Annotated in this window: 105 protein-coding genes and 1 pseudogene (1 of these 106 running past the window's edge); 26 read left to right on the top strand and 80 right to left on the bottom strand. The window is 52.5% G+C overall.

Annotated elements, in window-relative coordinates; genetic code table 11:
* The 8 genes from lysS to IZU99_04180 all read right to left on the bottom strand — a co-directional run.
* Positions 1-125, bottom strand: partial view of a lysine--tRNA ligase gene (gene lysS, locus IZU99_04215; GenBank protein ID UOO38465.1) — the start only. Its footprint begins 1375 nt before the window's first position; the window shows 125 of its 1500 coding nt (coding positions 1-125); its start codon is at positions 123-125; the stop codon falls past the left edge of the window.
* A gap of 17 nt (positions 126-142) precedes the next feature.
* Complete coding sequence (greA, locus tag IZU99_04210; protein UOO38464.1) at positions 143-619, bottom strand: transcription elongation factor GreA; 477 nt, start codon at positions 617-619, stop codon at positions 143-145.
* A 267-nt stretch (positions 620-886) separates the two neighbouring features.
* Positions 887-2077, bottom strand: a complete 1191-nt coding sequence (locus tag IZU99_04205; GenBank protein UOO38463.1) for a PDZ domain-containing protein — start codon at positions 2075-2077, stop codon at positions 887-889.
* A gap of 18 nt (positions 2078-2095) precedes the next feature.
* Positions 2096-3310 carry a peptidoglycan DD-metalloendopeptidase family protein gene (locus tag IZU99_04200; protein ID UOO38462.1) on the bottom strand — a complete coding sequence of 405 codons (1215 nt, stop codon included), beginning with the start codon at positions 3308-3310 and terminating at the stop codon, positions 2096-2098.
* Positions 3311-3322: 12 nt separating this feature from the next.
* Positions 3323-4303, bottom strand: coding sequence for a permease-like cell division protein FtsX (gene ftsX / locus IZU99_04195; protein ID UOO38461.1), 981 nt, complete (start codon positions 4301-4303; stop codon positions 3323-3325).
* Entirely contained in the window at positions 4197-4886 is a 690-nt protein-coding gene (gene ftsE, locus IZU99_04190) for a cell division ATP-binding protein FtsE (protein UOO38460.1), read from the bottom strand. Before ftsE ends, ftsX begins: the two co-directional genes overlap by 107 nt.
* Before the next feature lie 55 nt (positions 4887-4941).
* Positions 4942-6033: a helix-turn-helix domain-containing protein gene (locus IZU99_04185; GenBank protein UOO38459.1), complete on the bottom strand. Its 1092-nt coding sequence runs from the start codon at positions 6031-6033 to the stop codon at positions 4942-4944.
* A 217-nt stretch (positions 6034-6250) separates the two neighbouring features.
* The gene (locus IZU99_04180; protein UOO38458.1) at positions 6251-6994 is read right to left on the bottom strand and encodes an rRNA pseudouridine synthase; all 744 of its coding nucleotides are present in this window, start codon (positions 6992-6994) and stop codon (positions 6251-6253) included.
* A 122-nt stretch (positions 6995-7116) separates the two neighbouring features.
* On the opposite strand from IZU99_04180, the gene IZU99_04175 reads away from it, so the two are divergent.
* Positions 7117-7815: a DUF4830 domain-containing protein gene (locus tag IZU99_04175; GenBank protein UOO38457.1), complete on the top strand. Its 699-nt coding sequence runs from the start codon at positions 7117-7119 to the stop codon at positions 7813-7815.
* An 87-nt stretch (positions 7816-7902) separates the two neighbouring features.
* Here IZU99_04175 and tuf read toward each other — a convergent pair whose 3' ends face one another.
* The 6 genes from tuf to IZU99_04145 form a co-directional block, all read right to left on the bottom strand.
* Positions 7903-9105: an elongation factor Tu gene (tuf, locus tag IZU99_04170; GenBank protein ID UOO38456.1), complete on the bottom strand. Its 1203-nt coding sequence runs from the start codon at positions 9103-9105 to the stop codon at positions 7903-7905.
* 103 nt (positions 9106-9208) lie between these two features.
* A complete protein-coding gene (gene fusA, locus IZU99_04165; protein UOO38455.1) occupies positions 9209-11284 on the bottom strand; it encodes an elongation factor G in 2076 nt (691 codons plus the stop codon).
* Between the two features lie 54 nt (positions 11285-11338).
* Positions 11339-11809, bottom strand: coding sequence for a 30S ribosomal protein S7 (gene rpsG, locus IZU99_04160; protein UOO38454.1), 471 nt, complete (start codon positions 11807-11809; stop codon positions 11339-11341).
* Positions 11810-12041: 232 nt separating this feature from the next.
* Positions 12042-12476 (bottom strand): 30S ribosomal protein S12, encoded by a 435-nt coding sequence (gene rpsL / locus IZU99_04155; protein UOO38453.1) that lies wholly within the window; start codon positions 12474-12476, stop codon positions 12042-12044.
* Between the two features lie 197 nt (positions 12477-12673).
* Positions 12674-16273, bottom strand: a complete 3600-nt coding sequence (gene rpoC, locus IZU99_04150; protein ID UOO38452.1) for a DNA-directed RNA polymerase subunit beta' — start codon at positions 16271-16273, stop codon at positions 12674-12676.
* Complete coding sequence (locus IZU99_04145) at positions 16270-20034, bottom strand: DNA-directed RNA polymerase subunit beta (GenBank protein UOO38451.1); 3765 nt, start codon at positions 20032-20034, stop codon at positions 16270-16272. The genes rpoC and IZU99_04145 overlap by 4 nt, the downstream gene beginning before the upstream one ends.
* A 277-nt stretch (positions 20035-20311) precedes the next feature.
* On the opposite strand from IZU99_04145, the gene IZU99_04140 reads away from it, so the two are divergent.
* From IZU99_04140 to IZU99_04120, 5 genes are all read left to right on the top strand, one after another.
* A complete protein-coding gene (locus IZU99_04140; GenBank protein UOO38450.1) occupies positions 20312-21292 on the top strand; it encodes an ATP-binding cassette domain-containing protein in 981 nt (326 codons plus the stop codon).
* Positions 21276-22031, top strand: coding sequence for an ABC transporter permease (locus IZU99_04135; protein UOO38449.1), 756 nt, complete (start codon positions 21276-21278; stop codon positions 22029-22031). Before IZU99_04140 ends, IZU99_04135 begins: the two co-directional genes overlap by 17 nt.
* Before the next feature lie 187 nt (positions 22032-22218).
* Positions 22219-22554 (top strand): helix-turn-helix transcriptional regulator, encoded by a 336-nt coding sequence (locus tag IZU99_04130; protein UOO38448.1) that lies wholly within the window; start codon positions 22219-22221, stop codon positions 22552-22554.
* Between the two features lie 2 nt (positions 22555-22556).
* Positions 22557-23210: a hypothetical protein gene (locus tag IZU99_04125; protein UOO38447.1), complete on the top strand. Its 654-nt coding sequence runs from the start codon at positions 22557-22559 to the stop codon at positions 23208-23210.
* 10 nt (positions 23211-23220) lie between these two features.
* Positions 23221-24180: a DUF4097 family beta strand repeat protein gene (locus IZU99_04120; protein ID UOO38446.1), complete on the top strand. Its 960-nt coding sequence runs from the start codon at positions 23221-23223 to the stop codon at positions 24178-24180.
* A 136-nt stretch (positions 24181-24316) separates the two neighbouring features.
* On the opposite strand, the gene IZU99_04115 is transcribed toward IZU99_04120, so the two are convergent.
* The 12 genes from IZU99_04115 to IZU99_04060 form a co-directional block, all read right to left on the bottom strand.
* On the bottom strand, positions 24317-26044 hold the full coding sequence (locus tag IZU99_04115; protein ID UOO38445.1) for a phospho-sugar mutase: 1728 nt from the start codon (positions 26042-26044) through the stop codon (positions 24317-24319).
* Between the two features lies 1 nt (position 26045).
* Positions 26046-26384: a hypothetical protein gene (locus IZU99_04110; protein UOO38444.1), complete on the bottom strand. Its 339-nt coding sequence runs from the start codon at positions 26382-26384 to the stop codon at positions 26046-26048.
* 41 nt (positions 26385-26425) lie between these two features.
* Positions 26426-26836: an SRPBCC domain-containing protein gene (locus IZU99_04105; GenBank protein ID UOO38443.1), complete on the bottom strand. Its 411-nt coding sequence runs from the start codon at positions 26834-26836 to the stop codon at positions 26426-26428.
* Positions 26837-26875: 39 nt separating this feature from the next.
* Complete coding sequence (locus IZU99_04100) at positions 26876-27256, bottom strand: VOC family protein (protein UOO38442.1); 381 nt, start codon at positions 27254-27256, stop codon at positions 26876-26878.
* Positions 27257-27296: 40 nt separating this feature from the next.
* On the bottom strand, positions 27297-27779 hold the full coding sequence (gene rlmH, locus IZU99_04095) for a 23S rRNA (pseudouridine(1915)-N(3))-methyltransferase RlmH (protein UOO38441.1): 483 nt from the start codon (positions 27777-27779) through the stop codon (positions 27297-27299).
* A gap of 12 nt (positions 27780-27791) precedes the next feature.
* Positions 27792-28577 carry an MBL fold metallo-hydrolase gene (locus tag IZU99_04090; GenBank protein ID UOO38440.1) on the bottom strand — a complete coding sequence of 262 codons (786 nt, stop codon included), beginning with the start codon at positions 28575-28577 and terminating at the stop codon, positions 27792-27794.
* A gap of 99 nt (positions 28578-28676) precedes the next feature.
* Entirely contained in the window at positions 28677-29975 is a 1299-nt protein-coding gene (locus IZU99_04085) for a UDP-N-acetylglucosamine 1-carboxyvinyltransferase (protein UOO38439.1), read from the bottom strand.
* A gap of 175 nt (positions 29976-30150) precedes the next feature.
* Complete coding sequence (locus IZU99_04080) at positions 30151-30975, bottom strand: hypothetical protein (protein ID UOO38438.1); 825 nt, start codon at positions 30973-30975, stop codon at positions 30151-30153.
* Positions 30976-30991: 16 nt separating this feature from the next.
* A complete protein-coding gene (locus tag IZU99_04075) occupies positions 30992-32278 on the bottom strand; it encodes a hypothetical protein (protein ID UOO38437.1) in 1287 nt (428 codons plus the stop codon).
* Positions 32268-33737 carry a HAMP domain-containing protein gene (locus IZU99_04070; protein UOO38436.1) on the bottom strand — a complete coding sequence of 490 codons (1470 nt, stop codon included), beginning with the start codon at positions 33735-33737 and terminating at the stop codon, positions 32268-32270. The genes IZU99_04075 and IZU99_04070 overlap by 11 nt, the downstream gene beginning before the upstream one ends.
* A 57-nt stretch (positions 33738-33794) precedes the next feature.
* A complete protein-coding gene (locus IZU99_04065) occupies positions 33795-34475 on the bottom strand; it encodes a response regulator transcription factor (GenBank protein ID UOO38435.1) in 681 nt (226 codons plus the stop codon).
* A 15-nt stretch (positions 34476-34490) separates the two neighbouring features.
* Positions 34491-35033: an NUDIX hydrolase gene (locus tag IZU99_04060; protein ID UOO38434.1), complete on the bottom strand. Its 543-nt coding sequence runs from the start codon at positions 35031-35033 to the stop codon at positions 34491-34493.
* Positions 35034-35203: 170 nt separating this feature from the next.
* Between IZU99_04060 and typA the strand changes: the two genes are divergently transcribed.
* The 3 genes from typA to IZU99_04045 all read left to right on the top strand — a co-directional run bounded on the left by typA (position 35204) and on the right by IZU99_04045 (position 39252).
* Positions 35204-37036: a translational GTPase TypA gene (gene typA, locus IZU99_04055; GenBank protein UOO38738.1), complete on the top strand. Its 1833-nt coding sequence runs from the start codon at positions 35204-35206 to the stop codon at positions 37034-37036.
* Between the two features lie 96 nt (positions 37037-37132).
* Positions 37133-38290, top strand: coding sequence for a GGDEF domain-containing protein (locus tag IZU99_04050; GenBank protein ID UOO38433.1), 1158 nt, complete (start codon positions 37133-37135; stop codon positions 38288-38290).
* Positions 38291-38361: 71 nt separating this feature from the next.
* Positions 38362-39252, top strand: coding sequence for a radical SAM protein (locus tag IZU99_04045; GenBank protein ID UOO38432.1), 891 nt, complete (start codon positions 38362-38364; stop codon positions 39250-39252).
* Positions 39253-39301: 49 nt separating this feature from the next.
* Here IZU99_04045 and IZU99_04040 read toward each other — a convergent pair whose 3' ends face one another.
* The 3 genes from IZU99_04040 to IZU99_04030 all read right to left on the bottom strand — a co-directional run bounded on the left by IZU99_04040 (position 39302) and on the right by IZU99_04030 (position 40898).
* On the bottom strand, positions 39302-39889 hold the full coding sequence (locus tag IZU99_04040) for a single-stranded DNA-binding protein (GenBank protein ID UOO38737.1): 588 nt from the start codon (positions 39887-39889) through the stop codon (positions 39302-39304).
* A 92-nt stretch (positions 39890-39981) separates the two neighbouring features.
* Positions 39982-40467: a hypothetical protein gene (locus tag IZU99_04035; protein ID UOO38431.1), complete on the bottom strand. Its 486-nt coding sequence runs from the start codon at positions 40465-40467 to the stop codon at positions 39982-39984.
* Positions 40464-40898, bottom strand: coding sequence for a hypothetical protein (locus tag IZU99_04030; GenBank protein ID UOO38430.1), 435 nt, complete (start codon positions 40896-40898; stop codon positions 40464-40466). The genes IZU99_04035 and IZU99_04030 overlap by 4 nt, the downstream gene beginning before the upstream one ends.
* 227 nt (positions 40899-41125) lie before the next feature.
* Here IZU99_04030 and infC point away from each other — a divergent pair, with 227 nt between their 5' ends.
* From infC to rplT, 3 genes are read left to right on the top strand one after another with little or no spacing between them, the layout of a single operon-like run.
* The gene (infC, locus tag IZU99_04025; GenBank protein ID UOO38736.1) at positions 41126-41707 is read left to right on the top strand and encodes a translation initiation factor IF-3; all 582 of its coding nucleotides are present in this window, start codon (positions 41126-41128) and stop codon (positions 41705-41707) included.
* Positions 41708-41756: 49 nt separating this feature from the next.
* Complete coding sequence (gene rpmI / locus IZU99_04020) at positions 41757-41966, top strand: 50S ribosomal protein L35 (protein UOO38429.1); 210 nt, start codon at positions 41757-41759, stop codon at positions 41964-41966.
* Between the two features lie 12 nt (positions 41967-41978).
* The gene (gene rplT, locus IZU99_04015) at positions 41979-42338 is read left to right on the top strand and encodes a 50S ribosomal protein L20 (GenBank protein ID UOO38428.1); all 360 of its coding nucleotides are present in this window, start codon (positions 41979-41981) and stop codon (positions 42336-42338) included.
* Positions 42339-42453: 115 nt separating this feature from the next.
* On the opposite strand, the gene IZU99_04010 is transcribed toward rplT, so the two are convergent.
* From IZU99_04010 to IZU99_04000, 3 genes are read right to left on the bottom strand one after another with little or no spacing between them, the layout of a single operon-like run.
* Positions 42454-42789: a hypothetical protein gene (locus tag IZU99_04010; protein ID UOO38427.1), complete on the bottom strand. Its 336-nt coding sequence runs from the start codon at positions 42787-42789 to the stop codon at positions 42454-42456.
* A gap of 13 nt (positions 42790-42802) precedes the next feature.
* Positions 42803-43135, bottom strand: a complete 333-nt coding sequence (locus tag IZU99_04005; protein UOO38426.1) for a hypothetical protein — start codon at positions 43133-43135, stop codon at positions 42803-42805.
* 44 nt (positions 43136-43179) lie between these two features.
* Positions 43180-44367 (bottom strand): polynucleotide adenylyltransferase, encoded by a 1188-nt coding sequence (locus IZU99_04000; protein UOO38425.1) that lies wholly within the window; start codon positions 44365-44367, stop codon positions 43180-43182.
* Between the two features lie 127 nt (positions 44368-44494).
* Here IZU99_04000 and murC point away from each other — a divergent pair, with 127 nt between their 5' ends.
* Both murC and IZU99_03990 read left to right on the top strand, forming a co-directional pair.
* Positions 44495-45892 carry a UDP-N-acetylmuramate--L-alanine ligase gene (murC, locus tag IZU99_03995; GenBank protein UOO38424.1) on the top strand — a complete coding sequence of 466 codons (1398 nt, stop codon included), beginning with the start codon at positions 44495-44497 and terminating at the stop codon, positions 45890-45892.
* A 44-nt stretch (positions 45893-45936) separates the two neighbouring features.
* A complete protein-coding gene (locus tag IZU99_03990; protein UOO38423.1) occupies positions 45937-46794 on the top strand; it encodes a hypothetical protein in 858 nt (285 codons plus the stop codon).
* A gap of 62 nt (positions 46795-46856) precedes the next feature.
* Here IZU99_03990 and IZU99_03985 read toward each other — a convergent pair whose 3' ends face one another.
* The 4 genes from IZU99_03985 to IZU99_03970 form a co-directional block, all read right to left on the bottom strand.
* Positions 46857-48236, bottom strand: a complete 1380-nt coding sequence (locus IZU99_03985) for a hypothetical protein (protein ID UOO38422.1) — start codon at positions 48234-48236, stop codon at positions 46857-46859.
* A 27-nt stretch (positions 48237-48263) separates the two neighbouring features.
* Entirely contained in the window at positions 48264-49424 is a 1161-nt protein-coding gene (locus IZU99_03980) for a 1-acyl-sn-glycerol-3-phosphate acyltransferase (GenBank protein UOO38421.1), read from the bottom strand.
* A 174-nt stretch (positions 49425-49598) separates the two neighbouring features.
* A complete protein-coding gene (locus tag IZU99_03975; GenBank protein UOO38420.1) occupies positions 49599-51431 on the bottom strand; it encodes an ABC transporter ATP-binding protein in 1833 nt (610 codons plus the stop codon).
* On the bottom strand, positions 51418-53256 hold the full coding sequence (locus IZU99_03970; GenBank protein UOO38419.1) for an ABC transporter ATP-binding protein: 1839 nt from the start codon (positions 53254-53256) through the stop codon (positions 51418-51420). Before IZU99_03970 ends, IZU99_03975 begins: the two co-directional genes overlap by 14 nt.
* A gap of 186 nt (positions 53257-53442) precedes the next feature.
* Between IZU99_03970 and IZU99_03965 the strand changes: the two genes are divergently transcribed.
* Both IZU99_03965 and rlmD read left to right on the top strand, forming a co-directional pair.
* Positions 53443-55848: a cation-translocating P-type ATPase gene (locus IZU99_03965; GenBank protein ID UOO38418.1), complete on the top strand. Its 2406-nt coding sequence runs from the start codon at positions 53443-53445 to the stop codon at positions 55846-55848.
* A 34-nt stretch (positions 55849-55882) separates the two neighbouring features.
* Positions 55883-57259, top strand: a complete 1377-nt coding sequence (gene rlmD / locus IZU99_03960; protein UOO38417.1) for a 23S rRNA (uracil(1939)-C(5))-methyltransferase RlmD — start codon at positions 55883-55885, stop codon at positions 57257-57259.
* Here rlmD and IZU99_03955 read toward each other — a convergent pair.
* The 3 genes from IZU99_03955 to IZU99_03945 form a co-directional block, all read right to left on the bottom strand.
* Positions 57148-58845 carry a recombinase family protein gene (locus tag IZU99_03955; protein ID UOO38416.1) on the bottom strand — a complete coding sequence of 566 codons (1698 nt, stop codon included), beginning with the start codon at positions 58843-58845 and terminating at the stop codon, positions 57148-57150. The genes rlmD and IZU99_03955 overlap by 112 nt on opposite strands.
* A 34-nt stretch (positions 58846-58879) precedes the next feature.
* Positions 58880-59041 (bottom strand): hypothetical protein, encoded by a 162-nt coding sequence (locus IZU99_03950; GenBank protein UOO38415.1) that lies wholly within the window; start codon positions 59039-59041, stop codon positions 58880-58882.
* Positions 59042-60157: 1116 nt separating this feature from the next.
* Positions 60158-60580 (bottom strand): sigma-70 family RNA polymerase sigma factor, encoded by a 423-nt coding sequence (locus tag IZU99_03945; GenBank protein UOO38414.1) that lies wholly within the window; start codon positions 60578-60580, stop codon positions 60158-60160.
* A gap of 585 nt (positions 60581-61165) precedes the next feature.
* Here IZU99_03945 and IZU99_03940 point away from each other — a divergent pair.
* Positions 61166-61483, top strand: coding sequence for a helix-turn-helix transcriptional regulator (locus IZU99_03940; GenBank protein ID UOO38413.1), 318 nt, complete (start codon positions 61166-61168; stop codon positions 61481-61483).
* A 107-nt stretch (positions 61484-61590) separates the two neighbouring features.
* Here the strand turns inward: IZU99_03940 and IZU99_03935 are convergent, their stop codons facing one another.
* From IZU99_03935 to IZU99_03905, 7 genes and pseudogenes are all read right to left on the bottom strand, one after another.
* Positions 61591-61707, bottom strand: a complete 117-nt coding sequence (locus IZU99_03935; GenBank protein UOO38735.1) for a hypothetical protein — start codon at positions 61705-61707, stop codon at positions 61591-61593.
* A 247-nt stretch (positions 61708-61954) separates the two neighbouring features.
* The gene (locus IZU99_03930; protein UOO38412.1) at positions 61955-62737 is read right to left on the bottom strand and encodes a hypothetical protein; all 783 of its coding nucleotides are present in this window, start codon (positions 62735-62737) and stop codon (positions 61955-61957) included.
* Positions 62730-63653 carry an ATP-binding cassette domain-containing protein gene (locus tag IZU99_03925; GenBank protein ID UOO38411.1) on the bottom strand — a complete coding sequence of 308 codons (924 nt, stop codon included), beginning with the start codon at positions 63651-63653 and terminating at the stop codon, positions 62730-62732. The genes IZU99_03930 and IZU99_03925 overlap by 8 nt, the downstream gene beginning before the upstream one ends.
* Positions 63654-63727: 74 nt before the next feature.
* Positions 63728-64588 (bottom strand): AraC family transcriptional regulator, encoded by an 861-nt coding sequence (locus IZU99_03920; GenBank protein UOO38410.1) that lies wholly within the window; start codon positions 64586-64588, stop codon positions 63728-63730.
* Between the two features lie 612 nt (positions 64589-65200).
* A complete protein-coding gene (locus IZU99_03915) occupies positions 65201-65389 on the bottom strand; it encodes a cysteine-rich KTR domain-containing protein (protein ID UOO38409.1) in 189 nt (62 codons plus the stop codon).
* 57 nt (positions 65390-65446) lie between these two features.
* Positions 65447-66712: an O-acetylhomoserine aminocarboxypropyltransferase/cysteine synthase gene (locus IZU99_03910; protein ID UOO38408.1), complete on the bottom strand. Its 1266-nt coding sequence runs from the start codon at positions 66710-66712 to the stop codon at positions 65447-65449.
* 16 nt (positions 66713-66728) lie between these two features.
* Positions 66729-67572, bottom strand: a pseudogene (locus tag IZU99_03905) (DMT family transporter).
* Positions 67573-67890: 318 nt separating this feature from the next.
* Between IZU99_03905 and IZU99_03900 the strand changes: the two are divergent.
* Positions 67891-68145: a helix-turn-helix transcriptional regulator gene (locus IZU99_03900; protein ID UOO38407.1), complete on the top strand. Its 255-nt coding sequence runs from the start codon at positions 67891-67893 to the stop codon at positions 68143-68145.
* Complete coding sequence (gene def, locus IZU99_03895) at positions 68126-68584, top strand: peptide deformylase (GenBank protein UOO38406.1); 459 nt, start codon at positions 68126-68128, stop codon at positions 68582-68584. Before IZU99_03900 ends, def begins: the two co-directional genes overlap by 20 nt.
* 144 nt (positions 68585-68728) lie before the next feature.
* Here def and IZU99_03890 read toward each other — a convergent pair whose 3' ends face one another.
* The 5 genes from IZU99_03890 to IZU99_03870 all read right to left on the bottom strand — a co-directional run bounded on the left by IZU99_03890 (position 68729) and on the right by IZU99_03870 (position 72975).
* Positions 68729-69637 (bottom strand): LysR family transcriptional regulator, encoded by a 909-nt coding sequence (locus IZU99_03890; protein ID UOO38405.1) that lies wholly within the window; start codon positions 69635-69637, stop codon positions 68729-68731.
* 69 nt (positions 69638-69706) lie between these two features.
* Entirely contained in the window at positions 69707-70282 is a 576-nt protein-coding gene (locus IZU99_03885; protein UOO38404.1) for a GrpB family protein, read from the bottom strand.
* Complete coding sequence (locus IZU99_03880) at positions 70282-70959, bottom strand: class I SAM-dependent methyltransferase (GenBank protein ID UOO38403.1); 678 nt, start codon at positions 70957-70959, stop codon at positions 70282-70284. Before IZU99_03880 ends, IZU99_03885 begins: the two co-directional genes overlap by 1 nt.
* The gene (locus IZU99_03875; protein UOO38402.1) at positions 70956-71420 is read right to left on the bottom strand and encodes a winged helix DNA-binding protein; all 465 of its coding nucleotides are present in this window, start codon (positions 71418-71420) and stop codon (positions 70956-70958) included. Before IZU99_03875 ends, IZU99_03880 begins: the two co-directional genes overlap by 4 nt.
* A gap of 331 nt (positions 71421-71751) precedes the next feature.
* Positions 71752-72975 (bottom strand): IS110 family transposase, encoded by a 1224-nt coding sequence (locus IZU99_03870; GenBank protein UOO38734.1) that lies wholly within the window; start codon positions 72973-72975, stop codon positions 71752-71754.
* 707 nt (positions 72976-73682) lie between these two features.
* Between IZU99_03870 and IZU99_03865 the strand changes: the two genes are divergently transcribed.
* The 5 genes from IZU99_03865 to IZU99_03845 all read left to right on the top strand — a co-directional run bounded on the left by IZU99_03865 (position 73683) and on the right by IZU99_03845 (position 82617).
* Positions 73683-73895 (top strand): helix-turn-helix transcriptional regulator, encoded by a 213-nt coding sequence (locus tag IZU99_03865; GenBank protein UOO38401.1) that lies wholly within the window; start codon positions 73683-73685, stop codon positions 73893-73895.
* 35 nt (positions 73896-73930) lie between these two features.
* Positions 73931-76924, top strand: a complete 2994-nt coding sequence (locus tag IZU99_03860; GenBank protein UOO38400.1) for an Eco57I restriction-modification methylase domain-containing protein — start codon at positions 73931-73933, stop codon at positions 76922-76924.
* Positions 76925-76942: 18 nt separating this feature from the next.
* On the top strand, positions 76943-78568 hold the full coding sequence (locus IZU99_03855) for an N-6 DNA methylase (protein UOO38399.1): 1626 nt from the start codon (positions 76943-76945) through the stop codon (positions 78566-78568).
* 176 nt (positions 78569-78744) lie between these two features.
* Entirely contained in the window at positions 78745-80877 is a 2133-nt protein-coding gene (locus tag IZU99_03850) for an AAA family ATPase (GenBank protein ID UOO38398.1), read from the top strand.
* Positions 80878-82617: an ATP-dependent helicase gene (locus IZU99_03845; protein ID UOO38397.1), complete on the top strand. Its 1740-nt coding sequence runs from the start codon at positions 80878-80880 to the stop codon at positions 82615-82617.
* A 126-nt stretch (positions 82618-82743) separates the two neighbouring features.
* On the opposite strand, the gene IZU99_03840 is transcribed toward IZU99_03845, so the two are convergent.
* Together IZU99_03840 and IZU99_03835 are read right to left on the bottom strand one after the other, a co-directional pair.
* Entirely contained in the window at positions 82744-84153 is a 1410-nt protein-coding gene (locus tag IZU99_03840; protein ID UOO38396.1) for a relaxase/mobilization nuclease domain-containing protein, read from the bottom strand.
* Between the two features lie 62 nt (positions 84154-84215).
* Positions 84216-84800, bottom strand: a complete 585-nt coding sequence (locus IZU99_03835; GenBank protein ID UOO38733.1) for a DUF1273 family protein — start codon at positions 84798-84800, stop codon at positions 84216-84218.
* Between the two features lie 120 nt (positions 84801-84920).
* On the opposite strand from IZU99_03835, the gene IZU99_03830 reads away from it, so the two are divergent.
* Complete coding sequence (locus IZU99_03830; protein UOO38395.1) at positions 84921-85265, top strand: helix-turn-helix transcriptional regulator; 345 nt, start codon at positions 84921-84923, stop codon at positions 85263-85265.
* 60 nt (positions 85266-85325) lie between these two features.
* On the opposite strand, the gene IZU99_03825 is transcribed toward IZU99_03830, so the two are convergent.
* From IZU99_03825 to IZU99_03815, 3 genes are all read right to left on the bottom strand, one after another.
* Positions 85326-85610, bottom strand: coding sequence for a hypothetical protein (locus IZU99_03825; protein ID UOO38394.1), 285 nt, complete (start codon positions 85608-85610; stop codon positions 85326-85328).
* 104 nt (positions 85611-85714) lie between these two features.
* The gene (gene mobC / locus IZU99_03820; protein ID UOO38393.1) at positions 85715-86053 is read right to left on the bottom strand and encodes a plasmid mobilization relaxosome protein MobC; all 339 of its coding nucleotides are present in this window, start codon (positions 86051-86053) and stop codon (positions 85715-85717) included.
* A 4-nt stretch (positions 86054-86057) separates the two neighbouring features.
* Complete coding sequence (locus IZU99_03815; protein ID UOO38392.1) at positions 86058-86813, bottom strand: DUF3849 domain-containing protein; 756 nt, start codon at positions 86811-86813, stop codon at positions 86058-86060.
* 68 nt (positions 86814-86881) lie between these two features.
* On the opposite strand from IZU99_03815, the gene IZU99_03810 reads away from it, so the two are divergent.
* Positions 86882-87124 (top strand): hypothetical protein, encoded by a 243-nt coding sequence (locus IZU99_03810; protein ID UOO38391.1) that lies wholly within the window; start codon positions 86882-86884, stop codon positions 87122-87124.
* Between the two features lie 42 nt (positions 87125-87166).
* On the opposite strand, the gene IZU99_03805 is transcribed toward IZU99_03810, so the two are convergent.
* The 24 genes from IZU99_03805 to IZU99_03690 all read right to left on the bottom strand — a co-directional run bounded on the left by IZU99_03805 (position 87167) and on the right by IZU99_03690 (position 115231).
* Positions 87167-95275: a DEAD/DEAH box helicase family protein gene (locus IZU99_03805; GenBank protein ID UOO38390.1), complete on the bottom strand. Its 8109-nt coding sequence runs from the start codon at positions 95273-95275 to the stop codon at positions 87167-87169.
* A 1-nt stretch (position 95276) separates the two neighbouring features.
* The gene (locus IZU99_03800; protein ID UOO38389.1) at positions 95277-95507 is read right to left on the bottom strand and encodes a transposon-transfer assisting family protein; all 231 of its coding nucleotides are present in this window, start codon (positions 95505-95507) and stop codon (positions 95277-95279) included.
* Positions 95508-95509: 2 nt separating this feature from the next.
* Positions 95510-97540, bottom strand: a complete 2031-nt coding sequence (locus IZU99_03795; GenBank protein ID UOO38388.1) for a DUF4316 domain-containing protein — start codon at positions 97538-97540, stop codon at positions 95510-95512.
* 14 nt (positions 97541-97554) lie between these two features.
* Positions 97555-98262 carry an antirestriction protein ArdA gene (locus IZU99_03790; protein UOO38387.1) on the bottom strand — a complete coding sequence of 236 codons (708 nt, stop codon included), beginning with the start codon at positions 98260-98262 and terminating at the stop codon, positions 97555-97557.
* Between the two features lie 84 nt (positions 98263-98346).
* The gene (locus IZU99_03785; GenBank protein ID UOO38386.1) at positions 98347-98649 is read right to left on the bottom strand and encodes an immunoglobulin; all 303 of its coding nucleotides are present in this window, start codon (positions 98647-98649) and stop codon (positions 98347-98349) included.
* A gap of 13 nt (positions 98650-98662) precedes the next feature.
* Positions 98663-98980, bottom strand: coding sequence for a hypothetical protein (locus tag IZU99_03780; protein UOO38385.1), 318 nt, complete (start codon positions 98978-98980; stop codon positions 98663-98665).
* Between the two features lie 5 nt (positions 98981-98985).
* On the bottom strand, positions 98986-101076 hold the full coding sequence (locus IZU99_03775) for a DNA topoisomerase 3 (GenBank protein ID UOO38384.1): 2091 nt from the start codon (positions 101074-101076) through the stop codon (positions 98986-98988).
* Entirely contained in the window at positions 101064-101270 is a 207-nt protein-coding gene (locus IZU99_03770; GenBank protein ID UOO38383.1) for a hypothetical protein, read from the bottom strand. Before IZU99_03770 ends, IZU99_03775 begins: the two co-directional genes overlap by 13 nt.
* Positions 101267-101953, bottom strand: coding sequence for a DUF4366 domain-containing protein (locus IZU99_03765; GenBank protein ID UOO38382.1), 687 nt, complete (start codon positions 101951-101953; stop codon positions 101267-101269). Before IZU99_03765 ends, IZU99_03770 begins: the two co-directional genes overlap by 4 nt.
* On the bottom strand, positions 101946-102191 hold the full coding sequence (locus IZU99_03760; GenBank protein UOO38381.1) for a DUF4315 family protein: 246 nt from the start codon (positions 102189-102191) through the stop codon (positions 101946-101948). The genes IZU99_03765 and IZU99_03760 overlap by 8 nt, the downstream gene beginning before the upstream one ends.
* A 13-nt stretch (positions 102192-102204) precedes the next feature.
* Positions 102205-103959: a C40 family peptidase gene (locus tag IZU99_03755; protein ID UOO38380.1), complete on the bottom strand. Its 1755-nt coding sequence runs from the start codon at positions 103957-103959 to the stop codon at positions 102205-102207.
* 5 nt (positions 103960-103964) lie between these two features.
* Positions 103965-106379, bottom strand: a complete 2415-nt coding sequence (locus tag IZU99_03750; protein UOO38379.1) for an ATP-binding protein — start codon at positions 106377-106379, stop codon at positions 103965-103967.
* Positions 106336-106731 (bottom strand): PrgI family protein, encoded by a 396-nt coding sequence (locus IZU99_03745; protein UOO38378.1) that lies wholly within the window; start codon positions 106729-106731, stop codon positions 106336-106338. Before IZU99_03745 ends, IZU99_03750 begins: the two co-directional genes overlap by 44 nt.
* Positions 106732-107139 (bottom strand): hypothetical protein, encoded by a 408-nt coding sequence (locus IZU99_03740; protein ID UOO38377.1) that lies wholly within the window; start codon positions 107137-107139, stop codon positions 106732-106734. It lies immediately after the preceding gene.
* Positions 107140-107156: 17 nt separating this feature from the next.
* A complete protein-coding gene (locus IZU99_03735; GenBank protein UOO38376.1) occupies positions 107157-108026 on the bottom strand; it encodes a hypothetical protein in 870 nt (289 codons plus the stop codon).
* 17 nt (positions 108027-108043) lie between these two features.
* Entirely contained in the window at positions 108044-108259 is a 216-nt protein-coding gene (locus IZU99_03730) for a Maff2 family protein (GenBank protein UOO38375.1), read from the bottom strand.
* A 49-nt stretch (positions 108260-108308) separates the two neighbouring features.
* On the bottom strand, positions 108309-110081 hold the full coding sequence (locus tag IZU99_03725; protein ID UOO38374.1) for a type IV secretory system conjugative DNA transfer family protein: 1773 nt from the start codon (positions 110079-110081) through the stop codon (positions 108309-108311).
* Positions 110078-110554: a PcfB family protein gene (locus tag IZU99_03720; GenBank protein UOO38373.1), complete on the bottom strand. Its 477-nt coding sequence runs from the start codon at positions 110552-110554 to the stop codon at positions 110078-110080. The genes IZU99_03725 and IZU99_03720 overlap by 4 nt, the downstream gene beginning before the upstream one ends.
* 29 nt (positions 110555-110583) lie before the next feature.
* Positions 110584-111027, bottom strand: a complete 444-nt coding sequence (locus tag IZU99_03715; protein ID UOO38372.1) for a prepilin peptidase — start codon at positions 111025-111027, stop codon at positions 110584-110586.
* Positions 111028-111034: 7 nt separating this feature from the next.
* Entirely contained in the window at positions 111035-113167 is a 2133-nt protein-coding gene (locus tag IZU99_03710) for a hypothetical protein (GenBank protein UOO38371.1), read from the bottom strand.
* Positions 113148-113987, bottom strand: a complete 840-nt coding sequence (locus tag IZU99_03705) for a hypothetical protein (protein ID UOO38370.1) — start codon at positions 113985-113987, stop codon at positions 113148-113150. The genes IZU99_03710 and IZU99_03705 overlap by 20 nt, the downstream gene beginning before the upstream one ends.
* A gap of 76 nt (positions 113988-114063) precedes the next feature.
* Positions 114064-114531 (bottom strand): hypothetical protein, encoded by a 468-nt coding sequence (locus tag IZU99_03700; protein ID UOO38369.1) that lies wholly within the window; start codon positions 114529-114531, stop codon positions 114064-114066.
* On the bottom strand, positions 114528-114953 hold the full coding sequence (locus IZU99_03695) for a DUF4320 family protein (protein ID UOO38368.1): 426 nt from the start codon (positions 114951-114953) through the stop codon (positions 114528-114530). The genes IZU99_03700 and IZU99_03695 overlap by 4 nt, the downstream gene beginning before the upstream one ends.
* 74 nt (positions 114954-115027) lie before the next feature.
* The gene (locus IZU99_03690) at positions 115028-115231 is read right to left on the bottom strand and encodes a hypothetical protein (GenBank protein ID UOO38367.1); all 204 of its coding nucleotides are present in this window, start codon (positions 115229-115231) and stop codon (positions 115028-115030) included.
* Between the last annotated feature and the right edge of the window lie 112 nt (positions 115232-115343).

Below are 115343 nucleotides of genomic sequence, written 5' to 3'. Positions count from 1 at the left end.
CGTTCAAATCTTGTGATATGAAAGGGGTCTTGCCCCTCCTCCTGCAGCTTGATGAGCTTGTTGAGCCGAATCTGCAGCAGTTCCGACAGTTCTTGCTCTGCCGGTAAAACGTTATTGTCCGCCATTGTCCACTCCGTTACGCTTATTTGCCGATTTTCAGTATTTCAAATGCCAACCGCCCGGCGGGCGCCTCGACCTCCACAATGTCGCTGACGCGGTGGCCCATGAGTTCTTTGCCGAAAGGCGAATCATCCGATATTTTACCGGTAATGGGATCAGCCTCTTGAGAGCCGACGACCTGATACGTCTCCTCAAGGCCGAGCTCACAATCGCGGACGGTGACGATGCTGCCGATGCCGACCTTGTCCGTCTCGTCACTTTTTGTGATAATCTCCGCGTTTTCAATGAGGTTTTTGATTTCAGCGATTTTGGAATAGAGCTTGCCCTGCTCCGTTTTCGCCTCGTCATATTCGCTGTTTTCCGAAAGGTCGCCAAAGGACCGTGCTTCCTTGATTTGCTCGGCTACCTCTTTTTCTCTGACGGTCACAAGATAATTGAGCTCTTCCTTGAGCTCGCTCAGGCGTTCCTCACTCATCTTGTATCTTGTTTCCTTAACCATAGCCACCATCCTTTCGATGTGAAAAATCGTTTTAAACGATTTAATCGCAATGCGCTGTTGTGTGCCGCCCCGTGAATGACGGCGCGCGAGGATTTAAAAAAAGACCGTGCCGGCAGGACACCGACACTTTCTTCTTCCGTCAGACGGCCTTTCAAGCGCAGTGCGCTCAAGGCCGTATATGAGCACTAATTATAGTAAAAACTTGAATTTTTGTCAAGCCGTCAAATAGGCGGCTTTACTTTCAAGAATATAAACCACCGGTCGGCTTTATGACTGTTTTAACAGGTCGAGCGCTTTGTTGAGCTGGATATCTTTATCGCGCGGGAGCTGCCCGCCGTATAAAAGAGCATTGTCCGCCTCGGAAAGATCAACGGGTACATCCGGCGCGATACCGCCGGCGTCATACAGGCTGACGCGATGCGGTGTGACATATTCCCCGGAGGAAATGTGGAGCGCGCCGCCGTCCGGTAGCGTGAGCGTGACCTGCGAGCGATTTTTACCCGTTGTATGCTGGCCGACAACCGTTGCATATTTGTATTCCTGCAGGACAGCCGCAAAATACTCCGCCGCCGAGTAGGAATACTGGTTGACAAGCACAACGGCCGGCAGCTTGACGTTTTCCGCGTCGGATCGCGTCACATCCTCCTTGCCGCTTTTATCGACGGCGATAAAGATATCGCATTCCGGCAGGAGATAATCGAGCATTTTTTTAAGCTCTGTCACACGGCCGCCACCATTGTTGCGCACGTCGAACACGAAGGATTGAGCGCCTTTGGCAACGAGTTCGTCCGCCGCTTTTATAAAACTATCTGCTGTGCCGCCCTCAAAGTTTTTAATCTCGATATAACCGACGTTGCCATCAATTAGTTCCGAGCGCACCGGCTTTGTATCGACAAGGGCGTAAACAGCGCTTAGTGTGCGCTCACTGCCGTCTGGGCTCGCGACCGTCAAGCTGACGGACTGGCCGAGCGCGCGGTCGAACAGGGCGGAGGCGTCATGAAGAGAGAGTTTTGTGATATCCTTACCATCAATCGCCGTGATGATGTCGCCTGCTATAAGCCCGGCTTCTTCAGCAGCCGAGCCGGGCGTTACGCCCAGGACAAGAAGGCCGCCTGTCGCATCGTCCTTTTTCACGGTGATACCGATACCGGCGTACTGGTTGTTGGCATCGTTTTGATACTTTTTATATTCCGACGGCGTCATGTAATACGACCATTTGTCATCAAGGGCATCGACGGTTGCTTTTAAAGCTGCCTCCGAGACCTTTTGGCTGTCATACGTCCCGATATAGGTGTCCTTTATATCACGGCGCATGGCGATATACGTCCGGATTTCGCCGAACAGCCCCACATCGGCACCGGTATACAGCCAGGCTGCGATGACGAGGACAAGACAGGTAAGCGCTGATGCACAAAGCATCAGCGCTATGACCGTTTTAAAGCCAAACTGTTTTTTCATAAACGTTCCTGTTACGGCTTACCAGCCCTGTTTTGTATAGCCGCTGAAGTACTGCAGCGGATTGACGCGCGTCCCGTTCTTGGAGACTTCAAAGTGCAGGTGTGCACCCGTTGATGCGCCGGTTGAGCCGACTTTACCGATGGTATCTCCTTTTGTCACTTTATCACCGGCCTTGACAAGGCGCGCACTCATATGGGCGTACAGCGTCGTCATGCCGTTGCCGTGGCTGATGACGATATAATTGCCATAGGAGGAGCTGTATTCGGAGATGATGATCGTGCCGCTGTCGGCGGCAACGATGCTCGCTCCATATTTTGCGCCGATATCAATGCCATAATGCATGCGCATCTCATGATAAATCGGATGCATGCGCATACCGAACGGCGACGTGACAATCATGCACGACGGCGTCGGCCAGGTGAGCTGACCGGTACCGACGACGCCATTACCCGACTGCTCGTTTTGCTTGCGGAGCTCCTCAACTTTTTTATTGATGTCCGCCTGAATCTTGTCGCCTTCCGCGTTTTCCTGCTCGTAAAGCTCTTTGGCCTGATTCAGATTATCCTCCAGCTGCTGCACGAGGGCTTCGGCCTCGGCCAGCTGCGCTGTGAGCTCCGTCTGCTTTTTCTGCAGGTCGGCTTTGTCGGCCTCTTGGTCGGCCTTGGCCACCTCCAGCGCCGCTTTGGCGTCAATCGTCGCCTGCTTGGCGGCCTTGAGCTTCATATAAAGGTTCTGGTCGTAATGCATCACGTCACCGACGAAGTCAATGCGGGCGAGCAAATCGGCAAAGCTGCTGGCGTCAAAGACGACGGCTATGTATGAGATGGTGCCGTTTTCCTCCATCGTCCGCATGCGGGCTTTAAAGAGTGCAAACTGCTCGTCTTCATACTGCTGATCCTGCTGAACCTCTGTCTCCTTGGCTGCAATGAGCTGTGTATATGTTTCGATTTGATCGGTGATGTTGGCTATCTCCTGCTGCGTCAGGTCGATTTGATTATCAAGGACGTTCTTTTTCGCCATCGCGGTCGACTGCTGATATTTCAGCGAGTTAATCTGCGATTGGATCTCCTGTTTTTTGCGTTCAATTTCCTTCTGCTGCTTTTTCAGACTATCGATCTGGCTCTGGGTGACGGCACTCGCCTTAATACTGTTAACCGCAATATAAAGCACGGATACCGCCATCAAAAGCGCCAGGAGAATGGCAACAATACGGATAAACCATTTTCTCGTCATAGATACACCTTCTCAGACTCTCAAATAGTTCTTGATGGCCATTGCGCTGCCGCCGACGCCGACGCCAAACCCAATTCCGACAAACACAAGGAAAATCGGTATGGCGACGCTTGAAAATGGGATCGTTGTGACAAAGGTCAGCGCATAGCTGTTCACGAGCATGTTGGCAACAAGGGCATAGATGATCCACTGCGCAATGAAGGCAATCAGCGCGCCGGCAAGGCCGAGTGTAAAGCCCTGAAAAACAAACGGCCATCGGATAAAGCTGTTCGTCGCGCCGACCATTTTCATAATGGCGATTTCCTCACGCCTGTCAAACGTCGCCAGTTTGATGGTGTTGGACATGATAAAAAGAGAAATAACGAGCAAGACGGCAGCAATAGTGAGCGACACGGCGCTGACGACGTTGCTGACGGTGACAAAGCCTCTGGCAATGCTGAGGTTGGCGTTAACCTTCACGATGCCGTTGATGGCGGAAAGGTCGTTCTGCGTCTGCTCTGTCTGGGAGATGTCGCGCATATAAATAGCGTATCGGTGGCGCAGAACGGTGGAATCAAGGTTTTCAAAGATGGACTTGTCCTGATATTTGCTCTCAAAGCTCTGCATGGCTTCGTCACGGCTGATAAACGTCGCGTACTCCACGTTCGGCACGCTTTCAATCTGGCTTTCCAGCGCTCTGGCCTGCTGCTCCGTCAGGTTTTCATCGACGAAAGCGAGGACGACATTTTCCTTTTCAAACTTATCAATAATGGCGTTGACATTGACCGCCAGAAGGGAAAAGCTGCCCATGATAATGAGGCAGGCCACGATGATGCAGACCGAGGCAAACGACATGAAGCCGTGCGCGAATATACCGGCGGCACCTTCCTTGATGTAATATGTAAAATTAGACCTCTTCATATTTGTAGTACCCGTCCATTCCGTCACTGATGATCCTGCCGTTGTCGATGGCGATGACACGCTTTGTAAAGGCGTCCACAAGCGCCTTTTCATGCGTCACGACAAGAACCGTCGTCCCGAGCTCGTTGATCTTCTGAAGCAGCATGAGAATTTCAAGGCTGCGCGCCGGGTCAAGATTCCCTGTTGGCTCGTCGGCGACGATCAGATTAGGATTGTTGACAAGCGCCCGGGCGATCGCCACGCGCTGCTGCTCGCCGCCGGAGAGCTCCAGCGGACGCATTTTTGCTTTCATGTCGAGACCGACCAAGTCCAGAACATAGGGAACACGCTTTCGGATCTCCTTGGCGGGAGCGCCAACCGCGTGCATTGCAAACGCGACATTTTCATAAACCGTCTTTTTTGGAATTAGCCTGAAATCCTGAAAGATGACGCCGAGCGAACGCCGCAGATACGGCATCTTGTTCATTTTAATGTCGTTTAAACTAAAGCCGTTGACGACCACCGTGCCGTCTGTCGGCGCGATTTCAGCCGTTAAGAGCTTCATAATCGTTGATTTTCCGGAACCGGAGGGGCCGACGAGAAAAGCGAATTCGCCCGACTCCAGCTTCAGGTTAACGCCTTTGAGCGCTTTCGTACCATTTTCATATTCCTTGAATACATCAATCAGTTGAACCATTCATTGTACCTCAAATTTAGCATCAGGACGATTGCCTCGTGTTCCCGAAAAGCCTTTAAAATTTGGACTCCTGGGAATTTAAATACTTCTTTACCATCAGCGCGACTTTAAAAACAATCGCATGATCAAATTCACGCAGGTCAAGCCCCGTGAGCTTTTTGATTTTTTCCAGCCGATAGACAAGCGTGTTTCTGTGAACGAAAAGCTTTCTGGATGTCTCTGAGACATTCAAGTTGTTTTCAAAGAACTTGTTGATTGTATAAAGCGTCTCCTGGTCGAGCGACTCGATGGGATTTTTCTTGAAAACCTCCGACAGAAACATTTCGCACAGCGTTGTGGGCAGCTGATAAATCAGGCGGCCGATACCGAGATTTTCGTAGTTGATGATCGTCTTCTCCGTGTCAAACACCTTGCCGACATCGATGGCGACCTGCGCCTCTTTATAGCGGTCGGCCAGCTCGCGCAGATGCTTTGCCGGTGTGCCGATACCGATGACGGTTTTCAGACCGAGCTCCTCGCTGAGCTTGTGCTCGACAGTGGCGGCGAGCTTGAGGACATATTTTGTGTCGACAGCGGGCGCAACTTCTTTAATCAGGGCGATGTCCGTTTCGCTGACGGAAATGACAAAATCATGCTGCTTGTCCGGGAAGAGATTCTGCAGCAGCTCAATGGCGGTAACTTCAGACCGACCGACCTGACGGATGACAAGCACGAGGCGCGGCACATCCGTGACAAAATGCAGTTCCTTGGCGCGCACGTAAATGTCGCCCGGGAGAATATTATCGGAGATGATGTTTTTGACGAACGCACACTTATCGTGATTTTCTTCGTAATAAATCTTTGCCTCGGAAATGGCGATAAAGGCCATAATACAAATCGTCTTCGAAATGTCGTCTTCCCCGTCGACAAAAACAGCGTAATCAAATGTTGCCCCGGCGCCGCCCAGCATTTTAAACGTTCTCCCGAAGCTTTTGATGACCTTGTCACCCGTCTCCTCCGCCGACGCCGGAAAGACGCCGATATTGGAACCGACGAGAGCCAGTTCGCTGCTGGCGACAATGGTACCGTCCGAATCAATAACGCCGATGAGCCGTTTGGTGGCTTCTTTCATCTGGACAATAACACTTTGAAAGATTCTGCTGGACATGACATTGTCCTCCCATTTTCTTCTTTTTACCGGACGGGGAACTGTTTCGTGATTTTGACCATACCTACAACATTAACATAATATACTGGAATTCAACAATTTTCAAGTGAGAAATCATAGTCATTTGTTATTTTTTTTAATTTTTTGTTAAAATAACGAGCACTATATGCCAATTTTCACAATTTCAGCACGAATGGAGGCAATTCTTCCAAAAATTTTACACAAAATTTTTCCAGATATCGATCGGTTCAAAGACACACGCAAGCTCCTCCTGCGTCATTTCTCGGTAAGCGCCCGGCTGTAAACGCGCGTCAAGGTGGAGCCCGCCGACGGCCACGCGCTTTAAAAATGTGACGGGCTTGCCCTGCGATGCCAGCATGCGCTTGACCTGATGGTATTTTCCCTCACAAATTCTCACATAAGCTGCGCTTGTGGAATCGGCAGAAATTATTTGTAGGGACGCGGGCAGGCAGCGCAGCCCGTCCTTCAGCATAACGCCATTTTTAAAGGCCTCGGCATCCTGCGATGTCAGCGCGCCTGTTGTCTCGACGTAATACGTTTTAAAAACATGCTTCGACGGCGACAGAACCCGATGGGCAAAGGCCCCGTCATCCGTTAAAATCATGAGACCTTCGGCATCCTTGTCAAGCCGCCCCGCCGGAAACAGGCCGATATGTGCCCACGGGCCTTCAAGGAGGTCGTTGACTGTCTTTTCGTCGCGGTCTTCCGTCGCGGAAACAACACCCGCGGGTTTGTTGAGCATCAGGTAGTGATACTTTTGATAGGTCAGTGTTTTGCCGCTGACGGAAATAACGGCAGACTGCGGATCAATTTTGAGCGCGCCCGACAAGGCCGTCACGCCGTCAACAACGACAAAACCCGCTTTTATGAGCCGAAGCGCCTCTCTTCTTGAGGCGATACCGGCATCGGATATGAATTTGTCAAGTCGGATGCTATCCATATTATTCCTCCGTGCCCCCGCCGGGCTTTTCCCCCAATCGACGTGGCAAGTAACGCATCTGCCTGTCATAACGCGGGACAGGAGCGAATAAGCTTTATCAACAAGATGACGGGGTGAACGATATGTTTATTTTTACCACCAAATTCAATAAGAAAAAAGCCGTACTGATTATCCTGGCGCTGGCCGTTGTTCTCGCTGCCATTGTCCTCATTGCGGGGAAACTCGATCAGACGGGTGCCAAAGAGACGGCCGTCCTGTCGGCCATTGTCAAGGACAATGACCAGCGCGTTTCGTATCTCACGAAGCTCGGCTGGGTTGTCGAACAAACGCCTGTGGAAGAGCAGACCGTTGTGATACCGCGGGAATTTACGGCCGTCTACAAGCAATACAACGCACTCCAGCAGGCACAGGGTTTTGATCTGTCCAAGTATGGCGGTATTGAGGCTACGCGCTATACGTACAGAATTCTTAATTACCCCAACGTCCCGGACAATGTCGTTGCCGACATCATTGTCTACCGGAATGAAGTCATCGCCGGCGACGTGCAGTCCTACGCGCTTGACGGCTTCATGGTGGGCCTATCATTTCCGCAAAGCTCCATGAGCGCGATGGCATCGCCGTCTCCGAGCGCGGCGGCACCGACAGCCGTGTCGCCGAGCGCCGTCCCGAGTGCGTCACCGAACGCCTCGACGCCGAAAACGTCTCCCAACGCCGCTGCTCCCAACACGTCGTCTCCGAACACAGCCTCACCCGTTTCGCCAAACGCCTCGAAAACAGACACCCTGACATCAGATGTGAATTTGGACGAATCGGCTCCGTGAATATAACGGCCATATAAAAGCAGCCGGGTTAAGGATGAAAAGGGCATTGCCGCAATTGGCAATGCCCTTTTTCGTGTGGTTTAAGACTTACGCCTCAACGCCGGTGACGACGCCGGAGCCGACGGTGCGGCCGCCTTCGCGGATAGCGAAGCGGAGGCCCTGCTCAATAGCGATCGGGGTGATGAGCTCAACGTCGATGGTGACGTGGTCGCCGGGCATGCACATCTCGGTGCCTTCCGGCAGGTTGATAACGCCGGTGACGTCTGTTGTGCGGAAATAAAACTGGGGACGGTAGTTATTGAAGAACGGGGTGTGGCGGCCGCCCTCTTCCTTGGAGAGAACGTAAACCTGACCCTTAAACTTCGTGTGGGGCTTGATGGAGCCGGGCTTAGCCAGAACCTGGCCACGCTCGATGTCCGTCTTCGCGACGCCGCGGAGCAGCGTGCCGATGTTGTCGCCGGCTTCCGCGTAATCGAGGAGCTTGCGGAACATTTCGATACCGGTGACGGTTGTCTCTTTCGGCTCGTCCATCAGACCGACAATCTGAACCTTGTCGTTCATGTTGACCTGGCCACGCTCGACACGGCCCGTGGCGACGGTGCCGCGGCCTGTGATCGTGAAGACGTCTTCAACAGGCATAAGGAACGGCAGGTCGGCTTTGCGCTCCGGTGTTGGGATATAGCTGTCGACAGCGTCCATCAGCTCTTTGATGCAGGCATATTCCGGCGCATCCGGATCGGTGGAGGTGGAAGCCAGCGCGTTGAGCGCGCTGCCCTTGATGATCGGCAGATCATCGCCGGGGAACTCATACTTGGACAGAAGCTCGCGGACTTCCATCTCGACGAGCTCGAGGAGCTCGGGATCGTCAACCTGGTCAACCTTGTTGAGGAAGACGACGATGGCCGGAACGCCGACCTGGCGGGCGAGAAGAATGTGTTCACGCGTCTGAGCCATCGGGCCGTCTGAAGCGGCGATGACGAGGATCGCACCGTCCATCTGCGCGGCGCCGGTAATCATGTTCTTGATATAGTCGGCGTGGCCCGGGCAGTCAACGTGCGCATAGTGGCGCTTTTCCGTCTCATATTCGACATGGGCTGTATTGATCGTGATGCCGCGCTCTCTCTCTTCAGGCGCCTTATCAATCTGATCATAAGCCTCAAACTTCGCTTTGCCGGAAAACGACAAATACTTCGTGATTGCGGCGGTGAGCGTCGTCTTTCCATGGTCAACGTGACCAATCGTGCCGATATTGACGTGCGGCTTTGTTCTTTCAAACTTTTGCTTAGCCATGGCTAAAAAATCCTCCTTACAGTATTTGAAATAAAATCAATTGACGAATTCCTTGTAATGCGGTATTTTACAGTATTTTTTGAAAAATGGCAATCATTATTTTTTATTGCTTATTCCCGGCAATGAGCTCCTGCTGCAGCGATTTCGGCAGTTCAACGTAGTGGCTCGGCTCCATAGCGTATGTGCCGCGTCCCTGTGTTTTAGAGCGCAGGTCCGTCGAGTAGCCGAACATGGTGGACAGCGGGACAAACGAGTTGACAACGGCTGCGCCGCTGCGCGTCTCCATACCGGTGATCTGACCGCGGCGGGAATTGATGTCACCGATGACATCGCCCATATAGTCCTCCGGGACGGTGACGACGACCTTCATGATCGGCTCAAGCAGGACGGGGTCCGCTTTGTGCATACCTTCCTTGAAGGCCATGCTGCCAGCGATTTTAAACGCCATTTCACTCGAGTCGACCTCGTGGTAGGAGCCGTCATACAGCGTCACCTTGACATCGACAACCTGATAACCGGCCAGAATACCGGCCTGCATGGCGCCCTGGATGCCCTGATCGACAGCCGGGATATACTCCTTCGGGATCGAGCCGCCGACAATTTTGTTGATGAACTCGTAGCCCTTGCCGGATTCATTGGGCTCAACGATGATCTTAACGTGGCCGTACTGACCTTTACCGCCCGACTGTCTGGCGTACTTGTGGTCGACGTCGGCCGATTTTCTGATGGTCTCTTTATAAGAGACCTGCGGTTTGCCGACGTTGGCCTCAACCTTAAACTCACGCAGAAGCCTATCGACGATGATCTCCAGATGGAGTTCACCCATACCCGCGATAATCGTCTGCCCGGTCTCCTGATCGGTGTACGTTTTGAACGTCGGGTCCTCCTCGGCGAGCTTACTGAGCGCAATGCCCATCTTTTCCTGTCCGGCTTTCGTCTTCGGCTCGATGGCGACGCGGATAACAGGCTCCGGGAATTCCATCGACTCCAGAATGATGGGGGCCTTCTCGCTGCACAGCGTGTCACCCGTCGTTGTGTTCTTCAGGCCGACGGCGGCGGCGATATCACCGGAATAGACCATATTGATGTCTTCACGGTGGTTGGCGTGCATCTGCAGGATACGGCCAAGGCGCTCTTTGTTGCCCTTCGTCGAGTTCAAAACGGTTGCGCCGGCTTCGGCGGTTCCCGAATAAACACGGAAGAAGGACAAACGCCCGACATATGGGTCCGTCATGATCTTGAACGCCAGCGCGGAAAACGGCGCATCGTCACTGGCGGGACGCGTATCCGTTTCCTCCGTGCCGGGGATGACACCCTGAATATCCCGGATGTCCAGCGGCGACGGCATATAATCGACGATCGCGTCTAAAAGCTTCTGAACGCCTTTGTTTTTGTAAGATGTGCCACAGACGACGGGGATCATCTCAACGGCGAGCGTGGCCTTCCGAATGGCGGCCTTCACAGCGTCTGCGCTGATTTCTTCGCCCTCGAGATAGCGCTCCATGATCTCCTCATCGAAATCCGAGACGGCTTCAATGAGCTTTGTGTGGTACTCCTTGGCGAGGTCCATCATGTTCTCCGGTATCGGCTCAACGCGCATATCCTTGCCGAGCTCATCATAGTAGATGTCGGCCTTCATCTCCACGAGGTCGATAATCCCCTTGAAGTCGGCTTCAGCGCCGATGGGCAGCTGAATAGGCACGGCGTTGGCTTTCAGCCGATCCTCTACCATACTGAGCACGTTAAAGAAATCGGCGCCCATGATGTCCATCTTATTAACGTAAATCATTCGCGGCACGTGGTATTTATCGGCCTGCCGCCAGACCGTTTCAGACTGCGGCTCTACGCCGCCTTTAGCGCACATGACCGTCACCGACCCGTCCAGGACGCGCAGGGACCGCTCCACCTCAACAGTGAAGTCCACGTGACCCGGGGTATCGATGATATTAATGCGGTGATCATTCCAAAAACACGTCGTCGCAGCAGAGGTGATGGTGATGCCTCTCTCCTGCTCCTGTTCCATCCAGTCCATCGTCGCGGCGCCTTCATGGACCTCGCCGATTTTATAGGTGCGGCCCGTATAGAACAGAATTCTCTCGGTTGTTGTGGTCTTTCCCGCATCAATATGAGCCATAATGCCTATATTTCTCGTTTTTTCAAGCGAATACTGTCTCGGCATATCACTCACTCCTTTATATTTTCCTGTGGTCCCTGGCGAAAAAGACCAATGCGATTACCAGCGGTAGTGGGCAAAAGCTTTATTAGAATCTGCCATTCTATGGGTATCTTCGCGTTTCTTGACGGCGCTGCCGAGGTTATTGGCGGCGTCCATGATTTCGCCTGCGAGACGCTCTTTCATCGTTTTTTCATTGCGCGCTCTTGAATACGTTGTCAGCCAGCGCAAGCCGAGCGTCTGACGCCTGTCGGCGCGGACCTCGATCGGCACCTGATAGGTGGCACCGCCGACACGGCGGGCCTTGACTTCGAGCGACGGCATGATATTTTCGATCGCCGTAATGAAAACGTCCAGCGGCGGCTTGCCTGTCTTTTCGCCAATAATATCAAACGCGCTGTAGACGACTTTCTGAGCGACACCTTTTTTGCCGTCGAGCATGATGCTGTTGACGAGCCTCGTTACAAGCACGGAATTGTACAGAGGATCAGGCAAAACTTCTCTTTTCGGTACGTTACCTCTTCTGGGCACGATACTTCCCTCCTTCATATAAAATGATTTCACAGGTACTCCGGAAAATCATGTGCTGCGGATGCCGCGACGCGGCGAGCGGCACGATCGCGCCGGCGAATTCATTTCGCCTGTGAGCGCGTTGATCTCCCGGTGGGTGCCTGCCTTTGAGGCAACATACATCAATATATAATGTATATATACCTTCATGGCAAGGCATTAGCCTCACGCATAAAGCGTTATAAGCCAGATGTTACTTCTTTGCCGCTGTCTTGCCAGCCTTGGGCTTCTTCGCGCCGTACTTGGAGCGACCCTGCATGCGCTTATTGACGCCCTGCGTATCCAGCGTGCCGCGGATGATATGATAGCGGACGCCAGGGAGGTCCTTGACACGGCCGCCGCGAATCATGACGACAGAGTGCTCCTGAAGATTGTGGCCGATACCGGGGATATAGGCCGTGACCTCATAGCCGTTCGTCAAACGGACACGGGCGATTTTCCGCAGCGCGGAGTTCGGCTTTTTCGGTGTCGATGTTCTGACGGCTGTGCAGACGCCTCTCTTCTGCGGCGAGGACAGGTTCGTCTCCTTGTTTTTCAGCGTGTTGAGGCCCTTTTGCATGGCCGGCGACGTTGACTTGTAGGAGAGCTCCTCTCTTCCCTTTCTGACAAGCTGATTAAATGTTGGCATTATTTTCCTCCTTTCCTGAGTTTTATTATTTTTTCGGAATGCTTTGGGCATTTCGCAAAAACACGACGATGCGCCATCAGGCGCCTTGACAGCATGATTCACAAAGCGCTTGGCAGTGAATTATGCAATATCACACAGGCTAATACGATAACACAAATCGCGGCGCGCGTCAATACATTTAACGCGGGTCTAACACGTTACAGCGCGTTGCCGGAGCCGACGAGGGCAGACAGGTCAACGTCGTCCTCTTCTTCCTCCTCATCGTCTATATCCCATGAGACGTCCGTCATCTTGCGCTCAAATTTTCTGTACAGCGACAGGCCGCTGCCAGCGGGGACGAGCTTGCCGATGATAACGTTTTCCTTCAGGCCAACGAGGTGGTCGACCTTGCCCTTGATGGCAGCTTCCGTCAAGACCTTTGTCGTCTCCTGGAAGGAGGCTGCCGACAGGAACGACTCCGTTGCCAGCGAGGCCTTCGTGATACCCATGAGGAGGGGCACGCAGCTTGCTTTGCGCAGTTCCGTTTCCCCGGCGTCAAGCCGCGCCTGAATGTCGTGGTTGGCACGTTTGAATTCCAAAATATCGACCGTCGTACCGGCCAGCAGCTCCGTATCGCCGCCTTCCTCGATACGCACCTTACGCATCATCTGACGGACGATGACTTCGATATGCTTGTCGTTAATCTCAACGCCCTGCTGGCGGTAAACCTTCTGAACCTCAGAGATGAGGTACGTCTGCGCGTCATCCTTACCGCGGATGCGCATGACGTCGTGCGGGTTTAACGCACCGTCTGTCAGCATATCACCTTTTTTGACGGTATCGCCCGACTTGACGCGGATACCGGCCGAATACGGGGCTTGATAAACCTTTACTTCGCCGCTCTCGGCGTTTGTGACGGAGATGGCGACGATGGCGTTTTTCCGGGTTTCCTCCACTTCCACCGTACCGGATGTCTCCGACAGGATGGACATTTTTTTCGGTTTGCGCGCCTCGAAGAGTTCTTCAACGCGCGGCAGGCCTTGTGTGATATCGTCTCCGGCGACGCCGCCGGTGTGGAACGTTCGCATGGTGAGCTGTGTGCCGGGCTCACCGATCGACTGCGCGGCGATAACACCGACGGCTTCGCCGATCGAGACGGGGTCACCGGTGGCGAGGTTGATGCCGTAGCATTTGGCGCAGACGCCGCTGGGCGCCTCGCAGTCAAGCACCGTACGGATTTTCACCTCGGCGACGCCGCGCGCGGCCATCACGTCCGCGTCGGCAGTAACGAGCATATTGTCTCTTGAAAACAGAACCTCTCCTGTCGCGGGGTCGAGAACGTCTTCCGCCAGGAAACGACCGTGAATGGCATCGGCAAAGCCTGGCGCGGGGTTGGACGTCTCGTCGGCGACGGCGACGGCAAAGCCATCGTGTGTGGCGCAGTCATGTTCGCGAATAATAACATCCTGTGAAACGTCGACAAGACGGCGCGTGAGGTAACCGGAGTCAGCCGTACGGAGCGCCGTATCGGCAAGGCCTTTACGCGCACCGCGCGAGGAGACGAAGTACTCAAGAACCGTTAAGCCTTCACGGAAGTTCGCTTTAATCGGAATTTCAATTGTTTTACCGGCAGTGTTGGCCATGAGGCCGCGCATTCCGGCCAGCTGGCGGATCTGATTCATCGAGCCGCGCGCGCCGGAGTTTGCCATCATAAAGATGGGGTTATACTCATCCAGCGCGTCCTGCAGCGCGTTTGTGACGTTTTTCGTCGTCGTCTCCCACTCGCGCACCACAAGGCGGTAACGCTCATCATCGGTGATAAAGCCGCGCTTATACTGCTGCTCAATGGCGACAACTTTTTTCTCCGTTTCGCGAATCAGTGTCCGTTTGGCTTCCGGCACCGTCATGTCGGAGATAGAAATCGTAATCGCACCGCGCGTGGAGTACTTAAAGCCGAGCGCTTTAATGTTGTCCAGAAGCTCTGCCGACAGCGTAAAGCCATGCTTGGCGATGCATTTTTTAATAATTTTCTCCAGCTGCTTTTTACCGGTCTGGAAACTGACCTCGTAGTCAAACATGTGCTCGGGGTCGGATCGGTCAACAAAGCCGAGGTCCTGCGGGATCGGTTCGTTGAAGATGATGCGCCCGACCGTCGTTTCAATCGACCGCCTGCGCAGGACACCGTCAATCTTCTTGGAAACGCGAACCAAGACAGGTGCGTGAATGCCGACGTCTCCGTTCTGATATGCCATCAGCGCCTCGTTCGGCGTGGCAAAGTGCTTGCCGGCACCCGGCTCCTTCTCCCGGATAAACGTGAGATAGTACGAGCCGAGAATCATATCCTGCGTTGGGACGGTGACAGGCTGGCCGTCCTTCGGATGCAGAAGGTTGTTGGCTGATAGCATGAGAATGCGGGCCTCGGCCTGCGCTTCCGATGAGAGCGGCACGTGAATGGCCATCTGATCGCCGTCAAAGTCGGCATTATAGGCTGTACAGACAAGCGGATGGAGCTTTAAGGCACGACCTTCGACAAGAATCGGCTCAAAGGCCTGAATGCCAAGGCGATGCAGCGTCGGCGCGCGGTTTAAAAGCACCGGATGCTCGCGGATGACGACCTCGAGGGCATCCCACACTTCGGTTGCGCCCTTGTCGACCATCTTCTTGGCTGATTTAATGTTGTTGGATGCGCCGTCCTCAACAAGTTTTTTCATGACGAACGGGCGGAAGAGCTCGATGGCCATTTCTTTCGGCACGCCACACTGATAAAGCTTCAGCTCAGGGCCGACAACGATAACGGAACGACCGGAGTAATCCACGCGCTTGCCGAGGAGATTCTGACGGAAGCGACCCTGCTTACCCTTGAGCATGTCGGACAGCGATTTAAGAGCGCGGGAATTGGCGCCCGTGACGGCGCGGCCGCGACGGCCGTTATCAATGAGGGCATCGACAGCTTCCTGCAGCATACGCTTTTCGTTGCGGACAATAATGTCCGGCGCGTTTAATTGAATGAGCCTTTTAAGGCGGTTGTTGCGGTTAATTACGCGGCGGTAGAGATCGTTTAAGTCACTTGTCGCAAAGCGGCCGCCGTCGAGCTGGACCATGGGGCGAATTTCAGGCGGAATGACGGGCAGCACGTCAATAATCATCCACGTCGGATCATTGCCGGACTGGCGGAAGGCCTCTACAACCTCAAGCCGTTTGACGAGCTTTGCCTTTTTCTGGCCGGAGGCATCCTTGGCCTCAGCGCGGAGCTGCTCGGAGAATTTTTCACAGTCGATGTCGGCCAAAAGGTCGCGGATGGCTTCAGCGCCCATACCGGCCTTAAAGTCATCTTCATATTTCTCGCGCATTTCGCGGTATTCTTTTTCGGTGAGAATCTGATTTTTATGCAGCGGCGTCATGCCGGGGTCAATGACGATATAGGCGGCAAAATACAACACCTTTTCCAAAATGCGCGGCGTTAAATCAAGCAAAAGACCCATGCGCGACGGGATACCCTTGAAGTACCAGATGTGGGAGACCGGGGCTGCCAGCTCGATATGACCCATGCGCTCGCGGCGGACGTTTGATTTCGTGACCTCGACGCCGCAGCGGTCGCAGATTTTGCCTTTATAGCGGATTTTCTTGTATTTACCGCAGTGGCACTCCCAGTCTTTCGTGGGCCCAAAAATACGTTCGCAGAAGAGGCCGTCTCTTTCCGGCTTGAGTGTTCTATAGTTAATCGTTTCTGGCTTTTTTACCTCGCCGAAAGACCAGCTTCTGATCTTTTCGGGAGATGCCAGGCCGATTTGAATGGCGTCAAACGGTGCACAGCTCATATTTTCTCCTCCTCATCTTCAATGAGATCATAGATTTCGCTGTCATTGAAATCGTCTTCTTCCTCAAAACCGGCGGCGATATCGTCATCCTCTTCCAGGTCAACATCCTCGATGCTGAACCCGCCGGAAATAATCTCGCTTTCGTCGGAATGATACATGCTGCTGTCGCGGATATTGTCCCGGAGGTCATCGTCATCATCGTCGTTTTGCAGCTCGATTTTCTGCCCGTTCTCATCGAGGACGCGCACATCGAGGCAGAGCGACTGGAGTTCTTTGACGAGGACCTTGAAGGACTCCGGTACGCCCGGCTTTGGGATATTATGCCCCTTCACGATCGATTCGTAGGTGCGCACGCGGCCGGTAACGTCGTCGGACTTCACCGTCAGGATCTCCTGCAGCGTGTAGGCCGCACCATAGGCCTCCAGCGCCCAGACTTCCATTTCGCCGAAGCGCTGGCCGCCGAACTGGGCCTTGCCGCCCAGGGGCTGCTGCGTCACAAGGCTGTACGGGCCAGTTGACCGCGCGTGAATCTTATCATCGACAAGATGGTGCAGCTTTAAGAAGTAGACGTAGCCGACGGTGACGGGGTTATCAAACGCATCGCCGGTGCGGCCGTCGTACAGAATGCTTTTGCCATCCGGGCGCAGCCCGGCAAGCTCCAGCGTTTCGCGGATTTCCGCTTCGTTGGCGCCGTTGAAGATCGGCGTGGCCACCTTCCAGCCAAGCGTTTTGGCGGCGTATCCGAGGTGCACCTCAAGAACCTGACCGATGTTCATACGCGACGGAACACCGAGCGGGTTCAAAACAATGTCGAGCGGCGTGCCGTCCGGCAGGTATGGCATATCCTCCTTCGGCAGGATGCGGGAGACGACGCCCTTGTTGCCGTGTCGGCCGGCCATCTTGTCGCCGACGCTGATTTTACGCTTTTGCGCGATATAGCAGCGCACGACCATGTTGACGCCGGGATTGAGATCATCGCCGTTTTCACGGGTGAACACCTTGACGTCGACAACGATGCCGGACTCTCCGTGGGGAACCTTGAGAGACGTGTCGCGCACTTCACGGGCCTTTTCGCCGAAGATGGCGCGTAAGAGCCGTTCCTCTGCCGTCAGGTCCGTTTCACCCTTTGGCGTAACCTTGCCGACGAGAATATCGCCCGCGTGGACTTCGGCGCCGACGCTGATGATGCCGCGCTCATCAAGATAGCGCAGCGAGTCTTCACCGACACCCGGGATATCACGTGTAATCTCCTCGGGGCCGAGCTTCGTATCACGGGCGTCGATTTCATGCTCTTCAATATGGATCGACGTAAAGACGTCATTCATCGACAGGCGCTCGTTAATGAGAATGGCGTCTTCGTAGTTATAGCCTTCCCATGTCATGAAGCCGACTAGGATGTTTTTGCCGAGCGCAATTTCGCCCTCGCTCGTTGACGGGCCATCGGCCAGAACATCGCCGACTTTGACGCGGTCACGGACGGAGACGACAGGGCGCTGGTTGTTGCACGTGCCCTGATTGGAGCGCGAAAATTTCGTCAGTACGTAATCCTTCACGTCGCCGCTGTCATAGCGGACGGTGATGCGTGTGGCGGATACAGCCGTCACAACGCCGTCGCCTTCGGCTAACGCGCAGACGGTGGAGTCGAGCGCGCATTTGTGCTCGATACCGGTCGCGACGATTGGCGCTTCCGTCGTCAGAAGCGGTACAGCCTGGCGCTGCATGTTCGCACCCATGAGGGCGCGGTTGGCGTCGTCATTTTCCAAAAACGGGATCATAGCCGTGGCGATGGAAACCATCATACGCGGTGAAATATCGATGTAATCCACGCGCTCACGGTCGACCTCGACGATTTCGTCACGGTGGCGGCACGTGATACGCTGATTGACGAGGCAGTTGTTCTCATCGAGCGGCTCGGTGGCCTGCGCGACAATAAACTGATCCTCCATGTCGGCCGTGAGGTAGTCGATTTCTTCCGTCACGCGGCACGTTTTTTTATCAACCTTGCGGAACGGCGCGATGATAAAGCCGTATTCATTGACGCGCCCATAGGATGCCAGATAGGAGATGAGGCCGATGTTTGGGCCTTCAGGCGTCTCAATCGGGCACATGCGCCCGTAGTGGCTGTAATGGACGTCTCGCACGTCAAAGCTTGCGCGTTCGCGCGAGAGGCCGCCGGGGCCGAGTGCCGACAGGCGGCGCTTGTGTGTCAGTTCCGCCAGCGGGTTTGTCTGGTCCATGAACTGGGAGAGCGGCGAGGAGCCGAAGAATTCTTTAATGGCCGCCGTCACTGGGCGGATATTAATGAGCGACTGCGGGGTGATGATATCAAGGTCCTGCAGCGTCATGCGCTCACGGATGACGCGCTCCATGCGGGAAAAGCCGACGCGGAACTGGTTTTGCAACAGTTCGCCGACGCTGCGCATGCGCCTGTTGCCGAGATGGTCGATATCATCTGCTTCGCCAACACCGTGTGCCAGGCAGTTAAGATAGTTGACAGACGCGAAAATATCGTCCGGGATGATGTGCTTTGGGATGAGATTATCGATGTTTTCGGCAATTGCGTCACGCAGTTCCTGACCGCTGTATTGCTCGAGCAGCTTCTTCAGAATGATGAAGCGGACACGCTCTTTGATGCCGAGTTCTTCTTCGGGGTTGAAATCGACAAAACCGTTCAGATACACCATGCCGTTTGAAAAAACCTTAACCTCGCGGCTGTCAGCCTGAACAACCGCATCGATAACACCGCGGTTTTCGATTTCGACGGCCCGCTCGCGCGTTAACGTTTCACCCGCTTCGGCGATGATTTCGCCGGTTAAGGGGTCAGCAATCGGCTGCGAGAGCGTCTGGCCGGAAAGCCTGCACCACAGCGCCAGCTTTTTATTGAACTTATAACGCCCAACTGTTGAAATGTCATACCGTCTGGCGTCAAAAAAGAGGTTATTCAGAAGCGTCTCGGCGCTGTCCACCGTCGGGGGGTCGCCGGGGCGCAGGCGCTTGTAAAGCTCGATGAGCGCCTCTTCCCGCGTGCGGCAGGTATCTTTATCGAGCGTGGCGTTGATGCGCTCGTCGTCACCGAAGATGATTTTCATCAGCTCGTTGGACTCGGCACCCGCTTCGCCGCCAGAGACGGACAGCCATGTGTACGGCTGTGCCGTCGGCCGGCCAATGGCACGCAGTAGCCATGTGATCGGCAGTTTTCTGTTTTTATCGACGCGGACGTAAAAGTTATCGGAAGCGTCTGTCTCATACTCCAGCCACGCGCCGCGGTATGGAATCACCGTCGTTGCATAAACTGTAACAGCCGTTTTCGCGTCTGTCTTCTTTTCGTAATAGACGCTTGGAGAGCGAATAATCTGCGAGACGACGACGCGCTCGGCACCGTTAATAATAAACGTGCCGGCCTCTGTCATCAGCGGGAAATCGCCCATGAAAATTTCCTGCTCTTTAATTTCTTCCGTCTCGCGGTTACGAAGCCGGACGCCGACCTTTAAGGGTGCGGCAAACGTTGCGTCACGGGCTTTGCATTCCTCGACGGTGTATTTCGGTTTTTCATTAATGTTATAATCAATGAAGGTAAGCTCCAGATTTCCGGTGTAGTCGGTAATCGCCGCCACATCCCGAAATACCTCACGAAGCCCTGTCTCCAGAAACCACTTATACGAGTCCTTCTGCACCTCCAAAAGGTTTGGCATGTCCTTAACTTCTTCCGACTTGGCAAAACTCTTTCGGATCGTTTTACCGTACGCTACGTCTTTCGGCATTCACGTCACTCCTTAATTTATGTTCACTCAACCGATTCCCGGGGTTGATGCATTGTGCGGCACGCGCGGATGCGTTGTAATTAATTTTAATTATCTGTGTTGATTTTGCGCCGAATTATGATAGAATGTAAAAAAAGTGTTAATGGGATGGTTCGTCCAATTAAGTGCATAGCAATTTATTTTAACTGAATTTACTAATAATGTCAAGGTGTTTTTGTGGGAAACAGATGTTTTCCGCTTTTTTTATTTGCCAAGCGACAGGAGGCAGGAGCGCAGCATGACAAATCCCATTGAAGTCAGCGATTTAAAAAAGAGTTTTCACGTCGGCGGCAAAGAGATCCGGGCGGTGCAAGGCGTCTTCCTGACTGTGCGCGACCAGGAAATTTTCGGTTTTCTGGGGCCGAACGGCGCTGGAAAGTCCACAACGCTTCGGATGCTTACAACGCTGCTCCCAATTGACGGCGGCAGCGCGCGCGTGTGCGGCTTTGACTTGAAAACACAGCAGAACAACGTGCGCCAGTCGATCGGTTACGTCAGCCAGTCGGGCGGGGCTGACCTGCCAGCCACCGGGCGGGAAAATTTGATTTTAGCGGCAAGGCTTTACGGCATGCGCCGCAGCGCGGCAAGCGCGCGAGCCGATGAGCTTTTGTCGCTTTTTGATTTGACGGCCCTTTCCGGCCGCATTGTCCGAACGTATTCCGGCGGTCAGCGGCGGCGGCTGGAGGTCGCTTTAGCAATGGTTAACAAACCGTCGGTGCTTTTTCTCGACGAACCGACGACCGGGCTTGACCTGCAAAACAGAGCCAATCTGTGGGACCAGATCCGCCTTTTGCGCGAGCATGGGACAACAGTATTTTTGACGACGCATTATCTGGAAGAGGCTGACGCACTATGCGACCGCCTGTGCATCATCGATGATGGGCGCATCGTCGCCGAGGGGACGCCACAGGACCTCAAGCGCTCCATATCAGGCGATGTTGTCCGGCTGAAGCTCAATGATGGTAAACGGGTTGATTTATCGCTTTTCAGGGCGCTCCCCCACGTGAAGGACTTGCGAAGCGAGGGTGACGTTATTACCCTGTATACCGACGCAGGCCCAGCCCTGATGCAGGCGCTTTTCCCAGTGCTGGAGAAAATTAACCGCACGGCCGAGAGCATCTCCCTCACACAGGCGTCTCTTGACGATGTCTTTCTAAAAAAAACAGGCCGCTGCCTGCGCGACGCCGAAACGGAGGTGCCCTGTGAAACACATGACTGAAATCGGGCTGCTGTTTCGCCGGAAACTCTTGGAGCTGCTGCGTGAGCCGGTCTGGATCGTGTCGGAGTTTTCGATGCCCGTGCTTTACCTCGCGCTGTTTGCACCATTGCTCAAGGGCTTGCAGTCTTCGGCGCTTGGCGGGAACGTTCTGAACACGTTTGTGCCGGGTCTTTTGACGCTTTTTGCCTTTTCCTCCGGCATCGGCGAGGCGTGGACGATTGTCAACGAATTGCAGACGGGCGTGACGGAGCGTTTTCGCGTCAGCCCCGCCAGCCGCTTTTCCCTACTGATGGGTAGCGTCTTACGCGACACGCTTATTTTCCTTGCCTCGGCGCTGCTGCTCATCTCCATCTCCTGCCTCTTCGGCTTTACGGCAAGCCTTCCCGGGCTTGTTATCCTGCTGCTTTTACTATGCCTTTTGACGGCGACAATCTCCGCGACAGCTGTGAGCATCGGCCTTTTGTTGAAAACATCCGGCAGTGTCGCCGCGCTGATTACAACGCTGCAGCTGCCGATTACCTTGTTATCCGGCGTTCTTCTGCCGATCACCATCGGCCCGATGTGGCTGCAGGTGATTGCGCACTTTAATCCGTTGTTTTACCTTGTTGAAGCCTCACGCGTGCTGACGGCCGGTTCCATTCTGAATGTGACCGTTCTGGAGGCTGCCGCCATTATGGTGCCGCTGACGGCTTTCGTGCTCTGGTGGGCCACACGCGTCTACCGAAAAGTTGTGGCGTAGCTTTTTAATAACATTACGCAAAGGTGCCCTTCCAGTTTTGGAAGGGCGCCTTTTGTTTCAGCCGATTCTGTCGTCCGCCATACCTAAAATTATTTTATAATTATTTTCACAATATACATTGACAGGCGATGTATGTTGTGTTATGTTGTAGCTACAATTTTGGAATACACCGCATCGGAGGGATACTATGTCCATAGCGTCGGATCTCATACGCGGTCACACCGACACCATTATTCTCGCCCGGCTGATGGGCGGTGACAACTACGGCTATGAGATCAACAAAGCGATCCAGCAGAAAACGGGCGGCCGGTATGAGCTGAAGGAAGCCACACTCTATTCCGCTTTCCGCCGTCTTGAGCAGGAGGGCTGTATCGAGTCCTACTGGGGCGATGAGACGACGGGCGCGCGCCGCCGCTATTACCGCATCACCGAGATCGGCAAAGAGACCTTTAAAAGTCTATTAAAAGACTGGAAAACGGCAAAAGAACTGATCGACAACTTAATTGAGTGGGAGGACAAATAAATATGGAAGACAAAATTCGCCGATACATTGACGGTCTGTTCCAGAACACCGCCCCGACGCGCAAGGCCGTTGAACTCAAAGAAGAAATGATTCAAAACCTCACGGAGAAATACAACGACCTGCTCTCAGAGGGCAAGACGCCGGAGGCCGCCTATAACATCGCTATTGCGGGCATCGGCGACATCAGCGGTCTCATGAAGGACCTGGAGCGGGATACCGTTAACCCGGAGGATCAAAACGCACAGCGCCAAAAGACGGCGATGTTCACGGCAATTGCCGTGATGCTATACATCCTTAGCGTCGTCCCGCTCATTGTCCTGAGCGTTGTCGCTCCGTCACTCTATCTGATTGGTCTCGTCGTCATGTTCCTTCTGATTGCCGGCGCGACAGGGCTTCTAGTTTTCAGCCACATGTCGAAACCGAAGTATATCAAAGAAGAAGATACCGTAGTTGAAGAATTCCGGCAGTGGCAGTCTGACACACGAGATAAAAAGGCCCTGCGTGACGCCGTCTCCGGCGCCGTCTGGTCTCTCATTGTCGCGCTGTACTTTATCATCAGCTTTTTAACAGGCGCGTGGTACATCACCTGGGTCATTTTCATTATCGGTGGGGCCGTGCAATCGCTTCTCAATGTCGGCTTCATGATGAAAAAATGAGGTGATGACTGTGAATAGAAGAAAAATTATTACGATCATCTGCTGGCTCATAACGGCCGCCGTTTTAACAGGGCTTGCCATTTGGTTTGTCACAGGTAATCTGTTCGGCATCGGCACCGGTTTCAAGTTTGATTTTTCGATCGGCGGGATTGAGGAATTGTCCGGCCCCTACAGCGAGGCGGGGACGTATACCGTCCCAACGGGCGGCGTCGACAGCCTCAATGTGAGCTGGACGGCCGGTGTTGTCGTCATAAAACCCTATGACGGCACCGACATTAAGCTAACGGAGTATGCCAAACGCGCCATCAAAGACAGCGAAAAGCTCACCTACACCATCAACGGAACGACACTCGAAGTCCAGTATAACGCCCCAGGCCCTGTCGTCAACCTGCCAACAAAGAAGCTGGAGCTCTTCGTCCCGTCGTCCCTGGCAGATAAAATCAATTACCTGACCGTCAGCGCCACGTCCGCAGAGCTCGAGATGGAGAGCCTGACCGCTGCGACACTCAAGATAACAGAGACCTCCGGCAACACCGTCGTCCACGACCTCAATGCCGGATCAGCAGAGATCCGGTCCGTCTCGGGTGAAATCGCCGTGACAAGCATGACAACTTCTGCCCTCACGCTCAACACTGTCTCCGGCGATATGCGCCTCGACTCCGTTACAGCCGGCGCCCTCAGCGCTACGACAACCTCGGGCAACGGGCAGCTTTCCGGCAGTTTCCAGTCTGTTGAAACACACAGCGTCTCCGGCGATATGACTGTGTTCAGCAGCGTCAATCCCGCCACCGTGTCCTGCGCGTCCACCTCCGGCGAGATCACCGTGAAAATACCCGCAGGGGCCGACCTCACCGTTTCCTACGACAGTACGTCCGGCGATTTTTCCAGCGATATCCCTGTCAGGACGTCTGACAACGCGCCGTACACCTTTAAAACCGTCAGCGGCGACATTCGCCTGAAGGCGGCGTAAGAGCAACAGCTTCTTAAACTGAAAAAGATTCTTCGCCATATGGCTCAGAATGACACGTCATTCTGAGGGGCTGCCGCCCCGAAGAATCTTTTTATTTTATTGGGCAGATAAGCGATATGCCCCGCCGGTCATCGAATCAGTTTTTCAGCGTTTCCGCCCAGATGGCGTATTTGGCGATTTTTTCGCTACAATCTTCCCTGTCTTTGCCGGTGGCCATCACGTAAACCTTAACCTTCGGCTCTGTGCCGGACGGCCGGATGAGAATGACGGTACCGTCCGCCGTCTCGAAGCGGAGCACATTAGACCCCTTGAGCGCCATCGGCGTTTTTTTACCGGTTTTCAAATCTAACGAGACGCCTGTGTCGTAATCCTTGACGGCAGAAACGGGTATGCCTGCTATGGCCGACGGCGGCGATTGACGCAGGCGCGCCATGAGCGATTGCATTGCGGCGAGGCCCTCCATACCGGGCATCATGAGATTCAGTGTTTTTTCGCTGTAATAGCCATATTGGCGGTACAGCGCCCCAAGCGCGTCATAAAGCGTCATATTTTGCCCGGCGTACCATGCCGCCATTTCAGTCAAAAGGAGCGAGGCTGTGACGGCGTCCTTATCGCGCACAAAATCGCCGATCATATAGCCGTAAGACTCCTCATAAGAGAAAATAACGTGCCCTGCGCCGGTCGCTTCCAGCTCGTTTTTGCGCTCGGCCATAAATTTAAAGCCGGTAAACGTGTCAAAGCACTCAACGCCGTTTGATTGACAGACGCGCCGCGCCATCTCGGTCGTCACGATCGTCTTGAGCACAACGGGCTTACTCGGCATCGTGCCCGCTCGCTTCTTAGCCCCGATCAGGTAATCGAGCAGTAAAACGCCTGTTTGATTGCCTGAAATCGTCACGAAATCTCCATGGTCGTCCCGCACCATAATGCCGACGCGGTCGGCGTCCGGGTCCGTGCCGAGGATGAAGTCTGCCCCGTTGTCCTTGGCAAGCGCCACAGCCAGATGAAAGCCCTCGGCGTTTTCGGGATTGGGCGACTGCACCGTCGGAAAATTACCGTCCGGCTCCATCTGCTCCGGGACGCAGATGAGGTTTTTGATGCCGAGACGCCGGAGCGCTTCCGGTACGAGGCGGTATCCTGTCCCGTGAAACGGCGTGTAGACCATTTTAAACGTGTCGGCAACTTTTTTTACGGCGTCAGGGTCGTTTGCCTGCGCCATCACGTTTTTCAAAAAAAGCTCGTCCGTCTCGTCACCCATGACGGTGATCAGGCCTTGAGATACAGCTTCATCGTAATCCATCGTTTTAACCGACGCAAAAACATCCAACGCCGCCATTTTTGCGGCGATGGCGTCGGCGTGGTGCGGCGGCAGCTGGGCGCCGTCAGCCCAATAGACCTTATAGCCGTTGTATTCCTTAGGGTTATGGCTGGCGGTGACGTTGATGCCCGCCGTCAGGCCGTAGTGGCGGACAGCAAAGGAGAGCTCCGGCGTCGGGCGCAGTGACTCAAAAATTTTAACCGGAATACCGTTTGCCACCATGACGCAGGCGGCCTCCACGGCATAAGTGCGGCTGTTGTTGCGGCAGTCATAGCAGACGGCAACGCCGCCATTTTCTGATTGGCCGCCTTCTTCTAAAATCACTTCCGCAAAGGCCTGTGTGGCGTGGCGGATGACATATCGGTTCATGCGGTACAGCCCGATGCCCATCACGCCGCGGAGCCCGGCCGTACCGAACGACAGCTGGCTGAAAAAACGGCTTTCAATCTCCTTATCTATGCCCGAATAGCCGCGAAGCTCCGTGCGCTCGGCATCTGTCAGCGCCGGGCTATGAAGCCATTTCACATACTCGTCCAAATACCCCATTTTACGCATCCTTGTCGTTATCGTTTTTATCCGTCACGTCGTTTTCATCAACGACGTCGGCGCTTAAAATGTTCTGTGCGTCTTCCAACAGCGTTTCGGGCACAAAAATATCGACGCCGCCTGCGGCGTGGCCGATGATCAGCTTACCGAACTCGCCGTTGTTGGGGTATTGGCAGATGGCCGGTATGCCATACGCCTCCAAAAGACTGAGCGTCACTTCTGTATCCACAGGGCTGCCGCCGGCATGCATCAAAAACGCCGGGGCAATCATTTCCCCCTTGTCATCCTTCGGCCAGATATCCGTTATTTTTTTCTTTTTGCCAAACCCCAATAAATCCATAAAAACCTCCGATGATTCAGACACATAAGTCAATTGCGCCATTAGGCCTGCGCGGCGAGTAAGTTCTCAAGCTGCTTCATGACGCGCGACCAGTGCTCGGCGGCATGGGCGCGTGCCTCGGCGCTGTCGAGTTTCTCTTGATGAAAGCTGACGGTTGCTTTACCGTTCTCCTTGGCGATGACACGAAGCTGAATGGTTGACGCCGCTTCCGCGTCAGCCGTTTTATACGCCAAGCGCACGTGCGAGCCCGGCCTGACAACGCGGAACTCGCCCGTTGCCCCGTTCTCGAGCCGATACGTCTTCCCTTCTTCAATTGTCAAGTCCGACGCGCGCCCCAGCCAGAGGGCAACAGCGTCGGCGGACATGAGAAGTGCCCAAACAGCAACGCTGTCCACAGGGAAGGTTTTCCGCAAACCAATTTCATAACCGGCTGCTTTTGTTTTACCCGTCATTTTTGACCTCCATCTCAAGGCACATTATTATTGCCGCACTCAGTTGAGCCGGTGGACAATTTCAAAGGCGTTACCGCATGGGTCTTCAAAAAACACGGCGTAATATGTCGGGCTGATGGGAAAGAGCTTCGGGCCTTCTTTAATTTTTCCGCCGGCTTCGTCCACAATCCCTGCAAGCCGGTCAACTTCGTCCTGACTTTTCGCCCAAAATCCGATTAAATTACTGTTCGGTTTATGAGAAGGATCCTCCGTTAATGCGATATAAGCCGCTTGAGGCAGCTCGCCGTCGGCCGCGAACACACGCCAAAGAGGCGAGTCAAAGCGACGTGTGAAACCAAGTTGTGGAAGGAGTGCTTCATAAAACGGCAGTGCTTTTTCAAAGCTGTCAAGCCTTAAATCAACATGACTGAACGGATTCATTATATTCCCTCCAAAATAATTTTAATGTCAGTTTTATGACCTATTTGTGGTACGCACCGCCCTCGAGGATTTTAAAGCCGCGGTAGAGCTGCTCGAGCAGCATGACGCGCGCAAGATGATGCGGAAATGTCATACGCGACATGGAAAGTTTAATATCCGCACGCGCTTTGACCGATGCATGCAGGCCGTTTGAGCCGCCGATCACAAAACACAGGCGCGAAACGCCGCTGCTTGCGTATTTGTCCAAAAGCCGGGCAACGTCCCCGCTGTCCTGCTCTGCGCCCTCGATGCACAGCGCCACGACAGCGGCACCCTTCCACAGCTTTGACAGGATACCCTCGGCTTCCGCGCGCAGCGCCGCTTCAACCTCTGCTTCGGACGGCCTGTCGGGCAGGCGCGCCTCTAAAAGCGCCACCGTCTCAAGGCGACAGTAAGCAGACAGGCGCTTTTCGTATTCGCTGACAGCGTCAATATAAAACTTTTCCTTAAGTTTTCCGACGCAGATGAGCCTGATGTGAATCATTTTTGTCTCCGGCTATACTATGTAAATCCTGCCCGGCTGGTCGGCTGGGGCCGCCTCCAGCAGCACGTCTCCGCCGACGGACGCACCGGCCGCCATAAGGGCTGTGCCGACCGTCTCAAGGGCCAGATGCGGGGTGTTGTTTTCGCGGCTCAAGTGTGCCAGAATCAGCTTTCTCGTGCCCGATTTAGCAAGCCTCTGGGCAAAAAGCCCGCTGTCGGCATTGGAGAGATGGCCGCGCTCGGACAAAATGCGCCGTTTCAAATACGGCGGATACGCGCCGTTTTTAAGCATGTTAACATCGTGGTTGGCTTCGATAACGGCAACGTCGGCACCGAGCACCGCGTTTAATATCGGCTGTGTCACACAGCCGATGTCTGTGACGAACGCCAGCGTTGAGCGGCCGGAGTCAATCCGGTAGCCGACGCTTTCCGGCGTGTCGTGCGGGGTGACAAAACTTGTTACGAGCAGGTCGCCCAGCGAAAACTCTGTCCCGGCGATAAATGGCACAAGGCAGCTTGATGCGCCGGGGACAATTTCACAAAGCGCCTGTGCCACGCCGTTTGACGCATAAAACCGCGTTTGATGGTGTTTGACAAGCATCCCCAGGCCGCTGATATGGTCGGCATGCTCATGCGTCAGCAAAACGCCCGACAAGTCGCCGGGCGTCAGTCCGAGTTGCTTGAGTGCTGCGGTGATGCGCCGCAGCGATATGCCAATGTCGATAAGCACATGCACCCCGCCGTGTGAGACAAGCGTGCAGTTACCGGACGACGAGCTGGCCAGTGTGCAGACCGTCAAGTTGTATCACCTCAAAAACCGTTAATAATCTAAGCGGCGGGGGCGATACCCCCGCCTGAACATATTTAAGGCTGTTCCGTCATTCAGCGGCCATTTGCGCTAGACGGCTTCACGGTCACCGACGTCGGCTTCGTCCGGCAGCTCGACACAGGTGATTTCCGCCCCAAGTGCCTGGAGCTTTTCAACAATATCTTCATAGCCGCGCTCAATGTAACTGACGCCTTCTACCTCTGTCGTGCCGCTGGCGCACAGGCCCGCGATGACGAGCGCCGCCCCGGCGCGCAAATCGCTGGCTTTGACTGGCGCACCCGTCATACCGGCAACACCCTCTATAACGGCCGTTCTGCCGTTGACCTGAATCTGGCAGCCCATTTTTGCCAGCTCGTCAACATATTTATACCGGTTATCCCAAACGCCTTCCGTGACAACGCTTGTCCCGTCGGCCAAACACAAGAGGGTTGCCATCTGAGGCTGCATATCCGTCGGAAAGCCGGGATACGGCTGCGTTTTAATATTCGTTTTCAAGAGTGGGGATGACCGGCTGATCACAACGGCATCTTCAAGGTCGGTGACCTCGACGCCCATTTCACGCAGCTTGCCGGAAATACACTCCAAGTGCTTCGGGATGACGTTTTTGATGGTGACGCAGCCGCCCGCCCCGGCAGCGGCGGCCATGTAGGTTCCCGCTTCAATCTGATCGGGAATAATGGAGTAAAAGCCGCCCGTGAGCCTTTTGACACCCTTAATTTTGATGACGTTTGTACCGGCGCCGCGGACATCGGCCCCCATCGAGTTTAAAAAGTTAGCCAGATCGACGATGTGCGGCTCGCGCGCGGCGTTTTCAATAACGGTTCTGCCCTCGGCCAAAGCGGCTGCCAGCATGATATTGATCGTGGCGCCGACAGAGACAACGTCAAGATAGACAGACGCGCCCGTCAGTGTGCCGGGCGTTTCCGCGTTGACAATGCCGTTTTTAACGTCAAACGTTGCGCCCATTGCCGTAAAACCCTTGACGTGCTGGTCAATCGGCCGCACGCCGCCAAAGTTGCAGCCGCCCGGCATGGCAACGCTCGCCCTGCCGAACCGGCCCAAAAGCGCCCCCAGCAGATAGTATGACGCACGAATGCGGCGCATCATGTCGAATGTCGCCTCATGGGTTTTGATGCCTGTGCAGTCGATATCCATCGTGTGCCTGTTGACCGTTCTGATTTCAGCGCCCATCTGCTTTAAAATGTTCAGCAGCATCGTCACATCCGAAATCTGCGGAATGTTCTCGATACGGCAGACACCGTCGACCATCAGGGCCGCGGGAATAATTGCAACAGCGGCATTTTTTGCGCCGCTGATGATCACTTCACCATTCAGCGGTTTCCCGCCGTTAATGATGTATTTTGTCACAGGCTCACCCTCTCAACGATAAATCTTCGTTTACAGTATTACCCGATTATGAACGTTTTTTCGCCCAATTATACTATATGGAATATTTTTTTGCAAGATTAAACGATTTTACAAAATTGCACAAAATATTTTACAAAAACTGCTTATTAGCCAATAATACGCGCTGGGATGACCGTCAGGCGGCCGGTTCGAGGTTTCCCGTCTGCGTGTCATAGAGATACACGCCGGTGTCCGTCGTCAGCTGCCAGATCGGGCGGACGGTGGCGTCGCCATAGGCCGAAGAGGCAATCAGCAGATAGCGCGGCTGGGCGGCCAAAATTTTCGTACAGGTCACCCGGCCGGTCTTGACAGCGTTAAGCAGCACTGTGACGGCTGTTGACGCGGCTGTCATATCTGTTTTCTCATCGGTCTCTGAAAGCGCGTAAACACGTTTACCGCTGAGTGACGCAAGACTGCCGTTTTGAAATGTGAAAATCAGACGGCAGTTTACAATCGGCGTCCCCTGATAAGCGCAGACGGCCGTCACAATATCCTTTCCGCCATCCGACGCAGCTTCTAAAGAAGATGTCTCAATATCCAGAGTTTTCAGAAGTTTTTGTATCATAATGACAGCCTTGCCCGCATCGGCACGGACAACGCCAGCCTGGAACGTCACATTAAAATCGCCGCCGTTATTGAAAACAGCCTGCCCGTTTTGGCCGCTGTATGTGACGCTGCCGCCCTGCTCCTGTACGGCCGTTTCGCCCAAAAGCGCTTTGGCCATCGCCGCTTCACCGGCTGTATCTCGGCTCGTTTTCAACGTGTGCAGCACACCGCCTTCTTCAAGACCCGCGACATCAAGCGCCAGCCCGTTTTTTTTCACAAGTGCTTCAAGCGCCTGATGCTGATCTTCCCGGCTTTGCCTGTCTTCCAAGAGATGCAGCAGGTAAAAGGCCAGAAAAAAGACATTCAAAATCAGAAGCGATGCGATGATAACGTTTTTGATATTCGTGATTTTCACGTTTTTCTCCCGCCAATCAAGAATGCAGCGCTATCCACGCCGGTTCAAGCGTATATTCCCCGCTGTCGGTATAGCACAGAACGAATTCACCGCCCGCCGCCGCGGCTGCCTGCTTTTCCGGCATCAGTTCAACCCGCTTGTCTGTGACCTGAAAATTTTTGAAACGGAGCGTCATCTCCTCGATCACGCCGTTTTTAACAATCACATCGGCGGCATAGCCGTTTTTCGATAATCTGACGATACCACCGGCCACGATATAATTAAACGTCACCTCAAAAGAGCCGTCGTCACGCCGCTGCAAGGCATCGAAATAGACGGCGGCGTCTCCGCTGTGCCCGCCGACTGTCTCAGCGACGATGGCGCGCGCTTTTTCAATAACGGCACTGTCGCCCGCCGCCAGTGCTGCCGACGTATTTTTATACACGCGCTTGTACTGAATGGTCCCAGCCGCCATCACACGGATGGTAAAATCGTTTTCCACGTACACCTGCGTGCCATCGGATTCCTGATAACTCGGCGTGGCATGCGTACCGGCACCAAGCGCTGTGAGGACACCGGCAAGCGCGTTGTCATCCGTCAGCGGATTTGAAACCGCCACGGACGGATGGGCTGAGCTGTCAACGAACAAAAGCTGGTACAGACTGCTTGTATTGGCGCCAAGCGTCTCAAAGGCAAAGACGGCATTGCTTCCCCCGGCGGCAGCGGCGAGAGACGTGATGTTGAAACTGTCAACATCACTTGAAAAGAATCTGCCCGTCCCGCTGTCTTCAATATACAGGCGGCTTTTGCCGCCGACTTCGGCGACACAAAGGCGGCGGACAGTAACCCCATCCCATGTACCAGACATATCTGCGCCGAACCAGTCGTCAAGTACGGTGAGTTTGATCGGCGAAAGATATTCGTAATAAAGGCCGGGGGCTTTAAGCGCCGACTGCCAGTCAGAAACCGATATTTCGGACGGTTTTGATTTTGCTGATGCGGCAAATGCCGCCGTCACAATGCCTGATGATTTTTCATAAAGCGCGCCGATGGCGTTTAAATCATACTGAACGCCCGTGCGCACACCCGATTGATCGGTTACGGCAATGATGACGGGTTTTGCCGCCTCCGTTGTCTTATCAGCGCGCCCGGCACCGTGTTCCCCGCCGAAAAGAAAGCCCATTAGCGATGACACATCGTCTGCCAGACCGCCGGACGTGTTGCCGAAGAGGTTTGACTCCCAGCCCAGCGTGACGGCCGAGAAAAGCAAGAACACGATGACGGCGTTTTTAATTTTTTCCGTTCGACTTCCCTTACGCTTCACAGCTTGTTCCCTGAATCGGCAGCGTCACCGTCACCGTCGTTCCGTGACCCGCGGCGCTGTCAATCGTGATATCGCCGCCGTGGCGCACAACAATCTCCCGCGCAATCGACAGGCCGAGCCCTGTCCCGCCGGACTCTCTGGAGCGCGCCTTATCGACGCGGTAAAATCGGTCGAAAATGCGCGGTATATCGTCCGCCGGAATGCCGATACCCGTGTCATGGATACTGACCCAAACGCTGCTTTCAGACCGGCCGCTTGACACGGTAATTGTCCCGCCGTCGGGTGTGTATTTCAAAGCGTTTGTCAGAATGTTGATAAGCACCTGCTCAATGCGCGCCCTGTCGCCCGTGATGTCCGGCAGTTGCCCGTTGAGCTCGAGCTGCACCACGTGACCGCGCCGGGCGGCTTCCAGCGCAACCGCGTCATAAACATTCAAGACCGACCGCTCCAGCGAGAATTCTTCAAAAGTGAAGGTGCTGCTGCCCGCATCAAAGCGCGATAATTCCAGAAGGTCCTGCACGATTTTTGTCATGCGGTCGCTTTCATTTAAAATCACGTGCAGAAAGTCTGACTCCATTTCCGCCGGCATATCGGGGCAGTCCGTCAGCGTCTCGGCATAGCTGCGGATACTCGTCAGCGGTGTGCGCAGCTCATGTGAGACATTGGCCACAAATTCCCGCCGGAGCGTTTCGGACTTTTTGATTTCCTCCAGCGTCGTTTTAAGCTGCGAGGCCATATTGTTGAAGGTGTCGGCGAGGATACCGATCTCGTCGCCGGACTCAACCGTCAGTTTTTTTGAAAAATCGCCGCCCGCCAGTGCCTCGGCCGCTTTCGTCATACCGATAATAGGCTGCAGCAGCGTTTTCGACAGGATAAAGCTGAGCGCCACGGATATCACAAGCCCAATGCTGACAGCCTCGACGATGAGCGTGACAATCTCCCCGTTGAGGTCATGGACGGTCTGCTTGTTATCCCGAATATAAATGATGTATTGAACGGCGCCATCGTCGGAGGCGATGGGCACCGCCACATCCATAAACGACGCGTTGGAATCGCCCGTGAAGGTGGTGCTGCCGTTTAACGCTTTGAGAATATTGGGCGTTATTTCGACCGGCATGCTTTGGCGCACGTCCGATCGCGCGACAAGCGCCCCAGTGGTGCCGTCAAGGATGTAGTAATTCCGCGTCTCGGTGTCGATGCCGAGCTGCCCTTTGTAGGCGTCAAGCAGCGCTTGAAGCTTCTCGGCAGGGTTTTCCTCGCCGAGCGTATCGCGGAGGGCTGTGTACGTGTCACCGTCGGCAAAAAAAGCTTCCATCTGCTTGAAAAACTCGTCGGTGTAAAAGCGCTGGACGCCCTGAATGAGAAAGACACAGACGACCGTCATGAGCAGCAAAATGAGAATCAACATAATTGTGACGAATTTCCATCTCAGGCTTTTGCTCAAGTGTCCTCTCTCCATCCTTTAACCGGCGTACCGGATTTGTTTTAAATTCTCACGTTTTATGGATACACGCCGTCAGCCGCCGTAATAGTAGCCGACGCCGCGCTTTGTCATGATGTACTCGGGCTTTGCCGCGTCCTTTTCGATTTTTTCGCGAAGCCGCCGGACGGCGACATCGACAGCGCGGAGGTCTCCGAGGTAATCGTATTGCCAAACTTCGTGCAAAAGCTCCTCCCGCGAGTAAACCTTGCCCGGCTCGGCGTACAAAAATCGGAAAAGTTCAAACTCGCGCTGCGTGAGTTCGGCGCTCCGGCCGCTCACATAGACGTCATACCGCTCCACGTCAACGACGATGCCAACCTCTTTCACCGTTTCCGGCGGGGCGCTCTGGCCCGTCCTTCTGATATTGGCTTTGACACGGGCTAAAACCTCGCGCATTGAAAACGGCTTCGTGATATAGTCATCCGCGCCGAGCTCAAGGCCGAGAACCTTGTCCGTCTCCTCCTCGCGTGCCGTCAGCATGATGATGGGCGTTTTATAATCCGTTTTTCGAATGGCTGAACAGACCTCAAAACCGTTCAGGCGGGGCAGCATGACATCCAACAAAATGAGGTCGGGCGCGGCCTCGCTGCAAAGCTGGAGCGCTTTTTCCCCGTCAAACGCCGTCAAAATGTCATAGCCTTCTTTTTTGAGATTGAAACTGATAATGTCGACAATATTCTTTTCATCGTCGACAACGAGAATTGTCTTGCTCAAAGCCAACGCCCCTTTTTAAGATAACTGCTCGAGAAATTGCTTTGTCTTCATCAGGCCGATGATTGTTTTGGCGTCTTTGATCGCTCCGGCCATGATTTGAGCAATAAGCGCCTCCAGCGCGATGGTCTCGACGCTGAGAAACTCGTCTTCATCTAGGTGCATTTCGCCACGGACAAGCCCCGTCGCCAGATAGATGTGCAAAATCTCTTGCGAAAAACCGGGTGACGGATATATCGGCCCGAAATAGATCATCTTTTCAGCCTGACAGCCCGTCTCCTCCGACAGCTCTCGGATGGCACACTCAAGCGGGTCTTCGCCATATTCCAGCTTCCCGGCCGGTATTTCAAGCAGCTCTTCGCTCATACAGTAGCGGTATTGGCGCACCATGAGCACACCGTTGTCTTGCAGGAGCGGTACAATAGCAACGCCGCCCGGATGCTCGACGACCTCCCGGTGGGCTTCCTTACCGTTTTGCAGCCGGGCCATATCGTCCCGGACGCTCACGATGCGCCCCTGAAAAACGGTTTTTGACGATATCGGCTCCTCAAAAAAATTCATGGCGCTACCCCACTCGCCCGACCGGCGCCGGGCAGATTTTTTCAACATTATATACTAAAACGACCCTTTTTGGTAGCCCGTTTTTCGTGATAAGCCAATATCATGATAAAAGCGGCAATTCGTTTGCAATTTACCTTGAGTACATGCTATAATGATTGTTCATTGATTGCATTGGAGTTGTAAAGTTGAAACAATTGAGAAATGTGGCGATCATCGCCCATGTTGACCACGGCAAAACGACGCTTGTTGACGAGATGCTCAAGCAGTCCGGCGTTTTCCGTGAAAATCAGGCCGTCGCGGAGCGCGTGATGGATTCAAACGACCTCGAACGCGAGCGCGGTATCACCATCCTCGCCAAAAACACGGCCGTCGTCTATGACGACACAAAAATTAACATCGTCGATACGCCCGGCCACGCCGACTTTGGCGGCGAGGTGGAGCGTATTTTAAAAATGGTCAACGGCGTTATTTTACTCGTAGACGCGGCGGAAGGCCCGATGCCGCAAACGCGCTTTGTTCTGCAGCGGGCGCTGGAGCTCGGCCACCGCGTCATCGTCGTTGTCAACAAAATCGACAGGCCGGACGCGCGCATCGGCGAGGTCATTGACGAGGTTTTGGAGCTTTTGCTCGATCTTGACGCGACGGAGGAGCAGCTTGACTCCCCTATGCTCTTTTGCTCGGCACGTCAGGGCATCGCCTCTTACGCGCCAGAGCAGCTCGGCACCGATCTCAGACCGTTGTTTGAAACAATTGTTGGGTATATCCCCGCGCCAGAGACAGACGATAACGCGCCGCTACAGCTGCTTGTCTCGTCCGTTGACTACAACGAGTATGTCGGGCGGATTGCGATCGGGCGCATTGAGCGCGGCGTCATCCGCCAGAATCAGGAAATCGCCGTTTGTGACGCGCACGGTGAAAAGCCCGTCAAAAAAGCAAAGGCCGTCACCATCTACGAATTTGACGGTTTAAGCCGCACACCAGTGACGGCGTCGTCCGCCGGGAACATCATCGCCTTATCGGGGATTGCCGATATTACCATCGGTGATACGATTTGTGACACCGCTGCCATCGAGCCGCTGCCATTTGTCAAAATCTCCGCGCCGACAATGGAAATGACCTTCTCCGTCAACGACAGTCCTTTTGCCGGGCGCGAGGGCAAATTTGTCACAACGCGCAACATCCGCGACCGGCTGACAAAGGAGACGCTCAAGGATGTCTCCCTGCGCGTTGCCGAAATCGATAACAGCGACAGCTTCAACGTCGCCGGGCGCGGCGAAATGCACTTTTCAATCCTGATTGAGACCATGCGCCGCGAGGGATATGAGTTCCAGGTCTCTCCGCCGCGTGTGTTATACAAAGAAATTGACGGCGTTCTGCACGAGCCTGTCGAGCGCGTCGTCGTCGATGTGCCGGAAACGGGCGTCGGGGCTGTCATCGAAAAGCTTGGCGCGCGGCGCGGCGACCTCTTGGAGATGACGCCCGTCGGCAACCGCATGAAGCTTCAGTTTCTTGTCCCGTCGCGCGGGCTGTTCGGTTACCGAAACGAGTTTTTGACCGACACGCGCGGCGAGGGGATTCTCAGTTCCCTCTTTGAGCGGTACGAGCCTTTCAAGGGCGATATCAGCAGGCGCAATACCGGTTCGCTCATCGCTTTTGAAACGGGCGAGGCCGTCACCTACGGCCTGTACGGCGCGCAGGAGCGCGGCACGCTTTTCATAGGCGCCGGTACGCCTGTCTACGCGGGGATGATTGTCGGCGTTTCGCCAAAGGCAGAGGATATGTCCGTCAACGTCTGCAAGAAAAAGCAGCTGACAAACATGCGCGCATCAGGCAGTGACGACGCGCTGCGCCTCATTCCGCCAAAGATTATGAGCTTAGAGCAGTGCCTGGAGTTCATCGCCGACGACGAGCTTTTGGAAGTCACACCGCAGAATCTGCGCCTGCGCAAGAGCATTCTTGACCACAGCCTGCGTATGAAGGCGCTGAAGGGTGTTAAAAGCTAGCGGCGTTTGCCCCGAATTTTGCCTGAAACGCTTGAAAATTCATACGTTTTATGCTATAGTGCTCTAAACCCCTAGTAAGGCCAAGAGGGTGATTGTTTGAGCTTTACAACGAATTTAATTTTAAACTTCTATTCCTTGGCCGTGCTTGTCATCATCTATTTTCACGCCAAAATGAGCACGGAAAAAGAGCTGCTCCAGCAAAAACTCTTTATGATGATGCTCCAGCTGACAATTGTCCTGCTCTCATTGGATGTTCTCAGCCGGTTTGACGGGTACCCGGGCACCATTTATGTGGTCGCCAACTATGCGGGAAATTTCCTTGTTTTTCTCTTCGCGCCTGTTATGCCGTCGCTTTGGCTTCTCTATGTCTACAGTCAGATTAACGACGAAAAATTAAAAATCCGGCAGTGGGCAGCTGTTCTCACCGGCATTATCGCCGTCAACGCGGTACTTCTCGTTTTCTCACAGTTTTTCGGTTGGTATTACACGATTGACGCGGGTAATATTTATCAACGGGGTCCGCTTTTCTGGCTGCCCGTAACGGTAACGGCCATCTTAATGGTTTTGTCTTTTATCTATGTGATCGCCAATTATAAAAATATTGAACGAAAGCACCTGATATCGCTGCTGCTTCTCCCGCTCCTCCCGCTCAGCGGCATTGTTCTTCAGCTGATTTATTACGGGACGTCTCTCATCCTTAATGGGGCTGCTTTATCCATTCTCATTGCGTTTGCCACGATTCAAAACGACCGGCTGAATACAGATTTTCTGACAGGGACCTATAACCGCAAGGGCCTTGAATTCTACATCAGGCAAAAAATCAGCGCCAGTACCGAGAACCGCACTTTTTCTGCCATTCTTCTCGATCTTGACAATTTTAAGTATATTAACGACACGTATGGCCACAACACGGGCGACCGTGTTCTCGCAGCCACCGCGGACCTGCTCCGCAGCTGCCTCCGCTCGAACGATTTTGTCGCGCGGTATGGCGGGGACGAGTTCTATGTGATTCTCGACCTTTCCGACATGGAGGAGCTTGAAGCCATCGTCGGGCGGCTCAAGCGCTGTTTTGAGCAGTACAATGAACCCAGTTGCGCGCCATTCAAGATCGGCGTCAGTATGGGCTACGCCGTCTACAATTACCGCTCCCGATTAAGCGCCGAAGCGTTTCAGATTCATGTCGACAACCTCATGTATGAGAACAAGCGCGCAAACAAAAGCAGTATGCACCAGTTGGAGCTGCAGCTGCCTTAAGCAACAAAGGTCATACGCCGCGCGTATGACCTTTGTTATTGCGATACAAAATATTCTGATAGGTGTTTAAAATGAAATTGCGTCAGAAATGCGCGGTCTGCCCGCGGCGCTGCGACGCCGAACGCCAAGATGAGCGCGGTGACGGCGCCTGCCGTATGGGCAGACGCCCCGTCGTGGCAAAGGCTATGCTGCATTTTTGGGAGGAGCCGTGCCTGAGCGGCACAAACGGCTCCGGTGCCGTTTTCTTCTCCGGGTGCGCTCTCGGCTGCGTCTACTGCCAGAACAGCGCCATCAGTCTTGGCGGGTTCGGCAAACCGGTTTCCATAGCGCGGCTGCGTCAAATCTATGAGGAACTGATTGCAACGGGCGCGCACAACATCAATCTCGTCAACCCCACGCATTTTGCCGAGGCTGTCTTCGCATCCCTCGCATCCTCCCTGCCTGTCCCTGTCGTTTGGAATTCGGGTGGATATGACAGCGTTTCGACGCTCCGGCGGTTTGACAGCAAAATTCAAATCTATCTGCCGGACTTTAAATATGCCCTCACCGCCCCGGCGGCGCGCTATTCCGGCGCGGCTGATTATCCTGAGACGGCCAAACGCGCCATTGCAGAAATGTTCCGCCAGACGGGCCCATATGTCGTGGGTGATGACGGGTTATTGAAAAGCGGCGTCATCATCCGCCATCTTGTCCTGCCGGGTCAGCTGGACAACACACATCGCGTGATCGACTGGGTCTCGGAGACGTTCCATCACGGCGACGTCTTGTTTTCCCTGATGAGCCAGTATACACCGATCTCCAATCTTGAAAAATTCCCGGAGCTTTTGAGACGCCTAACGCCCGAAGAGTACGCGGCGGCAACGTCATATTTAGAATCCTCCGGCATTGAGGACGGCTTTTTTCAGGAGCTGTCTTCGGCAAAAGAAGAATACACACCGAATTTTGATTTAAGCGGCGTATAAAAAGGGCGGATAAAATCCGCCCTGACAAAGCACTAGGATGTTCGGTGCGTTATGGCACGATGGTGACGATTGACACCTCGAAGGCCGTCCGCTCATTTTGAATGTTGTTTTCCGTTTTTATGTAAGTCCGGCTTTGAATGCGCCCTTCAAGGGTAAGCGGTGCGCCGACCTTTAGGTCGGCCGTTTTTTCGGCCAGCCGCCCCCAGGCAATGCACGGCAGATAGTCACTGCGGCCGTAACGCCTGTTGACGGCGAGCATCAAATCGCAGATCTGCCGCCCCATCGGCGTTTTACGCAGGTTCGGGCGCTTGCAGAGAACGCCCGTGAGCGCCACGGTGTTCGTGTCCTCGTCGTCGGTGAACGTTAGCTCCTTGGCCAGAACACTGATGACAAGCCGGCTACCGTCACCGCGCTTATTGTTGAACGAGCGCAGCTCTCCGAAAACGGCCAGATGGCTGCCGCCGTCAACTTCAAGGGTCTCCAGCAGGTCCTGCCGGACGATCACGTTGATCGTATCGACATAGCCGGAGAGACGTTCGACTTCGAGTGGAAATGAAAAATAGTTATCGCTGCCACCCTGATGGGAAAACTTTGGCCGGTCTCCAACCGAACCGCACAGTTGGACAACATTATTCATCCCTTCCAAATCTGCCACCCCTTCAGCCGTGAGAAACGTCCGTCACGACCTCGTATCTGTGGACAGTATATGTGCGGGGGATGAGTGTTAGACTACCCGTTTGGCTCCGGCCGGTAATGGCCCAATATCAGCAGCGCGCCTGTAACCGCCAACAGGATATCCGGCCGCAGACCGCCTCTGATTTTAATTTCCTGCCGCTCGACAACGCCGCCCGACGCCGTCGGCAGCTCGCGCTGCAACGCCAAAACGCACGCCTCTTCACCGATGGATGAGAGCGTCAGCGTATTTTTCGGCGACATGCCGTAGGTGACGACGCAGTCGGCCTCAACACCGCTGCCACCGGCATCTCCCGGCAGCAGCAAGAAGCCGCAGCGCGTTTTTTCCGTCTGTCCGGTGCGTTCGGCCGACGACGACGGGGAGAGGACGAGGATATCGGGCTTGACCCGGCCAACATCAGCGAGTGTTCCGACTTTTCTGACGAAAAGGCTGTCGCCGTAGCTTTTTTCTTCCCCGAGTCTTACAGCAATCTGTTCGGCGATGTTTTCATCGCCAGTTTCAACGACCGTCAAGTCCATCATGCCTTCTTCCGCCTCCCGTGTATGACCTCACGAAAAACCCGCTGCCCGACAAGCTGCATGAGCCAGACGCCGGGAATTGACAGGAGCACCCAGAAAAGCGCGAAGACGAGGCAAATCTGGCCGAATAAATTGCCCCAGTTGCCGTCATAGCTCCAGACATGCCAGCCGAGCACAATGTTGACGAGAATGCCTGTCACAAATTCGACCGTTGTGATAACGGCACCGCCCATGATCCACTTTTTCCAGACAGGCTCACCCAGCTTGACGGCAATCAAATACAAAAACACGGCGCAGACGCCGCCCGCCAAGAGCATGGACCAATGCGTCCGCCCGCGCCAGAGAAGCTCCAACGCTCCGTAAACGAGACCGCCCGCCAGAAAGAGGGATGAAAATTTGAAAAAGACGGCCGGTGATCGCCTGCCTTTTGTCATACACGTGCTCCTTTTGCAGCTTTGTGACGTTTATATTCTCCTGATCAAACCGATTTATGCTCCTCACAGCACGAGAAAATTGCAATGTTTTTCTTGACAAACAGCGTCGCCCTTGTTAGAATAAACGGGTCAAAATAAAGCAGAACGGCATCCCCGTCCTCACCCGGCCGCTTGGCGTGCCGTGGTCAACATGGAACCTTTCCGGTATTTTGCCGGACAGCGTCGTCATGAACGCGGGTGCTTTTGGCATCCGCATTTTGTTTTGTCGGGTTTATTACAGGAGGTGCTTTAATATCAGCAATACGTCTTATCAAATTAATGAGGATATTCGTGACAAGGAAATTCGTCTCATCGGAGATGACGGGGCCCAGCTTGGGATCATGTCATCCGCCGACGCGATGAAGATCGCCTTTGAGCGCGAGCTTGATCTCGTGAAAATCGCGCCGACATCGACGCCGCCCGTCTGCAAGATCATGGATTACGGCAAGTATCGTTTCGAGCAGGCCAAGCGGGAGAAGGAAGCACGCAAAAATCAGCATATTGTTGAAGTCAAGGAAATCCGCATGTCACCCGGCATCGGCATCAATGACTTTAACACCAAGCTGAAAAACGGGCTTAAATTCCTGCAGGACGGCGACCGCCTGAAAGTCACGGTTCGTTTCCGTGGCAGAGAGATGGCGCACACCAACATCGGTGAGGATCTTTTAAAGAAATTTGCCGAAGGCTGTGCCGAGTTTGCCTCCGTTGATAAGAATCCGAAGCTGGAGGGGCGGTTCATGGCGATGTTCCTGTCCCCGAAGACAAAGTAATTTTTGATGAGATTTTTTCGCATTGTTTAAATTGGAAGGAGTACCAGCCATGCCTAAGATTAAACTTAAAACCCACAGTGGGGCAAAAAAGAGATTCAGTCTCACAAAATCCGGTAAAGTCAAGCGTGCGCACGCGAACAAGAGCCACCTTCTCAACGGTCACGGGAAATCCCCCAAGCGCAAGAGAGGCCTCCGGCAGGGTGCCTATGCCGACGTGACGAACGAATCGGCTATCAAGCGCATGATCCCGTACAAATAAGGAGGTTTTACAATGGCCAGAGTTAAAGGCGCGATGATGACGCGCAAAAGAAGAAATAAGATTTTAAAGCTCGCCAAGGGCTATTGGGGCGCCAAGTCAACCCATTATAAGATGGCCAATCAGGCCGTCATGAAATCCCTCACCTACGCGTATGTCGGCCGCAAGCGCAAAAAAAGAGACTACCGTCAGCTGTGGATTTCCCGTATCAACGCCGCATGCAAAATGAACGGGATGAACTACTCCCGCTTCATGCACGGCCTGAAGCTCTCCGGTATCGATATGAACCGCAAGATGCTCTCCGAAATGGCCATCCACGAGCCTGAGGCGTTTACCGCCCTCGTGAGCACCGCGAAGGGCGCCATCGGGGCGTAACCCAACATATCAACAGCCTCCCGCAGTGTGCGGGAGGCTGTTATTTGTTTGAGGCATTCGTCCTACAAATACCTTAGACCAAGCCCGGCAAACGCGGGGCTTGGTGGTGAGACTTCTACCTTATGTACGGCCACATAAAATCATCCGCGCTTCCGTACTTCGACCAAACGGTATACCATTTTTCTAATTCCCATTCATTACTCTGTTTTGTAAATATAATAACATCTCCACCTGCGTGTTCTGCTACATAATAAACTTTTGCAATATTATCAGAATAATTTAGGACTTTCAGATAATCTACTTTGTCAATCATATTGGTTAATTTGTAGAGCTCCGTAAATTCCTGCCCATGCCGGACAGTCAAAATTTCACAATATGTAAATGAACCTACCCAAAAAAGAACAAAGCAAAATAAAATTAAAAATAATATAACAATAAGTGTTTTTTTCATAGACTCTCCTAATTTACTTCATGCCAAGCAATTCGCTCATATAATCGTAATTACCGGCTACGAAATCACCAAATTCATTAGATTCTGGAGAAGAATGGGGCTTTGTTGTTTGATGTCCCTTATTATATAGAGCGCCTAATATTGAAGGATTCTTAATGATGTCTGGGTACTCATCTTGCCAGATATCTTGAAAGTACCGCAAATATGCCGCAACATACATGGCGTTTTCTTTGTTATCTTCCAGCCTTTTTTCTCTCTTCATTTTATCAGTTGAAGGTACTTTTAGGCCAAAAATATTCCTTTGATAATTCGATGACTGCGTAACATACCCCTCATCTTCAAGCATTTTAGCTGCCTCAGTCTCTGGCCAGCGGCTTTGCATGAGGTGTATTATCGTTCGTTCTCGGCAATTTTCTTCAGGATGTCCTTCCTGTTATCTCCCGGATGTTCGATCACGTGCTGCAACAGTTTGTGAAGTATACATCCAAGGCGCTTGTCGGCATCAAAACCAAGGCGCAGCAAATCGTCGCCGCTCACCGCAAGGTCTTTGTACGACCAGCACGCGCCGCTTGATAATACCTCTTCGACGCGGCTGACTGCGTCCGTGCCGTACAAAACTTCTTCGGCGGCGGCGGCGCACAATGCGCCATCTTCCCCAATGTCGGACAAAACCCTTTTTATGGCTACCGCGTCCCCAATATGCCCTGTCAGCGCCGTTTTGACGCCTGCCCCGCCGGCTTTAATCGTTTTCGCGTCAAGACGCATGGCGCGCAGAAAATCTCCCGCGTCGTCAATCAGCCGGTCACGGCACAGTACGGCACAGAAAGCCGACCAGCGCATCCGCGCATTTTTCGGCAGTTTTTTGACGTGTTCAAGGTTTTCCGGCACAGACTTGGCAGCTTTCAGTCTGCTGACATATAAGCCGAAGACGATTGCCGTCCCAACGAGCGCCGGATTGTCGCTCATCAGTGTTTTCTCCGTCTCGTCACGGACGCGTTCAGCAGACAGCGCGGCGCACAACGGCGCGCATTTTATAATCGCCGCCCGCGTCCCGGCCTCAATGTCAAAACCGAGCTGCGCGGCAAAGCGAACCGCGCGAAAAAGGCGCAGGGCATCTTCCCCAAAGCGGGCTTCCGGGTCTCCGACACATCGGATAAGGCCTTTTTCAATATCACCCTGTCCGTCAAACGGGTCTGTGCGCACGCCGCCCGCCGTCATGGCTATAGCGTTCATTGTAAAATCGCGCCGTTTCAAATCTTCATACAGATCGCCGACAAAGCGGACGGATTCTGGGTGCCTGTTATCGCGATAATCCCCGTCGCTGCGGAAGGTTGTTACTTCAACCGGGCCATGGTCGGTGAGCACCGTGACCGTCCCGAAGCGGATGCCCGTGTTCACTGTTTTTGGGAAAAGCGCCGCGATTTGCTCTGCCCGGGCGGACGTTGCCACATCCCAGTCGTGTACGGGCCTTTTCATCAGCATATCGCGCAGGCAGCCGCCGACGAGACAGGCAGAAAAACCGCCTGTCTCCAGCGCCATGAGGATACGACGCACAAAACCGGGTATCTCGGTCATCACGATCTGCCTTCTTCCTGCATAAAGCGCCAGAAAGCGCTCTATAATCACTCTTGTAAAAATATCCTCTAAGTATTATAATCATTTATCGGCGCAAAGACAATTCTGTTTAAATGCCCTGGGGGGTTTTATGAGTATTTCTGAATTTGAATCCTGCCTCAAGTCCGGCTCCAGGGGGCATCTTGTCGGCATCGGCGGCGTTTCCATGTCGCCGCTGGCCGAAGTGCTGCACAACATGGGCGTTGAAATCACCGGCTCAGATATGAGCGACAGCGCCGCCGTCCGCCGTCTGCGCGCGCTGGGGATTGACATTGCCATCGGCCACAAGGCGGAAAACGTTGACGGGGCTTGCTTTCTAATCCGAACAGCTGCCGCCCGGGACGACAATGCTGAAATTGCCGCGGCGCGCCTTGCCGGGATTCCCGTCTTTGAGCGCGCGGAAGCTTGGGGCTTTATCATGCGCGGCTATAAAAACGCCGTTTGCGTCGCCGGTGTGCACGGCAAGACGACGACGACTTCCATGGTCACGCATATTTTGATGGCCGCCGGAGCCGACCCGACCGTGATGATCGGCGGAACGCTGCCAAAGCTCAACGCGGGCCATCACGTTGGCAGCGGTGACGTGATTGTACTCGAATCCTGCGAATATTATAATTCTTTTCACAGCTTTTTCCCGACGGTTGCCGTTATTCTCAACGTTGACGCTGACCATCTTGATTTCTTCAAGGACCTGGACGACGTTAAAAACTCCTTCCGGCATTTTGCCTCCCTCGTCCCCGAAAACGGCTTTATCGTCTGCAACGCCGACGACCGCAACACGATGGAAACGCTCGCCCCGCTTGAGCGGCCGCTTCTGACGTTCGGCTTCGGCGAAAATGCGCGTGTGCGTGCGGTGAATGTCACGCTCACCGGCGGCGGCTCCAGTTTTGACGTACTCTATGACGGCGCTTTTTTCTGCCATATTGTTTTAAGCGTCCCCGGCCGCCACAACGTGGTTGACGCGCTGGCGGCAACAGCATCCGCCATCACTCTCGGGATACCGGCTGAGGCCGTTTCAGAGGGGCTCCTCGACTTTACAGGTGCCGGACGGCGCTTTGAATACAAAGGCACGGTCAACGGCGCTGTCGTTTATGATGATTATGCCCACCATCCGCGCGAGCTGCACGCCCTTCTCGACGCCGTGTTTGGCCTTGGCTACCGGCGTGTGATCTGCGCATTTCAGCCGCACACCTATACGCGCACACATGCTCTGTTCGACGATTTTGTCGCCGAGCTCCGCCGAGTGGATGTTTTATTTCTGGCCGACATCTACGCCGCGCGCGAGAAAAACACAATCGGCATTACATCCGCCGACCTCGCAGCCCAAATTCCGGGTGCCGTCTTCTGCCCCACGTTCGAGGACATGGAACGCCAGATTCTTCAGTCGGTCCATGACGGCGATATCGTTCTCACCGTCGGCGCCGGGGACATTTACAAGGTCGGCGAGCATCTCACGGAAAGCCAACTGCGCAGCAGTGCAAACGGCTAAAGGCCACGCTGTGCGCCAACGTCAAACAGGGAGCTGATAGACTGTTGGAAGGACATATCGCGGGAACATCAAAACTTCTTGCCCGGTTCACCACATTAAAAAAGCGAAACACAGACACGGCGCAGGAAGTCCCTGACAATCCGTCTTTACAAAACGGCAGTACCGAACCGGCGGGCAGACAGCCGTTTTTGAGGCTTTCTGCGCGCATCGGTCGTCTGCGCGCGGCACTGGCAGCCGTCGCCGAAAAGGCGCGTGCGTTAAGCAAAAAAATAAAAGCGGCCGCTGCGCATCTGCGCGCTGCGCCGGCAAAGCTCCGAAGTGCCATCCAAAAGCAGCTGGATGCCGCCCGGCAATGGCCGTCTGATGTTAAAGCGGCATTGCGCGGAGCCGTTCCAAAATGGCACAAGGCCGGTTTAAAATGGCGTGCGCGGTATCAGGTACTTTTGCCGATGTCCATCGTCGGCGGCTTTTGCGGGGTTATACTCGCCGTTTTGCCGACCACCGTTTTGACGTATATAACCGGCACTGTTTTCTGGCCGCTTTTTGTCCTGCCGCCGATTTTTGTCTATGCGGGCATCCGTCTGTTCAAGGGCTTTGACGACAGGCGCGCCGTCGTTCTGACGGGTTTTTACACAGTTTTGGGCGTCTATCTCACGGCGCTGTCCTGCCAGGCGGCGCTGGACGTGATCAGATTTCAAATGTCGTTTCTGAGCATCCCGCTCATTTTGCTCATGTCCATTGGCCGTCACGCGGCGGCTGATGTATCCCTTTTCTCCACCGCTGTAATCTATCCTATGATTTTCACGATGCTTGGCTTTATTATCATTCTGGAAATTAACGCGCATCACCGCAGGATGGCACAACCCCCGGATAACGGCACGGCAAATGACGGTTCCCCCTGACGCGAAAAAATTACGCCCCGCCTTGGAGCACAACGCTTCGAAGGCGGGGCGTTTTCGTTCGTTCATTTTTTGCCGCGCGGATTGACTTTAAAAATAAACAGCAGCATGAGGACGAAGTAAGCGGCGCACAGACCGAGCGTTACAACCGTCATCACGCTGGATTCATAGGCCATGCCGATGAAAATGAGCATTGGCGCGCCGAGGATGATGGCAAAGCTGGACCCAGTTATGAGGTTGTTTGCCGCCGGTGTTTTAAATTCGGGGTCAATTTCACGAAGCAGCAAAATTCCGGAGCTGATGGTGCCGGTCATCATGCCGTACATCGACAAAAGCCCCTCATAAAAATACCCTTTGTAGACTTTTTTACAGACCCAGACGAGAAAATACCATGTTACGACGCCGCCCGCGACCGCCATCAGCGCAAACGGAAGCCAAAGGCCGGTGAGCTCCTCAATCCGAATTGACGCAATGCCCGCCACGATCATGATGTCAAAAAAGAAACCGGAAATGCGGCTGAGTAGAAAATTGTTCTGGTATTGGCGCGTCATAATCCGCTTGAGGCGGAGATTTTTCATAATAACGCGTGTCAGAATGGCCAGCGCCGAGCCGATGATAAAGTTAAAACCCCATAACAGCGTATTGAGCATGGCGGCGACACCCGGTAAATATGCTTGAAGCGCCGCCGTCACGCCCCACGTCACAAGAAATGTCGCCAGATAAACAAGCAGCACGAGCGCAACCTGAATGGAGAACTTGTCGACGGACTCGGAAATCGGAATTTCACCCTCATCCTGAAAGCTGTCGACAATGACGGAACCGGAGACATCCGACGCGGTTGTTTTTCGTAATTTACCTTTAGCGGCCAGAACGTTGAGCGCAATAACGCCGACGATACAGGCGCACAAATACCCCGTTGCCGCCAGCGACAGGCCGAAGCTCCGCCCGCCGACAAAACCGGCCGCCTGATACGTCGTGCCGACATTGTTGGCCTGCCCCGGCCCCTGGCCGTAGCCCATCGGCAGGAGTATACCGGCGGCTTTGAAAAGCCCGGGCATGACCGTATAGGCCAGCGTGATCGAAATGGCAAGCCCGATGATCGCCTGAATCAGGTAGGAGCCGACGATGATCGCCCCGCTCTTCGGGCCGGTCAGGCTCCCCTTTTCGCCCGAAAAATGCGTCGGAAGCCGCAGCGACATAGCGATAAACCCAAGCGCGATACCGTGATAAATGAGAATCTCCATAAATGCCGCATCAAAACGCAGCAGCCCGGTGGATCGGACGAGCAGGAGGAGGAAGCCGCCGAGCACCGCCGTCGGCATCAGGCTGTCCCGGATAAAGCGCACTTTGCGGCGCAAAAAATTAGAAAACAGGATAATAACGGCGATGATGCCAAACTGAATGATGACGTTCCAGAGGGCGGTGTTCAAATTTGAATAATCCATCGTATTCCTCCTATTTAACGGAAATCGTTACGGCTTTTTGCAGGCGGTCAGGATGTCATACATCGTCAGATATTTCCGCCCGCTGCGCGAGACTTCTGACTTGATCTCGTAGTTGACCCCGTCTGCGGAGAAAACAATCGTTGCCGCCCCGTAAACGCCCATGCGGTAGATGTTTTCAAGCGGAACGACAAACGATCCGAGGGCCAAACTTTTTTTCGACAGCGTGAGCGATCCTTCCGCCACCAGCGTTTCGCTGTGGTCGTCACCAATGCGCCAAAGGCTCTGCGCGGTGTCTTCAAAAATCGGCCCGTCGCCAAAAGACCGGGCGGCATCACGCAGAAACACGGTCTGCCACGCGTCCCAATCGCGGATCGTTTTAAAGGGCGCGCGCTCACCCTCCAGATAACCCATTTCCGTATACCGGAGCGTCAGGCCGCAGTCGCAGTAAAACAGATCGCCGCTGCTGTGCGTCGTGCCGATGCCGCGGCATACCGGGCAGGTGTAAATGGCGTTTTCCAGTCCCTCGGCAAGCTTCTTCCCACGATAGACGACAGGGGTTTTTTCCTGATCGTCATATGCGTCGTCATAGATATCCGAAAAGATCATTGCCGTCAGATCCTCGTCCGTCATGGCGGCGAGCGCCTGCGCGGCGGTGACGCGGACAACACCGCCGTCAATTTTCCCGCGGCGCAGGCTCCTGCTCCAGCGGGGGCTTGTCAGATAACCGCCCGTCAGGCGGTATGTGACAAGCGGGACGCGCGCGGCCTTGACGAGGCGGGCTGTCGTCGCGTGCAGAGGGCCTGTGACGCCGTTCCACGATCGGTCGCCCTCGGCAAAGATACAGACGCTTGAGCCGCGGCGCAGCGTTCGGATAATGTTCATCGCCGAGACTGTGTCCGCCGAGCCTTTGATACGCGCAATCGGGGCAAACGCCCACGAAAGCAGGTGTGATAAAAAGCCCCGGCGGTATAAATGCTCGCTGGCGACAAAATAGATGTTTTTCTTAAAGCGCGCGCCGACAAAGAGGGGATCGAAATCCGTCAGGTGGTTGGCTATCAACAGAAACGGCTCCGTCATGTCCGGCGCGGGGCGGGCGGAAAAACGAAACCTGAGCTTGAGGAACACGCATGCCGGAAGCCTGACGAGCCGCCAGATGAGCGCATGCCGGAATCGAGCCGAATTGTTCATCTTCCCTCCAAAGCGTTTGAATCACGGGTGCCTACAGCCCGTAAAACGTGACAAAGTTCTCGCAAAAATCTTCTCCAGCGTGCGCTCCGGCAGATTATCCGTGAAGTCGGCATGCATCGTGCCGACGCCGAGGAATTCCTGATGCGCCCGGCAGAAGGCGGTTTTGTGCCTTTCTTAGTGGTCATCCGGCGGCGCGCCGACAAACTTGTCCTCCTCCAGGCGCATCGCGCGGCAAAGCGCGGCATAGCGGCCGTTTTGCGCTAAAAGCGTCTCATGCGTCCCGCGCTCGACGATTTTGCCGTCGTCAACAACGAGGATGAGATCCGCGCGGCGGATCGTTGAAAGGCGGTGGGCAATCAGAAAGGAGGTGCGCCCTTTGAGGATATGGGCAACGGCATTTTGAATAAGCTGCTCTGTCTCTGTGTCGATGCTTGACGTGGCTTCATCTAAAACAAAGATGGGCGGGTCTGCCAGAACGGCGCGTGCTAGGGAGACGAGCTGCTTTTCCCCCGTCGACAGCCGGGAGCCCCCCTCGCCGACCTGCGTGTCATACCCATCCGGGAGCCGCCCGGCGACAATGTCTGCCGAGACGAGCGCGGCGGCTTTTCTAACCTCGTCGTCGGTCGCCTCGATCCGCCCATAGCGGATATTTTCCATCATTGTTCCGGAAAAAAGATGCGGGTCCTGCAGGACATATCCGAGCGCCGAGTGCAGCCACAGCTGGCTCCGCTCGCGCACATCGCGCCCATCGATTAAAACGCGCCCGCGCGTCGGCTCATAGAAGCGGCAGGCCAGATTAACGAGTGTCGACTTTCCGGCCCCCGTCTCGCCGACGATGGCCACTGTTGTCCCGGCCGGGATGTGAAGGCAGAAATCCTCCAAGACATATGTGTCGCTGTCGGGATAGTGAAACGAGACATTTTCAAAGGTGATTTCACCAATGATCGGTTCCCAGTTTTCCCGCTTCGGATTAAAAACGTCCCCATATTTTTCGATGACGTCCGGCGCGTCGCTGATCGTCAGCGGCGCGTCGACAAGGGCTGTGACACGCTCGATGCCGACCTGCGCGCCCACCATGTCCGACAGGAGACTGGAGACCTGCATAATCGGCTCAATGATACTGACGGCGTAAGAAATAAAGGCCGCCAGAATGCCATAGTCCAGCAGATCATTCAAAACGAGGATGCCGCCCTTGTACAAAACGGCGCCGACGGCGAGGGCCCCGCAGAACAGGACAAGCGGCAGCATTGTGGCCGTCAGGCGGGCGCTTTTAACGGCCTGCCGGTACATCTCGCTTGTCACCGCTTCGAAATCACGGCAGTTTTTCTCTTCAATCACCAGCGTTTTGGAGACTCTCGCCCCGGTAATCCCCTCGTTATACGCGCCGGTAATTTGCGCGTTGACGGCACGGATACGCCTGCTGACAAAAACGTTTTTCTTCTGGAAGTAAACCGTTATAAGCGCGACGACGGGGACGAGTGCGAGCAAGAGGAGCGCGAGTGACGGCTTCAGGGTAACCATGAAGACAATCGCCCCCAGAATGTAGCACAGATTCCACGCCGCGTGGGAAAAGCCCCACGCCACCATACCGCTGATTCTGTCCGTGTCGGACATGATGCGCGCAATGAGATACCCCACGGCATTGACATTGTAGAAGGAAATTGGCAGCTCTTGCAGCCGGACAAAGCAGTCTCTTTTTAACTGGCGGCCCATGTACATTTCCACCGCGATGGATTGGCGTGAAAAGAGCAACACGGTGAGCCTTTCGAAGACAATAAGCGCCAAGAACACCACACAAAACAGCCAAAGCCCCGCCGTTCTGCCAGGCGTAATGAAGGCGTTGACGGCATAACTCGTAAATAGCGGAAAAGCCGCGTTGGCAAGCGCCGACAGCAGCATAAAGACACTGACGGCAACAAGGTGCTTTCGAACCTGCTTTAAATATGGCGCGAGACGGGCCCAAATGCCGAGGCTCAACGCTTTGTCATCGATTTCACTTTCCCGCATGTTCCGCCGCCTCCCATCCCTCGTCTTCGTCGGTCAGGCCCGACTGCAACCCATAAACGCGGCGGTAGATGCCGTTTTGCGCAACAAGCTCTTCGTGCGAACCGATTTCAGCAATCCGGCCGTTTTCAAGCACTAGAATCGTATCGGCAAGCATGAGCGTTGCGATTCGGTGAGAGATCAGGATAACCGTCGTCCCGGCTGTCTTCTCATGCAGAGCTTCGCGGATTTTCGCATCCGTCTCCATGTCAAGGCTTGACATCGCGTCGTCAAACACCATGATCGGCGCGTTTTGCATCAGTGTGCGTGCCATCGTCAGCCGCTGCTTCTGCCCGCCCGAAAGCGTGACGCCCCGCTCCCCGACGAGCGTGTTATACCCGTCCTCAAAGGATCGAATGGTCTCATCCATCGCCGCGATTTCGGCACTTTTCCGGACGCGGGCGCTGTCACGCGTCTCTGCGGCGATATCAATATTATCGAAAATTGTCTTTGAAAATAAAAACGGCTCTTGCAGAACAAGGCCGACATGTCGCCTTAAATAGCGCCTGTCAATCTCCCGGATATCAGTGCCGCCGATGGTGATGCGCCCCTCGCCGTCCTTGAGATCGTAAAGCCTGTTTAAGAGATAGGTAAGCGTTGATTTGCCCGCTCCCGTCGCGCCGAGAATGCCAAGCGTCTTCCCGCTTTTGACGGTGAAGCTCAACTCCTGCAAAACAGGCTGCGCGCCGTAGGAAAACGACACGCGGTCGAAGACAATGTCGCCGTTGAGCGGCGGTTTTTTGGCGGATGGGTCGTCTCTTTCAACAGGCGCGTCAAGGATTTCCTTGATCCGCGCAAACGAAACGCCCGCCTTGCTCATCTCCGAGAGGAGGCGCCCGAGCTGGCGGACAGGCCACGACATGGTAAGCGTATAGCTGATGAACACAAGAAACTGCCCAAGCGTCAGCGCGCCGCCGACGGCGATCACGGCGCCGACGGCTACCATCAGCAAAAGCTCCAGCGCAGAGACAATGTCGCCGATGCCCCAGAAGATGCCGAGGATTTTGCCGAGCGAGAGCCATTTCCCGACGTAGAAGTCATTTTTTTCGTCAAAGCGGTCGAGCTCATATTTCTCCCTGCCGAACGCCCGGACGACACGCACACCCGTCAAATTCTCCTGAATATGAATGAGCAGCTCCCCCTCAGCCTCATCGGCTTCTTTAAAACGGCTGGCGATGCGTTTGAAGAAAATCGTTGAGTAGCCGATGACAAGGGGGATAAAACCAAGGGCGATAAGCGCGAGGGACGCGTTCATGGAGAACATGATGACAAGGGCGAGGGTGACGAGAATAAACGTGCGCACGACCTCAAACAGCTGCTGGGCAACAAAACGCTGCGCTGTGTCGACGTCGAAGGTGCACCGCTGGATGATATCGCCCGTCTGATTGGCGTTATGCCAGGAAAACGGGAGATACTGCACATGGGTAAAAAGCGTGTCACGGAGCTTCTTCGTAAAACGCTCGGTGCCCTTTGCCGCCTGCATCCGTGAAATATAGTTAAAGAGGCCGGCGAGCAGGGCGGACAGCACAACACCGGCAGCACAGAACAGAAAATGCGCACGCAGAAAGCCCCGGCCGCCCAGCGCGTCATACCACCCGGAAAAAACCGCTGGCAGCATGACAGCTTTCGTACCGAGCACGGCGTCCACCGTAAAGCCGACGATCTGCGGCATGAGAAAAGTAAACAGAATACTCAAAGCGGCGGCGGCAACGGCCCCGGCGAAATACCGCTTTGACCCCCTGGCAAAATCGGTCAGCAGATGAAAAACGTGATTTTTTGTCTGTTTCATGGTGCACCACAATGTTTTTTGTGTTTGGATTAAACCTGATTTAATAGTGCCATACGGGCGGGTAAAAAGCAAGCAGGCCTTTTCCGGCGGAAAAACACCCTTTTTCGATAAGGGGATGCAATAGGCGCGTTGTTATGGTATAATAATTTGGTTATTTGTCAAATTTGGTAAAGCAGGTGATCGTTCTTGCACTTCGGTAATCCAACTGAAACCGTGACGCTCAATAAAGTCCTGCCGCGGATTGAAGCGCACGCCGAAACCGGCCTGACGGCCCGGCAGGCAAAAGAGCGGTTGGATAACGGCTACGGCAATGAAACCCCCGCTTCGGCGGAGAAGACGGTCGGGCAGATTTTTAAAGATAATATTTTTACGTATTTTAATCTCGTTTTTTTCATCCTCTCCGGTCTTATCATCCTTGTCGGCTCGTATAAGGATCTGACGTTTATGGGCGTTATCGTCGTCAACACCGCCATTGGTATCGTTCAGGAGCTGCGCTCTAAGAAAAAGCTCGCCGAGCTCAAATTTATCGCCTCGCCGCACGCCACCGTTATCCGGGACGGCGCGGCCGTGTCGATTCCGGCGGAAGAGGCCGTTCTCGACGATATTGCCGTTTTTTCGGCAGGCAACCAGATTTACGCCGACGGCATCGTTTTAACGGGCGAATGCCGCGTCAACGAAGCCCTTGTCACCGGTGAGGCCGACGAGATCATCAAAACACCGGGCATGACGCTTTTATCAGGGAGCTTCATCGTCTCCGGCGAGTGCCGGGCGCGGCTTGACAAGGTCGGGTGCGACTCGTTTGTCTCCAAGCTGACAGTCGAAGCGAAAAAGAACGGGAAAAAGCGCCGGTCAGAAATGATGCACGCACTGACGCGCCTGATTCAGGTCATCGGCTTTGTGATCGTCCCCTTCGGCATTCTTTTGTATATCCAGCAGACGGCAGCGCTTAACCGCAGCGTGACTGAGAGCGTCGTCTCCACCGTTGCGGCCCTCATCGGTATGATTCCGGAGGGGCTTTACCTACTCGTCTCCGTCGCGCTCACCGTCAGCATTATGCGCCTGGCGCAGAAGAAAACGCTTGTGCACGATATGGGCTGCATTGAGACGCTTGCCCGCGTTGATGTTTTGTGCGTCGACAAAACCGGCACGATTACGGAAAACAAAATGGCCGTTCGCGAGGTCTTCCCGCTCGGCGGGGAGGCCGACTATGACGGCATCGTCTCCCTTTTGACGGATTTTTCAGCCAGCATGGCCGCCGACAACGAGACGATGGCCGCCCTGAAAAGCTATTTCACCGGCAGCCCGAAGCGGCGGGCCTTGCAGATTCTGCCGTTTTCATCCGCTACGAAATACAGCGGCGCCGCCTTCCAGACGGCGGGGGTATTTTTGCTCGGTGCGCCTGAAAAAATCCTGCTGACCAATTACGCCGATTATCAAAGTGATATTGAGCGCTATTCCGCTCAGGGCTGCCGCGTTCTGCTTTTCGCCGGGTACGGCGGGGCGCTAAAGGACCCGAAGCCGACGGGGCGCGTTATGCCGCTGGCACTCGTCGTCCTCACGAACAGCATTCGGCCCGAAGCCCCGGCGACATTTCGATATTTTGAGCAGCAGGGCGTCGCCATCAAGGTTATCTCCGGCGATAACCCTGTAACCGTTTCAAGCGTTGCGCTGGAGGCCGGTATTCAAAACGCCGACCGATACGTTGACGCGTCGACACTGACGACGGAGCGGAAAATTAAAAGCGCCGTGCGCGAGTATACCGTCTTCGGCCGCGTCACGCCGGACCAGAAACGCAAGCTCGTGCGCGCTTTAAAGGCCGCGGGGCACACCGTTGCGATGACGGGCGACGGCGTGAACGACGTTTTGGCGCTGAAGGACGCCGACTGCAGCATTGCCATGGCCTCCGGCAGCGATGTGGCGTGCCAGGTCTCGCAGCTTGTGTTGATGGACTCCAATTTCGCCGCTATGCCCGCCGTCGTCGCCGAGGGCCGCCGCGTTATCAACAATATCGAGCGCTCGGCCTCTCTCTTTCTCGTTAAAAACATTTTCTCCTTTGCCCTGACGCTGACGGCGTTATTATTTGCCCTAGCCTATCCTGTCACCCCGGCGCAGCTGTCTTTGTTTAACGTCGCCATTATCGGGATTCCATCGTTTGTCCTCGCCCTAGAGCCGAACACCGCTCTTGTCCGTGGGCGCTTTTTAAGAAACGTCCTGCTCCGCGCGCTGCCCTTCGGCCTGACGGATTATCTCGCTATGCTGGCGGTCATCCTCATCTGCCGCCGCCTGAACATTCCCGACGACCAAATGTCAACGATGACGACCATTGTCATCGGCGCTATTGGCTTCATGCTGCTGTACCGCATTGGCAGGCCGCTCAACCAGCTCCGGCGCGTCTTGATCATCTCCATGCTGGTGCTCTTTATCGGCGGCGGCTTACTGCTGCACGATTTGTTCTCCCTCTCGCCGCTCTCCTGGCCGGCCATCGGCATTACGGCGGGCGTCATTTTCCTGTCAGTTCCGGTGCTTTTTCTCCTGTCCTGGGTCGTCCGCCAGCTCGTCGGGCTTCTGAGCGGGCATCGCAAAAAGGCGTAAGCCGGAACGAATTTTTGGATTGGCGTGATATGTTTTGATAAAAAATTCGATTCATACCGTTGTCATAGAAGGCTATACATCGTCCGGTGACGGCGTTGCGCATATCGACGGGCGCGTTGTTTTCGTTAAAGGCGCACTGGCCGGTGAAACGTGTGACATCAAGGTTTTAAAGGACAGTAAGAATATTGTCTACGCAAAGGTTCTGAAAATCTTGTCGCCCTCAGGCGCGCGTATCGACCCCGCATGCCCGAATTTCGGCAAGTGCGGCGGGTGTGACCTTCTTCACATGGATTACGCGGAGGAGCTGCGTTTCAAGCGCCGCCGCGTTGAGGATGCGCTGCAGCGCATCGGCGGGCTTACCGTTCCCGTGACCGGCATCATCGGGTCGGACGACGTTGCGCGCTACCGCAACAAGGCCATCTATGCCGTCGGCAAGGACGAAGGCCGCACCGTTACCGGCTTTTACCGTGAGCGCAGCCATGACATCGTCCCGACGGATACCTGCCTCATTCAGGCCGAGGTCTCTGACCGCGCCGCCGCAGCCGTCCGCCGCTGGATGGACCGTTACAGCGTGCCCGCTTATGACGAGGTGCGGCGCTGTGGCGCTGTTCGCCATGTCTTTTGCCGGTATGCCTTCGCGACAAAAAAAGCGCTGGTCACCGTCATTTCAAATGACAGAGACCTGCCGCACCCCGATGTACTGATTGATGAAATCCGAAGGCTTTGCCCGGAGACAGCTGGTATCGTCTTAAACGTCAACAAGACGCGCGGCAACACCGTTTTGGCGGGCGAGTTTACAACGCTCTGGGGCGAAGACTTTATTGTGGACGAGCTGTGCGCGCTTCGCTTCAAGCTCTCGCCGCGCTCGTTTTATCAGATCAACCGTTCTCAGGCCGAAAAGCTGTATGCCAAGGCGCTCGAATACGCCGCGCTGACCGGCACGGAGACGGTTTTGGATCTCTACTGCGGCACCGGCACGATTACACTCATTCTCGCCACCGGGGCAAAAAAGGCTTTCGGTGCCGAGATCGTGGAGGCCGCCATTGATGACGCGCGCGAAAACGCCGCGTTCAACAACATTCAAAACGCCGAATTTCTCTGTGCGGACGCCGGTGACGCCGCGCGCGCGCTGCAGGACAGGGGCATCCGGCCTGACGTCGTCGTCGTCGACCCGCCGCGTAAGGGTTTGGCCCCCGATGTGATCGAGACGATTGCCGCCCTCTCCCCGGCTCGCGTCGTCTATGTCTCGTGCGACCCGGCTACGCTCGCCCGCGACCTCAAGCACTTCGACGGGCTCGGCTATAAAGCCGTTGAAGCCACCGCGTTTGACATGTTCCCAAGGTGTGCGCACGTTGAGACGTGCGTACTTTTGTCCCACAAAAACCCACAAACATCTCCACCGTCTTTATAAACAGGAAAATTGAATAAAATAGACTTCAAAGGCAGCTCAGCCTCGTCACATGGGAAAATCTCGATTTCTTTGATTAGCGAAGAAATTAGAGATTTTTTCTCTTCATCGCTGATTTTATCATACACTTTATCAAAATTAGCCAGTAGGGTGTAGATGTTTTCCAATGTGATGGCATCTTGCTCCACAGCTTTACGGCGCAGCTTTACATCCTCAATCTTTTCTTCTAGTTCTACGATGATGTCATACAGTCCATCAAGCCGAAGTGTCATATCATGGAGCTTGCGTTCTCTAAAACGAGTATCTTCCGGCAGACTGTCAATTTCATTTTCAAGACGGGTTTTATTAAGCTCGATCTCCCGCAGTTTGGACTCATAATTGCTTAGCTCTCTGTTTAACGTCGAAGTGTCAATTTCCTTGCCTATCCTTGATTTGATTTCTGTTGCAAAATCCTGATTTTTAATCAGCTCTCTGATTGCTTCAATGACAAGCGGCTCAATGTCGGTTTTCTTGAGCATAGCTTTATAATCACAGCTTTTTCCACGTGCTGTTCGGGCTTTACTGCACACATAATAGTAAATTTCTTTATATGTACCATCTTTGTTTGTCCAAGCGTGTTTATTGGTGTACATCGGGCCACCACATTTCGGGCATTTTAAAATACCACTTAATAAGTGCGCCCTGTCCCGGCCAATTTTAGATTGAGATTTTATGCCTGTTATTTCTCGTTTTTCACGTGTCTGGTTCCAAAGTTCCTCGCTTATAATAGCATCGTGCTGACCGTCTGCAATAATGTATTCATCTTGGTGTACTTGGCGGTATTCATTTTTCGTGCCTTTGACCTTTTCTCTTGTTCGTCTGCCAAAAGCGATCTTCCCAGAGTACACAGGATTGTCGATTATCATTCTGACAAAATGCGTACTCCATTGGGCGAGAGTACCGTTGGCACGTTTGATTTTTTGGATACCCTGCAAATTAAGGTAATTGGCAATTTTATAAAACCCCATATTACCATTCACATATTTGTCAAAGATAATGCGTACCGCTTCGGCTTCATCTTCTTGGACATAGAGTTGCTTATCCTTGAGGTAGTAACCATAGGGCGCAAACCCGCCGTTCCAACCACCTTGACGGGCTTTTTCTTTTCGCCCGTTCATTGTCTGCTCAATGATATTTTCACGCTCTATTTCAGCAACGGCAGACAGTACAGAAATTAAGAGCTTTCCACTTGTTTGTGATGAGTCAATGCCTTCCTCAATGCAGATTAAGTTTACGCCAAAGGATTGAACGAGTTCCAAGGAGTTTAAAATGTCGGCTGCGTTTCTGCCGAAGCGAGAGAGCTTATATACTAAGATATAGTCGATTCCCAATCCGTTTTCAATGTCGCACAGCATTTGCTTAAAAGCGGGTCTGCCTTCTATGGATTTGCCGGATTTTCCAGCATCTTCGTAAATGTCTACGATATCCATTTCTTCTCTGTCAGCAAAGCGTTTTAAGCTGTTTTTCTGTCCGTCCAAGCTGAAACCGTCAACCTGCATTTCAGTACTAACACGAGGATAAAGCACACATTTTTTTCCACTCCTATTCATACTCATACCTCCAATAAATTATTGGAAAACATCTTTACTTAGCACGATTGATTTCGATTAAAACTTCTGCACCATGCTTTTCGATAATCTGCGAAAGTACATTTATAAAATCTTGATATGCCTTTGTCTTTGCATATTTTTCATTAGGTACAGTAGTCTTAGCTGTATTTTCAGATATGCTTTTGATATTTTCCATTCGCAATCACCTCCAAGTGTATTGCTTACATGAATTATAAGCAGTTATTTTCTTCATGAAAAGTTTGTCGCTACATTAAAAACCGTAAAACCAGTCGCATCCGTGAAATTCTGTGTGATGTACCCCGGCTTGATCCGATCGCCAAGCTCATCTACATAGATATACTTCAGATAATCCATCCCTAGCATTTTGCTTTGCGGTCACAACATCGGGATATTCCTTGAACATAACGCTATAGGCATCTTTTTTGTGATGTTGAAGAAAAGAACAGCCGCGCCGGTTATTGCCGTGTTCGCATGTCCCTGATGGGGCAAGGCGGCCGGTTCTTGGCGCGGCTGTCCCTTTGTTTCGATTTGCTTATATGTTTACAGACATTCCGGACGAACAGGCGGCGTACCTGTTACCATAGGAATTGCACCTCCCCCCATTCTGATGGCGGGCCGTTCTCATTGCCTGCGACGGTTTTATCACGCTCGGACTGTGACTGAACGGAAGTTTCATTACATACAGATGCTTGCCACAGAGCCGCCATGCGTCCGAAAGACACTGCTCTGCCTGCGGCGCTGGTGTTTTTCGCTCCTTTTCCGTTACGCTGAAATCCAATCACCTTCTCCCGCGTAAGGAAAGATCGTGGCGTACCCGCCGTCCGGCTCACTGTATGCCGCTGCTTGCGGTATGTATCCGGCTTCTCCTATTGTGAAAAAGGCGGAGCACCGCGCCGGGAAGCGTCGGCCTGTTACAAGACAGTAAAGCCCGGCGCGGCCTCCTGATAGTATGCTACAAAACAGATAACCCGGACGGGCGGCGGCAACCGCCCTCATGGGAATCTCACCCCGCCCCATGCTGATGGCGCGGCGACCAATGCTGTGAAGCGTTCAAGTCGCAAGTATCATTGTGTCAAGTGTGAGATCGTCGCCGGGCGTGATTACCCGTCCCGCCCCGCCGCAGTTGGCGTTTGTCGCTCGTGCCGCTAAACGGCAGTCATGGCGCGCCCCACAGTTCGGCTCCTTCACACTTCAAACGTATCCGGATCATCGGTATTCAATTGTCAAAGGGCAACGGAGGGAAAATCCCTCTCTAATAACCATGAGATTCAGCAGGCAAAACGACAGGAGATTAAAGAGTATTTTTCAAATATTTCTCCATACGTTTTAGTCCGCGGCTTATAGCATCCTTCACAGCGTTTTCCGCTACGCCCTCTGCCCGTGCAATCTCCGCTTTGCTCATGCTGAGTATGTAATGCGCGTAAATACGCTTGGCCTGCTTGTCCGGCAAAGAGGCAATCGCCGCGTGTAGCTGTTCAGCCGTGACCTTACGTTCGTACACTTCGCAGGGTGAAAGTGATATGAAAAGGATGTCGGTTTCAATTCCATCTCCTGCGTCCAATGAGTAATAAGCCTTGTTATAAAAGCGGCGGCGAATATAATTTCTTTCCAGCCTCTCAGCTTCTAGCAAGGCAATTTCAACTTCATCGGGTACGTCAACAAAAAAGTCGGTTTTGTAAAACGGGTAATAGTCCCGCAGATTGATCTTTGCCATATGGCATTTCCTCCATTTCGATTTTTTAGGGAACGGCGAATCGAAATGGGGGCGGCGGGGATCTGCAACGGGGCTTCACATCGGGCCAAGTTGGCCCGATGTGTCGGAAATGCCTGTCCAATGAAAAGCAAATAAAAAACGCGCCTAAGCGGAGTACCCTCCGCATGGCACGTCGACATTGACACAAATTACATATTGTGATGTTATAACTTGCACATACAAGGATGGGATTTATCCTTGCGGAGCAACGACTTTTTTTAAGCGTTTACCTTTGAGGATTGCCCATAAAATATATAGGCTGTCTGCTAAGCTGCCGCCTTTCTAAAGAAGCGGCGTTCTGGTAGTAAAAACAACATCTGCCAAAGCTCCTTTCAGATTGCCTTGGCAGATGTGAATTGCAATTTTCACGTATTGAACCGGCCAGCCAAAGCAGTCTTTTTTTTATTGCCTTGTCCAGCTGATTTTTGCTTATTGAATTGTGAAATATGTTTCATATCAATAGGACGCTTAACCGCATTATGTAATTGTCATTTGTCCGTTAAACTAAGGATGGGGTGATACAAAATGCACAATGATATGAAACATATGGGCGCTGTCATTCAAGCAGCCCGCTTAGCGCACGGTATAACGCAAACAGCGCTTGCTGAGAGAATAGATGTTTCTTTGCGAACCGTCATTGCCATCGAAACAGGAAAGCGCAATCCTACGTTTGAGGTTCTCTATAAAGTCATCCGAGAACTCAACATCCCGGCCGATCTTATTTTCCGGCCCGATTATGTACATGGCACGCCGGAGCAGGAACAATTTATCCGTGAATTCCGGGACGCCGACGAACAGGAACAGCGGATAGCTATTGCATCGGCAAGAAGTATCTGGAGAGAACTTCGACACGACGAAAAATAAGGACAGCTACTTCGGGCCAACTTGGCCCGAAGTGCGCAGAACAAAGGAGTTTAGTTCTTCAAACACTGTAAAAGAGTGAGCCGATAACTGTGAAACGTTCTCACATGTTATCGGCTCTGCGTCTTAGCGTCTGGCTCTTTGATAACTGGCATATTTAATTGTCGTACATTAATTAAGGTTTCCTGCTTGCACTTCCGACAGAACAACGGGAAGTTTTTAAGTATTGTATCCTCTTCCTTAAAAAACGAATCTTTCTGTTGATTATAGCTGCAAGTGCTTAAACCCTTTTATTCCCGCTTGCTATGCTCACGTTTTTCTAAAATTGTCTCCGTCAAAATGCTCCATGTCTGAACTGATAGACTGTAAATCTTTTTCACAATGTAAAGGCGGCAGGCAGGATAATTACCGTCAAAGCCAGTATCAACGTTATTAAATATACGAAAGCAGTCATTGTCCACCACTTTCTCCTGCTTATGTAATATCCTGTTTTCTGAAAATTGCACACCCTACCAGAGTACTTGCAAACATCAGCACAATAGTGTAGGCAACCGCAGTGTGTGCCGTTGCTGCGTTAATGTCAATAGATGCAACATTATAAAACTGTGTCTGAGGGATATAATCCATCGCTTTTTTAAACCACTCAAAACGCTGGGAAAGCTGAGCCACGAGCAAATTGGTAATCAGAACTGTAAATCCAATATATATTCCGATAATTGCTCCAGGTTCCTTAAGTACAAAGGAAATCAGGACATATATGCTGCAAAAGGCCAGAGAAACAAGCATAACCAATATGAATGCCCTAATAAGTCCAATGATTACATCATTGCCGACAGGAGATCCAAACCCGAAAAAGGCTGTTCCTGCCACCAGTCCCGTCAGCATGCTTGATGCAACGATACCTACCACTCCAACCATGGACGAGAGTAGTTTTGAGAGATAGATACTTACTCTTTTATAGCCAAAAGATATTTCGGATTTGATATTGCCCTGTCTGAATCCGGAAGCAATAAAAAGTGCAACAAAAATTATTGCCACTATTTCAAAGACTTCAACTCCTCCACTGCTTATTACTTTGTACATTAGGGTATACCCCTTAACGCTTTGTACACCTTCTCTTCCTGTAGTGGGGTCATTTTCAAGCATCCAGTATGCAGCAACCCCAAAAATATTTATAAATACATTGATTAATATGATCACAAAATAAAATTTGCCATGAAATAGCCTGTAAAACTGAGCCTTTAATAGATTAGACATTTCCTGTGCCTCCTACCGACTTAAGAAAATATGCTTCCAGATCTTCTCCCATCAGTTGGATTGACTCCACCACGATCCGGTTGGTATTCAGAATCCTGTTTACTTCACCGGGGTTATCAGTACGGTCATAAAGATGGATTTTACTGCCGGGTAGGATTTCAAAATTGGTAGTCCCGAATTCCCTTTCTATGACAACAGCTGCTTTTGATGCGTCATCGACAGTTATTTGAAGGTATTTCCTGCTTTTATTGTTCAGCTCGTACATAGTTAGTTCTTCAATAAGCTCACCCTTATGCATGATGCCGTAGCATGTCGCCATTTGATAGACTTCGCTTAGAATATGGCTTGAAATAAGAATTGTTACGCCTCTCTCCCGGTTTATTTTTTTAAGGAGCTCTCTGATTTCAACTATCCCTATCGGGTCTAGCCCGTTGACAGGTTCATCCAGAATCAACATTTCCGGATCTGATATCAGAGCCGCCCCAATTGCGAGCCTCTGTTTCATACCCAAGGAAAACCTGCTCGCCTTTTTGGAGCCGGTATCCTCCAACCCAACATCCTTAAGGCACCTGTCAATACAGTCTTTTCCCTGAATACCTCTCTGAAGCCTTACCATTTCAAGATTCTGCTTTGCATTCATATTGGGATGGAATGCGGGTGTTTCAATGATGGAGCCTACCCGTTTACGTCCTTCCAGCAGGGCTGTCTCACTACTTTCACCCCACATCGCAATTTCTCCCTCAGTTGGGTAAATCAAGCCCATTATAAGCCGGATAAACGTTGTTTTTCCTGCGCCGTTTTTTCCGATCAAGCCATATATATCTCCCTTTTTTACCGACATATTTAACGAATTCACGGCGTATTGAGATTTGAATTTTTTGCTTAAGTTTCTGGTCTGTATAACAAACCCGCCCATTTAGATTCTCCTTTGCCTAAACTGCGGTTTTTTTTTACCACAGTTTAGGCAGAATTCAGAATAAACCCTTTTGCTTATTTTTTCTTAACGACCGGAAGCCAGACTTCGCATTTGTAGTCAGAAGCGGCCTGATCGCCCTCGGGGTAGACCTCAATGTCCGGCGCATCGGCGTATTCATAGCCGGATACGGGCAGCCATTCGGACACGATCCGCGTTTGCAGCTGCTGAATTGCGGTCGGCATGGGGCCGATACATTCAAATATCGCCCATGTACAGGCCGGGACCTCATATTCCGTCATCCCGTCCGGCACCGGCTTGTCGGACGCCGCCGCGATATAATAGTCGAAGTCCTTGCCGTTCATGCAGCTGCTGACCCCCATAACACCAAGCGGAGGCTTGTCGATCAGCCCGCACAGCTTTGGAATCATGCCCGCCTGTACTGTTTCCTGCCAGAACAGCGGCACCTTTGCGAAGCTTTCCTCCACGTCCATGAGGAAGTGTTCTTTTACGCCGACGATCCGGAACGCGTTCTTTGTCTCAATTTTATAATTCATCTCGGCATCTCCTCTGATTGAAATTTTGAAGCTGATGCGCGGATATGCCTTAAGAGTTACGCTTTCACTACGGGCGGAAGCCGGAGCAACTCCATGTACGCTTTGAAAAGCACGGTTAAACGAGGTGGGCGATTCATACCCGTATTTCAGCGCCGTGTCAATTACCTTCATACCGTTGTTCTGCAAATCAAATGCCGCTTCCGTCATCCGCCTGCGGCGAATGTATTCACCCAGCGGGATACCCGCGATATACGAAAACATCCGCTGGAAGTGGAAAGTCGAGCAGCAAGCGATCTGCGCAGCGTGCTCATAGCTAATTGTACCGCTTAAATTCTCTTCCATGTAATTTATCGACTGATTCAGTCTCTCGAGCCATTCCATTGCATCACCTTCAATAATCAAAGTCTATCATAATATAAAATATTGTCCTCTCCGTTTCTGCACAAAAATGTGAGATGCCATTACTATATCATTTGGGCGTAAAACGAACAATACTGTCGATTATTGGCAAAATGGTTATATTGGGTGGCTTTTCCTCTCCGTAAAGATGTCGCTCATATGAAACATATGGGTGCTGTTATTCAAACGGCCTGTGTAGCACACGGAATAAAACAAATAGCGATTGCTGAAACAAATAGATGTTTCTTTATGAACCGTCATTGCTATTGAGATAGGGAAACGCAATCCGACATTTGAGGTTCTCTATAAGATCATCCGAGAGCTTAGTATTCCAGCCGATCTTATTTTTCCGTCCTGATGATGTACCCGGTACACCGGAGCAGGAACAATTTATACGTGAATTGCGGGACGCTCATCAACAGGAGCAGCGAGTAGCTATTGCTTCGGCAAGGAGTATTTGCAGAGAACTTCAACACAGCGGAAATTAAGGGCAGTTACTTCGGGCCAAATTGGCCCGAAGTGCGCAGAATAAAGGAGTTTAGTTCTTCAACTCTGTAAAAGAGTGAGCCGATAACTGTGAAACGTTCTCACATGTTATCGGCTCTGCGTCTTAGCGTCTGGCTCTTTGATAACTGACATATTAAGTTGTTTTACCATGATTAGCGTCTCCTGTTTGCATTTCGGACAGAACAGAGGAAAATTTTCAAGTACCGTATCCTCACGGATTTTCAACCTTGTCTTATTTTGGCAAACAGGGCACAGAATCCAATTAATCTTTGCCATATTATCGCCTCTGTCAAATTCTTGCCGCCATAGCAACGGTTTTGCGGCATATGTTTTTTAGTTTATTACCTTCAACGCTTGCTCAATATCGTCCAAAATGTCGTTGACATTTTCAAGCCCGACGGATAAGCGAACCATACCGGGATCTATTCCGGCCGCAATCAATTGCTTATCGGATAATTGACGGTGGGTGGCGCTTGCCGGATGTAATACGCTGGTCCGGATGTCTGCGACATGGACCTCATTTGAAGCCAGTTTCAATGTATCCATAAACTTAACGGCGTTTTCCTTTCCGCCTTTGACAACAAATGAAATGACTCCGCTTGCCCCTTTGAGGTATTTTTTCACCAAGCCGTGATATTTGTTGTTTTCAAGTCCCGGATAATTGATTGCTTCAATCTTATCGGAGACCTCAAGGTATTTTGCGACCGTCAGGGCATTTTCACAATATCTTTCCATCCGTATAGCCAGCGTTTCAAGCCCCAGATTCAGCAAAAAAGCAGAATTTGCAGATGGATATGCGCCGAAATCACGCATTAGCTGCATTCTGGCTTTGACTATATAAGCGCGTTTTCCATAGGTATCCGTATAAGTAACTCCGTGATAGGACTCGTCCGGCCCGGTCAATCCGGGGAAATCTCCGCGTGCCCAATCGAAATTTCCGCTGTCAACGATTGCACCGCCTACTTGCAGGGCATGACCATCCATATATTTCGATGTGGAATGCACAATAATGTCTGCGCCGTATTGGAAGGGTTTGCAAAGGATAGGCGTCGCAAATGTGTTGTCAATGATCAGCGGTACATTATGGGAATGGGCTATCCCGGCGAATTTCTCAATATCGAGTACGCTTAAAGCAGGATTGGCAAGCGTCTCGCTGAATACCGCTTTTGTGTTCGGCCTGAAGGCGGCGTTAATTTCTTCTTCATCAGCGTCACCGCTTACAAAGATGCACTCGATACCGAGTTGTTTTAAGGTATGAGAAAACAGATTGATAGCTCCGCCGTAAATCTGGGTTGTACTGATAAAGCTGTCGCCTGAGCTGCAAATATTCAGGATTGAGAGTAATAAAGCGGCCTGCCCTGACGTTGTACATAAGGCACCGATACCGCCTTCCAAATCCGCTATTTTTTCCTCTACAGCCATTACGGTCGGGTTCCCAAAGCGTGAGTAGATAAGGCTTTTCATTGGATCGTCAAAAACTTTGCCTATATCCTCCGTCGAATCATAGACATAGGTCGTGCTCTGGATAATGGGCAGGACCCTCGGTTCTGTATTTTTGGGAGTATATCCCGAATGCAGGCATTTTGTTTCGTCTCTCATTTACTGTTCCTCCTTGTTAATTGGTTAAAAACCATATATTTCTTATTGATGCCGGAAACGATCACACCAGCGAGTACAAGCGCCGCTCCGAGATAACCCTGAAGCTTTAAGACCTCATTAAGGAAAATAAATCCAAATGCGGCTGAAAAAACAGGCTCAAGGGAAAACAGAATACCTGTGCGTTCGGGCGTCGTATATTTTTGAGCGACCGGCTGCAATACAAATCCGAGCGCACTGCATACAACGCTTAGAGCCAATACGGCAAACCATTCAACAGGACTGCCCGGCAATCTTGGGCTTTCAAACGCAAAGGAAAACAGCAATCCGAATATCCCGGCAAATCCTAATTGTAAGACTCCAAGCGTTAACGGCTCTGCCCTTTTTGAAAAACGGCTTGTAAGTAAAATCTGTCCCGCATAAATAAGAGCAGCCAATACACAAAGCAAAGACCTTGCGTCAAGTCGAAAAGTATCTTTTATCGTCAGCAAGGCAATCCCAATCATTGTTAAAATAACGCCGATTGTTATCCGCAGCGACGGCTTTTTGCGATAGATAACAGTTTGGAGCAATGGAACAAAAACGACGGTTGTTCCAGCAAGAAAACCTGCGCAGGATGCGGAAGTCGTCAGTAATCCAAACATGAGCGCTGACAGTACGCAGAACAACGAAAATCCAAGTATCGCTCCATACAATAACGTCTTTCTGTCCGTTTTGCATAGCCTTTTATAAAAAATCGGGGCGGTCAATAAAAAGGCGATTCCAAAACGCAGAGCAACTAAATTGAAAACACCTACGCTGTGCAATCCCATCTTCATAAAAAGATAAGACGACCCCCATGCGGCTGTGATTAAAGCAATCATCAAATCGGCTTTTTTCTGCGAAATCGAAATCACCCTCTTTGCTTTCAGTATAATGTATAGCTGTGATATAGGAAAACACAAAAATACTATGGCCTGAAATAGGATGAAACTATTTCAGATCATGGCATAATGCGGATAGCGCATTTGGATGAGAAACAAAACAAAAAGAGGAGCAGCGAACAAATAGTAATTCTTTTTTTACTATTAGCAACACAAAAAATCTCGATTGTATGTAAGGTTAGGTTGACACAGAAATGATGCTATGATAGAATAATGTTGTAAGGTTAACATGACATGGCGGGAGGTTAAGAAGTCACTATGAAAAACAGAGTTCGACAGTTGCGCGAAGCGTTAGGCATGACACAGGAGCAATTAGGCGAGATGGTAGGAACATCGCGGCAGGCCATCAATGCGATAGAAACAGAGAAAAATGAACCTTCCATATGGCTTGCATACGATATAGCGAAGGTTTTTGACCAACCTATCGAAAACGTCTTTCTATTTGCAGAAAGTGAAAGAAAATCCCGCGCAGATATCAGCAGGGGGCATGTTTGTGGCACTAAGAGAGATTAGAAAATTCGATGATGAATTCTTGCGTAAAAAGAGCCGACCTGTTGATAAGGTTGACGACCGCATCAGGGAAATCCTCGGCGACATGGCGGAGACAATGTATAGTATCCAAAATGGCGGCGGCCTGGCGGCTTGTCAGGTGGGCATTTTACGACGCTTAGTTGTTGCCGACATGGGAGAAGGCTTACTTAAATTGGTCAATCCTAAAATTGTTGAATCTGAAGGAGAGCAGCTTGTTATTGAGGGCTGTTTGAGTTATCCCGGCATTTGGGGTAAAGTGTTAAGGCCGGAAAAGGTTATCGTTGAAGCCCTCGATGAAAACGGGCAGGCCATCACTGTACAGGCTTCCGGTGAACTGGCAAAGTGCCTTAACCATGAAGTTGACCACTTGGACGGAATCATATTTACGGACAAAGTTATCGAATATGTGGCAATCAAGTAGATTATGGAACGCCTTGCTCTGATGGAATTAGGGGCGTAAAAAAATGAATATTCGGTGCGCTTGTCGTTAAAACAGCACTGCGCCGGGTCATGAAAAAGCTGCTTCCATAGGGATACTATCCTAAAGGAAGCAGCTTACTGCTTGCTATACAAGTTCATCAGCAATTCTTTTCAACGCAGACAGGTAAATTTCACCTAACCGCGTCGGTATATAGTCCTTGTGAGTGATAACGCCAACGTGGATTTTTTCCTCAACCTCCAATGGAATTGCAATAATATCGTCCCCATGCAGGTATGATGGAAACACGCCTGTAGAAATAGTATAAGCGTTTATACCGATCAAAAGATTAACTACCGCCGCGCGATCACTTACCTTTATTGTTTTCTTATGATTCAGAGTGCTCAATATTTCTTCTGAAAAATAAAAAGAATTATGTTCGCCCTGTTCATACTCCAAGTATGGTAAATTTTCCAAATCATCAAGTGTAACGCTGGAACGGCCCGCCAAAGGATTCTCTTTGCATATGAAGATGTGAGGCGCCGCGACAAACAGTTCAGAAAAAAGGAGATTGCCTTCATTCAAATATTTACGAATCACGTGCTCATTGAAACTGCTCAAATAGATGATGCCTAATTCGCTTCGTAAACTTTTGACATCTTCAATAATCTCAAAGGTTTTTGTTTCCCGCAAAGTGAATTCATATTCATCGCCCCCAAACTCCTTGATCAGATCGACAAAAGCGTTGGCTGCAAAAGTATAATGGTGCGTTGAAACCGAAAACCGTTGTTTTGAGGGGGTGGCGTTGATATATCTGTCTTCAACCAAAACAACCTGCTGTAATATTTGGCGGGCGTAGGCCAAGAAGTCCGCTCCCTCGTTTGAAACAACGATTCCTCTGTTTGTGCGGACAAAAATTGTCGTCTTTATTTCTGATTCCAATTCTTTTATCGAAGCAGACAGACTTGGCTGAGAAACAAATAAGCTCTTCGCCGCCTCTGTAATGGAACCCTTGTCCGCTACTTCAACGATATATTTTAACTGTTGTATGGTCAAAGCAAATTCCCCCTTTAAGCGTTATTCCGCTTGTCCTTCCCGGTTCTTCTTGGCTCTGTAAAGAGCGGTTTATCTTTGGTCATATCGTTTCCCGTAAAGTTTTTTGGCCTCCTGCGTATATTTCCGGATGAAATCCGTCTTGCTTTCGGTATAGGCATCACGGTCATGCTCGTACTTTTTCCACAGATTCATCTTTAACTCTTCATATGCTTTTGCCGCCTGAAGGTGGTCAAGCAGATAATCCCGGAAATAAAGCTCGTCGTTGTCCCCCTCACGCCGTAAATGCAGATGATAGACCTTTTCCGCAAAGCCGTTTTCCGTGTAACCCTTATTAAACGAAATCTGTCTGCTGTTTTCCAGCATGCAGAGGTATCCGCCTTGAAGCAGCTTATCTTTAACGGTTGCCCAATCACTGTCCGGTGTGGTTTCAACCAAAATATCCACAGTGGGCTTTGCCCGGATCGTCTTGATAGCGGTACTGCCGATATGGCTGATCCGCACTATCTCTTTTGCGGGCAGAAGCTGCTGCAAATTGCATAATTCCTCGTGATACCAGGCATCCCAGCAGGGTTGGTGTTCCGTTAAGAAGATTGGGAACAACTCCCACAGTTCTTCCAGAGTCATATCCGACAAATGCTTTTTCATCAGCTTTTCACCTTCTTATTCCAGACCAAAGAATACCTCCAAAACAACCGCCTTTTTACCTTTGCCCCCGGTAAGACTTCATATGCAATTCTTTTGATTTCCTTTATGGTCATAAATTGATCGTGTTTCGAATGCTCTCTCCAATATTCAGCCTCTTCCGGAGTTTGTCTTATCCTTTTATTTTTAATCAGGCACATCAGAACGTTTATCGGCGACGCGATCAAAGAATAGAAATAATCCGCCGGGGTATCGCTCTTATACAGGTCTAAAATTAAGATAATTCCTCCGATTTTTAGCCATTGCTTCGCATTTTCCAATACCGCTTTGTATGGAAGATGGTGCATGGTCGCTATGGAAACAATGCAGTCAAACGAATTTTCTACATAATCACAGTCAGTGATGTCGGCGTTAATGAAACTGATATTTGAAACAGAGCTGTTTTTCTTGGCTTTTTCAATCATTTTTGGCGATAAGTCAATGCCGGTCACTTGCTTGCTTTTTAAAGCAAGCAACTTGCAGAATTCACCGGTTCCGCAGCCGATCTCCAATGAATCGTCGCGCCTCTTCCCAATTTTCCGCAACAAGAAATTATAATAATGGTTATTGTGATTCCATTTGTTTTGTTCAAGTTCCGCAATCCTGTCAAAGTCAATTTTTATGTCATTCTGATTACTCATATTGTCTCCTTATGGATTTTCGCGGAGATTTTTTTTGCGATACTCTCAAGAGCCTGCATTTCTTCCGGGGAAAGCGTGTCGCAGAAGTAATTGAGGAAGTTGTTTGAAAACACTTCCTCATGCCTGAGTATTTCCAAACCTTTTTCGGTAAGCTCTAACGCGAACCCCCTTCGATCCGCATCCTTGTTCTTTTTTGTCAGGTATCCTGATTTAAGCAGATTGTTGACCATCTGGATAACTGAGGACTTTTTAACCCCCAATCGATTGGAGAGGCCGGTTATCGTTGCCGAGTTTTCATATTGATTCAGCACGGATACCATGTGTAGATACTGGCAGCTATTTGCTGTTATTTCACCGTATCCTTCTTTGCTGAACAAACTGCTTAAACGCTTATTGTATGTTTTATAAGCTTCGTACAAGGTTATTGAAATGTTTTTTGAGATGCTTTCATGGTTAGGCATTTTAATTTTCTCCCCGCAGCTGATGTTAGGTAGACTACCTAACATCATTATACGGAGCCGCAAACCGATAGTCAATCCTTTCCTCGTCTTTTTATGCTATTCCCAGGGTCGCGCTAAACGGCAAACCTGCAAATAGGTGTCAAGCCCTAAACCACAAAAAATGATCGGGCTATTCTGTACAATAAGATAGCACAACAAATAGACCCGCAAAGCAGTCTGCTTTTTGCGGATCTGAGGTTCCGCAGCACTGCGGTGCTGCGAGGGCAGACGTCATCAGACCATGCCGAGAAGCGGCATGGCTGCTACCGTCAGCCGTGTATGAATGCCCACATTATGCCACTATATCTGCCTGGGCGTCTAAAGCGTTCAGATACTCTTTCACCCTGGCATAATAAATACGCAGAAACTTAGCTCCGCCTGCCACAGTGTAGACGTAAAAGTGTTTCCCCTCCACCCGTTTTCTGTTCATGAACTGGTAGATTGGATTCTCTGGATCAGCGTGCTGGAGGACAACACTGCAAATAGTAAACAGCGCTCTGCGAAGATGCGGCGAGCCGCGTTTTGAGACATGCCTTGACTTGGAGTCGAAGGTGCCAGATTGATAAGGCGGTGCATCCACTCCGGCAAAGGCGACCAAAGCACTTTTGCTCGTAAAACGTCGCACGTCTCCAATTTCGGCCATGAGCTGCGGCCCCGTTATTTTTCCAGCGCCCTGCATCGACATGACGATTTCGAACTCAGGGAGCAATGATGCCAACCTGTACATCTCGTTCCGAAGAATTTGCAGCGTGTCATAAACCGCATTCAGGCTGTCTACCGCTTGTGTGATCAACAGCTTCGTGCTATCATTTTTTGTAAGCATGTCAACCGAGTTGCGGGCAATACCATGAATGCGTTCGGCATCCGAAAGGCTGAAATGGTATCCGGTTCTTTTGCACCATTTTTGGAAGGTGTCTGCAAAAGAGGAAAAGGACGAGGCTGCCACGCAGTCTTTATTCCAAAAACGCCTGACAAAATCCACCCACTTTATATGCCCGGACTTGGTGCGTTGCTCATCGAAGAGCTTATTCGCTCCGGGAAATACCTGGTCAAGCAGAGAGATAAGCCCGTTGCGCAGTGCAACGCTGGAGTTCAGTGTACGTTCGTACAGACGGCTCTGGATTTTCAGCATTTGCCGATTTTCGTCCTCTATAGAATAGTCGCGTAGTTCCTGCCAGAAGGTCAGTGCGTAGTTGGCAATCTTGAGGGAATCGGCCCGATCTGTTTTCACTTTACGAATTGAGTTGTCGCTGAAGTCGTGGATCAGCATGGCGTTCACGACGCTGACGAAAAATCCCGCGTTCTTAAGGGCCAGAGCAATCGGCCTCCAGTACATGCCGGTGTGCTCCATCACTATGCGGATTTCCCCCTCGACGGAACGAAGCGTATCAATGAGCTTGTCCGGCCCCTCTGCCGTGTGGAGAACGGTGATAGGTGTCATTACGATTTCGCCGCCCGGCCTACGAATGGCGACCGTGCTCTTTCCCTTAGAAACATCAACGCCAACCGCTGTTATGATGCTTGTTTTCATGGCAGTCCTCCAATTAAAAGATTTCTAATCGGCGACCGCGGCGACTCATTACCGATTCAGCTTGCTTAGTTACACGAATGTACGGAAAATCTCCGATGCTTCAACCTGCGTAAATCGAACGCTGCAATGAGGGGGCGGTTTACAGTTTGCGCGGACGAGCGTGGAGGCTCAAGCAATGCGCCGTAAGACCGATTACCCCTTTATTGTAGCTTAGGTATGAGCCGCTGTGCAGCATGGTTTTTTCGCTGCTTTCAGGGTCAAACACATTGTAGCAAGCAGGGCAAGGTGGTACACACCTTGCTTTTTTGCTTCAATTCCCCTGCGGTTAATTTCGCAAAAAATGCTTGTTGGGGAAGGCTCCCCAATCCCCACTGAACGCACAATAGAATTGTGCGGCTGCGCGTCCTTTCGGACGCTTTAATGTGGAGCGGTTCGCTCGTCAGGTTACACAGGCCGGAAGCCGTTCCAAACGTCAAGATGAACGACGTCATGTGTGATGAGGCTAGTATAAAAATTTGGATCGGCTGTTTCGTGAACGTTTTTTTTACCGCTTCATTGGAGTCATTATAAACAGAACAAATGAAGCGCAACACGACAAGTTTGTTCATGTGATTCAAGGGTCGGAAATGGATTTATATTCTTGCAACTCTTTATAGCGTGTGCTATAATATACGCTATGAGGTGATGCGCTTATGAAGCTCGATGAAATACTCAAAGAAGTCCGAAAAGAATTGAATATTTCGCAGGAACAGTTTGCCCACGAATTGAACGTAAGCTTCACGACGCTGAACCGTTGGGAGAACAACCGTTCTGTTCCGAGCCGTCTGGCGAAGCTGCGTATTTTGGATTATTGTAAAAGCAAAAATATACCGAAAGATATCATCACAGCATTAGAGCATGTTTAATGCATAATTACCAAAGTGAGAAAGGCAGGGTTTCCATGGATATACAAAATGAACTTAAAACCCTGGCTGACAAGTTTGCGGCGAATCTGACATACTACAAAGATCAGAGAAACGCTTATAATGAACATTCTTGCAGGATTGAGTATATTGATCCTCTTTTGCAGTTGTTGGGATGGGATGTATCAAACGCGAAGGGGTTGCCTCCCCAATATCGCGAAGTGATAGCCGAGAATTACTCCACGCAAACTGACCGGCCAGATTATTCGCTAACCCTGCGTGGCGTTGCAAAACTGTTTGTTGAAGCGAAGAAACCCGCCGTTGATATTTTCCGTCACCCCGAACCAGCTTTGCAAGCCCGGAAATACGGCTGGAATGCCAACCACAAGGTAGCCGTTCTGACCAATTTTGAGTACCTGATTATCTACGACACCACCGTTGTTCCGAGGGAGGGTGAGGCTTGCCCGGTTGCGCGGTATCGGTTTTTTCACTTTACTGACTACGCCAGCAAATTTGATGAAATTTGCTCCCTGATATCGAGGGATGTCATCTATTCCGGCGCGTTCGACGCTTATTTCGATGAACACCTTTTAGCAGGCAGCTCGCAAAAACAGCAGGTTGATGCACTCTTCTTGGAACAGATTAACCGTTGGCGCGTTTCGTTGAGCAATGAACTCTATCACAAAGACACTAAATATCGATCGTTGGACGTACTGAACGATGTAGTGCAGGACTTTATTAATCAGATTGTTTTTCTGCGGATATGTGAGGACAAAAACCTGCCATTATACCACAATTTGCAGGAAACAATCAGCGATCCGGCGCAACTGAATACCCGCTTGGAGGAAATGCTCCGCGCCGCCGACCGCCGATATGACTCAGGTCTGTTCTCCGGCAACAACATTGTTTTCGATTTGAGCAACGTGGTCATTACCGAGATTGTACAGGGTTTGTATTATCCGCAAAGCCCTTATCTATTCAGTATTATCGAATCCAATCTGCTCGGCAAAATCTATGAGATGTTCCTCACGGAGCAGTTGGCAGTGCTGCCGGGCGGTGCCATTGGTCTTGCTAAGAAAAAAGACTATGCTGACCGCTCCATCGTCACAACACCAACGGAAATCGTAAAATACATCGTTGAACAAACCATGTCGCGGCTGTGCGAAGGTAAGACTCCGCAGGAACTATTGGAGTTGCGGATTGCGGACATTGCCTGTGGCTCCGGCGTGTTTCTTGAAGCAGCGTTTGACTATTTGCAGAACTATTGCGTTGAGTGGTACGCCCAGAACGACCCTTCCCATCTGATTGAGATTGGGAACGGTTTCTTCAAGTTACCGCTGGAAGAAAAGAAGCAGCTTCTCTGCTCCTGTGTATATGGCATAGACATCGACATCCATGCGGTGGAAGTCGCCAAGTTTTCATTGCTGGTTAAGCTCATCGAAAATGAAACCACACCTTCCGTTGCGGAGTCCACCCCGATTCTGCCTGAACTCAGCACGAACATCTTCCACGGCAACGCCCTGATCGGCGAACATGAACTTGACGGCAGGCGGCTTACTCCCCGTGAAATGCTTGCCGTGGTTCCGTTCAATTGGTCAGAAATGCGGCTGGATAGACCGTTTGATGCCATCATCGGTAACCCGCCCTACGTCAGCACAGAAGATATACACGCGCTGCTTCCTGTAGTTGAATTTGATGTCTACAAAGACAAATATAGTTCCGCATATAAGCAGTTTGACAAATACTTCATCTTCATCGAACGCGCCGTCCGCCTGGTGAAGGATGGCGGTCTCGTTTGCTATATTGTTCCCAACAAGTTCTTCAAGGTCGATGCCGGGCAAAAGTTGCGGCAGTTGATTGCCCGGCACGCGATGCTGGTGCAGTTGGATGACTTCGGCGACGCGCAGTTGTTCGAGGATAAGACCATATACAGTTCAATCCTGCTCCTGCAAAAGCAGCCGAATGAGGAATTTGTATATTCCAACGTCACCTCTGCCCCGACTTTGTGGGCAAGGGAAGACGTGGAATCCATCGTGCTGAAAGCGTCCTCACTTGACGATTCACCGTGGAAGCTGACCACGGATATGGAATTCATGGCGTTGCTGCAAAGGCTGGAAGGCAGAACAGTTCCGCTGGAAACCCATGCTGAGATATTCAATGGTATCCAGACCAGCGCAGAGCGTCCCGTTCCAGTATACTGGTTCGCGGCGAGTGAGGTTAAGCGTGAGAACAGAACGGCTGTCACCATAGAGCGTGATGGGCAGGACTTCTCCATCGAAAAGGCGATCCTCAAGCCATATTTTAAGCCTACCCTTAAAGCCGAGAAGGGCTCAAATTCCTACAGCTTGTTGGACACGGACAAACGGATTATCTTCCCCTATGATACCAACGGCAAGCTAATCTCGAGAGAGGAAATGGAAAGCCGCTACCCCGGCGCGTATGCGTACCTTCGCCATTATTATGACAGGCTGGTTCCTAAATTGGTATCGCCCTCCGGCGTTCGGGATGTGCCAAATGCCACCGCAGAAACATGGTATCAATATGGCAGGACACAGGCATTGACGGCGTTCATCAACACGCCGAAGCTTATTGTTGGCGTCCTGAGCCAAGAGCCGATGTACGCCTATGACGGCAACGATATGTTGATTGCGTCCGGCGGTACAGCAGGGTATTGCGCGGTCAGCCATAAGGCGGGAAGCCCCTACGACTTGGAATACGTACAGGCATGGTTATCCAACCCTTATACAGAGCAGTACATTCGTATGTCCGGCAGTTACTTTGAGGGTGGTTTTGTTGCAAGAGGGACTTTCATCCTGTCGTCTTTGCCTTTCGTGGAACTGGACTTCTCTGTTCCCGTGCAAAGAGCCATCCACGACGAAGTTGTAGGCATGACCCGTGAAGTATATGGCATAAATGACAGGCTGGCATCCGCTCCGCCCAAACGTGTGGAGAGCGTACTGCTGCGCCAGAAGAAGGCTCTGATCGAGCGGATTGAGGGCTTGATTTCTCGTGTTTATCGATTAGAGTTTTGACAGAAAGGGGGGTATGGAATGCGTCTGAAGAAGGACAGCACCGAGCAAAAGCTCCGGGGAGCATATTATACGCCGTTGGCACTTGCCAACGCCATGGTTGGTCTTTTCACGGATGATAACCCCCGGAGCGTGTTGGAGCCAAGTTGTGGAGATGGCGTTTTCATTGACAGCCTCCAGTCCAGCGGTATGCTCGACAGAATCGATACGCTCACTGCTGTTGAAATAGAGGCGGCAGAAGCGCAAAAAGTGCAAAAACGCTATCCCAACGTCGGGAACGTGAATGTTCTGGTTGAGGATTTTCTTGAGTTTTATGAGCGGTGCTACCAGAAAGAACGGTACGACTTGATTCTCGGCAACCCGCCCTACATTCGGTATCAATACCTGACCGAAGCCCAGCGGGAGATTCAGGCGCAAATCCTGACTTCCCACGGTATGAAGTCGAATAAGCTCATCAACTCATGGGTTTGCTTCCTTGTCGCTTGTGTGCAGATGCTTTCTGTCAAAGGCAAAATAGCCTTCGTCGTTCCGGCAGAGATATTACAGGTTGCCTACGCCGAAGATCTGCGTTTGTTTCTTACAAACCAGCTTTCAAGGATTACACTCATCACCTTCGAAAAACTCATTTTTCCTGAGATTGAGCAGGAAGTGTGCGTCCTCGTTGGTGAAAAGGGCGGCGAAGAAAAAGGCATTCGCATCATTCAGATGGATACCCTTGATGACTTCAAAGCCTTGGATTTGAGTAAAAATGGATATCAGAAAGTCCAGCACGTCAAGGAGAAATGGACTAAGTATTTTGTGTCCTCAACCGAAGCCGAACTTATTCAAATCCTCCGTGCCGATGACCGCTTTGTCCCGTTCAAAGAGTACGGTATTATCAATGTCGGCATTACCACGGGCAACAACGATTACTTCTCCATCACGGAAGAAACGGAAAAACAGTATGCACTGGAATCCGTTACCCTGCCGCTGATCGGTCGGAGTTCCCATGCCCATGGGATATACTTCACAGAAGCTGACTGGCAGTGCAATATCAATGCCGGCAAGAAAGCGATGTTGGTCAGCTTTCCCGATACCCCCTACGAGGAATACCCCGCAAAACATAAGGAATACATCCGCTTGGGCGAGGAATCCGACCAGCACAGCGGCTACAAATGCACTATCCGTGACCGCTGGTACATCGTGCCTTCCGTTTGGGTGCCGGATGCGTTTTTCCTGCGTCGCAACAACATCTACCCCAAATTCGTACTAAACCAATGCGGAGCCGTTTCCACGGACACCATGCACCGCATGAAGTTTTACATCGACGTTGACCCGTTAAACATACTGCTTTCCTACTACAACAGCATATCATTTGCCTTTGCGGAGATCTGCGGGCGCAGCTATGGTGGCGGGGTGCTGGAGATTCTGCCGGGCGAGATGGGAAATATCCTGCTGCCTAAAATATCTGGCATAGACCCCACCAAGCGTGAGGACTTGCTGCACCGCATCGATGCGATTGTTCGGCAGGACGCGGATATTGAGCAGGCATTGGACATCGTTGACAAAGAACTACTGGTTGATGCACTTGGCATTGATCCCGAGTGGTGCCATAGATGCCGCTTGATTTGGAGGAAGCTCAAGCAGCGGCGGCTGGGGCGGTCTTGAGGGGGCAGGGGTATTCCCCGCAGGAACTCATCGCGCTGATTTAAGAGAAGCAGGGGCAAATTATGAAGGCGTTGGCGGAGTTGAAGGGGTAGGGGATATTTTCACAAAATCGTCGTGGGCGTAAAAGTTGTGTAGGCAAGTTACAAAAGTAAGGAGAAAGAGCAGAAGATATGTACTTGAAATACATTCAAATCATCAATTTCAAAAACCTGAAGTCTGCTCGTTTTGAGTTTGCTAAGGGTGCCAATACGATTATTGGCGAAAACGATTCTGGAAAGTCAAATGCCCTAACCGCCATGCGGATACTTTTGGATGACAGCTATTACTACAACACAAAACGACTGAAGGAAACGGATTTTTCTTATGCCCTCGGAGATTGGAAAGGGCATTGGATAATAATCTCTGCGTTTTTTGATGAGATATCTAATGAGGACAAGAATAACGAATTCTGTGCTGAGCTGACTCCCGACGAAGAAAATGGCAATTTTTTAAGATCATATATCCGTTGTGCGGACAAAGGTTACGGAACAGTCACTTTGTTCATCCGTCCATGCAAGTCCAAAAGATTGGAGTTGGCGGAAGCTTCTCATAGCAGCAGATTCGAAACAATTCGTTCTCAAATAAAGCTCAGTGACTATGAGTTTTTTTATACGTCACGATCTCAAGCTGACTTTACCGACGAAGCTGTATATAAGTTTATCGTAGGCGATATTGCAGCTGGAGAATACGCCAACCCCGAAAACGATGACAGTTCCGTGCTTGGCACAAAAATTGACATTATAAGTGTCTGGCAGCACATTTCAACAGTTTTCATTGATGCTTTGCGAGATGTTGAAAATGAACTTCGAAAACCAAAAAATCCAATACGGCAAATCATTGATACCATCGAAGGTGAAATTGCTGTAACAGATATCGATGATATCAAAAGTAAAATTACTGCACTCAACTTAAAAATCGCCAGTATCCCTCAGATTTCAGATATTGGGAATCAAGTAAATCGAAAACTGCTTGAAATGATCGGAACGGTTTATTCTCCTGACATCAAGCTGGAATCCCGCTTGAAAGAAGATTTTGCGACACTTGCCAGATATCTGACAATGGCTCCTTCCGACCAGAACGATATTGAACTGCTCGGATTGGGTCATCTTAACATTTTGTATATTGCCTTGAAGCTGGTCGAGTTCGAAGCCAACCGCAACCGGGAGCTTCTCAATATCATGATCATCGAAGAACCGGAAGCCCATATACATACACACATTCAGAAAACGTTGTTTGACAACCTTCAAGTCGCGCACACCTATACGCAAGTCGTGATGTCCACGCACTCGACGCATCTTTCTGAGGTTGCGGATATTGAAAAAGTAAACATTATGAAGAAAGTAAATGAGCAGCTGTCGTTTGTAATGAAACCCACAAATGGGCTTGACCAATTTGGAGCCGACGTCCTGAAGCACAAGGGTATGGCGTTTACGCAGATTCTTTCCAGATATTTGGACGCAAAACGGAGTGTGCTGTTATTCTCAAAAGGTGTTATCCTCGTAGAAGGTGACGGCGAGGAAATCCTGATTCCTGCTTTGGTTAAGAATGTGCTTGGGGTTTCGCTGGATGAAATGGGCATTGGGCTCATTAATGTTGGAAGCGTTGCGTTTGAAAATGTCGCTTGCATTTTTGATGCAGCCCGCTTGCAAAGGCGATGCGCCATAATAACGGATTTGGATGCAATCATCGCCGGTGCAACAAAAGGCAGTCAAGAGGCGATGTATTTAGGAGCTGCAAGAAAAGATCGGCTGACAACCCTGTTTGGGGCAAATCAATATGTCGAAGCCTTTTACGCTCCACATACGCTTGAGGTTGATTTTGCCAATATCGCTCAAAATAAAGAGTTCATATACGCAGTCATAAAGCATGCATACACGCAAAAGGCTACGAAAGACAAGCATATCGCGGCAATCAAATCCGGCACTGATGTCGAACGTTACGACGCTGTTCTTACTATAGCGCAAAACATCCAGAAGGGATGGTATGCCACCTTACTCGCTTCTGAAATTAGGGCAAACGCGATCATACCGGCTTATATTCTTGATGCGATTGCTTTTGCAGCAAAGGATGTTGTATCCCCCAAGCTGTTATGGAAAATGGTTAAGTATTCATTTGGAGCATACAATGATTTGGGCAGCGATTATGATGACATGAAAAAAGAATTTGACGAAGCCGCAACACCTGAACAGAGAACCGCTTTGATTTCAGATTTCTGCCGCGAGTTTCCTAAAGACATGGTCAGTGCGTTCATCGCTAAGGTGGTGGATTAAGTGCCTGATTTTTCCCATATACTGAGAGGACTTTCCCCCGAACAGGAAGCTGCGTGCAAAGCTCTCGAAAATGTCCTGCTTACCGCTTGCCCCGGCAGCGGAAAAACACGTACGCTTACTCGTCGCTTGGCGTATCAGGCGGCGCAAGAGCCAGCATCAAAAAAGTGGAACATAGCGATAACGTTTACAAATCGAGCCGCTGACGAGATCGCCAGTCGGCTCGACGATATGGGCATCGATTTGTCGAATATTTGGACGGGTACAATTCACCAGTTCTGTATGCAGTTTATCATTCGCCCTTACGCCATGTATTCAGGCAGACTGAGCAAGGGTTATTCCATTATTGACGAATATACGCAGCGGGAATACGGGAAAAGTATTGCTAAAGACTTGGGGATAAAACTGGGCGCCTTTGACGATCCTTTCCAAACCCCGGCTGTTGTTACTGCATATGAGACTCTGCTTGCGGCTAACAAAGAAATTGATTTTGAAATGATTCTTCGTTTTTCGGAGGAGCTTTCAAGTCGCTGCCCTTTTGTTTGTGCGAATATTGCCTCTGTGATAAACAGCATTCTGGTCGACGAATTTCAAGATACAAACGAGCTTCAATATTCTATCCTTGCAAAAATCTTTAAAGCGAACAAATCGATCAGCCTCATGTTTGTGGGTGACATGAATCAGGCAATATACGGCTCTCTCGGAGGGGTCGCGAAGTGCAAGGCGGAACTGGACGCGCTTTATGAAACGACATTCAAGGAAATGCCGCTGACGGGATGTTATCGTTCAACTCAGCGTGTGGTAAACCTATACAAGAATTTCGAGGTTTCGCAAACGGGTGTCTGCTCGGTAGCGGATATCAAAGATGCTGCCGGAACGATAAGCTACTGCAGGTCGGTCTCAAAGGAAAACTTAACAGCCGAAATAGCAGCGATAATATGTTCCGAATTGGTGTCCGGCACGAAAGCGGAGGAGATTTGTGTTCTTGCCCCGCAATGGCTAATATTATTCAGCCTGTCGAGAAATCTGCGTTCGCAGCTGCCAGACGTGTTGTTTGACGCGCCTGATATTTCGCCCATTAAATACGATCCCTTGAACCCTTTGTTTCTGTTGGCAAGGTTGTTGTTTATGCCTTCCGGAGAAAACGTTTCCATAAGAAAACGAATTGCAACTGAGTTCATTTCAATTATACGCGATGACCTAAAAATCATGTTGCCAGACAAAATTCAGAACTACGACATTCTATCCGCTGTCAATCATTGCCGTACACTGGATGCCGACGGTATCGTCTGCTTGAAAGCCGTCATTGAACGGGTTTTTGCCCTGCTGAGAATCGACGTAAACAAGGAGAAAGCACTTCCCGGCTTGACTGAGCGCTTTTTTGAAAAAATCGATTCGCGTGTAAAACAATATACACTACCTACGGACTATGATTCGATCAGCAGATATTTTCGGGATAAACAAGGCGTTGTTATCTCAACTATCCATGGGGTTAAAGGCGAAGAATACACTACGGTTATTGCTGTATGCTTACTCAATGGTTATTTGCCGCACTGGGATTTCATCATAAAGCCAGAAAAAAAGCCTCTTCGAAAAACAGAAACATCGAAGTTGCTCTATGTCCTCTGCTCAAGAGCAAAGCAAAACTTATACTTATTTAGCGAAACCGGGCGCAAGACGAATAAAGGATCAGAGTATACGCCAACAGATGAACTGTCTTTGATCGCTCATAACTTATCTTAATCGGATCATCTGAACCTCAAGTTTGAATTTATCAAGTATCCGATCGTGTAAAGAATGGAAAAACCGTAAAGCCAAAGACCTTGTTTGTTACAACATGACGGTAAATCATCAGCACAATCACCGTTCCTACAAAGGACACCACTCTTGCTTCCGGTCCTTTTCAGTCTGCTTATGCACATCACCCAAGAGCCTGTCTATATTGGACTTTGCCGTGAGCAATTCCTTCATTTCCTTGCGCGTAGCAGAATACCCGGAATAGGTTCTTTTCTTTTCTGCCAGCAGCGTTGCATATTCGGTTTGGAGCGCCTTTATGGTAGGAATTTTCTTCTCCGGCAGTATATCGAACGCAGACTTTGCCGCCTTGTGCAGCAGGATGTCCGAAGCGTTCTCCTCATAGAACTTTTTGCTGTATCCGGCTTTGCGATAGGCGGTGTAAACATCGCGGGTTTTGGAATAATTGATGATGTGTGCTTTTAGATTCCCGATCTCGGCCATGCGAGTTTCGGCGGCCTTGATCTGTGCCGACAGTTCGTTGAAACGGGCGGTTGCCGCCGCAGCTTTTTCTTCAAGCTCTGCGTATTCCAACAAATTGTTTTCGGTAAGAAAATTCATCGTCTGCGCCATTTGCTTGAGGTTGAAAACCTTGACCCAGCGTTCGTAACCTGGGCCTTTTCCTGCCTGCAATTTTGCTTGAATATCCACCAGCAGATTGACGCCCTGTGCTTGTCTGGCAGGGTGTTTTGTTTTGCCAAGTTTACGGGCTTTCCCTCCGGCTATAACAGAACGAATTTCATCTTCTGAATATCCTTCGCCAAGAGAGCGGAGACGGGTGAATTTCTTCTGCTCGGCGATACGGAAAGCAAGGTGTTTGCCGGTCTTGACTTCATAACCCGCCTGCCGAATATCCTGTAAAAACGCATTAAAATCAACGGGCTTTTGGGCAAGAGCGACATCAATCACAATCCGAAGTTTTTCCTGAAAAGAGGGCTTCCGACTATCGCCCAGCCATTTCCCGTAATGCTTCTTTCCGCGCTTGGGATTCTCAATGATGGAAAGACCGTGTTCCAGACAAAACCTGTCGCTGATTTTCCGAACGGCAAGGCCGGAACCACGGAAATCGCGGAACTTGCGCTGACAGTCCAGTGAGGTGGAATTATAGATGATGTGGTTGTGGATATGCGCTTTATCAATGTGGGTCGCCACAAGAAAAGCATGGCGGCCTTTTGTCCAACGCATCCCCAACTCGTAGCCTATACGGTTGGCTTCCTCCGGCGTGACCTCGCCGGGTTTGAAGGATTGGCGTATCTGATAGGCGATTACATCATTTTTCTGTTCCCTGCCGGTGATAGACTTGTATTGTCGTTTAGCAAGAAGAAACTGCGCGTCCACGATGGCGGGGTCGCATTCATAGGCGCTGATGTATTCGCCGTCATTTGTCTTATCGGGATTTTTAGAATAATCGGTGCGGTCTGTCAGGCATTGGGCAATGGTCTTGCCCTTATTAATGTGCATGGAAATCAGGCGTGTGGTTGCCAAATGAAAATTCACCCCCCATCGAAAACGGCGGGGCGCTTCAAGAGCGCATCCCGCCGTCTTTTTTATGTATCGCTATCCTTTTTCGGAAGAATCCGAAGCTGCTTTCTCCGTTCCAACGCCTCAAAATCTACAGCCGAAATGAGTTCCAGCGTATCCGGGCGAATGACAATAATCTGTCTTTGCTTCTCCCGTGCATAGCGAACGGTATAAGCCGTGCCACCTTTGTTCCCACCGTCATAAACGGCCAAGAGATATGCGGCATGATCCACCATGTAGCGGTTGCGTTCCAGCATACACTCCGGCGTGTAACGAGTATTCAGCGTAATGACATCATCGCAATCTGCAAGCGTATTGAAATACCGCTCCCGCTGCTCCGGCGACCATTTGCTGGCCTGTGTTTCACAAGGAAGCACGGCGACCAGCCGCACATTCGGATACTGCCGCTTCATATCCAGCACGATCCCGGCACACCACTGGTCTGTCCCCAAGGCCATGCCAGTATAAAACGTGGAAACGCCGATTTCTATCAACCTGCTGATCTGAGCCGCCAGCGTCAGCTTGAGCCGTATGCATTTCTCATCTTCCTCATCATAACCAAAACTGAATCTTACCGGACGATGCCCGGTAAACGCGCAAGCCATTTTCATTGACATTCTTTTCTCCTGTCCTTCATAAGTAATGTTAGTAACGCGACATATTATAGTTGTACCAACATGTTTAAGTCAATGATACCATCACATAAACTAATGCTAAAAGGTGGTGTCAAGTTGAAAGAGAAAAAGGATATCAATGTTGAGATAGGCAACAGAATAAAAAAGGCCAGAGAAATGGCCGGACTTACGCAGGATAGATTTGCGGAATTGATCGGAATGGGGACTAAGAATATATCAGCTATCGAACGTGGCGCTGTGGGTGTTTCCTTATCTTCCATTAAGAAAATCTGTCTGGTCTTATCTATTTCCAGCGACGATCTTTTATTTGAAAATAGAACAGAAAATGATATGAGTGCCCTGACTTCACGGCTCAAACGTCTGCCGTCAGAACAATTTAATATTGCCAATGATATTTTGAATAAGCTGCTCGAAGCGTTTGCTATTTCAGATAAGCAATAAAGAAAAAGGCGGCTTGCGTCAGAGTAACTGAAGCGCAAGCCGCCTTTTTGTGGTTCATTCTTATATTGCTTTTAGCCTGCTGTTCAGGCCATCCACCAACTCCACCAGTAAAGACGCGAACAGCGGTATGCCATACGGGGAGATGAGCCACGCCAGAATCACAATCTTTACGCCCTCCCAAAACTCGCCCAGCAGAACCATCGTGCCAAGAGCAACGGCAAAGATGACGAAGGCCAGTATTCCGAGGATCATCGAAGAAAAGGCGCAGAGGAACCGGCATGCCGCCACAAAGATGGTCAGCAGAAGAATAACGGGAAACAGCAATATTTTTAATAATATTCTCATAAAGGAACCTCCTTGCAGACGGGGTTTTCTTGTTTACAGCAAAATCATAGCGCACAAAGACGCGGAAGTCCATTTTGCCGTCCCGCACAGGAGTATACGCTCCATCACCGAATATCGGAAAGCTCGGTGAGTATCTTGCCCGCCATGCCCCATAAACGGTCGTAATTCTGGCGCAAATCCTCTATATCGGCTACATAGACATTTCCGGTTTCGTGTGCTCGGCGCGTGAGCTGGTTCAGGTTATTGCTGCACCGGCGCAAGAGGGAAACAAGTTCTCCCACGGCAGATAAATCCAGATTGACCACATAGCCGTCAACCGCCATTTTGCGCAGATAGGCTCCCATATTGCGGGTACCCATCTGCGCCATTTTCTGCTCGATCAGCTCCCTTTCATGCTCCGATACCATGAAGTGTAGCTGGATGCTCCGTTTCCGGTTCGCCATGACGTCACCGCTCCATTTCCGTTTTGGTATGCGGTTTGTGTTCTGTCGGTTTGGCCTGTAACTGTTTTTTGACCGAGGGCTTTCGCAAGCGCAGCGGCTGATCACGGTTTTCATCCTTTTGAATAAACGCGAAAATCCCTTTCCGATCCTTGAGTGTAGAGAAGGTGAGGGACTTGAACGGTAACAGGGCGAACAGGCGGTCGTGGTCTTTGGTGGAAGCCCGGATGAGGAAATCCGGCGAGATCTGCGCCATGAAATGCGTGCCGCTGGGACTGTTGGGTTCGCGCTCGGCTTGCAGACGCCGGAGCAGCCGCGCGGCCTCCGCCTGAATGTCCTCTTTGGTAAGAGGCTGGGTCAGTAGATATTCGCGCCGCGCCTGATTGATGAAAAGGTCTACCAGACCGGGATGCGCTCTATCTACAATAAATTCCCGGTTCCGATTATCCCCAAAGCCGTTCTCATCGTCAAAGACAGGAATCGTTCGCGCCCAATCCTTATTTTTGCGGTCAATGCGCCCATCCCAATCTTTCTCGCGGACGGTGTTCGCAAGCACATAGAGAGTGCGGTCAAATCCAAACTCGACAATGACCTGTTTTGCGGTGTCGCTGCCGAGACAGTTATTGCGGTAGTTGTCCCGGATGGCGTCGTCGATGGCATCCCGGCAGGCAATGTTCGCCTTGTGGGAAGCGCGGTATTGTTCCAGCTCATTATTTTCCCGCGCGTAGACAGCGGGATATTTGTATACGGGTATCGTATTCATATGGAACCTCCTGATTACAGAATTGAGTAATTTATGATAAAATCTTTCGTGTAAAGCGGGGTGAGCAAATGGCATACAGTGAACAGATGTGGCAGGACGCCAAACAGAAATGCCGCCTGAATAACGAGGATATTGAGCTTGCCAAGCGCCTCGGACTGAACCCGCGCAGCCTGATCAAAAACATCCCAAACAAAAGCGAGCCGTGGAAAGCGCCGGTCAGCGTATGGCTGCATGAGATAGACGCCAAGCGTCAGAAGAAAGCGGCGCAAAAGCAGAAACGCAAGGCGAAAGCCGACGAAAAAACCGAATGACGGCTCCGGCGCAAAGCACATGGCTTCGCCGGAGCCGCCGCTTTATCTGACCTCATGCGCGCGGTGACTTACTTTCTTTTCGGCTATCCGATCCGGCACATACTGCTTCAAAGCATCCAGCACGGAGGGTCGCTCGGTTTTGGCAATGGTTTGCTCGGCCTGCGGAGAGGGTCGATCCATATTAAGCTGCACTGTCAGCTCCGTAAGCCGCGCGGACTTCTCTTGAAGCTCCGATTCCTGCGGAAAGGGCTTGCCGACCTCCAACTTTGCCGCCTCCACTTGAGCATATAGGTTATCAAGCTGAGCCTGCACGTTTTTTAAGCGCTCTGGCATCATGGTAAGAGCGTTGTCAATGCGGGTCAGGTTGCCACGGGCATCTTTACCCAGCTCCACCCGATGGGACACTTCCCCTTTAAGGGTTAGATTGTAGACTTTTTCAAAAGCATCAAAGGATACCTGCATGACAAAGCCGCGATAGCTGCCGATCTGCACCGGGTCACGCCCCTTGACCTCCTTACAGGCGTCCAGCAGCGCGGCACCGGCGTTTTCCTTGTCGGTAAGGTGATCGCCGCGAACCTCCATACCGGAAAATCCATCCATCGGGTGTGGGTGTGCCGCCAAAGTCACCATGTCCGCCTGAAAGCCCCGGATAAAGCCCTTGCTTTGCTCAATCTGTTCCGGGAAGTATTTCAGCAGGTTATCCTCCAGACGGAACTGCTTGCTCTGGTGGTCAGCTTTCATCAGCCGGAGCCGGGATACGTCGATGTCCAGGTCCATACGCTCCTTGATGAGCGGATTTCCGGCGCACAGAGCCTTGATTTCGGCATAGGAGAGCGCCGTTTCGTCGATGTCCTCACAGGAACGCACCGGGCTTTTACTGGACATGATCTGCGAAATGAATTTTTGTTTGGTTTCCACGGTCTGATACAGATAGCTGTCAAAGGTTCCTTCCGTCACATAGCGGAAGATATGCACCTGCTCGTTTCCGTTGCCCTGCCGGACGATACGCCCCTTGCGCTGCTCCAGATCGCCGGGCCTCCACGGACAGTCCAAGTCGTGGAGCGCGAAAAGCCGATCCTGCACGTTGGTGCCCGCCCCTAATTTGAAGGTACTGCCGAGAAGCACGCGCACCTGGCCGGAGCGCACTTTGGCAAACAGCTCCTTTTTGCGCACATCGGTGTTAGCCGAGTGAATAAACGTAACCTGCTCGGCGGGAACGCCGCGGGAAACGAGTTTCTGCCGGATGTCTTCATACACGGTGAATGCCGGTTCGTCAAGGGTATCCGACGCTTCCGCCATGTTCTCCAGCGCGCGCAGCTCCAGGCCGTTGATGGTCTTGTCACCGGCTTTTGCCGCCTGTGCCTGCGCTTTCGCCGCCCCCGCCTTTGGTGTGGATATGTCGCAGAACACAAGCTGGGTCAGCTTTTCAGACTGTCCTTCATCCCAAATGCGATAGATATTATCCACGCACAGGTTGACCTTGCTCTGCGGTTCGTCGGGCAGCATGGGATTGATGATACGCTGGTCGAGGCCGAGCTTGCGCCCGTCTGAGGTGATTTTGAGCATGTTATCTTCCGTTGGGTCTACCGTGCCGGAATGGACGAGGGAGGCGCGTTCGGAAAGCGCCTGCACCATCTCCTTCTGATGGTCGGTGGGATGGGCCGCCACGTTATGGAATACCGCTTCCGGCACGGGAAGGTCAAGCTGGTCGGCGGTCTTGATGTCGGCCACTTCCCGAAACAGGTTCATCAGCTCCGGGAGATTGAAAAACTTGGCGAAGCGGGTACGCGCCCGGTAGCCGGTGCCCTCCGGGGCAAGCTCGATGGCGGTGGTGGTTTCCCCGAACCGGCTGGCCCAGCAGTCGAAATGGGTCATGTCCAGTTCTTTTAGTCTGTCATACTGCAAATACCGCTGAATGGTATACATCTCGGTCATGGAATTGCTGATGGGCGTGCCAGTGGCAAAAATAATGCCACGGTTGCCGGTCAGCTCATCCATATAGCGGCACTTGGCGAACATATCCGAGGATTTCTGCGCGTCGGTGGCGGCAAGCCCGGCCACATTGCGCATTTTCGTATATAAAAAGAGGTTCTTGTAATTATGGCTTTCGTCCACAAACATGCGGTCAACGCCGAGCTGTTCAAAGGAAATAACATCGTCCTTGCGGTTGGAGGACAGCAGCTTCTCCAACCGCGCCTCCAGGCTTTTTTTCGTGCGTTCCAATTGCTTGACGGTGAAACGCTCGCCGCCGCTTTCCTCTACCTCGGCAATACCGTCGGTGATCTCCCATATCTGCTCCTGCAAAAGCCGTTCCTGCCGCTCCGGGCTGATGGGGATGCGTTCAAATTGCGAGTGGCCGATAACCACAGCGTCATAATCGCCGGTGGCGATGCGGGCGCAGAACTTCTTGCGGTTATGGGTTTCAAAGTCCTTTTTCGTTGTGACCAGCAGGTTCGCGGAAGGGTATAGCCGCAGAAATTCCGACGCCCACTGTTCTGTCAGATGATTGGGCACCACAAAGATGCTTTTCTGGCACAGCCCTAGGCGTTTCCCCTCCATACAGGCCGCTACCATTTCAAAGGTCTTGCCCGCGCCCACCTCATGGGCGAGCAAGGTGTTGCCGCCGTAGAGAATGTGGGCAATGGCGTTTAGCTGATGCTCCCGCAGCGTAATTTCCGGGTTCATGCCGGAGAAAATGATGTGCCTGCCATCGTATTCGCGGGGGCGGGTGCTGTTCATTTCCTCGTTGTACTGACGGACAAGGGTCTGCCGCCGCTCCGGGTCGCGCCATATCCAGTCCCGGAAAGCGTCCCGGATGGCCTGCTGCTTTTGGGAGGCCAGTGTCGTTTCTTTGGAATTGAGAACACGGCGCTCCTTACCGTCCGCGTTCTCTACAGTGTCGTAAATACGGATATCACGGAGGTTCAGACTGTCCTCCAGAATCCGGTAGGCATTAGCCCGGTCGGTACCGTAAGTTGTGTAGGCGGCCACGTCGCTGTAGGGTACGCGGGTCTTGTTCGTGATCTGCCACTCAGCGGTATAGGCAGCGTATTTCACCTCAATGGTGCCGCGCAGATAGCGGGGCGTGTTGAAGGTTTCCTCCATAAACTGCTGGATGTAAGTCTTGTCAATCCACGTCGCGCCCAGGCGCACCTCAATCTCCGAAGCGTCCAAATCCTTGGGCTGCGCTTTTTCCAGCGCCTCCGCGTTGATCTGAAACGCCGGGTCGCGCTCCGCCGCGCGGCGGGCCTCCCGGAGCTTTTGCCGAACATTGCCGGAAAGGTATTCGTCGGCGGTCTGCCAGCCCGCGAGAGGATCGTCGCCATAGGTGGGGTCTTTGAAGATCACGCCGGTGAGGTCGAAAATGACCTGTTCTTCGCTTATACCGGTGAGCTGCGCCATGAAGGGCAAATCCACCTTGGCGCGTTCCCCGATGGAAACAGCCAGCGCTTCGGCGGCGGTATCCACGGAGGTGACGCTGCGCTGCTGCCGGATGGTGCGCTTGGTAAACATATCGGCCTTGCGCTCAAAATTGCCGTCATCGTCCATCACCTCCAGAGAACACAGGAGGTAGTAGGAGGAATCATCAGAGAACGCCAGCTTGTTGCCCCGGCTGCTGATGCGGTCATACTTGGCGGCGAAAGCGTCGTAAAGCCGGTTCAGCTCCGTTTGCTTTTCGCGGATGGCCGCGTTTGGGGTAAATTCGTCCATTTGCAGGTCGATGAGCTGATGCACGCAGTCCCGCAGTTCCACCATGCCCCGGACACGCTCCAATGCGGTGTCGTTCAGGCTGGGGCGCACCATGCGGGAGTTTTCCCGGTAGTACACCTCGCCGTCCGCCAGGGTGTAAGAGTAGTTTTTTACATTGGGATCGGCGGGGATGGAGGTGTCGATGGCTTCACCTTCGCCCAAGTCAGGCAGCTCGGCCTCTGCATACTGCCCGGAGATATGGGCAACCGCTTCACGGAGCTGGTCGGCAAGGTCAGCGCCGGGAATGGGCGCGACGGTGTAATCCTGCCTGCCGTACTGTGTACTCTCCGAGGTGGGTGTGCCCAGCACCATCTCCGGGTGGTCGATGAAATAGCTGTTGATGGCAAACCCATCAGGGGTCTGTCCGAGGTGTATCCAGTCCGTGTCGATCTCAATGGGACGGTCGCGTTTCTGCAAAAACAGGATATCCGACACGACTTCCGTTCCGGCGTTGGCTTTGAACGCGTTGTTTGGGAGCCGTATAGCCCCCAAAAGCTCCGCACGCCGGGCGATGTAGCGCCGTACCTCCGGGGACTGCTTATCCATCGTGTAGCGGGAAGTAACAAAGGCGATGACGCCGCCAGAACGCACCTGATCGAGCGTTTTAGCGAAAAAGTAGTCATGAATGGAAAAGCCAAGCTTGTTGTAAGCCCGGTCGTTGACCTGATACTGCCCGAAGGGGACGTTCCCCACGGCGAGATCATAAAAGTCCCGCCGGTCGGTGGTTTCAAAGCCTGCCACGGTGATGTCGGCCTGCGGGTAGAGCTGCCTGGCGATCCGGCCCGTGATGCCGTCCAGCTCCACGCCGTAGAGTTTGCTGCCGCGCATTTTCTCTGGCAGACAGCCAAAGAAGTTTCCAACGCCGCAGGCTGGTTCCAGGATGTTGCCGGTCTGGAAGCCCATATTGCCGACCGCTTCATAAATGGCTCGGATGACCGTGGGGCTGGTGTAGTGGGCATTCAGGGTGGAGGCTCTTGCGGAGGCGTATTCCTCCGGGGACAGAAGCGATTGCAGCTCCTTATACTCATTCGCCCACGCGAGCTTGCCGTCATCGAAAGCGTCTGCAAGGCCGCCCCAGCCCACATACCGGGAGAGGATTTCCTGTTCTTCCGGTGTTGCCGCCCGATTTTCCTGCTCAATATTTTGCAGGGTACGGATGGCTTCCATGTTGGCATGAAACTTGGATTTCGCGCCGCCAGCGCCCAGGGTATCGTCGGTGATGCTGTAGTTTTCGGCGGGGGGCTGGATTTCCGCTGTTGTCCGTTTCGGCTGCGGGTAATGTCCCATGAGCCGCAGGAAGCTCTCTTTGCTTTCCGAACGGAAAACGGGATACAGGAGTGAGGGATCGCGGAGCTGTATGTCGAACAATCCGATAGTTTCAATGACAAAGGGTCTGCCGTCCTCCAAATATACGGTATCGCCCGCAGCATATGGGAACGGCTCCGATTCGGCTGTATCGTTTTTACTGCGTTCAACCGTGAGCCATTCAGCCGCCTCTTTATCGGCTACAGCCTTTCGGACTTCCTCCAGATAGGCGTTGGCCTGCCATTCGCTTGTAAATTCTTCGGTTACGCCCTCATCATCCACATAATAGCCGTCGTGAAGGTCATCCCAAATCGCGTAACCTTCTTCGGTTTCCACAACGGCAAACCGCTCATGATGAGGATTGGCGCTTTCGGAGGCAGTTTTTTCGGCAGAGGCAAGCAGCGCGTCCGTTTCAGCCTGTACTTCCGGGCTGGACAAACGCTCCCGGATAGCGATGGGGTCAACATCGTCCAAGTTGTCATACTCGGCCTCGGTGTAGAACCTGTCGGCGGCCATAAGCTGCGCGATGCGCCGCTGTACCTTGGGCCATGGCACATCCGTCGCCGCGCCGTCCGCGGTCACGGGAAAGGCGGGCAGATCGTCGCCGTACTCGGCCCGCAGGAACGCGGCGGTATTCTTATCGCGGGCATGGCGCTCCATATGCCGGACAACGGCGTGCTTGCTTTTAATTTCGCCGTTCCATTCTTGCAGGGCCGCGTCGATGTCCTCCTGGGTGACTCCGCGCTTCTCCGTCTCCGGCGCGGAAGGCATCGAAAAAGCGGAGGGCTGTTCGCTCTCCGCTTGCGGGGACGATTCTTCTGTTCGCAGTTCCGGTGGCGGTGGCTCTATTGGCGGGGTTTCCGGCAAGCCTGCCTGTTCCCGCTGCCGCTCGGTAAAACGCGTCTTTTCTTCGACGGTCAGATACTTGTCATTGGCAATAAGAAAGTCAAGCCGCTTGGCGACGGCGATCCACGAGAGAGTGAGCTTATCATCGTCCGGCCCGCGCTTGTATTCAATGCCTTTGGCGCTGTGATCCTCCCAACTGCCGTCCGCGCCGGAAAGGGCGTGGCTCCTGCCGCCTGTGCCGTACTCATTTTTAAGGAAATCTGCTTTCTCCTTCGGGCTGTGGGGCTGGGTGAAAAAGGCGTAAATGCGGGACTTCCCGCCCTCAAAGCTGCTGCCCCCCGCAAGGGCGGCGTCGGCTTCATCCTGTGTGATGAACATCCGCAGGGGCGGCACATCGGTCATTTCGGAAACGTACTCGCGCCGGGGTAATCTTAAATCCCGCAGGGCGTCCAGTAACTCCACCGGCCTATGGAAGTGAAAGCGCAACAGGCCGCGATCCTCCCCATAAGCATCGGCAAAGCGTTCCAGCTCGGCGGTGATTTCGGAATGGCTGTCCGGTTGGGCAAGCAACTCCGCAATATGGGCGGTGCTGTCGGGGAAGCCGCCCCGGAACAGTTCATCATCAAAAAAGGTCTGCCGGGCCTCGTCGGTAAAATCCTGATGTAGATACCAAAGGGTTTGCGCAAGCCGGGTACGTTCATAAACGTCAACGGTGGCAAGCTCAGCCTGTGGGATATATTGCCCCTGCTCCAAAAGTTCCCCGACGCGGCGCTCGGCCTGCTCCCAGGGGATAATCTGTTTGAAACGGGCGTACTGAGCCGTTTCACCTTTGGCAATATGGATACCGTCGCCGCTAAACCATACGGATACCTTTTCGCCGTTTAAGTACAGGCCCTTACCGCCCCGGTATTCCCGCCGCAGGAAAGCGGCGTTTTCCTCAGCACCTTTATCCATGCGGTACATGGCGCAAATGCGCAGAAGGCTGTTGTCCGAATTGCTGCCGGTGCGCAGGATATGGTCAATATCCTGCTGCGGCAACGAAAAAGCGGAGGGCTTCTCGCTCTCCGCTATCCGCAGTACCTGTTCCTGCTCCGTGGGGAAAAGGCTTAATTGTAGATAAGCTCCGCCAGGATCGTTTCCTCGGCCTGGGCTTTCAGGTTGTTCATCAGGCCCACCCAGCGTATCGGGTCGGCGGCTTTCAGGCTCTCCGTCACGCCCGCCGATCTCATCATTTCCGGCATCATCCGATCGATCCGGCTGTTCGCTGTCCGGTCGATCTCCAGCAGGTGCGGATACAGCTTCTCTTGCAGCAGCAGGGAATTGTATAACACCTGGCGATGCTCCTTGAGGTAATTCTTCCTCATGCGCCCGTATTTTCCGATGCTCTCCGTCGGCTCCGTCATCGTCAAGTCGGGAATCAGATAATCCCCGTTCGGGCTGTAGGTCAGATTGCTCTCCATGTGTGACGCTCCTTTCCGCGCCTTGCGTTAGCAAGTTGTGTTCGCGCTCAACATTTTTAACGGTGACTTCGATTTGCCGCAGTACCTGCCGGGAAATCTGGCTGGTTGCCGTCCCCAGGGCGGCAACGGCGGTGGGGGTGTTGAAATCAAAGATGCTCAGGTAATCCTCATGTTCAAAATACTCATCGGGGTCGATACCGCAGCGTTTCATCAGCATGTAGGAAATGCTCACCGTGGCAGCTTCCCGAAACGCGACGCCTGTGTTAAATTCATCATAGTCTTCTAAAAAACTGCCGTCAACGTTATAGAGGATGTCGCGCCGGTTATCCATCCAGTATTCGTCGGCCATCTGCGCGGCGATGCCTTGGAGCTGTTCGGCAAGGCCGTCCGCGCCGGAAACTTCATATTCCCGTTCAAGCATGGCCGATACCGCATCCTCATGTTCGGGGTTCAGTTCCCAAAGGAAAGGGCGGCGGGAATTGTCCCCGCCGCCCGTGTCGGATACATCGAACACATATCTAAGTCGTGGTTTATCTCCGGAGGCGTCGATAAGCGCAATGCCCTTGGAGCCGCGCCGGACATACCGGCGCATTTTTTCGTTCCAAAACTCATATTCCGCACAAGCCGTAGCTCCCGGGCGCTGTGCGTAAATCATAAGCTGTTCGTTATATGGGTATTTATAGAGCCGCGCGGCGGTGGTCAGAAACTCCGTCCAGTTCTGGCGGCTGCCGGTGAGCTGCGCCGCCGCGTGGTCGGCCATCTGAGCGTAGGCTTGTACTTTGCTGGGCATGTTATTCCTCCTGTTCCTCATAGTCGGGAATGAGCGTTTCAGAAAGACCGGCGTATTCCTCGTCGCTCATGCCGCGCAGCTTTTCCGTGACGGAACGCGTTAATTCTAAAAGCTCCGTTTCGTCCGGCTCCAGATGGCTGGACATGGCTTCAAGCCCCACAATCAGCCCTAAGCGGGTGCCGGTGCCGTAGATGCACATCAGGTTGATTTCTTCAACAGTGAATTTCCCCATATTTATCTCTCCATTTCCGCGCCCTTTGAGGGTGCTGTTTTATGATGCGCCTGTTTCGCAGGCGGCATTTTGAGCTGCTCCAGAACAGAGGGCCGCTTTTCCGCGCGCTCGTCATGGACTGCCCGCGCAAGGTCGGAAAGGGAAATCTGCCCGCCCGCCTTGACCTGGGACTCCAGTTCCGCGACGCTGGGATGCTTGCCGTTGTTGACGATCCCATCAATCATGCCGTAATCGTCCTCCATCGCCATTTCGGCGTTTTTGAGGTAGTTTTCCGGCCTTGCGAAATTCGGCAGCTCCGCGAAATCGAACCGGTCAACGTAATGATAGGATAACTTTCCGCTCTGCTTTAGGGCAATGATGTCGCTGACGGATAAGCTATGACCATGAAAGTCTTTGGGATGGTCATTGTTGAAACGGTCAAATAAATCCTCCAATCTATCCCGTGTACCTTCAAACTTGGTAAAGCCATCGGTATAGACCAGCTCATAATTTTCGCGTTCCACGGTCAGGCCCACCGCTTGCAAGCGTTCCAGAGGTTCAAAGCGGAAATCCCGCGTTTCCTCCGTGCGTTTGAGCTGATAGATAGCAAAAGCGTCGGCGGGATTGTTCAAGAAGCTGTTTTCAAGTTCTTTCTGCGACATCTCGCGTCCCTCGATGAGTGATAAGTATTCCTGGCTTTCCTCCCATTCCTCACGGTTAATGCCGAACATTCCGGTATGGCCGTCGATATCGTCACGATCAAAGGCCATGCCAGCGCCGTTTCCGTCATAAAGCATATAAACAGTGAAATCTTTTTCATACAGCTCCGCAGCGCGATCAGCAGAGAGAGGAAGCATGTCATCTTCGGTATACCCATAGGCATCCCGGTCGGCAATCGTTAGCGTGAGGTCGGGCATCGGATATACATCTGGGTCGGAGAGTTCAGACGTACCCGGCGAGGGGCTGGATTCCTCATAGCTGGACGCAGCGGCGGGCGATTCCGGCGTGAATGATGGGGAAACGGTTTCAGTATGATCGGAAATGGTGATTTGCGGCTCCTTGGCAGATTGTTCAGGGGTAGACTCCGGCTGCTGCTCCGGCGCGGACAGGTCGATGCCGCGCTCCTTGGCGATCTCTGCAAAATTGCGGTCAATATCGCTGATGAAGCCGGAAGCGGTCTTATTGATGGTTTCCAGAGAAGCCCGCAGCTCCAGCAGTTCCTTATCCTTACTCCATGATGCGATATACCCGAAGCTGTTTTCTCCTGTGGAGATACCGTAGTAGGCGCAGACAGCAAAGGAAATGCTTTCGGCTTCCACTTCCTCAGTACGGCGGTCTTTAGGCTTGGGCGGCTCGGCGGTTTCATCGCCCTGGGCAGCGGCAAGCTGCGCCTGCTCCCGGTTGTGCAGCTTGGAGTGGGCGATTTCGTGGATGGCCGCAGAAACGGTCTGCACCTCGCTCATGCCCTCCCGGATGGCGATTCGCTGGTCGGTCAGACTGAAATAGCCGTCCGAATTATCTGCGATGCGCTCAAAGCCTATCGGTACGGGAGAGGAACGCCGCAGTGCCTCCATGAAAACCTCATATTGTTGCACATTACCGGTGAGGTTGCTGGCAAGCTGGGGCAGCGGCTTACCCTCGGTTTGCGACACATCAAATACGGACACCACTTTGTACATGGGGATTTTGATTTCCTTTTCCTCCATGACGATGCTGCCGTCCGGGTTCAGGACGGGGGCGTGGGTATCCGGGTCGAGCTTTTCCTGCTCGATTTTCTTCTTAAAAGGCGTAGGAGCGATAATTTTAATCCCTTTTTCACCGCGTCTGACATTACGCTCAAACTGGTCGCGCCATTTGTTGAAACCTGCTACAAGGGTGGCGTCAGGCTTCTGCATGGCAATCAGGACAGTATTGTTAAGGGAATAGTGGTGAAAACGGCTCATGGTGCGCAGGTATTCCATGTATTTGTCGCTCTGGAACAGGTCTTTGATGCCCTGCTCAATGCTGTCGGTGATTTCCTTTAGCCTGTCTTTATTTTTATCATAGTCAGCCATAGTGCTGCCTCCTTTCAGCGTTCGTGATCGGGGGTGCCGTGTTTATGCTTCGGCAATCCGGACGGTCTGGATTTTGAGGAATTCAAACGTTCTCTGACGGAGGGCCTGATCTCCGCGCCAGTAATGAGGTGCGCTGCGGGTACGATACGGTTCTTTTCAAAATAATGCGTCCATTCGTCGCCGGTAGGCAGAACATAACCGTGTGCGGTGAACGCGCCGCGCTCCGCCTCGGCTGCAATCATGCCCAGCTTTTCAAAGTCAATGGCTGCCTTCCATTTTTCCGGCATGTCCACCATACCGGATTGATAGGCGTAATAGCGGCCCAATGTGTCAGCGTTTTTCGCCTCGGGAATGAGCAGAAAAAACTCGCTGTTTTCCTTAAAGTCGATGATCTGCTCCAGCTTCCGCAAACGCAGGGGGCTTTCTGAAACCGCGTCTAGCAGTTCTCGTTCTGGCGGTGTCAGTGCCGCGATCCTCGCCGCCGCATAATTCAGCTCATCCGGCGTGGCATTTATTATAGCGTCGGGATTGACCGCCAGAAGCTGATCCAGCGCCGGAATATCGCTGGTAAAATCAGTGACCTTGCAGCCCATTTCTATGGTTTCCGCGCCGATGCTCCGCATAGCCTCTTGGAATTGCTCCTTTTTGGAGGGGAGTGTAAGAATTACGCTTCTGTCCGGGTCCACGGTGCTGGTAAACCGCATTTTTGTGTAATCGCTCATATCTGTTGGCTCCTTTCAGAATCCGGGAAAATAAAACAGCACGCCCCGCACAGGCCGGGGTAAACCTATGCAGGAGCGCGCTCGCTATTCATTTTGGGATCGTATGCTCCTGTCGGGAGGGCGTATTTTCGCTTCTTTTGCGCGCTTGCTATCGGCGGCCCGCCGTGTGTCGCTGTACGGCTCCCGGACAGACACGCAGCTTTTGGGAACGATAAAACTGGCGGCTCCATGAGGTTCCCGGCGCTCCAGCCTGACTTTATCGGGGTATTTGACCGTCAGGCGCAGCAGCTTCTCACGCAGCTTCGGATTGTGGGTATAAACGCTGGCCGTATCTTCTTCCTCGTTGAAATTGATGATGGTTTCCTGCTCGTAACGGGAGAGCTTCATACAAGACTCCCCCTTACCGTTCCGGCCCGCCGCGCGGGGGCGGCTTCCGGGTTGGGATGGGTTCGGGAAGCACCTCCCGGAACGCGAGGATCTCCCCGGCCTCGCTCCGCACCGGCGCGAAGATGTGCGGCGTTCTCAGATACATGCCGTCCATGCCGACGCCGCCGTAATACCGGCCCTGCGGGTCGCGCTCGCTTTCAAGCAGAACAAAACCGTTTGCCAGCATAAAACCCGATACCATGCGGCGGTTGACGCCCGGCAAGCCCATCGGGAGTTTTCTTTCCTTGATGGGGATTTCCGGGCCTAATTGCTCCGACATGTTTTTCGCCATGGCGCTCACTCCTTCTTGCCGGAAAACTCCAGCTTGAAACCCACATACTGTCCACCGGTATCATCCAGCACAACTACGGCATCGTAGGTCTTTCCGGTCTTTTCAGAGTGGCAGCCGGGCAGCGCCGCCCGCCCGTCCTTTAAGAGCGCGGCGGCGATTTTCTTGGTCAGCTCCTTTTTCTTGGCGGCAAAGAAGCGGTTGTCTTTCCAGAGGATAAACCCACAAGTCCGGTTTTCACAGGAAAAGCCTTTTTTGCCCTCCGTCACACGCCCTCCGCAACGGGGGCAAACGCCTATCGTTTCCTTGTCGGAGGGAAACGCCACGCCTGAGTCCGGTTCATAGGTTTGCACCAATTCGCCGGTCATGGCGATGATGCCATTCATGAAGCCGGTGGCTGCCAGTGCGCCGCGCTCCACCTGCTTTAGCTGTTCTTCCCAATCGGCGGTAAGCACCGGGGATTTGAGCGTTTCTGGCAGGACGGCAATCAGGGCGGCTCCCTTTTCCGTGGGCAGCATATATTTTACTTTCTTGGCCGTTTTGCGCTCCACAAGGCCGGTTTTCACCAGCTTTTCGATGATACCGGCACGGGTTGCAGGTGTGCCCAGACCCTTACGTTCGGAATCTTCTGGCATATCCTCCGCGCCCGCAGTTTCCATAGAAGATAAAAGCGTATCCTCGGTGAAATGCTTGGGCGGCGTGGTTTTCCCCTCCTTGACGGCGGCAACCATCACCTCAAGTTCCTGCCCCTCGGTCAGCACCGGCAGGGACTTGGACACGTCTTCTTTACTGTCCTCCGGCTGCTGCTTCAGGGTTTCCCTGAACCGCCCTTCGGCCTCCTTCCAGCCGGGCGCGAGGATGGCTTTGCCCTTGGCGGTGAAAGCATGGCCCGCGCAGTCCAGTGTGACGGTGGTTTCGGAATAATCATGCTTGTTGCCCACGGCACAGATCAGCCGGGCGGCGATCATATGCAGGATGGAGCGTTCCCCGGCAGGTAACGCGGACAGGTCGCTTTCTCGCATGGTCAGCGTCGGGATGATGGCATGATGGTCGGATACCTTGGCGCTGTTGACCACCTGTGCCGGATTCATATACACCGCCGTTCCTTTCATAAAGGGCAGGGCCTTGGCGGTGGCATTGACCAGCACGGGCAGCTTTTCGGCCATATCCTCGGTCAGATACCGGCTGTCGGTGCGGGGGTAAGTGCAGAGCTTCTTTTCATAAAGGCTCTGCGCATAATCCAACGTCTGCTGGGCGGTGTACCCGTGCAGGCGGTTGGCCTCCCGCTGGAGCGTGGTCAGGTCGTAGAGCTTGGGCGGCAGCTCGGATTTGTCCTTGCGCTCCACTGCTTTGAGAATGGCAATTTGGTCAAGGCAGGCGGCACGCAGCCTCTCGGCTTCGGCCTTATCCTCCAGCCGGTCGCTTGCTGCGGCAAAACCGTTTAAGGCGATGGTGACATTGAAAAAGGGCGTCGGCTTGAAAGCCGCGATAGCGGCCTCCCGATTTACCAACATCGCCAGCGTCGGGGACTGTACCCGGCCCACGTTCAAAGTCTGCCCGTACAGCACGGAGAACAGGCGGGTGGCGTTGATGCCCACCAGCCAGTCGGCCTGTGAGCGGCACAGGGCCGATTGATACAGGTTATCGTAGGCAGCGCCGTCTTTCAGGGCTTGAAAACCCTCGGCTATGGCGATTTCCTCCATTGAGGAAATCCAGAGTCTTTGAACGGGCTTCGTGCAGCCGCAATAGGCATACACCAGCCGGAAGATAAGCTCTCCTTCACGCCCGGCGTCGGTGGCGCAGACGATACCGTCTACGTCCTTGCGAGACATGAGGTTACGCAGGATATTGAGTTGTTTTTCCTTGCCTTTCGGGACAACATACTGCCAACGGTCGGGCAGGATAGGCAAATCCTCCCGACGCCATTTGGCGTATTTTTGATCGTAGGCGTCGGCGGGAGCAAGCTCAATGAGATGCCCCATGCACCAGGACACGAGAGTTCCGTTCCCCTGCAAATAGCCGTCTTTGCGCTCCTTTGCGCCGATCACGGCGGCGATGGACTGCGCGACGCTGGGCTTTTCAGCAATTACAAGTCGCATTTTTCAGCCTCCTTTTTCTTCGGGGTAATAATCAGATTGCGGTAGCAGGGACCGGCACAGCGGCCGCCCTTGTATCGGTCGCAGCCATAGCAGGGATGGCTGGGCGGAAGGGTGGCGGGAGGGTTTTCCTCCCGCCGCTGTTTCGGTGTCTGCATCATCATTTTTTCATAGGGACTGTCGGTAAAATACCTCACTGGTCTTCATCCTCCGTTTCCAGCCCGGCATCCGGTTCCACATCCATAGCATCGTCGGGTTCGTCTTCATCCTCGCCAAAGTCGTATTCGTCCAGATCGGATTTACCCTTGACGGATTGTTTGGGTTTGCGGAATTTTAGAAAATACACAGCAGCGCCGACGATGACCGCGAAGATCAGCACGACGGCTACGATGCCGCCCGTATTGTTCTGCTGTGCCGGTTCTTCATCTACCGGATCGGAAGACGGCTCTGGGGACGGGGACGGCTCCGCTGTGATCGCAGAGGAAGTTTCGTCTGTCAGATCATCTTCCTCAACAATGTCCAGCAAATCCCGTTCATCCACCATATTGAGGAAGTAAGCGTGATACTGCTCCAAATCCTCGTCTACCGGCTTGTCGTAGTCGATAACGATGTAAAAAATTTTGCCGTTTCGGGTTTCCAAGGCGATAAACTGCTTATTGGTGTTCTTGTCGTAAAGCAAGTCGCGGGTGATGAGATTGCCGTCCTCATCGAGAGGCGTGCCTTCCTCGATGACTGGCGTTTCGCTGGGCGCGGGCGTAGCCGTTGTGACAGGTTCCTCGGTTTCCGGCCCGCCGCTCGCGTAAGCGACGGATGAAAAAGCCGTCATACAAAGCATGACGGCCAGCAACGTAATAAAAAAGCGGGATTTCTTCTTATTCATCTTGATGATCCTCCTGTTTTTGTAATAATGAGGGCGTCCCGCTTTGCTCACGGAACGCCCGGATGAACGCGGCCAGCTCCTGGGGTGTGGCGTCCACGCCACGTACCAGCTCAACGATTTCGGTGTTCTCAATCTCGGTTCGCTGCCGTTCAAGCTCCCGCAAGCGGGTTTGAAATTCGGAGATTTTCGCTTTGGTCTTGTCGATCTCGGCGTTGATTTTTGCAATTTTCGGGTTCATAGCCTCTCCTTTCTTAAAGAGGAAGTCTGCCAAAGGCATAAAAATGCTGTGTCCAATACTTGGTGTCCATCCGCGCGTACTGCACGCCGCCGCTGGCGCAGTGTATCATCATGTTGTCGCCTACATAAATTCCGACATGAGATACCGGCCCGGAACTGTCGTAGGTGCCGGTGAAAAAGATAATGTCGCCGGGCTTGGCCTCGGAGGGAGCAATGGGCGTAGTTTGGTTGAAGATACCCTGCGCGTTTGTCCGGCCCATGGGATACACGCCGGAGTTGTCCAGCACCCAGCAGACAAAGCCGCTGCAATCGAATGAGGTAGACGGCTTGGAGCCGCCCCAAACATAAGGGTAGCCCAGATACTTCTCGGCCTCCGCAATGAGCGCCGCAAAGGTGGCGTCCGCAAGGGCCTCCGGGGGGATTTCGTAATCGGTGTATTCTCCCGGATGCGCGTAGATATTTCCCTCGAACAGATAGGGCTTGTTGCCCTGCATTTCCTGATAAACAGCGTAAAGCTCCAGCTTTTCGGTATCCAGGTCTGCCGCTGCAATCCGCGACAGCGCATTGTTGGTCAGCGCAACGTTCAGAATATAGTAATCATAGGGTACTTCCACCTCATAAGTGTCCGTATGGGTGACGGTTTCGCCAGTCACAGGGTCGGTTTCCGTCCATGTGTCCGTGCGTGTCTCGGTGCGGTAGCGGGTTTCTACGGTTTCTGTGACGGTCAGCTTGTATTGCCGGTCAAACAGGGCGCTCAGCGCTGATTGCACCTCGTCGGCGGTAAAATCCTCATACAGCGCCGTTAGATAGGAAATCAGCTCAAAAGGGTCGTGCCCGATCTCGGCAAGGTCATAGCGGTATTCGTCATAGCCGGGGTAATCTCGTTCAATGTTGCTGAGTTTCTGACGCAGGCCGCTCTCTAAACCGATATAATGGGCCTCCGCAGCCAGAATATCCTCATCCTCGGCGGTATAGGAGGTGCCGACGATCATATTCATGCCGCCTTGCAGCATGACGGAGCAGGAGCCTATGGCATTGAAAATGAGCATGACTGCCAAAGCGATGCCCAGGATAATGAGAATGGGTTTCCAGTTGCGCACCGCGAACGCCGCCGTCTTTTGAGCGGCTTCGGCGGTTTTCTTGGCCGCCTTTGCAGTCCGTTCGGCTGTCTTTTTTGCGGTTCCGGCTGTCTGCCCGGCCCTTTTCGCGGCAGCGTACTGCCGTTTGATGGTCTGCTTCTGCTGCCAGCGGGAGAGCGGATTGGAGGAAAACTGCGGACTGTCCCGCAGCGCTTTTTGATACAGGATGCTGATGTTGGCCCGATCCGCCTTCTTCTCCAGCGCGGCTGTGGTACGATGAGCTTTAATCACATGGCTGCGGTGGATAGAACGAACCGCGCGGACGCCCGATTCAGCCGCCACCTCGAATTTATGGGCCGCCTCCACGCCGACATTTTCATGTTCCACCTTACCGATCTGCCGGTGGGCCTCCAGCGCCGGTGCTGAAAGAACCGCGTGGGTGAGCTTAGATGGCGGTTTGGGCTTGTCGATTTCCTCAAAATACAAGCGCGTTTTTGGCTTGACTTTTGCGTCATCAAAAACGCGCTGTTTGCGGAGAACTTTCTTCTTTGGGATTTTCGCCTGTGCCGCATCCAGCTTATCCGCCGCTTTCTCCGCTTTGCGGATATGGGGCGAAAGCTCCGGGTCGGCGCGCTCCGCGTCGGTGAAGCGCAGGCGGTAAGCCCGGCTTTTCTGCTGCTTGGCGCTCATACCGATCACCCCTCGTACTTTTCATTTGGGCGAGTGGTCATGATGCGGTACAGCTCGGTATTTTTCGGGAACTTATCGGCAAAGGGCAGGATTATATTGCCATAAAACAGCAGCCCTTCGCCCTCGCCGGAATGTGTCACATAGGAAAGCTGGTACGGAGAGATATTGAGTTGCTTGGCTAAAATCTGCCGGTCGCCGGATGCTTGGTTGAGCATGTAAATGAAGTCGCTGTTTTCAAAGATATTCTCAATTTCACGGGAAGCCAGAAGGTCCTTGATGTTTTGTGTGATTCCTGTGGGGATGCCGCCCCACTTACGAAAGCGCTTCCAGATTTCCACGCTGTACGCCGCCGTCTGTTCCTCTTTTAAGAGCAAATGGAACTCATCAATATAGTAGCGGGTCGATTTTCCCTCAGCGCGGTTGGCGGTAACGCGGTTCCACACCTGATCCTGCACGATGAGCATCCCCAGCTTTTTAAGCTGTTTGCCCAACTCCTTGATGTCGTAGCAGACGAGCCGGTTTGTGATGTCCACATTGGTGCGGTGATTGAATACGTTGAGGGAGCCGGTGACGTAGATTTCCAGCGCTGTGGCAATGTACTGCGCCTCTTTTTCGTCCTGCCGCCGCAGCTCGTTGTACAAATCCTCCAGAATGGGCATGTTCTCCGGGCGTGGGTCAGTAAGGTAATCCCGGTACACCAGCCGGACGCAACGGTCGATCACCGTTTTCTCAATGGGCTGCAAGCCCTCCTTACCGCCGACGATCAGCTCGCACAGAGACAAAATGAAGTCGGATTTCAGCGTCAGCGGGTTATCTTCCTCGGAATAGTTGAGGTTCAAATCCATCGGATTGATATAGTCGGCGCTGGTGGGCGAGATTTTAATAACCTGCCCGCGCAGCCGCGCCACAAGCGGGTAATATTCGCCCTCAGGATCGCAAATGATCACATCATCTTTTGTAATAAGGATCACGTTGGTGATTTCACGTTTCGCTGAGAAGGATTTACCGCTGCCCGGTGTGCCGAGAATCAGGCCGTTGGGGTTTTTCAGCAGTTTTCTGTCTACCATGATGAGATTGTTGGAAAGGGCATTCAACCCGTAGTACAGGGATTCGCCGCCCTGTTGAAACAACTCCTGTGTCGTAAAAGGCACGAAGATTGCCGTGCTGGAGGTGGTCAGTCCGCGCTGGATGCCGATTTGATTGTCCCCCAGCGGAAGGGAGGACATTAAGCCCTGTTCCTGCTGAAAGTCCAGCCGCACAAGCTGGCAGTTGTATTTTTGTGCAATGCCCTTCGCTTGAAACACGTTGTTTCCAAGCCTCCGTTTGCCATCCGCAATGTTCATAATAAGGAATGTGACGAGAAACATGCGTTCATTGTGGCTTTGCAAGTCTTGCAGCAGCTTTTTCGCCTCCCCGCCATAGGTGGCGAGATCGGAGGGAATAATGTCCATGTCGTAGCCAGAGCGCACGGCTTTTTTCTGTTCCTGAATCTTCATGGAATCCAGATCGGTGATTTTGCGCTTGATTGTCTTGATAGCCGCGTTCTGGTCGATGGACTGGATGTGCATGGTGACGATCAGGCTGCTTTCCATATCCAGAAATTCCGCCAGCATCCGGTCGTTGAGTTCCGGCGCGAGGATTTGCAGGAAGGATACAGTTCCTCCTTTTTTGCCCATTCTGAATACACGGGTTTCCTTAAATTCGAAGGAGGACGGGGCGATATAGTCCTTGGTTGAAAGGCCGGAGGGAGCCAGCCAGTTCCAGTCAAACAGGAATTTTTCGTTTCCGTCCATATGGAATATGTTGTGCAGCAGTCGCAGCCGTTCCACGCCGGTCAGCGAGACGGTTGCCACGCCCAGCCGCTTGAAGTTGTTAAGAATATCGTTCTCGATACGCTCCAGTCGGGGCTTTGCCGTGCGGATGCCATCCGCTTCGATACCAAAGGTAATGAACTTGGTCTTGGTCAGACCGTTGTTGCCCCGGGCAAGCTGGGTTTTGAGCATATCCGCGTATTCGGTACGGATGCTGTCAAAATCGTCACGCTGGGGCGGGATGAAGATGCTCCGTTCAAAATCCTCCATGCTGGCGCTCAGGTTCAGAAAGGAAAACTGAAAGCGGATGGAACTGTCGAAATAGTTGAGGAAATCGCACCAGCCCTCAAAAATGGCGGTCTTATCCTCATTCTGTGCAAGCTGGTAGTTGATGTCCTGAAACTGAATAGTCTTGGTGTATAGGGTGTTCGTCGCCTGGCAGATGCCGTCCGGGTACATACGACGGTATGGGATGGACTGCTGCGCCGATATTTCCTTCGGGTTGCCCCTGGCACGCTGTATGGCGGCGGCAATCTGTTTATTTTCCGCGCGGGACAGCTTGTGGTCAGGCTTTTCGGGCGCGGCGTGCTTTTTCTTTTCCTGTAACAATGGCTTTTACCTCCTTGTCGAGATGGATTTGCCGGTCGAGGACGGCATAAAAATTGTTCGTCCGATACAGCCTTTGCTTGGGACGCACAAAGCGTGCCTGAATGATATGTCGCAGAAGCACCTCAAGAGGCTGGCCATTCTTTTCGTATAGAGCGAACATGAAAAACGGGAGCATGGACAGCACCATCATCAGGGCCGCCGCGCTCACGCTGGTATGGGCTTTGAGCAGAAAGAACAACGGAATCCCCGCTATAGCCGCAAGGCTGAAGCAAATGAGCTGCCGTTTGGTGAGATTGAACATCACCTTGGTTTTGATTTTCGTCAGGTCTTTGGGAACGGGAACGTAAGCCATTTATCGCACCTCCTGTTCTTTGGAGGGGTGTCCGGGCTTTGCGGCGGGGATTGCGGCGTTTCGGAGCTTTTCCAGCACGGACGGCTTTTCTTTCAGATCATAATCCCGCAGTGCGTCCTGCTTGTCAAACACCTCATTCAGCGCGAAGCTGAAATCACTCAAGTCTTCTGTTCTCTCCAACCACTTGTCCGCGACAATCTGCAAAGGGTTTTGGAACAGCAGCAGATAATCTGTTTCCTCCGGTTCAAAGCCGTGACTTTCCGTCAGATAGTAATGGGCGTCTTTAATAGCTGTAATTTCGCGGGAGCTGTCGATCAGCGCGTCGCTGCTCATGGCCGCCCAATTGGCCCTGAACTCTGCGAGATTTTCATCCAGCCGCTCAAATAATTGGTCTAATTTGTCCTGCATCGCATTGATCACCTCCGTTAATGCGCGTTAAAAATAGCCTTTGACAGGCTTCCTGTTTTGAAAAGCGTGAAGCACAGCAGTACCGTGTAGCCCATGCAGGCCCATACCGCCGCGATGATATCGGTTTCCGTTGCGATATTCTGTACCAGCACCGCATAGATGCCCACGCAGACCATGATGAGAAAGGCTTGGAAACCCAGCGCAAGCAGGGATTTCAGGTAGTTTTGTCCCATGCTGCCCCATTCCCGGTTGACCATCGTAGCAAGTGGAATCGGGCCGAGTGAGGTCATAAGGTAGATTTCCAGCATCCTCCCATAAATGATGATGAAGATGCAGACGGACAGTGCTTTCATGGTGATGCCCACGAAAATGCTCTGGAACCACAGCCCGAAAAGGGGGCCTAATTCCATCGCCTGCAAGCGCGTTTCCATATCGGGTATCGCGGTGGCAAGGTCGATTCCGGCGTCGGATATGATGACGCCCGCACTTTGGTTGACCACATGCTGCGCCATGTCGAACACGCCCATGATGATATTAAAGGTATTGGTGACGAGCAGCACCGCCACAAAAGTTTTGAACACCCATTTGAAGAACATCCAGGTGTCCATGTCGTGCAGGTTGTTTCTGTCTATGACCATTTGGATCAGCTCGTAGCACATCACAAAGGCCAGTATCAGTCCGGCAATGGGGATGATGACCGTTTCGGAGAGGTTCTGGATCATGGAAAAGACGCCGCTGTTCCATTGCAGCGGCGTCTTGCCCACTTCACCCGCGATCTCGCCAACCTGTGTGTTGACGCTATCGAACATCCCCGACAAATTCCCCACAATGCCGTCGGTCAAAATGCCTTTCAGCCATTCGGTAATTTTGTCGATGATGCTTTGCATAACCGTTTACCCGCCGATCAACCGAACAGGCCGGAGAGCAGAGGCACCAGTACAAGACCGATCAGGGCTACGCCGCCACCTGCCATGAGCTGCTTCATGCCTTGGGATTTTGCACCCGGATTATCGTTTCCGTAACCTTCGAGAAGGTTAATCGCGCCCCAGATGGCAAGGCCCGCGCCCAGGGCAATTACGAGAGTTTGCAGTACATCTACCGCGCTGTTAAAGAAAGCCATACTATTACCTCCATTTTTTGTTTTGATGTGGATACATGAAAAAACCGCCTCACTGGGCGGTTTCCGGTTCGTCGGAGAGGTCGATGTCGTATACATCGTAAACCTCATCCGGCTTGGGTTTTAATCTGGTGGAAAGATACTTTTCGATACTAAATGTGTTTTTAGTGTCGGCGTCGGACAGATATTTGTAGTTAGGATGCTTGGTGATGTCGTACTTCTCCGAGAGAAATGGCCTTACGCCCCGAAGCTGAAAGACGCACTTGCCGCCGCTCATGACGGCCAGCTCATCCATGCTCATCAGCTCCTTTCCCAGCTTCTGATAACTGAGGCCATAAGACTTTTCGCGTCCCCGGTTCTCGGAGGTGTTGTAGAGGTCTATCGTCTCCTTTCCTAAAGTTTCGGACAGCTCCTTTAAGGTGGTGCGCTCCTTGCCGCCCAGGAAAATAGCGCTGTCGCAGTTACCCGTGATGGTATCGGCGTTGTCTTTATAAATCGCCTTGAGCTGGCTCTGCGCCTGTAAAAACAGACAAGCCGAGATTTCCCGGCTGCGGATGGTCGCCATAAGCTTTTCCAGCTTGGGTATCTGCCCGATATTTGCGCATTCGTCGATCAGGCAGCGCACATGCACCGGGAGTCTGCCGCCGTATACATCATCAGCTTTTTCGCACAGCAGGTTGAAAAGCTGGGTATAGGCCATAGATACTAAAAAATTGAACGTATCGTCGGTATCGGAAATGATGATGAACAGTGCCGTCTTGCGGTCGCCCAGGGTGTCCAGCTCCATTTCGTCATAGGCTGTCAGCTCGCGCAGCTCCTGAATGTCAAAGGGTGCAAGCCTCGCGCCGCAGGAAATCAGGATGCTTTTTGCTGTTTTGCCCGCCGCCAGCTTGTATTTCTTATACTGCCGGACGGCAAAGTGGTTCGGATTCTTCTTCTCCAGTTCCTTGAACATCAAGTCAACCGGATTCTCAAATTCCTCATCATCCTCCCGGACTTCCGAAGCGCCTATAAACTCAATGAGGGTGGAAAAATTCTGTTCCTCCTGCGGCGCTTCATAGTGGATGTAGCCGATCAGCGCCGTATACAGGAGCGTTTCCGCTTTTACCCAAAAGTCATCGGAGGGCTTGCCCTCGCCCTTGGTGTTGGTAATCAGGGTTGTGACCAGCTTCAAAATATCCTTTTCGCTGTGGATGTAGGCGAAAGGATTGTAATGCATGGACTTTTTGAAATTGATGGTGTTGAGGATTTTGATGCGGTAGCCCTTGCGCTGCAATAGCTTTCCGCATTCCACCACAACGCTGCCCTTGGGATCGGTCACGACATAGGAACTGTGGCACTGCATGAGGTTCGGCTTCAAGACAAAGCGGGTCTTGCCGCTGCCGGAGCCGCCCACGATCAGCACATTTTTATTCCGCGCCGTCCGTGGGTCTTTGGGGCGGTTGTTCATGGTAAGCCGTTCGGTCTGCGTCAAGATGACGTTGTTCTCAAAAAGAGGGTCAATGTATGGCTGAATGTCCTTGGCCGTTCCCCAGCGCGCGGAGCCGTATTCCACATTCCTGCGGAACTTCCGGGCGTTGCGCCCTTTGACGTACACCGCCAACCGGAGAGCGGCGGCCAGCAGCAGGCCGATGAGCAGGTCGCCGGGGTGGAAGTTGGGAAGCGGGTTTTGGAACGCGGCGGTAAGGCCGTCTAAAATATGCAGCAGCTTCGCGCTGAAATCCGCGCCGGATGCCAGTCGCCACGCCTCACCGAGATTGGTGGCAAACAAGCCGATAAACAGGTAAGGCAGGTTGGGAAGCAGCTTTTTGATCGTTGTTTTCATCGTGTCTGCTCCTGTTCCCGGCGCTTTACCTTGTCGATCACGCTGTTTTTCAGCAGTTCCTTGAACTTTCGGAGCTGGGCGAGAACGGAAGGACGCTCCGTTTTGCGCACCGTTTTGACGGTGAACTCCTGAAACGCGGCGGTCAGCGCATCGGCGTCGCGTGCTTTGAAAAAGACAAGGAATTTGGGCGGTCGCACTGTTGCGTCCTTTTTGACGGCAAAGTCCACGCCATATTTGCGCGCCACGCTCTCAAAGGATTTGATATTGCTGTCGGTGATTTCGATGTTAGACACTCCGGCGTTCTGGCCGATCAACTGCTTGACCGTTTGTTTCCCGTGGGGGATTTTCGGGCTGTCCCGGCCTTTTTTCCACGAAGCCAGCAGCTTGCGAATAGCCGCTTTCAGCACCCGGCCTGTAAGTTTGGTGGTACTGATGGCCAGTGTTACGGTTCTGTGTTCCACTTCTTCCTGCATGGGTCAAACCTCCTTTCACGAATCTTGCATTATAGAAGATAGCTGATGATTATGATGCCGCCCGCGCCAAAGGAGAGCACCGGCGCAAAAGGGATAGAGCGTCGCAGCGTCCGGGTCTTTCTCCATGAATGGATTGCCAGCGCTCCCAGCAAGGGGAGCATCAGGGCGAACGCCAGCAGCGTATGGATGAGTCCCAGGTACAAGCCGATGCCCATCAAGAGCTTCACATCGCCGCCGCCCATATGCCCTTTTAGCCAGGACGCAAAGAAGGGTACGGACAGGAGAAGCCCCGCAGGGTACACCCACCATGCAGCGCCGGTCAGCAGTGTAAGCAGCAGGTGCGCCAGTCCCAGGCACAGCAGCAGGATAACAGACAGATTGGAAATAGTGCGCGCTTTTATATCCGTATAGGCGCACCAAATGAGCAGGGCAACAAAAAAAGCATCCGTCAGGATGCCTAAAGCGGTTTCCATATTTGATTTACCTCCTGACCGTGGTAATCCGGTCGTACATATCGCCCTCAATGGTCAGCGTGTCGGTCTTATGCTCATAGAGCTGGCCCACCGGCGTCCATGCGTAGAATGCCTGTGCCCATGCGGTGTATTCACCGTCCGGGAACCAAAGCGGTGTGTAATGCAACCGGCTATCCGTGACGGAATACGGATTGACGGCAAGCTGCCATGTAACGTTCGTGCCGCCTGCCGCGCCTGTTTTCACTGTCAGGCTATCCCGTACATTCTGCCATGCGGATAACTGCCCGTAGGCGCTTTCCGGGGAACGTACCCATACCATCTGTGTGCCCACAAGCTTATCCGGGCGGTCGTAATTGGTGGTCAGGACGGTTGAGCATTGGATGGAGAAGCCAAACCCGGATTCCATCGTTCGGGGACTGTCGGCGTCGGCAATGCGGCTGTCCGGCAAAATCTTAAACACGGTGGTCATCCGGGCGTAATAGGTTTTCGTAACATAGCTGCCGTTTTCCAGACGGACTTCCTGCCATGTGTGGTAATTGGAGGATGACGTGGAAGGAAGGGTGGCCAGTCCCTGCGCCTTGTACCGCTGCTCCATCGCCGCATCGTCGGGATCGGCCACAAGGGATTCCGGCACGGCTATAACCTGAATGGTTTTTGTCAGGAGGTTGTTGCTTTCGTCCGTTTCATTCAGCGTACCGTCCGGGTCGGCGGTGACGCGAACGGTATAGCTTCCGGGCGACGGCACCGTAATCTTGAATACGGCGAGGTTGCTGCCGCTGCCGGGAAGGGGGATGTTCTCCGTATAAGAAGCGCCGCCAATCGTCAGACGGACGGCAACGGAAGGCACCGGCTGCGCCGTCCGGTTTCGCACGGTGGCCGACACTGTGACAGTTTTCCCCGCGTACCAGTTGGTAATGGACGAATCGATCACCGCTATATCCGGCCTCAGGGCGTTGACAGCAATGGCCGTGAAACGGGAGTTGTTGTTTTCGTTACTTTCCTGAATGGCGTTGTTGGCATCTGCCATTACCGTCAGCGTAATATTTTGGTTATTAAGGCCGGTCGGTGCCGCAAAGGTATATGTCACCGTTGTGGACGCGCCCGCCGCGAGGGTTATCGTCCGGTTCTGCATGGTGACGGAAGGGCTGGAGGACAAGCGGACAATAAAGCCGCTGGCCGTGCTGTACCCTTGGTTTTTTACCGTGGCCGTCACCGTCACGGCTTCTCCCGCCTCATAGACCGATTTGTTGGTGGTCAGGCTTGTGACCGTAAGGTCGGCCATTTTAAGGGTGACTGTGCCCGTATAGGTGATTTCTGTGTCGGTTACGGTAGCCCGCCCGGAGTAGGCTTGGTAGATGTATTGGCTGTTGGCTGTTCTGCGGTAGAAGATACGAACCGGTCTGCGATAGCGATTGGAGGTCGTCTCGGTATCATTTTTGAATCTTGCGACACCGTGGTAAGTGATGCAAAGGGAGCGCCACGGTTCTTGTTCAGCGTCCTGCAAAGCGCCGTCCCATTCGGGCGCTTTATACTGCACCCAGCCCAACCCCAACTCAGCGGGCGGCCCGTAATAATCGGTGGGCTGCCTTGGAGGGTCGGAATAACGCAGGCTTCCACTATAATAGGTCGTGGAATTGTTGGACATGTAGCCCAGCTTTGTATGGTTAATCGGGTCATACTGATATCCGTAATGCGTCCAATACATGGTCGTAGATGTAACCGAACCCGAAAAATATGGGGAGCCGGACTTCGACAGCGTGGCCGGAAAATACTGCCCGGATACCGAATCGTAGTAGCTGGACGAATAAGTGGACGGGAAACTGTATTGCCCGGCAGCGGATTTATCGTTCGGGTATTTGATGTCCGAACGGTATGCGTAGGTAACGGTGGGCGTGGCGCGAACAACGCTTCTCAGCGTACTGTTCTGCCGGGTCAGCGTGCCCGAATACTGGCCATCATCATAACTCCGCGTTGCGGGAAAGCTGCTGGCGGAGCGGGAACCGAAAAACTTCACGGTTACGCTTACCGTTTTGGTTGCCGGAAGCTCCGCCGCGTTTGCGATGGTCGCGCCCAGTGGCAGGACGCCGATGATGGTCAGCAGGCAAAGCAGCGCCGCAAAGCTACGCTTCATGATCCTCATGGTCTTTTTCCTCCTTCCTGCGCCGGTAAAGGGCAAGCAATATACAAGCGCTGATCCCGGAGAGGACAATCACCAGCCAAATCCATCGGGAAGCGCTGGCGTCCTGCGGGGCGTTTTCCGGTTCTTCCTCCGGTGATGGTGCGGACGGCGAAGGGTTGGCGCTTTCGGCAGTCACGTTTTCCTGCGCTGCCGTTATATCAGGTATTGGCCTGGTCGTGACCGCTGGTGTATCTGCTGATGGCACGGGGCTGGTGTCGGGTGGGCTGCCCGGCGTATCCGAAGATTTCGGAACGGGCGTCACGCTTTCTGTCGGTTTTGTTGCAGTTTTGTCCGTCGAGGCCGGTGTTGGGTCTGCCGGGGCCGCAGATGGCGTTGTCGGAGCCGTCGTTTCCTCCGGCGGCGCTGTCTGCGTAACCGTTTCTTCCGGCTCTGCGGGCCGGTAATCGCTGACAACCTCCTTACTGCTGTCCGCATACCATTTGACCTGATAAACGCTGTGACGCTCACTGTCAGGATAGGTTGGCCTCGCGTTTTCGTAAATCTCGGTGGCGCTCATCACATCGATGTAGGTATTGCCGTCCTTCTGATATACGTCCTCATAATTGATGCTGTAAATAACGGTGCCGAGCTTGTTCCACGTTTCGCCTACCCACTTAACCGCCATGGTATGGCTTGTGCCGTCCTCACCCGTGTAGGTTTTGTTGTAGCCGGAATGCGTAAAATAGCTTGCCGCTTCCGGCGCTGTCCCGGCAAAGGCCGTTCCCGCAAAAAGCAGGGCTACACAGGCGAAGGTAAAAATCAGGATAATGAGCCTTTTCATCGTGCTTCCTCCTTTGGTCATATATTTTAAGTCTAGCTGCTTTGCCTTTGCAGCCAAGCGTACCGGGGGTATGGCGTCACTCCAAAAAGAGGATTCGGGAGCGCACTGTGATCGGTATTTCCACCTCCGTCTGCCCGCCGACCGTCCAAGGAAGCGGCATCACGAATAGGCCGGACAGTTGCATCTGTTCATTTTCCACGGTAACGGTAAGATTTCTGATTTCATAAAGCAGCTTATCGCCCTTGTACTTCTTCCAGCTTTGGCTCCCGCTTTTGACAAAACCGGCTACGGCCAAATTGCTCTCCACATCGGTCTGCGTAGGCTGTGCGGGGATGTCGATACTTACATCGCGTACATTTTCGTTTTTCATGTTGCTGTCTACAGCAATGACAGCCGCGCGCTCCACCTCGGTTTCGCAGGTCATATAATTCGTGTACACCGTCACGCCCGCATACACCACAAAGGATAGTGTAATGAGAATGAGTATGATAAAAGCCGCCCAAATGGGTGTGCTGCCGCGCGTATCCCTGACAAAACGCTTCATTTCCAGTACACCTCCGAAATGCCGTTTGCTGATGCGGATATACGTACATTGATTACCAGCGGATCTCCCAAAGCGGGACTCAGAATCACAATGGGAACTGTTTTGACGATAGTAACGGTGAACTGTGTTTTAAGCTGGATCGTTCTTTGTGACACGTCGTGCCACTGCGTTTCAACATCAACGCTGTCTGGAACGGTAAAATCCCCGTCCTCCGTGACGGAACTGAGCGTTGCGTCATCGGCTTTTCCGTAAAGCTCCACGGTGCGCGCCATATATCGAGCGGTCTGATTAAGGCTCTGCTGGGCGGTGAATATTGGGAACAGCGCCATGAGCGACGCCATAAGGGTAAATACGATTAGCACGGTGATTGCCACATCGATATAGCCCTCGGCGGTCTGGTCGCGGATAAACCTTTTCCTCATACGGCTCCTTTCCAAATGGGAAGGGGGCCGCTGCTGGGCAGCCCCCATGCCATTTTGTAATGTGTTTCTCCGTTTTACTTCAGTATGTCAATGCCAGTCAGCGTACCAGCGATTTTGTCAATCAACCCCTGGAACAGAGTCGGTACGGAAGTTCTGAGAATGAGCAGCACGGCAGCGCCGATGACCACGACGATGAGGATTTTCATGGCGACATCCAAAAAGCCCTCGGCTTTCCGGTCGGCGGCGAAACGGCGAATGGTGTTTTTGATTTTCTGCATGATGATTTCTCCTTTTCTTCATATAAAATATTGGTGGATGTTCGGGGATGGCGTATATATAAAACCCGCCCGAATCCGGCAGCGCATAGAAAAAGCAGCCCTCCTTTCGGCG

It is taken from the genome of Oscillospiraceae bacterium CM (assembly GCA_022870705.1).
Lineage (GTDB): Bacteria > Bacillota > Clostridia > Oscillospirales > Oscillospiraceae > Sporobacter.
Note: the sequence above shows the minus strand (reverse complement) of the source record. Positions and strands in the feature narration are given on the sequence as shown.

Bases quoted from the DNA above. Each gene is read 5' to 3' on its own strand.
- IZU99_03760 (UOO38381.1), bottom strand. From the start codon at position 102,191: ATGAACCCGAAAATTGCAAAAATCAACGCCGAGATCGACAAGACCAAA.
- IZU99_03970 (UOO38419.1), bottom strand. From the start codon at position 53,256: ATGAAACAGACAAAAAATCACGTTTTTCATCTGCTGACCGATTTTGCC.
- IZU99_03765 (UOO38382.1), bottom strand. From the start codon at position 101,953: ATGAATAAGAAGAAATCCCGCTTTTTTATTACGTTGCTGGCCGTCATG.
- IZU99_03730 (UOO38375.1), bottom strand. From the start codon at position 108,259: ATGGCTTTCTTTAACAGCGCGGTAGATGTACTGCAAACTCTCGTAATT.
- IZU99_04115 (UOO38445.1), bottom strand. From the start codon at position 26,044: ATGGGGTATTTGGACGAGTATGTGAAATGGCTTCATAGCCCGGCGCTG.
- IZU99_03780 (UOO38385.1), bottom strand. From the start codon at position 98,980: ATGGCGAAAAACATGTCGGAGCAATTAGGCCCGGAAATCCCCATCAAG.
- ftsX (UOO38461.1), bottom strand. From the start codon at position 4,303: ATGAAAAGGCGCTTGTGGACGCCTTTACAAAGCGTGTCATCGCCATCG.
- tuf (UOO38456.1), bottom strand. From the start codon at position 9,105: ATGGCTAAGCAAAAGTTTGAAAGAACAAAGCCGCACGTCAATATCGGC.
- IZU99_03900 (UOO38407.1), top strand. From the start codon at position 67,891: ATGAAAAACAGAGTTCGACAGTTGCGCGAAGCGTTAGGCATGACACAG.
- IZU99_03775 (UOO38384.1), bottom strand. From the start codon at position 101,076: ATGCGACTTGTAATTGCTGAAAAGCCCAGCGTCGCGCAGTCCATCGCC.
- rlmH (UOO38441.1), bottom strand. From the start codon at position 27,779: ATGATTCACATCAGGCTCATCTGCGTCGGAAAACTTAAGGAAAAGTTT.
- rplT (UOO38428.1), top strand. From the start codon at position 41,979: ATGGCCAGAGTTAAAGGCGCGATGATGACGCGCAAAAGAAGAAATAAG.
- IZU99_03875 (UOO38402.1), bottom strand. From the start codon at position 71,420: ATGCCTAACCATGAAAGCATCTCAAAAAACATTTCAATAACCTTGTAC.
- IZU99_04125 (UOO38447.1), top strand. From the start codon at position 22,557: ATGGAAGACAAAATTCGCCGATACATTGACGGTCTGTTCCAGAACACC.
- IZU99_03825 (UOO38394.1), bottom strand. From the start codon at position 85,610: ATGAGAATATTATTAAAAATATTGCTGTTTCCCGTTATTCTTCTGCTG.
- IZU99_03715 (UOO38372.1), bottom strand. From the start codon at position 111,027: ATGGAAACCGCTTTAGGCATCCTGACGGATGCTTTTTTTGTTGCCCTG.
- IZU99_03785 (UOO38386.1), bottom strand. From the start codon at position 98,649: ATGAAGCTCTCCCGTTACGAGCAGGAAACCATCATCAATTTCAACGAG.
- IZU99_03700 (UOO38369.1), bottom strand. From the start codon at position 114,531: ATGAAGCGTTTTGTCAGGGATACGCGCGGCAGCACACCCATTTGGGCG.
- IZU99_03940 (UOO38413.1), top strand. From the start codon at position 61,166: ATGGGCGCTGTCATTCAAGCAGCCCGCTTAGCGCACGGTATAACGCAA.
- IZU99_03915 (UOO38409.1), bottom strand. From the start codon at position 65,389: ATGGCAAAGATTAATTGGATTCTGTGCCCTGTTTGCCAAAATAAGACA.
- IZU99_04035 (UOO38431.1), bottom strand. From the start codon at position 40,467: ATGATGGACTTGACGGTCGTTGAAACTGGCGATGAAAACATCGCCGAA.
- IZU99_04175 (UOO38457.1), top strand. From the start codon at position 7,117: ATGTTTATTTTTACCACCAAATTCAATAAGAAAAAAGCCGTACTGATT.
- IZU99_03865 (UOO38401.1), top strand. From the start codon at position 73,683: ATGAAGCTCGATGAAATACTCAAAGAAGTCCGAAAAGAATTGAATATT.
- IZU99_03955 (UOO38416.1), bottom strand. From the start codon at position 58,845: ATGAATAGGAGTGGAAAAAAATGTGTGCTTTATCCTCGTGTTAGTACT.
- IZU99_04010 (UOO38427.1), bottom strand. From the start codon at position 42,789: ATGAAAAAAACACTTATTGTTATATTATTTTTAATTTTATTTTGCTTT.
- IZU99_03945 (UOO38414.1), bottom strand. From the start codon at position 60,580: ATGGCAAAGATCAATCTGCGGGACTATTACCCGTTTTACAAAACCGAC.
- IZU99_04145 (UOO38451.1), bottom strand. From the start codon at position 20,034: ATGCCGAAAGACGTAGCGTACGGTAAAACGATCCGAAAGAGTTTTGCC.
- murC (UOO38424.1), top strand. From the start codon at position 44,495: ATGAGTATTTCTGAATTTGAATCCTGCCTCAAGTCCGGCTCCAGGGGG.
- greA (UOO38464.1), bottom strand. From the start codon at position 619: ATGGTTAAGGAAACAAGATACAAGATGAGTGAGGAACGCCTGAGCGAG.
- IZU99_04005 (UOO38426.1), bottom strand. From the start codon at position 43,135: ATGCTTGAAGATGAGGGGTATGTTACGCAGTCATCGAATTATCAAAGG.
- IZU99_03985 (UOO38422.1), bottom strand. From the start codon at position 48,236: ATGGATTATTCAAATTTGAACACCGCCCTCTGGAACGTCATCATTCAG.
- IZU99_04205 (UOO38463.1), bottom strand. From the start codon at position 2,077: ATGAAAAAACAGTTTGGCTTTAAAACGGTCATAGCGCTGATGCTTTGT.
- IZU99_03980 (UOO38421.1), bottom strand. From the start codon at position 49,424: ATGAACAATTCGGCTCGATTCCGGCATGCGCTCATCTGGCGGCTCGTC.
- rpmI (UOO38429.1), top strand. From the start codon at position 41,757: ATGCCTAAGATTAAACTTAAAACCCACAGTGGGGCAAAAAAGAGATTC.
- IZU99_04040 (UOO38737.1), bottom strand. From the start codon at position 39,889: ATGAATAATGTTGTCCAACTGTGCGGTTCGGTTGGAGACCGGCCAAAG.
- IZU99_04070 (UOO38436.1), bottom strand. From the start codon at position 33,737: ATGGAGAGAGGACACTTGAGCAAAAGCCTGAGATGGAAATTCGTCACA.
- IZU99_03805 (UOO38390.1), bottom strand. From the start codon at position 95,275: ATGCCCAGCAAAGTACAAGCCTACGCTCAGATGGCCGACCACGCGGCG.
- IZU99_03815 (UOO38392.1), bottom strand. From the start codon at position 86,813: ATGAATACGATACCCGTATACAAATATCCCGCTGTCTACGCGCGGGAA.
- IZU99_04045 (UOO38432.1), top strand. From the start codon at position 38,362: ATGAAATTGCGTCAGAAATGCGCGGTCTGCCCGCGGCGCTGCGACGCC.
- IZU99_03790 (UOO38387.1), bottom strand. From the start codon at position 98,262: ATGAGCGATTACACAAAAATGCGGTTTACCAGCACCGTGGACCCGGAC.
- IZU99_03745 (UOO38378.1), bottom strand. From the start codon at position 106,731: ATGGCTTACGTTCCCGTTCCCAAAGACCTGACGAAAATCAAAACCAAG.
- IZU99_03835 (UOO38733.1), bottom strand. From the start codon at position 84,800: ATGAAAATGGCTTGCGCGTTTACCGGGCATCGTCCGGTAAGATTCAGT.
- IZU99_04030 (UOO38430.1), bottom strand. From the start codon at position 40,898: ATGACAAAAGGCAGGCGATCACCGGCCGTCTTTTTCAAATTTTCATCC.
- IZU99_04140 (UOO38450.1), top strand. From the start codon at position 20,312: ATGACAAATCCCATTGAAGTCAGCGATTTAAAAAAGAGTTTTCACGTC.
- IZU99_03735 (UOO38376.1), bottom strand. From the start codon at position 108,026: ATGCAAAGCATCATCGACAAAATTACCGAATGGCTGAAAGGCATTTTG.
- IZU99_03925 (UOO38411.1), bottom strand. From the start codon at position 63,653: ATGGGCGGGTTTGTTATACAGACCAGAAACTTAAGCAAAAAATTCAAA.
- IZU99_03910 (UOO38408.1), bottom strand. From the start codon at position 66,712: ATGAGAGACGAAACAAAATGCCTGCATTCGGGATATACTCCCAAAAAT.
- IZU99_04185 (UOO38459.1), bottom strand. From the start codon at position 6,033: ATGTCCAGCAGAATCTTTCAAAGTGTTATTGTCCAGATGAAAGAAGCC.
- IZU99_04100 (UOO38442.1), bottom strand. From the start codon at position 27,256: ATGAATCCGTTCAGTCATGTTGATTTAAGGCTTGACAGCTTTGAAAAA.
- IZU99_03810 (UOO38391.1), top strand. From the start codon at position 86,882: ATGGCATACAGTGAACAGATGTGGCAGGACGCCAAACAGAAATGCCGC.
- IZU99_03720 (UOO38373.1), bottom strand. From the start codon at position 110,554: ATGCAGGAAGAAGTGGAACACAGAACCGTAACACTGGCCATCAGTACC.
- IZU99_04110 (UOO38444.1), bottom strand. From the start codon at position 26,384: ATGGATTTATTGGGGTTTGGCAAAAAGAAAAAAATAACGGATATCTGG.
- ftsE (UOO38460.1), bottom strand. From the start codon at position 4,886: ATGGTTCAACTGATTGATGTATTCAAGGAATATGAAAATGGTACGAAA.
- IZU99_03855 (UOO38399.1), top strand. From the start codon at position 76,943: ATGCGTCTGAAGAAGGACAGCACCGAGCAAAAGCTCCGGGGAGCATAT.
- IZU99_03795 (UOO38388.1), bottom strand. From the start codon at position 97,540: ATGGCTGACTATGATAAAAATAAAGACAGGCTAAAGGAAATCACCGAC.
- IZU99_03920 (UOO38410.1), bottom strand. From the start codon at position 64,588: ATGGAATGGCTCGAGAGACTGAATCAGTCGATAAATTACATGGAAGAG.
- IZU99_04105 (UOO38443.1), bottom strand. From the start codon at position 26,836: ATGACGGGTAAAACAAAAGCAGCCGGTTATGAAATTGGTTTGCGGAAA.
- IZU99_03725 (UOO38374.1), bottom strand. From the start codon at position 110,081: ATGAAAACAACGATCAAAAAGCTGCTTCCCAACCTGCCTTACCTGTTT.
- IZU99_03690 (UOO38367.1), bottom strand. From the start codon at position 115,231: ATGCAGAAAATCAAAAACACCATTCGCCGTTTCGCCGCCGACCGGAAA.
- IZU99_04060 (UOO38434.1), bottom strand. From the start codon at position 35,033: ATGAATTTTTTTGAGGAGCCGATATCGTCAAAAACCGTTTTTCAGGGG.
- fusA (UOO38455.1), bottom strand. From the start codon at position 11,284: ATGCCGAGACAGTATTCGCTTGAAAAAACGAGAAATATAGGCATTATG.
- IZU99_03740 (UOO38377.1), bottom strand. From the start codon at position 107,139: ATGCAGGACAAATTAGACCAATTATTTGAGCGGCTGGATGAAAATCTC.
- IZU99_04200 (UOO38462.1), bottom strand. From the start codon at position 3,310: ATGACGAGAAAATGGTTTATCCGTATTGTTGCCATTCTCCTGGCGCTT.
- IZU99_03695 (UOO38368.1), bottom strand. From the start codon at position 114,953: ATGAGGAAAAGGTTTATCCGCGACCAGACCGCCGAGGGCTATATCGAT.
- IZU99_03885 (UOO38404.1), bottom strand. From the start codon at position 70,282: ATGAAAAAGCATTTGTCGGATATGACTCTGGAAGAACTGTGGGAGTTG.
- IZU99_03950 (UOO38415.1), bottom strand. From the start codon at position 59,041: ATGGAAAATATCAAAAGCATATCTGAAAATACAGCTAAGACTACTGTA.
- IZU99_03710 (UOO38371.1), bottom strand. From the start codon at position 113,167: ATGAGGATCATGAAGCGTAGCTTTGCGGCGCTGCTTTGCCTGCTGACC.
- mobC (UOO38393.1), bottom strand. From the start codon at position 86,053: ATGGCGAACCGGAAACGGAGCATCCAGCTACACTTCATGGTATCGGAG.
- IZU99_03800 (UOO38389.1), bottom strand. From the start codon at position 95,507: ATGGGGAAATTCACTGTTGAAGAAATCAACCTGATGTGCATCTACGGC.
- IZU99_03880 (UOO38403.1), bottom strand. From the start codon at position 70,959: ATGAGTAATCAGAATGACATAAAAATTGACTTTGACAGGATTGCGGAA.
- rpsL (UOO38453.1), bottom strand. From the start codon at position 12,476: ATGCCAACATTTAATCAGCTTGTCAGAAAGGGAAGAGAGGAGCTCTCC.
- IZU99_04180 (UOO38458.1), bottom strand. From the start codon at position 6,994: ATGGATAGCATCCGACTTGACAAATTCATATCCGATGCCGGTATCGCC.
- IZU99_03755 (UOO38380.1), bottom strand. From the start codon at position 103,959: ATGAGCGCCAAGCAGCAGAAAAGCCGGGCTTACCGCCTGCGCTTCACC.
- IZU99_04130 (UOO38448.1), top strand. From the start codon at position 22,219: ATGTCCATAGCGTCGGATCTCATACGCGGTCACACCGACACCATTATT.
- IZU99_03975 (UOO38420.1), bottom strand. From the start codon at position 51,431: ATGCGGGAAAGTGAAATCGATGACAAAGCGTTGAGCCTCGGCATTTGG.
- rpoC (UOO38452.1), bottom strand. From the start codon at position 16,273: ATGAGCTGTGCACCGTTTGACGCCATTCAAATCGGCCTGGCATCTCCC.
- IZU99_03930 (UOO38412.1), bottom strand. From the start codon at position 62,737: ATGTCTAATCTATTAAAGGCTCAGTTTTACAGGCTATTTCATGGCAAA.
- infC (UOO38736.1), top strand. From the start codon at position 41,126: ATGAACGCGGGTGCTTTTGGCATCCGCATTTTGTTTTGTCGGGTTTAT.
- IZU99_03705 (UOO38370.1), bottom strand. From the start codon at position 113,987: ATGAAAAGGCTCATTATCCTGATTTTTACCTTCGCCTGTGTAGCCCTG.
- IZU99_03860 (UOO38400.1), top strand. From the start codon at position 73,931: ATGGATATACAAAATGAACTTAAAACCCTGGCTGACAAGTTTGCGGCG.